117 protein-coding genes, 3 tRNA genes and 1 pseudogene (1 of these 121 running past the window's edge) are annotated in these 109,868 nt (G+C 70.0%); 66 read left to right on the top strand and 55 right to left on the bottom strand.

What is annotated here, in order from left to right; all coding sequences use genetic code 11:
• The first annotated feature begins 254 nt into the window (after positions 1-254).
• Positions 255-599, top strand: coding sequence for a hypothetical protein (locus AB0C27_RS20550; protein ID WP_357846164.1), 345 nt, complete (start codon positions 255-257; stop codon positions 597-599).
• On the opposite strand, the gene AB0C27_RS20545 is transcribed toward AB0C27_RS20550, so the two are convergent.
• Complete coding sequence (locus AB0C27_RS20545; RefSeq protein ID WP_357846162.1) at positions 596-796, bottom strand: hypothetical protein; 201 nt, start codon at positions 794-796, stop codon at positions 596-598. The genes AB0C27_RS20550 and AB0C27_RS20545 overlap by 4 nt on opposite strands.
• A gap of 311 nt (positions 797-1,107) precedes the next feature.
• On the opposite strand from AB0C27_RS20545, the gene AB0C27_RS20540 reads away from it, so the two are divergent.
• A complete protein-coding gene (locus AB0C27_RS20540; protein ID WP_357846160.1) occupies positions 1,108-1,962 on the top strand; it encodes an NAD(P)H-binding protein in 855 nt (284 codons plus the stop codon).
• A 514-nt stretch (positions 1,963-2,476) separates the two neighbouring features.
• Here the strand turns inward: AB0C27_RS20540 and AB0C27_RS20535 are convergent.
• Positions 2,477-3,742 (bottom strand): serine/threonine-protein kinase, encoded by a 1,266-nt coding sequence (locus AB0C27_RS20535; protein ID WP_357846158.1) that lies wholly within the window; start codon positions 3,740-3,742, stop codon positions 2,477-2,479.
• A 152-nt stretch (positions 3,743-3,894) separates the two neighbouring features.
• On the opposite strand from AB0C27_RS20535, the gene AB0C27_RS20530 reads away from it, so the two are divergent.
• The 7 genes and pseudogenes from AB0C27_RS20530 (at position 3,895) to htpX (ending at position 12,728) form a co-directional block, all read left to right on the top strand.
• On the top strand, positions 3,895-5,148 hold the full coding sequence (locus tag AB0C27_RS20530) for a 4Fe-4S binding protein (RefSeq protein WP_357846156.1): 1,254 nt from the start codon (positions 3,895-3,897) through the stop codon (positions 5,146-5,148).
• On the top strand, positions 5,145-5,867 hold the full coding sequence (locus AB0C27_RS20525) for an NADH-quinone oxidoreductase subunit J (RefSeq protein WP_357846154.1): 723 nt from the start codon (positions 5,145-5,147) through the stop codon (positions 5,865-5,867). Before AB0C27_RS20530 ends, AB0C27_RS20525 begins: the two co-directional genes overlap by 4 nt.
• Positions 5,867-6,169 (top strand): annotated as a pseudogene (gene nuoK, locus AB0C27_RS20520) (NADH-quinone oxidoreductase subunit NuoK); the annotation flags it as partial. The gene AB0C27_RS20525 and the pseudogene nuoK, both read left to right, overlap by 1 nt.
• A 308-nt stretch (positions 6,170-6,477) precedes the next feature.
• Positions 6,478-8,454 (top strand): NADH-quinone oxidoreductase subunit L, encoded by a 1,977-nt coding sequence (locus tag AB0C27_RS20515; protein ID WP_357846152.1) that lies wholly within the window; start codon positions 6,478-6,480, stop codon positions 8,452-8,454.
• Between the two features lie 43 nt (positions 8,455-8,497).
• Complete coding sequence (locus tag AB0C27_RS20510; protein ID WP_357846150.1) at positions 8,498-10,207, top strand: NADH-quinone oxidoreductase subunit M; 1,710 nt, start codon at positions 8,498-8,500, stop codon at positions 10,205-10,207.
• Positions 10,204-11,745, top strand: a complete 1,542-nt coding sequence (locus AB0C27_RS20505; RefSeq protein WP_357846148.1) for an NADH-quinone oxidoreductase subunit N — start codon at positions 10,204-10,206, stop codon at positions 11,743-11,745. The genes AB0C27_RS20510 and AB0C27_RS20505 overlap by 4 nt, the downstream gene beginning before the upstream one ends.
• Positions 11,746-11,876: 131 nt before the next feature.
• On the top strand, positions 11,877-12,728 hold the full coding sequence (gene htpX / locus AB0C27_RS20500) for a zinc metalloprotease HtpX (protein ID WP_346101073.1): 852 nt from the start codon (positions 11,877-11,879) through the stop codon (positions 12,726-12,728).
• Positions 12,729-12,740: 12 nt separating this feature from the next.
• Here htpX and AB0C27_RS20495 read toward each other — a convergent pair whose 3' ends face one another.
• Both AB0C27_RS20495 and AB0C27_RS20490 read right to left on the bottom strand, forming a co-directional pair.
• Positions 12,741-13,211, bottom strand: coding sequence for an NUDIX domain-containing protein (locus AB0C27_RS20495; RefSeq protein WP_357846145.1), 471 nt, complete (start codon positions 13,209-13,211; stop codon positions 12,741-12,743).
• Positions 13,212-13,477: 266 nt separating this feature from the next.
• Entirely contained in the window at positions 13,478-13,978 is a 501-nt protein-coding gene (locus AB0C27_RS20490; protein ID WP_357846143.1) for a YajQ family cyclic di-GMP-binding protein, read from the bottom strand.
• A 555-nt stretch (positions 13,979-14,533) separates the two neighbouring features.
• On the opposite strand from AB0C27_RS20490, the gene AB0C27_RS20485 reads away from it, so the two are divergent.
• A tRNA-Tyr gene (locus AB0C27_RS20485) sits at positions 14,534-14,618 on the top strand.
• 236 nt (positions 14,619-14,854) lie between these two features.
• Here the strand turns inward: AB0C27_RS20485 and AB0C27_RS20480 are convergent.
• From AB0C27_RS20480 to AB0C27_RS20465, 4 genes are all read right to left on the bottom strand, one after another.
• Positions 14,855-15,814, bottom strand: a complete 960-nt coding sequence (locus AB0C27_RS20480) for a hypothetical protein (protein WP_357846141.1) — start codon at positions 15,812-15,814, stop codon at positions 14,855-14,857.
• A 254-nt stretch (positions 15,815-16,068) separates the two neighbouring features.
• Entirely contained in the window at positions 16,069-16,350 is a 282-nt protein-coding gene (locus AB0C27_RS20475) for a hypothetical protein (RefSeq protein ID WP_106247294.1), read from the bottom strand.
• Between the two features lie 436 nt (positions 16,351-16,786).
• Complete coding sequence (locus tag AB0C27_RS20470) at positions 16,787-16,939, bottom strand: hypothetical protein (RefSeq protein WP_357846139.1); 153 nt, start codon at positions 16,937-16,939, stop codon at positions 16,787-16,789.
• A gap of 65 nt (positions 16,940-17,004) precedes the next feature.
• Positions 17,005-17,301 carry a hypothetical protein gene (locus AB0C27_RS20465; RefSeq protein WP_357846137.1) on the bottom strand — a complete coding sequence of 99 codons (297 nt, stop codon included), beginning with the start codon at positions 17,299-17,301 and terminating at the stop codon, positions 17,005-17,007.
• Between AB0C27_RS20465 and AB0C27_RS20460 the strand changes: the two genes are divergently transcribed.
• Entirely contained in the window at positions 17,300-17,779 is a 480-nt protein-coding gene (locus tag AB0C27_RS20460; protein ID WP_357846135.1) for a hypothetical protein, read from the top strand. The genes AB0C27_RS20465 and AB0C27_RS20460 overlap by 2 nt on opposite strands.
• A 12-nt stretch (positions 17,780-17,791) precedes the next feature.
• Here AB0C27_RS20460 and AB0C27_RS20455 read toward each other — a convergent pair whose 3' ends face one another.
• Positions 17,792-17,887, bottom strand: coding sequence for a DUF2000 family protein (locus tag AB0C27_RS20455; protein WP_357846650.1), 96 nt, complete (start codon positions 17,885-17,887; stop codon positions 17,792-17,794).
• Positions 17,888-19,637: 1,750 nt separating this feature from the next.
• Here AB0C27_RS20455 and AB0C27_RS20450 point away from each other — a divergent pair.
• Together AB0C27_RS20450 and AB0C27_RS20445 are read left to right on the top strand one after the other, a co-directional pair.
• Positions 19,638-20,463, top strand: a protein-coding gene (locus AB0C27_RS20450) for an IS5 family transposase (RefSeq protein WP_357846133.1) whose coding sequence is annotated in 2 segments (ribosomal slippage) — positions 19,638-20,401 and positions 20,400-20,463 — 828 coding nt in all. Because the reading frame shifts where the segments join, the coding sequence is not laid out codon by codon here.
• 151 nt (positions 20,464-20,614) lie between these two features.
• Positions 20,615-21,160, top strand: coding sequence for a hypothetical protein (locus AB0C27_RS20445; protein ID WP_357846131.1), 546 nt, complete (start codon positions 20,615-20,617; stop codon positions 21,158-21,160).
• Between the two features lie 367 nt (positions 21,161-21,527).
• Here the strand turns inward: AB0C27_RS20445 and AB0C27_RS20440 are convergent, their stop codons facing one another.
• The 9 genes from AB0C27_RS20440 to AB0C27_RS20400 all read right to left on the bottom strand — a co-directional run bounded on the left by AB0C27_RS20440 (position 21,528) and on the right by AB0C27_RS20400 (position 30,169).
• Positions 21,528-21,896, bottom strand: coding sequence for a hypothetical protein (locus tag AB0C27_RS20440; protein ID WP_357846129.1), 369 nt, complete (start codon positions 21,894-21,896; stop codon positions 21,528-21,530).
• 12 nt (positions 21,897-21,908) lie between these two features.
• Complete coding sequence (locus AB0C27_RS20435; protein WP_357846127.1) at positions 21,909-22,184, bottom strand: hypothetical protein; 276 nt, start codon at positions 22,182-22,184, stop codon at positions 21,909-21,911.
• 245 nt (positions 22,185-22,429) lie between these two features.
• A complete protein-coding gene (locus AB0C27_RS20430; protein ID WP_357846125.1) occupies positions 22,430-24,316 on the bottom strand; it encodes an alginate lyase family protein in 1,887 nt (628 codons plus the stop codon).
• A gap of 253 nt (positions 24,317-24,569) precedes the next feature.
• Positions 24,570-24,986, bottom strand: coding sequence for a hypothetical protein (locus AB0C27_RS20425; protein ID WP_357846123.1), 417 nt, complete (start codon positions 24,984-24,986; stop codon positions 24,570-24,572).
• Between the two features lie 1,390 nt (positions 24,987-26,376).
• A complete protein-coding gene (locus AB0C27_RS20420; RefSeq protein ID WP_357846121.1) occupies positions 26,377-27,543 on the bottom strand; it encodes a long-chain fatty acid--CoA ligase in 1,167 nt (388 codons plus the stop codon).
• Positions 27,486-27,848 carry an AMP-binding protein gene (locus AB0C27_RS20415; RefSeq protein ID WP_357846648.1) on the bottom strand — a complete coding sequence of 121 codons (363 nt, stop codon included), beginning with the start codon at positions 27,846-27,848 and terminating at the stop codon, positions 27,486-27,488. The genes AB0C27_RS20420 and AB0C27_RS20415 overlap by 58 nt, the downstream gene beginning before the upstream one ends.
• A 50-nt stretch (positions 27,849-27,898) precedes the next feature.
• A complete protein-coding gene (locus AB0C27_RS20410) occupies positions 27,899-28,357 on the bottom strand; it encodes a MaoC family dehydratase (protein WP_346111146.1) in 459 nt (152 codons plus the stop codon).
• On the bottom strand, positions 28,354-29,232 hold the full coding sequence (locus AB0C27_RS20405; protein WP_357846646.1) for an amidohydrolase family protein: 879 nt from the start codon (positions 29,230-29,232) through the stop codon (positions 28,354-28,356). The genes AB0C27_RS20410 and AB0C27_RS20405 overlap by 4 nt, the downstream gene beginning before the upstream one ends.
• A gap of 10 nt (positions 29,233-29,242) precedes the next feature.
• Positions 29,243-30,169: an SDR family oxidoreductase gene (locus AB0C27_RS20400; protein WP_357846119.1), complete on the bottom strand. Its 927-nt coding sequence runs from the start codon at positions 30,167-30,169 to the stop codon at positions 29,243-29,245.
• A 105-nt stretch (positions 30,170-30,274) separates the two neighbouring features.
• On the opposite strand from AB0C27_RS20400, the gene AB0C27_RS20395 reads away from it, so the two are divergent.
• The gene (locus AB0C27_RS20395) at positions 30,275-31,150 is read left to right on the top strand and encodes a PaaX family transcriptional regulator C-terminal domain-containing protein (protein WP_357846117.1); all 876 of its coding nucleotides are present in this window, start codon (positions 30,275-30,277) and stop codon (positions 31,148-31,150) included.
• A gap of 249 nt (positions 31,151-31,399) precedes the next feature.
• Here AB0C27_RS20395 and AB0C27_RS20390 read toward each other — a convergent pair whose 3' ends face one another.
• Complete coding sequence (locus tag AB0C27_RS20390; protein WP_357846115.1) at positions 31,400-31,807, bottom strand: hypothetical protein; 408 nt, start codon at positions 31,805-31,807, stop codon at positions 31,400-31,402.
• 205 nt (positions 31,808-32,012) lie between these two features.
• On the opposite strand from AB0C27_RS20390, the gene AB0C27_RS20385 reads away from it, so the two are divergent.
• Positions 32,013-32,576, top strand: a complete 564-nt coding sequence (locus AB0C27_RS20385; protein ID WP_357846113.1) for a dihydrofolate reductase family protein — start codon at positions 32,013-32,015, stop codon at positions 32,574-32,576.
• 174 nt (positions 32,577-32,750) lie between these two features.
• Here AB0C27_RS20385 and AB0C27_RS20380 read toward each other — a convergent pair whose 3' ends face one another.
• Positions 32,751-33,203 (bottom strand): hypothetical protein, encoded by a 453-nt coding sequence (locus AB0C27_RS20380; RefSeq protein WP_357846111.1) that lies wholly within the window; start codon positions 33,201-33,203, stop codon positions 32,751-32,753.
• 519 nt (positions 33,204-33,722) lie between these two features.
• The gene (locus tag AB0C27_RS20375; RefSeq protein ID WP_357846109.1) at positions 33,723-34,115 is read right to left on the bottom strand and encodes a hypothetical protein; all 393 of its coding nucleotides are present in this window, start codon (positions 34,113-34,115) and stop codon (positions 33,723-33,725) included.
• A 322-nt stretch (positions 34,116-34,437) separates the two neighbouring features.
• On the opposite strand from AB0C27_RS20375, the gene AB0C27_RS20370 reads away from it, so the two are divergent.
• The gene (locus AB0C27_RS20370) at positions 34,438-34,824 is read left to right on the top strand and encodes an Imm8 family immunity protein (protein WP_357846107.1); all 387 of its coding nucleotides are present in this window, start codon (positions 34,438-34,440) and stop codon (positions 34,822-34,824) included.
• A gap of 39 nt (positions 34,825-34,863) precedes the next feature.
• Here the strand turns inward: AB0C27_RS20370 and AB0C27_RS20365 are convergent, their stop codons facing one another.
• Positions 34,864-35,256, bottom strand: a complete 393-nt coding sequence (locus AB0C27_RS20365) for a hypothetical protein (protein ID WP_357846105.1) — start codon at positions 35,254-35,256, stop codon at positions 34,864-34,866.
• A gap of 234 nt (positions 35,257-35,490) precedes the next feature.
• On the opposite strand from AB0C27_RS20365, the gene AB0C27_RS20360 reads away from it, so the two are divergent.
• The gene (locus AB0C27_RS20360; protein ID WP_357846103.1) at positions 35,491-36,006 is read left to right on the top strand and encodes a GNAT family protein; all 516 of its coding nucleotides are present in this window, start codon (positions 35,491-35,493) and stop codon (positions 36,004-36,006) included.
• Positions 36,007-36,091: 85 nt separating this feature from the next.
• Here AB0C27_RS20360 and AB0C27_RS20355 read toward each other — a convergent pair whose 3' ends face one another.
• Positions 36,092-37,288 carry an MFS transporter gene (locus tag AB0C27_RS20355; RefSeq protein WP_357846101.1) on the bottom strand — a complete coding sequence of 399 codons (1,197 nt, stop codon included), beginning with the start codon at positions 37,286-37,288 and terminating at the stop codon, positions 36,092-36,094.
• Positions 37,289-37,354: 66 nt separating this feature from the next.
• Between AB0C27_RS20355 and AB0C27_RS20350 the strand changes: the two genes are divergently transcribed.
• Positions 37,355-38,344 (top strand): helix-turn-helix domain-containing protein, encoded by a 990-nt coding sequence (locus AB0C27_RS20350; protein WP_357846099.1) that lies wholly within the window; start codon positions 37,355-37,357, stop codon positions 38,342-38,344.
• Between the two features lie 26 nt (positions 38,345-38,370).
• Positions 38,371-39,003 (top strand): DUF6461 domain-containing protein, encoded by a 633-nt coding sequence (locus AB0C27_RS20345; RefSeq protein WP_357846097.1) that lies wholly within the window; start codon positions 38,371-38,373, stop codon positions 39,001-39,003.
• Positions 39,004-39,092: 89 nt separating this feature from the next.
• Here the strand turns inward: AB0C27_RS20345 and AB0C27_RS20340 are convergent, their stop codons facing one another.
• Together AB0C27_RS20340 and AB0C27_RS20335 are read right to left on the bottom strand one after the other, a co-directional pair.
• Positions 39,093-39,467 (bottom strand): hypothetical protein, encoded by a 375-nt coding sequence (locus AB0C27_RS20340; RefSeq protein ID WP_357846095.1) that lies wholly within the window; start codon positions 39,465-39,467, stop codon positions 39,093-39,095.
• A 270-nt stretch (positions 39,468-39,737) separates the two neighbouring features.
• Positions 39,738-40,118: a hypothetical protein gene (locus tag AB0C27_RS20335; protein WP_357846093.1), complete on the bottom strand. Its 381-nt coding sequence runs from the start codon at positions 40,116-40,118 to the stop codon at positions 39,738-39,740.
• 560 nt (positions 40,119-40,678) lie between these two features.
• Here AB0C27_RS20335 and AB0C27_RS20330 point away from each other — a divergent pair.
• The 3 genes from AB0C27_RS20330 (at position 40,679) to AB0C27_RS20320 (ending at position 42,186) form a co-directional block, all read left to right on the top strand.
• Positions 40,679-41,173, top strand: a complete 495-nt coding sequence (locus tag AB0C27_RS20330) for a hypothetical protein (protein WP_357846091.1) — start codon at positions 40,679-40,681, stop codon at positions 41,171-41,173.
• Positions 41,139-41,465: a hypothetical protein gene (locus tag AB0C27_RS20325; protein ID WP_357846089.1), complete on the top strand. Its 327-nt coding sequence runs from the start codon at positions 41,139-41,141 to the stop codon at positions 41,463-41,465. The genes AB0C27_RS20330 and AB0C27_RS20325 overlap by 35 nt, the downstream gene beginning before the upstream one ends.
• 223 nt (positions 41,466-41,688) lie before the next feature.
• Positions 41,689-42,186, top strand: a complete 498-nt coding sequence (locus AB0C27_RS20320; RefSeq protein ID WP_357846087.1) for a hypothetical protein — start codon at positions 41,689-41,691, stop codon at positions 42,184-42,186.
• 43 nt (positions 42,187-42,229) lie between these two features.
• Here the strand turns inward: AB0C27_RS20320 and AB0C27_RS20315 are convergent, their stop codons facing one another.
• Positions 42,230-42,721 carry a MarR family winged helix-turn-helix transcriptional regulator gene (locus AB0C27_RS20315; protein WP_357846085.1) on the bottom strand — a complete coding sequence of 164 codons (492 nt, stop codon included), beginning with the start codon at positions 42,719-42,721 and terminating at the stop codon, positions 42,230-42,232.
• Between the two features lie 57 nt (positions 42,722-42,778).
• Between AB0C27_RS20315 and AB0C27_RS20310 the strand changes: the two genes are divergently transcribed.
• Positions 42,779-43,558, top strand: a complete 780-nt coding sequence (locus AB0C27_RS20310; protein ID WP_357846083.1) for an alpha/beta hydrolase — start codon at positions 42,779-42,781, stop codon at positions 43,556-43,558.
• A 41-nt stretch (positions 43,559-43,599) separates the two neighbouring features.
• On the opposite strand, the gene AB0C27_RS20305 is transcribed toward AB0C27_RS20310, so the two are convergent.
• The 8 genes from AB0C27_RS20305 to AB0C27_RS20270 form a co-directional block, all read right to left on the bottom strand.
• Positions 43,600-44,148, bottom strand: coding sequence for a VOC family protein (locus tag AB0C27_RS20305; protein ID WP_357846081.1), 549 nt, complete (start codon positions 44,146-44,148; stop codon positions 43,600-43,602).
• A 102-nt stretch (positions 44,149-44,250) separates the two neighbouring features.
• Complete coding sequence (locus AB0C27_RS20300) at positions 44,251-45,276, bottom strand: WYL domain-containing protein (protein ID WP_357846079.1); 1,026 nt, start codon at positions 45,274-45,276, stop codon at positions 44,251-44,253.
• Between the two features lie 82 nt (positions 45,277-45,358).
• Positions 45,359-45,667, bottom strand: a complete 309-nt coding sequence (locus AB0C27_RS20295; protein WP_357846077.1) for an oligopeptide/dipeptide ABC transporter ATP-binding protein — start codon at positions 45,665-45,667, stop codon at positions 45,359-45,361.
• Between the two features lie 9 nt (positions 45,668-45,676).
• Positions 45,677-46,345, bottom strand: a complete 669-nt coding sequence (locus AB0C27_RS20290) for a dipeptide/oligopeptide/nickel ABC transporter ATP-binding protein (RefSeq protein WP_357846644.1) — start codon at positions 46,343-46,345, stop codon at positions 45,677-45,679.
• Positions 46,345-46,527: a hypothetical protein gene (locus AB0C27_RS20285; RefSeq protein ID WP_357846642.1), complete on the bottom strand. Its 183-nt coding sequence runs from the start codon at positions 46,525-46,527 to the stop codon at positions 46,345-46,347. The genes AB0C27_RS20290 and AB0C27_RS20285 overlap by 1 nt, the downstream gene beginning before the upstream one ends.
• 609 nt (positions 46,528-47,136) lie before the next feature.
• Positions 47,137-48,393 (bottom strand): mannitol dehydrogenase family protein, encoded by a 1,257-nt coding sequence (locus AB0C27_RS20280; protein WP_357846075.1) that lies wholly within the window; start codon positions 48,391-48,393, stop codon positions 47,137-47,139.
• The gene (locus AB0C27_RS20275) at positions 48,390-48,626 is read right to left on the bottom strand and encodes a hypothetical protein (protein WP_357846073.1); all 237 of its coding nucleotides are present in this window, start codon (positions 48,624-48,626) and stop codon (positions 48,390-48,392) included. Before AB0C27_RS20275 ends, AB0C27_RS20280 begins: the two co-directional genes overlap by 4 nt.
• Positions 48,627-48,704: 78 nt before the next feature.
• On the bottom strand, positions 48,705-49,571 hold the full coding sequence (locus tag AB0C27_RS20270) for a Gfo/Idh/MocA family oxidoreductase (protein WP_357846071.1): 867 nt from the start codon (positions 49,569-49,571) through the stop codon (positions 48,705-48,707).
• 104 nt (positions 49,572-49,675) lie between these two features.
• Here AB0C27_RS20270 and AB0C27_RS20265 point away from each other — a divergent pair, with 104 nt between their 5' ends.
• Together AB0C27_RS20265 and AB0C27_RS20260 are read left to right on the top strand one after the other, a co-directional pair.
• Positions 49,676-50,281 (top strand): GDSL-type esterase/lipase family protein, encoded by a 606-nt coding sequence (locus tag AB0C27_RS20265; RefSeq protein WP_357846068.1) that lies wholly within the window; start codon positions 49,676-49,678, stop codon positions 50,279-50,281.
• A 93-nt stretch (positions 50,282-50,374) separates the two neighbouring features.
• Complete coding sequence (locus AB0C27_RS20260) at positions 50,375-51,364, top strand: LacI family DNA-binding transcriptional regulator (protein ID WP_357846066.1); 990 nt, start codon at positions 50,375-50,377, stop codon at positions 51,362-51,364.
• Positions 51,365-51,405: 41 nt separating this feature from the next.
• Here the strand turns inward: AB0C27_RS20260 and AB0C27_RS20255 are convergent, their stop codons facing one another.
• From AB0C27_RS20255 to AB0C27_RS20245, 3 genes are read right to left on the bottom strand one after another with little or no spacing between them, the layout of a single operon-like run.
• Positions 51,406-52,896 carry an altronate dehydratase family protein gene (locus AB0C27_RS20255; RefSeq protein WP_357846064.1) on the bottom strand — a complete coding sequence of 497 codons (1,491 nt, stop codon included), beginning with the start codon at positions 52,894-52,896 and terminating at the stop codon, positions 51,406-51,408.
• A gap of 25 nt (positions 52,897-52,921) precedes the next feature.
• On the bottom strand, positions 52,922-54,088 hold the full coding sequence (locus AB0C27_RS20250; protein ID WP_357846062.1) for an amidohydrolase family protein: 1,167 nt from the start codon (positions 54,086-54,088) through the stop codon (positions 52,922-52,924).
• Entirely contained in the window at positions 54,085-54,864 is a 780-nt protein-coding gene (locus tag AB0C27_RS20245; protein WP_357846060.1) for a glucosamine-6-phosphate deaminase, read from the bottom strand. Before AB0C27_RS20245 ends, AB0C27_RS20250 begins: the two co-directional genes overlap by 4 nt.
• 160 nt (positions 54,865-55,024) lie before the next feature.
• Here AB0C27_RS20245 and AB0C27_RS20240 point away from each other — a divergent pair, with 160 nt between their 5' ends.
• Positions 55,025-56,236 carry a GPP34 family phosphoprotein gene (locus AB0C27_RS20240; RefSeq protein WP_357846058.1) on the top strand — a complete coding sequence of 404 codons (1,212 nt, stop codon included), beginning with the start codon at positions 55,025-55,027 and terminating at the stop codon, positions 56,234-56,236.
• A 37-nt stretch (positions 56,237-56,273) separates the two neighbouring features.
• Here AB0C27_RS20240 and AB0C27_RS20235 read toward each other — a convergent pair whose 3' ends face one another.
• Positions 56,274-56,864 (bottom strand): RICIN domain-containing protein, encoded by a 591-nt coding sequence (locus AB0C27_RS20235; RefSeq protein ID WP_357846056.1) that lies wholly within the window; start codon positions 56,862-56,864, stop codon positions 56,274-56,276.
• A 177-nt stretch (positions 56,865-57,041) separates the two neighbouring features.
• Here AB0C27_RS20235 and AB0C27_RS20230 point away from each other — a divergent pair, with 177 nt between their 5' ends.
• Positions 57,042-57,620 (top strand): NUDIX domain-containing protein, encoded by a 579-nt coding sequence (locus tag AB0C27_RS20230; protein WP_357846054.1) that lies wholly within the window; start codon positions 57,042-57,044, stop codon positions 57,618-57,620.
• Positions 57,621-57,623: 3 nt separating this feature from the next.
• Here the strand turns inward: AB0C27_RS20230 and AB0C27_RS20225 are convergent, their stop codons facing one another.
• Positions 57,624-58,322, bottom strand: coding sequence for a helix-turn-helix domain-containing protein (locus tag AB0C27_RS20225; protein WP_357846052.1), 699 nt, complete (start codon positions 58,320-58,322; stop codon positions 57,624-57,626).
• Positions 58,323-58,483: 161 nt separating this feature from the next.
• Here AB0C27_RS20225 and AB0C27_RS20220 point away from each other — a divergent pair, with 161 nt between their 5' ends.
• Positions 58,484-58,855 (top strand): DoxX family protein, encoded by a 372-nt coding sequence (locus tag AB0C27_RS20220; protein WP_357846050.1) that lies wholly within the window; start codon positions 58,484-58,486, stop codon positions 58,853-58,855.
• Positions 58,856-58,868: 13 nt separating this feature from the next.
• Here AB0C27_RS20220 and AB0C27_RS20215 read toward each other — a convergent pair whose 3' ends face one another.
• Both AB0C27_RS20215 and AB0C27_RS20210 read right to left on the bottom strand, forming a co-directional pair.
• On the bottom strand, positions 58,869-60,269 hold the full coding sequence (locus AB0C27_RS20215) for an SLC13 family permease (RefSeq protein ID WP_357846048.1): 1,401 nt from the start codon (positions 60,267-60,269) through the stop codon (positions 58,869-58,871).
• Between the two features lie 18 nt (positions 60,270-60,287).
• Positions 60,288-61,475, bottom strand: a complete 1,188-nt coding sequence (locus tag AB0C27_RS20210; protein ID WP_357846045.1) for a CoA transferase — start codon at positions 61,473-61,475, stop codon at positions 60,288-60,290.
• Positions 61,476-61,586: 111 nt separating this feature from the next.
• Here AB0C27_RS20210 and AB0C27_RS20205 point away from each other — a divergent pair, with 111 nt between their 5' ends.
• Positions 61,587-62,471, top strand: a complete 885-nt coding sequence (locus tag AB0C27_RS20205) for a LysR family transcriptional regulator (RefSeq protein WP_357846043.1) — start codon at positions 61,587-61,589, stop codon at positions 62,469-62,471.
• 4 nt (positions 62,472-62,475) lie between these two features.
• Here the strand turns inward: AB0C27_RS20205 and AB0C27_RS20200 are convergent, their stop codons facing one another.
• Positions 62,476-63,855 (bottom strand): tannase/feruloyl esterase family alpha/beta hydrolase, encoded by a 1,380-nt coding sequence (locus tag AB0C27_RS20200; RefSeq protein WP_357846041.1) that lies wholly within the window; start codon positions 63,853-63,855, stop codon positions 62,476-62,478.
• Positions 63,856-64,156: 301 nt separating this feature from the next.
• Between AB0C27_RS20200 and AB0C27_RS20195 the strand changes: the two genes are divergently transcribed.
• From AB0C27_RS20195 to AB0C27_RS20175, 5 genes are read left to right on the top strand one after another with little or no spacing between them, the layout of a single operon-like run.
• A complete protein-coding gene (locus tag AB0C27_RS20195) occupies positions 64,157-64,954 on the top strand; it encodes an ABC transporter ATP-binding protein (protein ID WP_357846039.1) in 798 nt (265 codons plus the stop codon).
• Entirely contained in the window at positions 64,941-65,651 is a 711-nt protein-coding gene (locus AB0C27_RS20190) for an ABC transporter ATP-binding protein (protein WP_357846037.1), read from the top strand. The genes AB0C27_RS20195 and AB0C27_RS20190 overlap by 14 nt, the downstream gene beginning before the upstream one ends.
• A 49-nt stretch (positions 65,652-65,700) precedes the next feature.
• A complete protein-coding gene (locus AB0C27_RS20185) occupies positions 65,701-66,942 on the top strand; it encodes an ABC transporter substrate-binding protein (RefSeq protein ID WP_346111109.1) in 1,242 nt (413 codons plus the stop codon).
• A 10-nt stretch (positions 66,943-66,952) separates the two neighbouring features.
• Positions 66,953-67,816, top strand: a complete 864-nt coding sequence (locus AB0C27_RS20180) for a branched-chain amino acid ABC transporter permease (RefSeq protein WP_357846034.1) — start codon at positions 66,953-66,955, stop codon at positions 67,814-67,816.
• Positions 67,813-68,874, top strand: coding sequence for a branched-chain amino acid ABC transporter permease (locus tag AB0C27_RS20175; RefSeq protein ID WP_357846032.1), 1,062 nt, complete (start codon positions 67,813-67,815; stop codon positions 68,872-68,874). Before AB0C27_RS20180 ends, AB0C27_RS20175 begins: the two co-directional genes overlap by 4 nt.
• Here AB0C27_RS20175 and AB0C27_RS20170 read toward each other — a convergent pair.
• From AB0C27_RS20170 to AB0C27_RS20155, 4 genes are all read right to left on the bottom strand, one after another.
• Positions 68,786-70,789, bottom strand: coding sequence for a helix-turn-helix domain-containing protein (locus AB0C27_RS20170; protein WP_357846030.1), 2,004 nt, complete (start codon positions 70,787-70,789; stop codon positions 68,786-68,788). The genes AB0C27_RS20175 and AB0C27_RS20170 overlap by 89 nt on opposite strands.
• A 260-nt stretch (positions 70,790-71,049) precedes the next feature.
• The gene (locus AB0C27_RS20165) at positions 71,050-71,712 is read right to left on the bottom strand and encodes a TetR/AcrR family transcriptional regulator (protein WP_357846028.1); all 663 of its coding nucleotides are present in this window, start codon (positions 71,710-71,712) and stop codon (positions 71,050-71,052) included.
• Positions 71,713-72,034: 322 nt separating this feature from the next.
• A complete protein-coding gene (locus tag AB0C27_RS20160) occupies positions 72,035-72,445 on the bottom strand; it encodes a hypothetical protein (protein ID WP_357846027.1) in 411 nt (136 codons plus the stop codon).
• A gap of 56 nt (positions 72,446-72,501) precedes the next feature.
• Positions 72,502-73,731: a serine hydrolase domain-containing protein gene (locus tag AB0C27_RS20155; protein ID WP_357846025.1), complete on the bottom strand. Its 1,230-nt coding sequence runs from the start codon at positions 73,729-73,731 to the stop codon at positions 72,502-72,504.
• Positions 73,732-73,979: 248 nt separating this feature from the next.
• On the opposite strand from AB0C27_RS20155, the gene AB0C27_RS20150 reads away from it, so the two are divergent.
• The 6 genes from AB0C27_RS20150 to AB0C27_RS20125 all read left to right on the top strand — a co-directional run bounded on the left by AB0C27_RS20150 (position 73,980) and on the right by AB0C27_RS20125 (position 81,944).
• Positions 73,980-74,696, top strand: a complete 717-nt coding sequence (locus AB0C27_RS20150; protein WP_357846023.1) for a helix-turn-helix domain-containing protein — start codon at positions 73,980-73,982, stop codon at positions 74,694-74,696.
• A gap of 107 nt (positions 74,697-74,803) precedes the next feature.
• The gene (locus AB0C27_RS20145; RefSeq protein WP_357846021.1) at positions 74,804-75,790 is read left to right on the top strand and encodes a pyridoxal-phosphate dependent enzyme; all 987 of its coding nucleotides are present in this window, start codon (positions 74,804-74,806) and stop codon (positions 75,788-75,790) included.
• A gap of 152 nt (positions 75,791-75,942) precedes the next feature.
• A complete protein-coding gene (helR, locus tag AB0C27_RS20140) occupies positions 75,943-78,114 on the top strand; it encodes an RNA polymerase recycling motor ATPase HelR (RefSeq protein WP_357846019.1) in 2,172 nt (723 codons plus the stop codon).
• Between the two features lie 212 nt (positions 78,115-78,326).
• On the top strand, positions 78,327-79,994 hold the full coding sequence (locus tag AB0C27_RS20135) for an FAD-binding protein (protein ID WP_357846016.1): 1,668 nt from the start codon (positions 78,327-78,329) through the stop codon (positions 79,992-79,994).
• A gap of 73 nt (positions 79,995-80,067) precedes the next feature.
• The gene (locus tag AB0C27_RS20130; RefSeq protein WP_357846014.1) at positions 80,068-81,315 is read left to right on the top strand and encodes a sensor histidine kinase; all 1,248 of its coding nucleotides are present in this window, start codon (positions 80,068-80,070) and stop codon (positions 81,313-81,315) included.
• Positions 81,312-81,944, top strand: a complete 633-nt coding sequence (locus tag AB0C27_RS20125) for a response regulator transcription factor (protein ID WP_357846012.1) — start codon at positions 81,312-81,314, stop codon at positions 81,942-81,944. The genes AB0C27_RS20130 and AB0C27_RS20125 overlap by 4 nt, the downstream gene beginning before the upstream one ends.
• A gap of 48 nt (positions 81,945-81,992) precedes the next feature.
• Here AB0C27_RS20125 and AB0C27_RS20120 read toward each other — a convergent pair whose 3' ends face one another.
• Positions 81,993-82,649: a glycosyltransferase family 2 protein gene (locus tag AB0C27_RS20120; protein WP_357846010.1), complete on the bottom strand. Its 657-nt coding sequence runs from the start codon at positions 82,647-82,649 to the stop codon at positions 81,993-81,995.
• A 40-nt stretch (positions 82,650-82,689) separates the two neighbouring features.
• Entirely contained in the window at positions 82,690-83,754 is a 1,065-nt protein-coding gene (locus AB0C27_RS20115; protein WP_357846008.1) for an NAD-dependent epimerase/dehydratase family protein, read from the bottom strand.
• Between the two features lie 129 nt (positions 83,755-83,883).
• Here AB0C27_RS20115 and AB0C27_RS20110 point away from each other — a divergent pair, with 129 nt between their 5' ends.
• From AB0C27_RS20110 to AB0C27_RS20100, 3 genes are read left to right on the top strand one after another with little or no spacing between them, the layout of a single operon-like run.
• Positions 83,884-85,383: a glycosyltransferase 87 family protein gene (locus AB0C27_RS20110; RefSeq protein ID WP_357846006.1), complete on the top strand. Its 1,500-nt coding sequence runs from the start codon at positions 83,884-83,886 to the stop codon at positions 85,381-85,383.
• A complete protein-coding gene (locus tag AB0C27_RS20105; protein WP_357846640.1) occupies positions 85,268-85,894 on the top strand; it encodes a TIGR04282 family arsenosugar biosynthesis glycosyltransferase in 627 nt (208 codons plus the stop codon). Before AB0C27_RS20110 ends, AB0C27_RS20105 begins: the two co-directional genes overlap by 116 nt.
• Entirely contained in the window at positions 85,891-86,502 is a 612-nt protein-coding gene (locus AB0C27_RS20100) for a methyltransferase domain-containing protein (RefSeq protein ID WP_346105470.1), read from the top strand. The genes AB0C27_RS20105 and AB0C27_RS20100 overlap by 4 nt, the downstream gene beginning before the upstream one ends.
• Before the next feature lie 157 nt (positions 86,503-86,659).
• Here the strand turns inward: AB0C27_RS20100 and AB0C27_RS20095 are convergent, their stop codons facing one another.
• Complete coding sequence (locus AB0C27_RS20095) at positions 86,660-87,646, bottom strand: glycoside hydrolase family 11 protein (RefSeq protein WP_357846004.1); 987 nt, start codon at positions 87,644-87,646, stop codon at positions 86,660-86,662.
• Between the two features lie 280 nt (positions 87,647-87,926).
• Between AB0C27_RS20095 and AB0C27_RS20090 the strand changes: the two genes are divergently transcribed.
• The 9 genes from AB0C27_RS20090 to AB0C27_RS20050 all read left to right on the top strand — a co-directional run bounded on the left by AB0C27_RS20090 (position 87,927) and on the right by AB0C27_RS20050 (position 95,226).
• Positions 87,927-88,832, top strand: coding sequence for an ABC transporter ATP-binding protein (locus tag AB0C27_RS20090; protein ID WP_357846002.1), 906 nt, complete (start codon positions 87,927-87,929; stop codon positions 88,830-88,832).
• 1 nt (position 88,833) lies between these two features.
• A complete protein-coding gene (locus AB0C27_RS20085; protein WP_357846000.1) occupies positions 88,834-89,538 on the top strand; it encodes an ABC transporter permease in 705 nt (234 codons plus the stop codon).
• A 2-nt stretch (positions 89,539-89,540) separates the two neighbouring features.
• A complete protein-coding gene (locus AB0C27_RS20080; RefSeq protein WP_357845998.1) occupies positions 89,541-90,749 on the top strand; it encodes a sensor histidine kinase in 1,209 nt (402 codons plus the stop codon).
• A 60-nt stretch (positions 90,750-90,809) separates the two neighbouring features.
• Positions 90,810-91,451 (top strand): response regulator transcription factor, encoded by a 642-nt coding sequence (locus AB0C27_RS20075; protein ID WP_357845996.1) that lies wholly within the window; start codon positions 90,810-90,812, stop codon positions 91,449-91,451.
• 22 nt (positions 91,452-91,473) lie between these two features.
• A complete protein-coding gene (locus tag AB0C27_RS20070; RefSeq protein ID WP_357845994.1) occupies positions 91,474-91,671 on the top strand; it encodes a hypothetical protein in 198 nt (65 codons plus the stop codon).
• An 85-nt stretch (positions 91,672-91,756) separates the two neighbouring features.
• Complete coding sequence (locus AB0C27_RS20065; protein ID WP_346105460.1) at positions 91,757-92,302, top strand: dihydrofolate reductase family protein; 546 nt, start codon at positions 91,757-91,759, stop codon at positions 92,300-92,302.
• A gap of 115 nt (positions 92,303-92,417) precedes the next feature.
• Positions 92,418-92,918: a hypothetical protein gene (locus tag AB0C27_RS20060; RefSeq protein ID WP_357845992.1), complete on the top strand. Its 501-nt coding sequence runs from the start codon at positions 92,418-92,420 to the stop codon at positions 92,916-92,918.
• On the top strand, positions 92,911-94,404 hold the full coding sequence (locus tag AB0C27_RS20055; RefSeq protein WP_357845990.1) for an SRPBCC family protein: 1,494 nt from the start codon (positions 92,911-92,913) through the stop codon (positions 94,402-94,404). The genes AB0C27_RS20060 and AB0C27_RS20055 overlap by 8 nt, the downstream gene beginning before the upstream one ends.
• A 150-nt stretch (positions 94,405-94,554) precedes the next feature.
• Positions 94,555-95,226: a flavin reductase family protein gene (locus AB0C27_RS20050; protein ID WP_357845988.1), complete on the top strand. Its 672-nt coding sequence runs from the start codon at positions 94,555-94,557 to the stop codon at positions 95,224-95,226.
• 9 nt (positions 95,227-95,235) lie between these two features.
• On the opposite strand, the gene AB0C27_RS20045 is transcribed toward AB0C27_RS20050, so the two are convergent.
• From AB0C27_RS20045 to AB0C27_RS20035, 3 genes are all read right to left on the bottom strand, one after another.
• A complete protein-coding gene (locus tag AB0C27_RS20045) occupies positions 95,236-95,739 on the bottom strand; it encodes an NUDIX domain-containing protein (RefSeq protein ID WP_357845986.1) in 504 nt (167 codons plus the stop codon).
• Positions 95,740-95,877: 138 nt separating this feature from the next.
• On the bottom strand, positions 95,878-96,621 hold the full coding sequence (locus AB0C27_RS20040) for an ABC transporter permease (protein WP_357845984.1): 744 nt from the start codon (positions 96,619-96,621) through the stop codon (positions 95,878-95,880).
• Complete coding sequence (locus AB0C27_RS20035; RefSeq protein ID WP_357845982.1) at positions 96,602-97,543, bottom strand: ATP-binding cassette domain-containing protein; 942 nt, start codon at positions 97,541-97,543, stop codon at positions 96,602-96,604. The genes AB0C27_RS20040 and AB0C27_RS20035 overlap by 20 nt, the downstream gene beginning before the upstream one ends.
• Before the next feature lie 242 nt (positions 97,544-97,785).
• Here AB0C27_RS20035 and AB0C27_RS20030 point away from each other — a divergent pair, with 242 nt between their 5' ends.
• The 12 genes from AB0C27_RS20030 to AB0C27_RS19975 all read left to right on the top strand — a co-directional run bounded on the left by AB0C27_RS20030 (position 97,786) and on the right by AB0C27_RS19975 (position 105,027).
• Positions 97,786-98,133: an AAA family ATPase gene (locus AB0C27_RS20030; protein WP_357845980.1), complete on the top strand. Its 348-nt coding sequence runs from the start codon at positions 97,786-97,788 to the stop codon at positions 98,131-98,133.
• Positions 98,134-98,183: 50 nt separating this feature from the next.
• Positions 98,184-99,143, top strand: a complete 960-nt coding sequence (locus AB0C27_RS20025) for a lysozyme (RefSeq protein WP_357845979.1) — start codon at positions 98,184-98,186, stop codon at positions 99,141-99,143.
• A gap of 43 nt (positions 99,144-99,186) precedes the next feature.
• Positions 99,187-99,714, top strand: a complete 528-nt coding sequence (locus AB0C27_RS20020) for an NlpC/P60 family protein (RefSeq protein WP_357845977.1) — start codon at positions 99,187-99,189, stop codon at positions 99,712-99,714.
• Positions 99,715-99,790: 76 nt separating this feature from the next.
• On the top strand, positions 99,791-100,021 hold the full coding sequence (locus AB0C27_RS20015; protein ID WP_106243794.1) for a transposase: 231 nt from the start codon (positions 99,791-99,793) through the stop codon (positions 100,019-100,021).
• 39 nt (positions 100,022-100,060) lie between these two features.
• Positions 100,061-100,133, top strand: a tRNA-Thr gene (locus AB0C27_RS20010).
• Positions 100,134-100,525: 392 nt separating this feature from the next.
• Positions 100,526-100,599: transfer RNA gene (locus AB0C27_RS20005), tRNA-Met, on the top strand.
• Positions 100,600-100,669: 70 nt separating this feature from the next.
• On the top strand, positions 100,670-100,834 hold the full coding sequence (gene rpmG / locus AB0C27_RS20000; protein WP_019632658.1) for a 50S ribosomal protein L33: 165 nt from the start codon (positions 100,670-100,672) through the stop codon (positions 100,832-100,834).
• 198 nt (positions 100,835-101,032) lie between these two features.
• Positions 101,033-101,482 carry a MaoC family dehydratase N-terminal domain-containing protein gene (locus tag AB0C27_RS19995; RefSeq protein ID WP_346105445.1) on the top strand — a complete coding sequence of 150 codons (450 nt, stop codon included), beginning with the start codon at positions 101,033-101,035 and terminating at the stop codon, positions 101,480-101,482.
• Position 101,483: 1 nt separating this feature from the next.
• Positions 101,484-101,912: a MaoC family dehydratase gene (locus AB0C27_RS19990; protein WP_346105444.1), complete on the top strand. Its 429-nt coding sequence runs from the start codon at positions 101,484-101,486 to the stop codon at positions 101,910-101,912.
• A 157-nt stretch (positions 101,913-102,069) separates the two neighbouring features.
• On the top strand, positions 102,070-103,170 hold the full coding sequence (locus AB0C27_RS19985) for a hypothetical protein (RefSeq protein WP_357845974.1): 1,101 nt from the start codon (positions 102,070-102,072) through the stop codon (positions 103,168-103,170).
• Between the two features lie 11 nt (positions 103,171-103,181).
• Positions 103,182-104,219 carry a UDP-N-acetylmuramate dehydrogenase gene (locus tag AB0C27_RS19980; protein WP_357845972.1) on the top strand — a complete coding sequence of 346 codons (1,038 nt, stop codon included), beginning with the start codon at positions 103,182-103,184 and terminating at the stop codon, positions 104,217-104,219.
• 241 nt (positions 104,220-104,460) lie between these two features.
• Positions 104,461-105,027 carry a TMEM165/GDT1 family protein gene (locus AB0C27_RS19975; RefSeq protein ID WP_357845970.1) on the top strand — a complete coding sequence of 189 codons (567 nt, stop codon included), beginning with the start codon at positions 104,461-104,463 and terminating at the stop codon, positions 105,025-105,027.
• 9 nt (positions 105,028-105,036) lie between these two features.
• Here the strand turns inward: AB0C27_RS19975 and AB0C27_RS19970 are convergent, their stop codons facing one another.
• Both AB0C27_RS19970 and AB0C27_RS19965 read right to left on the bottom strand, forming a co-directional pair.
• Positions 105,037-105,831, bottom strand: coding sequence for an ABC transporter permease (locus AB0C27_RS19970; protein ID WP_357845968.1), 795 nt, complete (start codon positions 105,829-105,831; stop codon positions 105,037-105,039).
• The gene (locus AB0C27_RS19965) at positions 105,828-106,721 is read right to left on the bottom strand and encodes an ATP-binding cassette domain-containing protein (protein WP_357845966.1); all 894 of its coding nucleotides are present in this window, start codon (positions 106,719-106,721) and stop codon (positions 105,828-105,830) included. The genes AB0C27_RS19970 and AB0C27_RS19965 overlap by 4 nt, the downstream gene beginning before the upstream one ends.
• A gap of 55 nt (positions 106,722-106,776) precedes the next feature.
• On the opposite strand from AB0C27_RS19965, the gene AB0C27_RS19960 reads away from it, so the two are divergent.
• Positions 106,777-107,166 (top strand): GntR family transcriptional regulator, encoded by a 390-nt coding sequence (locus tag AB0C27_RS19960; protein ID WP_357845964.1) that lies wholly within the window; start codon positions 106,777-106,779, stop codon positions 107,164-107,166.
• Entirely contained in the window at positions 107,163-108,308 is a 1,146-nt protein-coding gene (locus AB0C27_RS19955; protein WP_357845962.1) for a hypothetical protein, read from the top strand. The genes AB0C27_RS19960 and AB0C27_RS19955 overlap by 4 nt, the downstream gene beginning before the upstream one ends.
• A 40-nt stretch (positions 108,309-108,348) precedes the next feature.
• On the opposite strand, the gene AB0C27_RS19950 is transcribed toward AB0C27_RS19955, so the two are convergent.
• On the bottom strand, positions 108,349-109,868 hold the 3' portion of the coding sequence (locus tag AB0C27_RS19950; protein ID WP_357845960.1) for an AAA family ATPase. Its footprint extends 1,333 nt past the window's final position; 1,520 of the gene's 2,853 nt are visible here — the last part of the coding sequence; its start codon lies off the right edge, out of view; it ends in the stop codon at positions 108,349-108,351.

The raw sequence follows: 109,868 nt of genomic DNA, 5'->3' as shown, positions 1-109,868 counted from the left end.
TGGACGGGACTCGCTCGACCCCCTCGCCACACCTTCACTCGTGATCGATCGAGCACGTAACCCTGCGCCATCTTCCCGACCACGCGAAGATTCGCCGCCTTGCCCACATGCACGTCACCCGACCACGTCATGCGCCATGCACCCCCACACACATGCATGGCGCATGACCAAGCCCGACCGCTCACCCCTACACGCGTGCAGGGCGAATGACCAGGTCACGTCGAACCATTCACGCTTACGCATACACACGGCGGATGGCCACGTCCAACCATTCCCCAGCCGTACATCCACCACCCCAGCCACCGGTGGCGATCTGCGCCGGAATCGCGGGCGCGGCACTGATGGTCTATCTGGCCACGTCGGGGCTGTGGCTGGCCTGGCGCGGTCTGGCCACCTTCGGCCGGATCGTCCTCGACCTCGTGGACGGCAAGTGGCTCCTGGTGGCCTTCAGCCCCGTACTGCTCCTCCTGCGCCCCCTCCGAGCGAAGCTCCACCGCTACCGCGTCAAGCGCGGCATCGCCCTGGGCCGTACGCCGGCCTCCACCTCATTCTCGGCGACGCCAACAAGCTCCAGGTTCGCATCGGCAACGCCGTCCTAGCCGAGATCCGCCTCGGCGCGCTCCACGGCCAAGCGTTCAGCCTCCTCCTCTACCGCCACGAGAACCTGACCGGCCTCCTCATCAGCGACCGATACGGCCGCCCCCTCCACCACCTCCCCGGCAGGTGGTCCCCCCAACAAGCGGAACACTTCGCCAATCGACACGACCTCGCCCTGGCCGTTCACCAGATAGACCACGAGGAATACACAACCCTCACCAAACAAACCCGAGAAGCCACCCCATAACCCCGCCCACCCCACTCGCGCACACGGGACGTCGGCGCCGACTCCTTCCAGGGAGCGAGCACGAAGAGAGCCCAGGGGGCGAGCACGAAGAGAACCCCGGCCCCCTCACAAATCCCAGTGCTTCGAGAGCTCTCGGGGTTCTTCACGCGAGTGGTTCCCGATGGGCCGCGGTGACGGGTTCGGTAATATCAGCGGGAGCAGGGTGAAGCGTCGGAACGCCCTGCCGGCCGCCCGGGTCCCCATGGCGCCGATGGGAGACAGCCGTGGTGGATCGCCGACCGACCTTGATCATGGGAGCCCGCGGACACATCGGCCGGCTCGTGCTCGAACAGCTGCTGGCCGACGGCGTCCCGGTTCGGGCCTCCGCACGACGGCCGGAACCCGGTTGGTTCGCCGCGGACCTGACCGATCCGGCGAGCCTACGCCCGGCGTTCGACGGGATGACGCAGGTGTTCCTGTACGCCACCCACGAGGGCGCCCCCGCTGTCGCCGAGGTGGCGCGTGCCGCTGGGGTGGAACGCGTCGTGCTGATGTCCTCGGGCAGCGTGATCCACCCGACGTCGGCAGGCAACCCGATCACCGAGAGGCACCGCGAGACCGAGGCCGCGTTCGCCGCGGAGCCGGGGGTCGAGTTGGTGCCGATCCGGCCGCTGGTGCTCGCTACCAATGCTCTGGGCTGGGCTTATCCGATTCGCGGCGGTGGCGGCCTGCCGCTTTTCCAGCCGGACGCGCTCACCGCGCCGATCCATGAGCGCGACGTCGCCGCAGTGGTTTGCGCGGCGCTGACCGGTACGCCCACGCCGCCGATGAGCGGCATGCTCACCGGCCCGGCCCGGCTCACCCAGCGCGAGCAGGTCGCGGCGATCGGCCGCGCGGCGGGGAGGAAGATCCCGGTGATCGAGCTGTCCAAGGACGCCGCATTGGAACGCTTCTCGCGGTTCATGCCGGGCGAGGAGGCCGAGGCGGTGCTGCGGTTCCTCGATGACGCCGCCGCCGGGAACTCGCCGGCCACCTCCACCGTCGAGGAGGTGCTGGGTCGTGCCGCGATCGGGTTCGACCGGTGGGCGGCCGACCACGCGGCCGAGTTCCAGGCTGAGGAGGCCGTGCCGACGACATAGGCGTCCATCGGGGGTCCCCGCGCCCGCATAACGGGCTCGCCTCCCAACGTGCGGTCTCCAGCGTGCGGGTCTCCCAACGTGCGGGTCCCTGGTGAGCGGGCCCTTCGGCGTGCGGGCTTACCCCAACGCCCCCGCTCACCTCATCACTCACGAACCGCCCTACTTCGACAACATGCCCTGCACACTTCAGCCCAGGCAGGCCGAACCAGAACGTCCCTCCGTACATACACTCGACCGAGGAGCGCCGGGACGTGACCCCTTACCTGCACACCTGTACCCGTGCGGGCCGGACTGGAGCAGCCTTCTCTGCATACCCCGCCGCTGGTGGGTTGGACGGAACAGCTCTTCGTACACATCCCGGACCAGACCGAGCGGGAGGGGACCCGCTCTCCTGCATACCTCGACCCGACGAGCGAACAGCAGCACCTCTGTCCCGCGCACCCGAGGGCCCGCCGGTCGAACCAGAGCGTCTCCTTCTGCACACCTGAGCCCCCGGAACGCCCGAACACCCAACTCAGCGCACGATCGCCAGCATCACATCCGAAGCCGACGGCCGCTCATCAGGCCGCTTGTTCAGGCACGCCCCCACAATCCCCCGCAACCCAGGCGGCAACGGCGACAAATCAGGATGAACGGTAAGCACCCGGTTGAACACCGCCGGCACCGTGTCCTCCCCGAACGCCGGCCGCCCCGTCGCCGCGAACATGATCGTCACAGCCCAGCTGAACACATCAGAAGCCGGCCCCACGGTCTCCCCGGACAACTGCTCAGGCGACATGTAAGGCGGCGTCCCGACCATTTTCCCTGAGGTCATCGTCACCTGATCAAGCGCACGCGCGATCCCGAAGTCGATCACCCTCGGCCCGTCGTTCCCGATCAGCACGTTGCTCGGCTTGAAGTCACGATGCACGACTCCGGCCTTGTGGATGGCCGCCAACGCCCCGGCTGTGGATAACGCCAGCCGCGTCAAGCTGTCCTCGTCGCGCGGACCGTGCTTCCTGACGAGCTGCTCCAGCGACGGCCCCTCCACGTACTCGCTGACGATGTACGCCTGCTGCCCGGTGATGCTCACGTCGAGCACCCGCGCTGTGGAAAACGTCGCGACCCGCCGCGCCGCCTCGACCTCCCGCGCGAACCGGGTCCTGGCCGTCTCGTCCACCAGATCATGCAGCACCTTCACGGCGACCCGCGCCCCGTTGGGCGCCACGGCGAGGTAGACCGCGCCCTGCCCGCCCCGCCCGAGCGGCTGCAGCACGCGATAGTGCCCCACCCACTGCGGCTCGGTGCTCGAACGGTGGTGCGTGGGCGCGGTCGTTCGCTGTCGCAGGTCGACCGGCGGACGCGACGTCCCACCGAGCCGCGCGTGCGCCATCCCGCCCTGCCGTCCGCGTGCCGTCCCTTCCATCCCCGCGTGCGGAGGCCCTTCCAGCCGCCCGTGCGCCGCGCCTTCCAGTCGCGCGCGAACCATGAACGGCACCAGGACCGCCGAGTGCACGAGCCCACCGATCCAGCTGACCAGCAGCCCCATCGTCGCCAGCACGGACACCCCCGGCGGCCATTCCTCGTACTCGGTGTACGCCAAGGTCGCGATCACGAAGGTGCCGATGCCGACCAGGTAGACGGACGCGGCGGCGGCGTGCCAGAAGTTGCGCAGCCAGAACGCGGCGGCCCCGATGGTGAACGGAGTCGCCAGACCGCACGTGAACAGGGGCAGGCAGGCCCAAGCAACGGCGGCCGTCCACCTCAGGCCACTGGGGCGGACCGGATGGCTGTGTTGCATGGCCGAGAGACTATCGCCATGCAGTAGTTCATATCGGGCATGCGCACAGGTTGTGGATAACCACCCGTGAACCTGTGGACAGCTGTGGAAAAACTGGGGACAACGGCCTCACTCATTCACCTGCGCGGCCAAGTACGTCATGATGTTGAACCATGGCGCGGATTCCGGGAGTCGGACTGGCGAAAGGGCTGTCCATCACCCTTCGCCACATGCTGCGCAAATCCGTCACCCAGCAATATCCCGAGGTCAAGCCCACCCTCCCGCCCCGCAGCCGAGGCGTCATCGCCCTGGTTGAGGAAAACTGCACCTCTTGCATGCTCTGTGCCCGGGAGTGTCCCGACTGGTGCATCTACATCGATTCCCACAAGGAGACGATCCCGGCCCCCGAGGGCGGCCGCGCCCGCCAGCGCAACGTGCTCGACCGCTTCGCCATCGACTTCTCCCTGTGCATGTACTGCGGCATCTGCATCGAGGTCTGCCCCTTCGACGCGCTCTTCTGGTCTCCGGAGTTCGAGTACGCGGAAGGCGACATCCGCAACCTCCTCCACGAGAAGGACAAACTGGCCTCCTGGACGCAGACCGTTCCTCCACCCCCGGCCCACGACCCCGGCGCCGAACCTCCCAAGGAGCTGACGGCCGCCCCCCGCCGCCCGGCCCGCACCGCCGCAGCGGCCGACCGTCCGTCCCGCACCCCGGCCGCCGACCGCCCTGCACGTACCTCGGCCACGGACCGGCCGGCTCAGGCACCCGCCGAACGCCCAACCCGGCCTTCGTCCAGCGACGACTCAGCACGTACGCCGACAGAAGGCCAGGCGACCGACACCCCGAAAGCCGACACAGCAGGACCAGGCGCTCCGGCCACCGACACAACGGACATCTCACCCGCCGAACGCCCCCGTGCCTCAGACGAACCGGCCACCCCACAGCCAGGTTCGGGCGAGCCGTCCGCTCCAAGCGGTCGCCCCCGCCGTTCTATGGCGAACGTACGGGGAATCCGTCCTCCAGGTGCCCTGCCCACCCCGCAGGACACGACTCAAGCCGCCGGGGAAGAAGCCGCCCGTCCGTCGGCCCAGGCAGGCGAGGACGAGGACCGGTCCCAGAACGGCGAGAACACGCCATCCACCCAGACCCAGACGAGCCCCGAGCCGCCGTCCGGTTCTGAGCCTTCGTCGGAAGGGGCCGAGCCTCAAGCAGGGGGCCAGGCTGAGGCCGAGTCTTCATCCACAGGCCGGCCGCCTCCAGAAAAGTTGTCCACAGCTTCGGGCGAGCCGCAACCGAGCCCCGATCCCGAAGAGCAGACTTCTGCCGCGAGCCCTCGCCGGCGCAAGATGGCCGATCCACGGTCCATCCGCCCGCCGGGTCGGCTCGGTCCTGGCGAGACAAGGGAGTCCGAGGAGGAGTCGTGACCGAGGCGGTGCCCTCCTATCTGTCACCCACCGGGCAAGAGATCGTCTTCTTGCTCCTGGGCGCGGTAGCGGTTGGATCGGCGCTGCTCGTCGTCACGACCAGACAACTCGTCCACGCGGCCCTCTGGCTGGTGCTCTGCTTCGGCGCGCTGGCGGGCGGCTATCTCGTCCTGACCGCCGAGTTCGTGGCGTGGGTGCAGGTGTTGATCTACGTGGGCGCGGTGGTCGTGCTCATGCTGTTCGGCATCATGCTCACCCGCGCCCCCATCGGCCGCTCCGCCGACCTCGACAGCAACAACAGAGTGGTCGCCGCCGTGGTGGCGCTCGCGACGGCCGCGCTCCTCGTCACGGTGGTGATCGACGGCTTCCGTACGGCCTACGCCCCGCTCACTCCCGGCCCCGGCGCCGCCAAGGAACTGGGCGCCAGCGTGTTCGCCACATGGGTGCTGCCGTTCGAGGCACTGTCGGTGCTTTTGCTGGCCGCTCTGATCGGTGCCATCGTCCTGTCCCGCACCGACATCCCGGGCGGCTCGCCCGACCCGGGCACCGCCCAACTCGACGCACGCCCTGACACCTCCGGCAGCTCACCCGACCGACCCGAAAGCACGAGATCTCCCGCTCCAGGGGAGAGCACGGGGTCACCCCGTCGGCAGGAGAGTACCGGAGCACCCGACCGGACAGTGGACGGCTCGCCACCCGATCAGACCGGGGGTCATTAGTGCACATCGTCTACCCGGCGGTCGTCTCCGCGCTCCTGTTCTCCATCGGCGTCTACGGCGTGCTCGCCCGCCGCAACACGATCCTCGTGCTGATGTCGGTGGAGCTGATGCTCAACGCGGTCAACCTCAACCTGGTCGCGTTCGACGTGTGGCTCGGTGACCGCCTCCACAGCGGCCAGGTGCTCACCCTCTTCGTCATCGTCATAGCGGCGGCCGAGGTGGGCCTGGGCCTGGCCATCGTGCTGGCCCTTTACCGCAACCGCCGTACCGTCGACATCGACCACCTCCGCGACCTGGCCGAACCCACCGACGAACGTCTCACCCCGGCACAGACAGCCGTCCTCCACCCAACAGACGGCCACACGACCGCACCACCCACGCCGCCCTCACCTCAAACCCCGGCCTCGACCGCGAAGCCCGAGCCGATCACCGCGAGGGACGGCGCGTCGGCCACGGAGACGGACGACGCACGGGCTATCGGGACGGACAAGACGCCGGCCACCGACGGACCCCCGTCCAATGACGACCCCTCTCACCGGACCGCCTCCGGCGACACCCCCGAGGCAGCCGACGAGAACGAAGCGCCCGTCAAGCGAGGCGGTGGCCCACGATGACGACGACCTTCCCTCTGCTGGCCATCCTCCTGCCCTTCGTCGCAGCCTTCGCCGGCCTCCTGCTCTCCCGCTGGCCCCACCACAGCCGCCGAACACCCGCCATCACGCCAGCCGCCACCACGACGACCGCCACCGAAGCCGGCCAGGCGGACAGCACGGCAGGTGACCGAGCCAACACCCGAGCCGCCTGGATCGCGATCCTCCCCACCACAGCCGCGACCATCCTCGCCACCTGGCTGGCCTGGACCCCAGGCCTGTCCTATTTCACCGGCTCCGCCACCCCACCCACCGGCCAGACCTACGGCACGATCGTCACCGGCGCCGTCCCGATCTCCCTGACCCTCCAGGCCGACGCCCTGTCCAGCGTCCTCGGCGTCCTGGTGACCGTGGTGGCCCTGGCCGTACAGGTCTACTCGGTCGGCTACCTCAAAACCGACCCCCGCTACCCCTCCTACAGCGCGTTCATCAGCCTGTTCACCAGCGCCATGCTGCTGGTCGTCTACGCGGGCGACCTCCTGGTCCTCTACGTGGGCTGGGAGATCATGGGCCTGTGCTCCTACCTCCTCATCGGCCACTGGTGGGAAGACCGGGGGAATTCGCGCGCCGCGGTGAAGGCGTTCCTCGTGACCCGCCTGGGCGACGTCGGCTTCCTGTTCGGCATCTTCGTCCTGGGCCTGGGCGCGGGCAGTTTCCGCATCGCCGACGTACTGGCGAAGGTGCCGGAGATGTCCACGGCCACGCTGGTGACGGCCACGATGCTGCTGCTGGCGGGGGTGGCGGGCAAGAGCGCGCAGGTGCCGCTGCACACCTGGCTCCCCGACGCGATGGCCGGCCCGACGCCGATCAGCGCGCTGATCCACGCCGCCACCATGGTCGCCGCCGGCATCTTCATCGTGGCCAGGCTCTTCCCCGCGTTCCTCGCCGCCCGCCCCACGCTCGACGTGCTGGCCGTCGTCGCCGCGCTCGGCATGCTCGGCGCCGCCCTGGCCGCGCTCGCGCAGGACGACCTGAAACGCGTTCTCGCCTACTCCACGGTCAGCCAGCTCGCGTACATGGCGGGCGGCCTGGCCGCCGGCTCCGACACCGCGGCGATCTTCCACCTGCTGACCCACGGCGCGTTCAAGGCGCTGCTGTTCCTGTGCGCGGGCGCGGTGATCCACCACGTCGGCTCCAACCTGATGAGCCAGATGGGCGGCCTGCGCCGGGAGCTGCCGGTCACGTTCGTGACGATGACGATCGGCTTCGCCGCCCTGGTGGGCCTCCCGCCGGCCAGCGGCTTCTTCAGCAAGGACGGCCTCCTGCTGGCCATGGACGACGCGCTGACCGGCGGCGGCGCGGCGAGCGGGGGAGGCCTGACCGACGCGGCCGCCCTCCTCCTGTACGGGTGCGCGCTCGCCACCGTGGCCGTGACCGGCGCCTACGCCGCCAGAGCCTGGCTGCGCACCTTCTTCGGCGAGGCGAAGGCCGTGGCGCTGCCCGAGCCCGAGCCCGGCACCGCTCACGTCGTGGACGTCAGGGAGGCCCCCAGGACGATGCTCGTGCCGCTCGTCGTCCTCGCCGTCCCCGCCCTGCTGCTGGGCTTCGCCGGCGAACCGCACCTGGACCTCGGCGTGGCCGCCATCAGCGTGGTGCTCGCGCTGCTGGGCGCGGGGGCGACGTACGCGTTCTGGCGCAGCGACCCCGTCGCCGACCCGGCCCGCCTGCTGGGCCCGCTGCGGGCGCCGTGCGAGCGGGCGTTCTACGTCGACACCCTGTACGCCGCGCTGTTCGTCCGCCCGGTGCTGGCCCTGGCCAGGCTCGTCGTCAGAACGGACGACGTGGTCGTCGACGGGGCGGTACGCGGCTCGGGCAGATCGGCGCGCGGGCTGTCGGGCGTGCTGCGCCTGGCCCAGAACGGCAACGTCCAGCTCTACGTCAGCGGCGTCCTGGCCGGCGTCCTGTTGATCGCGGTGGGGGCGGTGGTGTTCACGTGACGACCGGGACGCGACGCGGCACCACGGAGGAAGGGGTGCCCGCATGATGGCCTGGATCCCCGTGGCGCTCCTCGCCGTGCCGCTGCTGGGCGCGCTCCTGCTCCTCCTCGCCCCGCAGCTGCTCCGCCCAGTGCTCCGTACGTACGGGCTGATCCTCTCCGGCCTCACATTGGCGCTGAGCCTGCTGCTGGTCGCCACGTTCGACTACGACCGGCCCGCAGACGTGCAGTTCGAGCTCGACCAGTCGTGGATCCCCGGCCTCGGGCTGCGGTTCCACCTCGGCGTCGACGGCATCTCACTGCCGCTGATCACCCTCACGGCCCTGCTGACGTTCCTCTGCTTCGTCTACCTGTGCTGGGGCAACGCACGAGCGTCCGGCCAACTCCTGACCACCAAACCGGCCACGAAAGCCGTGCCGACCACGGGAGCCGGACCGGCTGCGAAAACCGAACCGGCCACGGGGACCAGACCAAGAGCCCTGATCTTCACCCTGCTCGTCCTCGAAGTAGGCATGATCGGCACGTTCCTGGCCCTCGACCTCCTCCTCTTCTTCGTCTTCTTCGAGATCGTCCTCATCCCGATGTACTTCCTGATCGGCATCTGGGGCGGCGACGGACGCAGGGCGGCCTCGATCAAGTTCATCCTCTACACGCTGCTCGGCTCGGTCGTCATGCTGCTCGGCCTGCTCCTGATCTGGGCCCAGACCGGCACCCTCGACATCGTGGCGCTGAGCGCGTCCCACGGCGCGGGAATGTCCAGGTCCATCCAGATCCTGGCGTTCGTGGCGATCGGCATCGGCCTGGCGGTGAAAACCCCCATGTGGCCGCTGCACACCTGGCTCCCCGACGCGCACACCGAGGCCCCCACCGTCGGCTCTGTGCTGCTCGCGGGCGTGTTGCTGAAGATGGGCACGTACGGCTTCGCCAGGATCGCCATCCCCGTCCTGCCGGAGGGCGCGACGGCGATGGCCCCGTGGCTGGGCGCGCTGGCCGTGGTCGGCATCGTGTACGGCGCCCTGGCCTGCCTCGCCCAGCGCGACCTGAAACGCATGATCGCCTACTCCTCCGTCGGGCACATGGGCTTCGTCCTGCTCGGCTTCGCCACGCTCACCCCCGTGGGCGTCAACGGCGCCCTCTTCGCCAACGTCGCCCACGGCCTGATCACCGGCTTGCTGTTCTTCCTGGCCGGAGCGATCAAAGAACGCCACCACACCGCCGACATGCCCACCCTGGGCGGCGGCCTGCTGGCGACGCTGCCACGGCTGGGCGCTCTGCTCACGTTCGCGGCTATCGCGTCGCTCGGGCTCCCGGGGTTGGCCGGGTTCTGGGGGGAGATGCTGGCGCTGTACGGGGCGTTCCAGCCGGCCGCCGGGCTCCCGCGCGGGCTGTTCCTCACGTACATGGTGATCGGCGGGCTGGGCGCGGTCCTGACGGCGGCGTACTTCCTCGTCATGCTCTCCCGCCTCACCCACGGCCGCCCCCAGCCGCCAACCCCCACGAGCCCGTCCGGGACGAACGTCGTGGCCCCGCCCCCGGACACCTCCGACGAACAGCCCGCCGCCACGCCCGCGCACACCACCACGACCACCCTCGAACGACCCCCCACCGACAGCGCCATCGAGGACATCGACAGACACGAGCTCCTGGCCTGGACGCCGCTGGTGGTCCTGACCCTCCTGTTCGGCCTCTGGCCGGGCCTGCTGCTGTCGCTGACCACGCCGCCCGTCCAAGCCCTGCTGGGAGCCATCTCATGATCCAGCAGATCGACTACTTCGTGATCGCGCCACCGCTCGTGCTCGCCCTGGCGGCCGGCCTGGTGCTGCTGCTGGACGCGTTCCTGCCGGCCCGCCCGCGGACACGAACCGGCCTGGGCCTGGTCACGCTCGCGGGCGTCCTGCTCTCCTTGGGCTTCGTGGTCGCTCAGGCGGCCAGCGGCGGCTCGCCCCGGTCGACGTTCTGCGTCCCGCCGAACCTCGCCGAGGGCCTGCAACTGTGCTCGTACGTCACCGACGGATTCACCCTGATCTTCGCCGGCCTGATGCTCGTGGCCGCCGTGGTGATCGTCCTGCTGTCGATGACGGAGCTGGCAGGCGGCGCGATCCCCGTCGGCGAGTGGTACTTCCTGCTCCTGTGCACCCTCGTGGGCGCGGTCACCCTGCCCGCCTCCCGCGACTTGATCATGCTCGTGGTGGCGCTCGAACTGGTCTCGCTCCCGGTCTTCGCGCTCACCGCGCTGAAGCGCTACGACGGCCGCGCGTCCGAGGCCGCCGTGAAGCTCTTCGTCGTGTCGGTGGTCTCGACGGCGGTCATGCTGTTCGGCGTCTCCCTCCTGTACGGCATCTCGGGCACGGTCTACCTGTCACGCCTGGCGGCGGTCTTCAGCGGCCAGGCACCGGCTCCAGGCGTGCTGCCCGCGGCAGGTCAGGAGTTGCCCGCCGTCGTCACGGTCGGCGTGGTCCTCGTCGTCGCCGGCTTCGCCTTCAAGATCGCCGCGGTGCCGTTCCATTCGTGGGCGGCCGACGTCTACCAGGGCGCCCCCGTACCGGTGGCGGCGTTGCTCTCGGTCATCTCGAAGGCGGCCGGTTTCGCTGGACTGATCCTCATCCTGGTCACCGGCCTGGCCGGGCAGGCTGCCACGTGGGCCCCCATCGTCGCGATCGTAGCCGCGCTGACCATGACCGCGGGCAACCTGCTCGCCATGCGCCAGCGCTCGGCCGTACGCCTGCTGGCCTGGTCCTCGGTGGCGCAGTCCGGTTACATCCTGGCCCCGTTGGCGCTGGCGACGACGTCCGGCCCCGAACCCGGTCAAACCGGGGGAGCGATCAGCGCGTCCATCGCCTACCTGGTCATCTACGCCGCCATGAACCTCGGCGCATTCACCGTCGTCATGCTCGTCTCCCGATGGTCCGCCCGCAACGAGCTCGACGACTACCGCGGCCTGGTGTTCGGCCGCCCCGCCACGGGCATCGCGCTCGCGTTCTGCCTGATCTGCCTGGCCGGCCTGCCGCCGGGGCTGGCGGGCCTGTTCGCCAAGGTCTTCGTCTTCCGCGAGATCGTCGGCGGCGGGTACGGCTGGCTGGCCGTGGTCATGGCCGTCAACACGGTGATCGGCCTCTACTACTACGCCATCTGGACGGCCCGCCTCTTCGCCCCCGCCACGTCCACCGTCCCGCGGCGCGCCACGAGCACGTGGCTGGTCATGGCCATGGGCCTGGCCGTGGCCGCCGCCGTCCTCTTCTCGATCGCCCCCCAGCTCGTCCTGGACCTGACCACCTTGTCCCCCTCCGGGTAGGTAGGTCCCGCCCCGATCAAGCACCGGGGCTGTGGACAAGTCGCGCTCCGCCCTCGGCTGAGCACAACGGGGAACGAAGAACCGGGTCATCGTCGTTGGACGTATGGACCCGAACCACGAAGGGGGGAACCTTGCACCACAACGGCCTGCGCACCGCCGTTCTGCTCGGCGGGCTGTCGGCGTTGATTGTCGCGGTGGGCGCGTGGTTGGGCGGCGGCACCGGCGCGCAGTTCGCGTTCGTTCTCGCCCTGGTGAGCAACGGTGTCGCCTACTTCTTCTCCGACCGCATCGCCCTGTCGGCCATGCGTGCCAGGCCGGTCAGCGAGGTCGAACAGCCCACCCTCTACCGCATCGTCCGCGAGCTCTCCACCGAGGCCCGCCAGCCGATGCCGCGCCTCTACATCTCGCCCACAGTGCAGCCGAACGCGTTCGCGACCGGCAGAAGTCCCCGCCGAGCTGCGGTGTGCGTCACGTACGGACTGACGAAACTGCTCGACGAGGCCGAGCTGCGCGGCGTGATCGGCCACGAGCTGTCCCACGTCTACAACCGCGACATCCTCATCTCCTCCGTCGCCGGCGCGCTGGCCACGATGATCACCTGGCTCAGCTACGTGGCCGTCTTCTTCGGCGGCTCCGACGACGACGAGGGCCCCGGCTTCGTGGGCGCCCTGCTGATGATGCTCCTCGGCCCCGTGGCGGCCACCATGGTGCAGATGGCCATCACCCGCACGAGAGAGTTCCAGGCCGACGAATCGGGCGCCAGACTCACGGGTGACCCGCTCGCGCTGGCCTCCGCCCTCCGCAAGATCGAGATGGGCGCCCGCCGCCTCCCGCTCCCGGAAAACAGCCGCCTGACCTCGGCCGCCCACATGATGATCGCCAACCCGTTCAGCGGCTCCGGCCTCGCCCGCCTCTTCTCCACCCACCCGCCCACCTCGGAGCGAGTCGCCCGCCTGGAGCGAATGGCCGGCTACCGCCGCTGACCACCACGGGGCCTATGCGCCGGCCGCCGCGATCGCCTTCAAAATCACCGGCAGATCCTCGGGATACACAACCTCCTCAGTGGTTTCCAGCTCAGCGACACTCCACCACCGATACCCGATTGTCGTATCCTTCTCGATCTGCTCCATATGATCGAACGACACGGCCTCCGCCCCACCATTCACCCGAATCGCGAAGAAGACCTGATCCTGGGTGAAGGCGTACTCACTCCACTCGAACTCGACCAGCGCCTCGGCATGCGGCCCGCTGAACTCCTCCACGGAGGCCCGAATTCCGACCTCCTCATACAGTTCCCGCGCCGCGGCCTCCTGAGGCGTCTCATCGCCTTCCACGGCGCCCCCGATTGTGAACCAGAACCGCCGTTCAGGCTGGGCCGGATCGAGGCCGTGCAGCAGCAGTACGCGGTCGTGTCCGTCAACGGGCAGCACACGTGCCGTGAACCGGCGCAAAGGGATCTTCGTCACGTTTCCCGAGCATACGATCGAAACCAACCCAAAAACAGCATTACGGCCCTTCGAACATCACCCGGAAGCCCGCGGCATGGGAGAGGACGACAGCCCCGGGACACAGGGGAGGTAGAGAGAAGAAGCCCGCCACACATCTACACCGATATACACCGGCATATACCGGCATATAACGACGAAGCCCTCTTCGCTCCCCGTGCCCCGGATGCGCTCCGCTCTCCGCGACGCTCGTGCTACTTCGGAGCCGTACAGCATGCCCTGGCTGGCTAGCGGTAGTTCACGAACTGGAGGGCGATGTCCAGGTCCTTGCCCTTCAACAGCGTGATGACGTCCTGCAGATCGTCCTTCTTCTTGGAGCTCACCCGAAGCTCCTCGCCCTGAATCTGAGCCTTGACCCCCTTCGGCCCCTCATCGCGGATCATCTTGGAGATCTTCTTCGCATGCTCCTGATCGATCCCCTCCTTGAGGGCGACCGCCATGCGGTATTCCTTCCCCGAAAGCTTGGGCTCGCCCGCATCGAGCGTCTTAAGCGAAAGACCCCGCTTGACCACCTTGTCCTTGAACACGTCGAGCGCGGCGTTAGCCCGCTCCTCACTGTTCGCCTTGATCTCGATGTTGTTCTGCCCGGACCACTCGATACTCGCCCCGGTGCCCTTGAAGTCGAACCGGTGCCCGAGCTCCTTGACCGTCTGGTTGAGAGCGTTGTCGACCTCCTGGCGGTCGATCTTGCTGACGATGTCGAACGATGAATCGGCCAAAGTACACATCCTCTCAGCTGCGATGAATTCAGGCCCAGCCCCGAAACGCTCCGGACCCAGCGAACGAGCCTAGCCAGCATCGCCCTCCAGTGCAGGCCCCCAACCCACCCCACACCCTCCCCGCCCCCGTTTCACCCCGTTTTGCCCCACCCTCAACCCCCATTCACGCCCCTCACACCCACAACACCCCCGCCCTCACACCCCTCCCGGCCACCCCGTCAAGCAACGCGACGCCACCCACACCCGCACAGCACCTCTGGACGCATACCCACCTCCGCCGACACACCCAACCCCTTGCCCACCAACACGCCCGCAGACCTCTCACCAACCACATCGAATCCCTGCTCCAGACCCTCACGACCAGCTCCCGGCCCATCGGAACCTGGGGATCAGCCTCGGCCCCCCAAGCGGATCACCTCATGGGACAAAGGCCGCGAGAGGCCGCTCCACCCCCTCCCTCCTCAAGACACGAAGCGATCAGGATCCGGCTCGGGACAAACCGGTGTCACGTGCACCCCCGAAGTCCGCTATTCTTCTGTCTGTCGCCGCGAGAGCGGATGGCACGGCAGGTTGCCCGAGTGGCCAAAGGGAGCGGTCTGTAAAACCGTCGGCTCAGCCTACGCAAGTTCGAACCTTGCACCTGCCACCAGCAGTAAGCGCAGCTCAGAGGCCCTTCGGGGCCTCTTCTGCGTTTCAGGGGTGTGCAGCCGTGAGCCGCCCTGAGCGGCCGTTTGTCGCTGGTCGCGGGATATATGCGGGATGGATCTGGGGACGTTTCCCCAGGTCGAGGCCCATGATCCGGAGTATGTGCGGGATGACGTGGCCCCAGCAACGCCGAAAGGCCCCGGGGAAACCGGAGCCCTTCGAGTGGTGCCGTCCGTGATCTCATACAGTGAGTACGTCCGCGATCCGCTGGTTGACGATCTCCTCCTGGCCGTCGATGCACTTGGCATAGACCCTCAGCAGGACGTCCACCCCGTGGCCGGCCCGGGCGGCCACCTCTGGAGCCGGTACGCCGCCGTTGAGCCAGAGCGAGACGGCCGCGTGTCGCAGATCGTACGGCCGCCGCGCGAGCGGTGAGGCGACCTGAACTGGTGTGAGAGCGAGGGTGCGGGCTTCCTGCCAGACCTCGGCGTAGGCCGTCGAGGCGACCACGCCGCCGCGCTCACTGCGGAACAGCCGCCCGTCAGGCGCGACACCGAACTCTTCGATGTGTTGCCGAAGGATCTTGACCAAGTCCGGCGGGATCGGGATGCGGCGGACGTCGTCCTCGCCCCGATGCTTGAGGCCGCGCCGCTCGTGTGCGTCTCCGGTGTCGGTCCAGCGGCGGTTCACCTCGGGTCGCGAGCCGTCGAGCGTGAGCCGTCCCCAGCCGTCCGCTGGGAGGTAGCAGTCCTGCTCGCGGAGGCTGACCGCCTCACCAGGCCGGAGAGCGGCGTAGTACATGCAGGCGAACATGCCCATCAACCGACGCCCCCGCCCCTTCCCGTCACGCTGGCGCTTTCCCACGTAGGTGAGCGCCACGAGGAGTTCCCTGGCCTGGCGAGGGTTGACCACGACCCGCGGATCCACGGTCTCGGTCGTCTTCGGGAGCTTCCACTTGATCCGGTGCAGCGGGTTGGACGGCAGCTCTTCCAGCTCTACCGCGTACTCCAAGACGTGGTGAAGGACAGCGCGCTTGCGCCTGATCGTGTTGGCGCCGGCCTGCTTGCCGTCGAGGCGGAGGGCGAGGGAGTCAAGCGGCGGCGCGGCGCGCCGCCGTACCCCCGGCCCTCCGCCCGCCCGCCGTCCGGGCGTGCGGCCTGGGGGCCGGTCCCGGACGGCGGCGGGACCCGGGCCGGCCACCGCACGCCGCCCCCGCCGTACTTGCCGAAGGCGCCGACCGCGGTTGCCACGCCGCCGCACAGATACAGCCCTACGATCGCCACTGCATGGCTGGGCATCGAGCATGGTCGGGGGCGATCGAAGGTCCAGGGCTTCGTTCCTCAGCCCTGGCCCACCGAGCAGGATGGCTACCGCCGTTTCCAAGCTGAGGCATGTAGCCAGCGCCTTGGAGCTGGATCGAGTCGTCTCCCGCCATCTGTTTGCCCTGGTCGGTCTCACTCAGGTAGCAGGTTGAAGCCGTTGTCGACGAGTGCGCTGATGGCGGCTTCAATATGGTCGCGCGTGACCCGATCGACCACGACAAGGTTGGGCTCTCTGAAGAAGCCTGCGCCGTTTGACATCTCCTCAGCGATCTCCTGCCCAAGTCGGACAGGATCGTAGAACACTGGGCGGTAGTACTGTCCCTCCCGCTCGACCAGGACATCCGAGAACCAGCCCTTGGCCTCGATGAGGGGCGCCTGCTCGTCGAAGTAGTGCGGCCAACGCACGCTGAACACGGCGCGAGTCTACCGATCCGGCATAACCGAGCGATCATGATTGACCCTGCTCGCGGGATATGCGCGGGATGATCTTTCCTGATAGGGGAGAGGCGAGAGCCGTACCTGGAGGTCAGGGGCCTGATGCGGTCTGGAGCGTCGGCCCGCTGTAAAACCGTCGGCTCAGCCTACGCAAGTTCGAACCTTGCACCTGCCACACGCGGTTAGCGCAGCTCAGAGGCCCTACGGGGCCTCTTCTGCATTTCAGGGGTCATGCAGCCGGATGTCGCCGTGAGGCGGCCTGCTTGTCGCAGGTCCCGGAATATGTCCGGAATGGATCTTGGAGCGTTTCCCCTGGTCGGAGGCCGTGATCCGGAGGATTCGCGGAATGCTCGGGCGTGGGAACGGCGAAGGGCCCCGGTGGCGTTCCGGGACCCTTCAGGGTGATGCTGGTTGATCATTCGGGGAGAGCGTCCTCAATCCGCTTGTTGGCGATCTCCTGCTGGCCGTCGAGGCACTTGGCATAGACCCTGAGGAGCACGTCCACGCCGTGCTCGGCGCGCTCGGCTACATCAGGGGCGGACACACCCACGTTCAACCAGAGGGACACTGCCGCGTGTCTCAGGTCGTACGGGCGGCGAGCGAGGGGTGAGGCGAACTGGGCGGGCGTCAGGGTCAGCTTCCGGGCCTCTTGCAGACCTCCGTGTAGGCCGTCGAGGTCATGACTCCACCACGCTCGCTGCGGAACAGCCGGCCATCCTCGGCGCCGCCGAACTCCTCGATATGTTGCCGAAGAATTCGGACCAACTTGGGCGGGATGGGCACCGGGCGGACATCGTCGTGGCCCTGGTGCTTGAGCCCGCGTTCCTCGTGGGCGTCGCCGGTGTCGGTCCACCGTACGTTGACCTCTGGGCGGGAGACATCCACGAGGATGCGGCCCCGCAACTCCCGGCCGAGCAAGGTAGGAACCATGGATTCAGAACAGATCAAGGTGGATCCGGCCTCCCGCATGGAGTGCGACCTGCGCACGCTGATGGCCCGCTGGGACACGATCCCCCAGGGCGTCTGGATGGGCCCGCACGCGCCCGGCTGGACCCACCTGTTCGTCTTCGGCATGTACTCGTTCCACCCCGCCCTCCGGGATCTGGGCAAGCGGCGGGTCTTCGAGATGTACAACGCGGGAGAGGTGGGGGAAGGGCTTGAGCCGCTGTATCTGAACTACGACGGAGAGCGGCTCGGTGATGTCACCCCACCTTACGAGGAAGGCGGGGACATGGAGCTTCCCGACTACCGGCCCTACACGGCGGGGCTGGAACTCGGCAGGAGGAGCGGCACCGCCCGTGAGGCGCACCTGATGTTCTGCGTGGCGGGGCGGATCACGGGGCGCTTCGCCGACCGGGAATGGTGGACGTCGCCCCGTACCTATTACCAGATCCCCATCCGGTCATAAGCGGGGGCGTGCTCAGGGGTGGAGCGTCAGGCCCTTCAGTGCCTTATCCACGCCGTTCCGTCCCCCGTGCACGGCGATCCCGACCAGTTCCATCTCCCCTGCCGCCATGGCCCGCACCGCCGCCCGGTCGGCCACGTCGTGCCCCGTCTGCTGCAGCATCAACCAGGGCCCAAACTAGCGCCACCAGCGCCACGCAGCATGCCTCGGCCGTGCCGATGAACGCGATGTACTCGTGCCACCCGTTCAACTTCGATTTGGTGAGCGCGGAGATCGCGAGCACCTCGCCCAAGCATAGAATAGTCATAGTCACGAGAACCACCGCACGCTCCACCACTCCGCGCAGCATGCGCTTAACAAGTCCGGCTTCCAATCCTACGGCGATCAGCAATAGTGGGACGATTTGGCTCAACTGGGCGAAGTACTCCTGATCGACACCTCCTGTGTAGACGCCGTTACGTTCGAATTCTTGAGTCCAAAGCGACGACGTTACATACGCCACGAAGGTTCCCACCAGTAGCGGAAGCGCCACCCGGAAGCGCTCCCACTCGTCCTTCCCTCCAGGCTCTTTATCTTTTACCGAGCGTCTCGAGCGCGGAATGACCACAAGAGGACTAACGCCGATCGCGGCCGCTGTCAGGACCAGCAAGATCGCGCTATAGATAACCGACGTGCCCAGATCGATCAGTAGGTTTCCTTCCGGGAGCGCTAGCGAGCCAAGGTCGACGGCCAGGCTGCACCCGACGCTCACCCACGCCCACCCCCACAAGACCGGCCAGCCCGCATGCGCTTCACGTCGGGTAGCTGCAAACACGGCCAGCATGAGAAGCACGTCGATTCCTGGCAGAAGATATTCAACGCCGATCCGATCGGTCTGACCAGGATTAACGGCGTCACCGATCGCCTCGAGGATCTCTTCGCTGAAAGCCCACAAGACGAACGCGATTAAAATCGCAACGAATACCAGCCCTTTCGCCGATTCGGCTCCCGCCGCTGGTGACTCCTGTCCGGGTCTTCGTACCCGGCCGCACCTCCCCTTGCGGCGCAATGAGTCGAAAGCGGATAGGCCGGCCAAGAGCGCGCATGCCAACACGGCGATCCCCATCCCCCACAGCGTCCAGGGTAAATGCGCCACATCCTCCTGCCCTATCAGGGCAGCAGTGCCGGCTACTACGATCGTGGCCACCAGTAATGATATTGCCGCCGCCAAACGCAGCCAGCACCATCTGTGCCTGGTCGGAGGTGGTGGCTCCGACTGTTCGCCAGCTACGGTTAACTTCTTTTGGGGAGGAGCCTCGGTATGTTGGATCACCTTTTTGTTTTCCGGCAGCGTGGCCGCAGACTCAGGGGAGCAAGGTTTTCTCCGGATCATCATGACTGTGGCCATCGCTGAGACTGCTGCCGCTGTAGCAGCAGTGAGCAGTATTGGAATGGAATCATGTAGCCGTTTGCCTTGCATGACCTCAATTCCACAGGCCGCACGGTGAAGGTGGAGAGTATTCCGAGGACTTGAGACCGAATTGATTCTGATCGCTTCATGGACGAGTCGTCCTGGCCGCCTCCGAGTAACCGATCGCGATGCCGCGGCGACATCCTCGACGGTGGGAGGATAGTTGACCGGATCCTCGCATCGTGTCGCTGGGACCTCGCCGTCGAGTAGGTACATCAAGCGCCCTGGCATCGCGCGATTGGTGGGCTTGTGAGCTGCATCCTGGATCAGATGGCAGGGAGATCGCGGCCAATATGCGGCCACGTTTCTGCAGTGCATGGAGGACCCGCAGCTCAGAGGGTATTTGAGAAGATCATTCATGCCCGGCGTGGCGACGTGACGGCTGGTGCGGATGCCCATCAGGGTGGCCGGATGCCCCCAAATCGCTACCCCTCGGACCTGACCGATGCGCAGTGGGAGTTAATCGAGCCGTTACTTCCCGAGCCGAGCACCGGCGGGCGCCCGGAGAAGCATCCGCGCCGGGAGATCGTCAATGCGATCCTGTACGTGGTGCGCTCGGGCTGCCCGTGGCGGTACCTGCCTACCGACCTGCCGCCCTGGCAGACCGTGTACTGGTACTTCCAGCAGTGGGAAGCCGCCGGCGTCACCGAGGCGCTGCCGGCCGAACTGCGCGTCAAGGCCCGCCGCCAAGCCGGTCGCGACGACGAGCCGTCGGCCGGCATCATCGACTCTCAGAGCGTCAAAGGCGCCGATACCGTGGGGCGTGATGGTCGGGGCTACGATGCGGGCAAGAAGATCAACGGCCGCAAGCGATTCATCATCACCGATACCACTGGCCCGCTCGTCACGGTCGCGGTGATGGCGGCTGGCTGGCAGGACCGCGATGGCGCCAAGACCGCCCTGCTGTCGGCGTACCTGACCATCCCGATCCGGCACGTCTTCGCCGACCAGGGCTTCGCGGGACGGCTGGTGGACTGGGCCCGTGACACCCCATACACCACCCTGGAGATCGTGCGCAAGCCTGCTGATCAGCGCGGCTTCAGTGTCATCTCCCGCCGGTGGGTGGTAGAGAGGACGCTGGCGTGGCTGACCGCCTGCCGCCGCTTGACCCGCGACTACGAACGCATCCCCGCCGTCTCCGAGGCGATCATCCGCTGGGCTGCCATGCGCTGGCATGGCCCGCCGCCTCACCCGAGGAGGCCCCGCTCGACGCCAACCTCGCTACATCTGCGGCTGACGGACCACACAAACGATATTCGCATAACACGCAGTCATCCCCGCACATGTCCCGTCCTCATTGCCCACCGTGCAAACCGCAAGAGGTATCCATGTTCCAGCCTGGCGCCCGCCTTGAGTTCGTCTCCGCTGACGGGCCCATAAGTGAGCCGGTGACCAAGATTGGCGGGCAGCCGGTGTGGCTGGAGGAGCCGCAGTGGCCATTCTCGCGTATCAGCGGCGAACCCATGCAGTTCTTGGGCCAGTTCACGCTCGGCGGCGGCCGCCTGGCTTATGTGTTCATGGGCGATGAAGATCTCTCCGGGCTACCCGAGGGCGGTGACAACGCGGTGGTGATCCAACCGGGCGGCCGTATCCCAGACTTCGTGACCGTACGGGCGCAGGCCGAGGGGCCTGCGGCGTGCGTGGACCATCTGCCCCGTTTGGCGGAGCACGATACGTCAGTGTTCCTCGGTGGCCCTGGGGTGGAACCGGATTGGATACACGATGAGCGGTATCCGGAAAAGGGCTGGACGCTGGTGGTTCAGCTCACGTCAGAGCTGGAGGATTGGCTGCCCGTCGACGGACTGACCGAGCATGGGGTCTCGGAAGAGGTCGTGCCTTGCTATTACACCTGGAGCCGAAGTGGGTGGGGGGCAGGTTGGGCCTTCGTCTCGCCGAATGGAAAGGAGGGCCGCTTCCTATGGGATTGCGTGTGAAAGGCTGCGGCTAGGCATCCGTGCCGTTCGTTACGCCGCGACGCCGACATGAACGATCTTCTCAAACACGCACTCAGTGCATGATTGCGACGGGACTGTAAAACCGTCGGCTCAGCCTGCGCAAGTTCGAACCTTGCACCTGCCACTGGCAGTAAGTGCAGCTCAGAGGCCCTACGGGGCCTCGTCTGCATTTCAGGGGTATGCAGCCGGATGCCACGCTGAGTGGCTCGTTTGTCGCTGGTTCACCAATATGCGTGCAATGATCTTGGCGACGTTTCCGCTGGTCAGCGTCTGGTTTGCGGCCAATGCGTGGCCAAGAACGAGAGCCCGGTGGTGGGCGGGGCTCTGGATGGGGTCAGGGTGTAGGTCATGCGGCGAGGGCGTTGCCGATCCGCTTGTTGGCGATCTCCTGTTGGCCGTCGATGCACTTGGCGTAGACCCGCAGGAGGACATCGACGCTGTGGCCGGCTCGTTCGGCCACGTCGGGGGCTGACACGCCCGCATAGAGCCACAGCGACACCGCTGCGTGCCGGAGATCGTAGGGACGCCTCACGAGCGGAGAGGCGACCTGGGCGGGGGTGAAGGCCAGGAGCCGAGCGGCCTGCCACACCTCTGTGTACGCGGTTGAGGCGATGACACCCCTTCGTTCACTGCGGAAGATCCGGCCGTCTTCAACCGTTCCGTCCTCGGCGAGGTGCTCGCGAAGGATCCTGGCCAGTTCGGGAGGGATGGGCACCGGGCGGACGTCCTACCTGCCCCGGTGTTTGAGGCCGCGTTCTACGTGAGCGTTCCCGGTGTCGGTCCACTGCGTGTTGACCTCGGGGCGGGACCCGTCGATCGTCAGCCGTCCCCAACCCTCGGTGGGTAGGTGGCAGTCCTGGACGCGGAGGCCCACCGCTTCGGCCGGGCGGAGGGCGGCGTAGTACGTGCAGGCGAAGAGGGCCATGAGCCGCCGGCCTCTGCCACGTCGGCCGACATAGGTCACCGCGGTCAGCAGCTCTTGCGCCTGGCGGGGATTCACCACGACGCGAGGGCCCACCGTCTCCGTGGTCTTGGGCGGCTTCCACTTGATCTTGTGCAGCGGATTTGCCGAAAAGATCTTCCAGCTCTGCCGCGTACGGCTCCCGGGCCGTGACCTCAGACCGATCCGACGTGCCCCGATCGGGTTGTCGTCAATGCCGCCACCGTGGAGTCAGGCATCGAGGGCCGGGCCATGCCGGAGGGCCTCGGACGATACCCGGGGTTCTCCGGCGGCTGTCGGTTGTTCGGTCAGCTGACGGTGGCGGGTTGGGCGGACAGGAGGGTTTGCGTCCAGCCTGTGGTGTCGATCGCACCCTGGCCGCGGAGGTCGGCGCCCCGGCCGTCGTACGGGTTCTCGTCGTCGTAGCGGAAGAGGGAGCCCTCGCTCCGGTGGCCGTAGTACACGCCCCCGCCGGGCGACAGGAGATGGTCGAAGACCTGCCAGGTGGTGTCGCGAAGCTGGTACCTCTGCCAGGAGCCGGCGCCGTTGATCCGGTAAGAGATCAGCCTGCCGTCAGTCGTTGTGCCGAGAATCCAGCCGGGGCCGGTGGCGGTCAGGGCCTTGAGGGTGAAACCGTCGCCGATCTTGGTGTTGTCGCTGATATCGCTGACCGTGGGCTTGGCCGCGTTGATGGTGTAGCGGCGCAGAGTTCCGCCGGTGATGCCGAACAGGTGGCCGTTGCCGTCGTAGGCGAGGAGGTCGTGGGTGTAACCGCCGCCGAGATAGACCGGCCGATCGAAGGTGAGGCTGTCACTGTTGCTCTGGATGTCGACCCGGTAGAGCCGGCCTTCCGACCCGTTCTCGATGACCAGGATGGTCTTGGAGTCCAGCGTCGCCATCGCCTTGGGGGTGAAACCCAGAGTGGCCGTGGACACCACAGCGTCACGCGTGCGCTGTCCGGTGGCGGCGTCGATGGTGGTGTAGGTCAACTTCCCGTCTGGTAACGCCCCGTAAATCGAAGCGGTCTCCTTGGAGGAGGAGGCGGGGTTCTGCGCATGGGTGAGGGTTTCCCAGCCCAGGAAGTGTGACGTCCCCATGGGGCGCTTCCGCTCGACCCACTTGGCGGCGTAGGGGAAGTCGTTGTAGCCGAGTCGGTTGTGCAGCGCGTTGTAGCCGACCTCGTAGTGGTTGCCGAGGTCGGCCTTGACCTTGCCGCCGCACAGCCAACTGGGGACTGAGCCGCTGAGCTGTATCTTGGCGTGCAGGTCCATCGCGCGACGCAGCCGGTGTTTGGCCTTTGCATACAGGTCTATGCCCTGGTGATGGGCCGTCTCCGCCACATGGGAGATGGCTGCGAGGCCCCAGCCGGTGTGCCAGAAGTCGCGGCAGGTCTCCTGAGTCAGGCCGTCCACGAACTTGGTCTGGTCGTGCCAGTATTCGATGATCTCGGCCTTGGTGTTGTACTTGCTGCCCGGCGGAGCTTTGGGAATCGACCCGTCGGTGGTGAGGTAGATGTAGGCGGGCAGCCTGCCGTACCAGGTCGCGACCGCCTTGTTGAAGGAGGTCCGGTCATCGAGATGTACGGCGATGCCGATGGCGGCATCGGTCATGATCAATTCCCAGTTGCCGTTGTTGTCGGGCCGTCCGGCGAGCAGGGTCGGGAGGTACACCGTGCGAAGCTTGCTCGCGAACCGGCCGGCCTGGCTCCAGCCGCCGCCGTAGGTGTGCTTGATGAGCTCGGCCGCCCGGGAGAAGTTGGCGCCCGCCCAGCCGGTCTGCAGCGGCGCGTTGCTTCCGGTGTGCTTGGTGATCACGGCCGACCAGGCGTCCATGATCTGGATCGCCTTCTTGGCGTAGCGGGCGTCCTTGCTGAGGTACCACCGCAGGGCATGCGTGTAGGCCGCCATCGCGTCCTTACGCTCGTCCGAGCAGCCGTTGTCGGGAATGGAATTCCCGCCGCAGTTCACGTCGGAGCGGGGCTTGGCCGTGTAGGACAGCGAGGCGAAGGAGCTTTTCTGCAGGGCGTCCCAGGCTGACTTCCAAGGCGCTTTGTCGAGGTTGGCCCTGACGAAGTCGAGCTGGGCACGGCTGACCAGGACACCGGGGTGCTTGAACCCGGCCGCCTGTGCGGGCTGCGGAACCGCCAGAGCGGCGGCCATGAGCACGGCGGCGGCAACAGGACGAGCGAGACGCACGGGATTCCTTTCCGGAGGGGTTGGATGGACGGAGCGCGGCGTAGCCGGGGCTTCGGGTGGTCGGAGTCAGAGGGGCCTTAGAGGTGACGATGGCGCGCGGGGCGGGGCCTTTCCAGCGGGTGGCAGACGTTCGCGGGCCCTGACTCCTGGGCCAAGCTCATGAGCGCCTCGGCCATGGCATCCCGGCACGAAGATCACAACGTACGCCGAACAACGATCCCGGAATCCGGCCGTCCAGCTCAGGAGCTGTCTACTAGTTCGTCCACTTGGCGTTGCAGCGGTACTTGCCGTCGAAGAAAGACGCCTCGTAGGTGTAGCCCTTCTGCAACGTCATGCCCCGGCTGTAGTGCGTCTCCCCTGAACCCAGGTTGACGTCCAGCTGGCTCATGCCGACACCGTTCTTCAGCGACTTGAACGTGCCGGTGCGCCCCTTGGTCATACGGCCCCAGACATAGGTCGTGCCCTTGTACGTGCCCGTGCGCACCTGGCACTTCAAGCCCACCGGCCCCGACCAGACGGTGTCGGTGTCGCGGGTCTTGACGTTGCTCGCCTTGCTCGGGTCGTCCAGGCCGCTGCCGGCCTGGGCGCCGGGCGCGTAGACGGTGAGTCCGACGGCCGCGGCGGCCAGGCCGCTCACGACGGCGGTGATCCAGCGGGTACGCTTGCTCATCATTGGTCCCCCCAAGAGCCGATTCTTACGGACACGTGGACCCTAGGGATCGCCGGTATGTCTGCGGTATATCAAGCCTCAGAGCTCGATCGCGTTCTTGACACGGTCGACCGCGCTCTCGGCGCAAGGACCCACAGCACTGCCATATGCACTCAGCCCGCCGCATGAGGACCGCACCGCAGTCAGGTCAGCCGGCGTTGTCTCCGAAGTATCGACGGTGGCGCTGTCGCCACCATGGCCAGTCAGGTGATGCGCGAGGGTCAGGAGTCGTTCGAGCGATGAATCTCCTGTCGATCGGAAGCACCAAGCCGTAAAGGGACGGCTTGGCCCAATCGGGGAGTGCGGCGAGTATCCGCTCAAGGTCTCCGCGTGGATCGATTTCCCATGAGCATCCAGGGCACGAGCACGTGGGCGGGAGCTGAGTCGTAGTGCCGGGAATGACGTCCTGGATCCAGGCCAAGAGGGTCGCTGCCACCTCGCCCGGTTGCAGGATTGTGTGTTCAAGGGTGATGACCGCGGCCATGGGTCGGGCTGTGAGGCCGGGGACTTGATGGAGAGAGGGTCTGTGGGTTCCGCACGGCAACCGTCGTGCGCGAACCGCGGAAGGGCGCCTACGCGGCATGGCCCTTTCTGATCATCGTCATGATGCCGAAGATTCCATGCCGGGCGGGCGCCGATGGAACGGTCTGGCTGCTCGCGATGTGCCTCCGGTGGGAGTTCTCCGGCTCCGGGATGATCAGGTGGGAGGCGTGTGCGTCCGCACGGGGATGTGGCCGGGTACGTTGTCGCAGCAGGTATGCCGAATTGGCCCCTTTAGTAGCAAGTGGCGGCGTGCCGCGCCGGCGTCCGCGCGCCGCGCTGTGGCCTGGGGGCCGGTCTCGGCGCAGGTGCCGCGTGGGGCATCGCCGTACGCACGCCGCACCGTACCAAGCCAACGCGCCGACCACCGGTACCCCGCCGCCTCACTATCGGCCACCGGTGCCGACCACTCGACTCCCACTAACCGAAGCGACCAAGCGCACGCTACGATCGCCCGTCATGGCGACTCTTCCTGACTTACTTCTGGTCCTGACGCCTCTCATGATGCTTGCCCTCGTTGCAGGTGGAGTCCAAGCCGCCACTAATAGGCAATGGCGCTACGCGGGGAGCCCCGCCAGCATGGCAGTCGTAGGGATCAGCTTCATGTTGTCGGCAGGAATCGTCTCCGTTGCAGAGCTGCCGGACTCAGAGATATTGCCTCCGGCGGGGGCGCTTCGGCTCCGGGATGATCTCCGCGCATGGCCTGAGGCCGTAGATGGATGATGCAGGTGGGAGGCGTGTGCGTCCGCACGGGGATGTGGCTGGGTCCGCAGTGGCGGTCACGCCCGCGCGATCGAAAGGCTCGGCCTGATCACGTGAAGCGGCGTGCCAGTGCGAGTTTGTGGATCTTGCCGGAGCCGGTCTTCGGTAGCTCGTCCACGACCTCGACATGGGCGGGGATCTTGTACGTGGCCAGGCTGGGGCGCAGGAAGTCGCGCAGTTCGCCGGCCGTGATGTTCGCCCCGGGACGCAGGACCAGGAACGCGTGGCCGGTTTCGCCCCACTTCGCGTCGGGCACCCCGAGTACGGCTGCCTCGGCGACCGCGGGATGCTCGAAGATCGCGGCCTCCACCTCGGCCGGGTAGACGTTCTCCCCGCCCGAGATGTACATGTCCTTCACCCGATCGACCACGTACAGGTGACCGTCCTCGTCCAGCATGGCGAGGTCGCCCGAGTGGAACCAGCCGTCGGAGAACGCGGCCCTGGTCGCCTCGGGGTCGCGCCAGTAGCCGGGGGTGACGTTCGGGCCCTGGATGAGCACCTCGCCCGGCTCGCCGGCCGGCGCGTCGGTGCCGTCGGCCCGCACGACTCGTACGTTCGAGAAGAACACCGGCACGCCCGCCGACCCCACCTTGCGCTCGCTCTGGTCGGCCTCCAGGAAGGTGGCCCCAGGAGCGGTCTCGGTGAGGCCGTAGCCCTGGCAGAACACCAGCCCGCGTTCCTGGTAGGTGCGGATCAGCGCGGCCGGCACCGACGCCCCGCCCGCCATGAGGCGCCGCAGCGACGACAGGTCGGCCTCGGCCCACCGGGGCGAGCGGGCGAACGCGGCGAACATCGTGGTCACCCCGAACATCCAGGTGACGCCGTGCTTCTCGATGAGGTCGTAGCACTCGTCCACCTCCCACGACGGCATGATCACCGAGCGGCCGCCCTTGAGGAAGGTCGGCAGCAGGGTCTGGTTCAGGGCCGCGACGTGGAACAGCGGCGCGCTGATCAGCGTCGTCTCGGCGCTGGTGACGTCGACGCCGAGCAGCAGGTTGAAGCAGTTCCACACCAGGTTGCCGTGGGTGAGCGTGGCGCCCTTGGGCCGGCCCGTCGTGCCCGAGGTGTAGAGGATGAGCGCCGGGTCGTCGAGGTCTGCGGGCGTGTCGATCGGGGTGGGGTCGCCCTGGGCGAGCCAGGGCTCGTAGTGCCCCTCGCCTAGCGCGACGCGGTGTCGGGGGCGTCCTCCGGCAGGGCGTGGACGACGTCGGCGCACTCGGGCGCGTAGATCAACGTCTCTGCGCCCGAATGGTCCAGCATGTACGCCACCTCCGGCGCCGCCAGCCGGAAGTTCAGCGGTACGAAGATCGCGCCCAGCAGGTGCGCGGCGAACATCGTCTCGACGAAGGCCGGATGGTTGCGTCCGAGGTAGGCGACCCGGTCACCCGCCCCCACTCCCGACGCGCGCAGCTGAGACGCCAGCCGTGTCGTCCTGCCGTGGACCTCGGCGTAGGTGACGGACCGGCCCGCGAAGACGAACGCGTCCGCTGGGGCGTCATCCTGGCCCGGCGGGCGGGCCAGCCTCCCAGTCCGGTGTTGCGCATGGGGTGTACGGCCTCCTGCCGGCGAGGTCAGGCGTAGTGGCGGTAGATGGCGCGGGCGACGCAGGCCGGCCGGTCCGAGCCCTCGATCTCGACCTTGAAGTCGAGGTGCATCTGCACGCCGTCGCCGGGGACCTCCTCGACGGAGGCGACGACCGCGCCCAGCCGCACCCGCGCGCCGACCTTGACCGGGCTGGGGAAGCGCACCTTGTCCAGGCCGTAGTTGATGCTCATCGTGACGCCCTGGATGTCGAGCAGCTCGGTGAAGAACGGGATGAGCAGCGACAGCGTCAGGTAACCGTGCGCGATCGTCCCGCCGAACGGCCCGTCCGCGGCCCTGACCGGATCGACGTGGATCCACTGGTGGTCGTTCGTGGCGTCGGCGAAGGTGTTGACGCGGTCCTGGGAGATCTCCAGCCAGGCGCTGTGGCCGAGGTCCTTGCCGGCCAGGGCTTTGAGCTCCGTCAGTCCGTGCGCGGTGGTGGTCATCGGGCGTTCTCCTTCAAGCCGAGCAGGCGGGCGGCGTTGTCCTTGAGGATCTTCGGGCGGACCTCGGGCTTGATGTCGAGCTTGTCGAAGTCGCTCAGCCAGCGGTCCGGGGTGATCACGGGGTAGTCGGAGCCGAAGAGCACCTTGTCCTTCAGCAGCGAGTTGGCGTACCGGACGAGCTGCGGCGGGAAGTACTTCGGCGACCAGCCGGACAGGTCGATGTAGACGTACGGCTTGTGCGTGGCCACCGCGAGCGCCTCGTCCTGCCAGGGGAACGAGGGATGGGCGAGGATGATCCGCAGCTCGGGGAAGTCGACGGCCACGTCGTCCACCAGCATCGGGTCGCCGTACTTGAGCCGGATGCCGCCTCCGCCGGGAACGCCGGCGCCGATGCCGGTCTGCCCGGTGTGGAACAGCGCCGGGACGCCCAGCTCCTCGATGGCCTCGTACAGCGGGTAGGCCATGGGGTCGTTGGGCGCGAAGCGCTGGATGCTGGGGTGGAACTTGAAGCCGCGCACGCCGTGCTCCTCGACCAGCCGCCGCGCCTCGCGCACGCCCGCCCGGCCCTTCCACGGATCGACGCTGGCGAACGGGATCAGCACGTCGGCGTGCTCGGCGCAGCCCTCGGCGACCTCCTCGTTGGAGATGCGCGGGTGCCCGGTGGCGTGTTCGGCGTCCACGGTGAACACCACCGCGGCCATCTTCCGCTCCCGGTAGTACGCGGCCGTCTCCGCGATCGTCGGCTGGCGGTGGCCGTGGGCCTTGAAGTACTCCTCGGAGGCGCCGAACAGCTCGGGGCTCAGCGAGCGGTGGCCGTCCTTGGAGATCTCCGCGTGGGTGTGCACGTCGATCGCGACCAGGCCGGCGACGTCCATGGCGGCCATCTCAGGCGCCCTGCCCGGTCGCGGCGGGGGCCTTCGGTGCGGGGATCCCGTACGGCTCGGGCTCGGCGCCGACCCCCGCCTGCCACGACTCGGCGATGGCGTCGGCCGTCCAGCCTCCGTCGGCGAAGGCGACGGCCTTCTCGGCGGGATGCGACCACAGGGCGAGGCGGTCGCCGCCGATCCCGATCGCCTGCCCGGTGACACCGGCGGAGGTGTCGGAGGCGAGGAAGACGATCAGCCCCGCGACGTCCTCGACGGTGCCCATGCCCTCGTCCCTGCGCAGCCAGGCGGGGAACGGCCGGCCGGTCCGCTCGGCCTCCTCGATGACGGGCGCGAACGCGGGGATCGTCTTGGTCATCTCGGTCGCCGCGACCGGGACAACCGCGTTGACCGTGACGTTCGCCCTGGCAAGCTCCATCGCCCAGGTCCTGGCCATGGCCACGATGCCGGCCTTGGCGGCGGCGTAGTTGGTCTGGCCGAAGTTGCCGCGCTGGCCGGCGGGGGAGGAGATGAGGATCAGCCGGCCGCCGGTGCCCTGCTCGCGAAAGCGGACCGCCGCGGCCCGCGCGCAGCTGAACGTGCCGCGCAGGTGCACGTCGATGACGGCGTCGAAGTCGTCGTCCGACATCTTCCACAGCACCTTGTCGCGCAGGATGCCGGCGTTGGTCACCATCACGTCCAGCCGGCCGAACTCGCTGACGGCGGTCTCGACCAGCTGCTCGGCCGCCTCGGCCGAGCCGACGGCGGCGACGACCCCGCGCGCCCGGCCGCCTCCGGCGGTGATGCCCGCGACGACCTCGGCCGCCGCCGAGGCGTCCACGTCGTTGACGATCACCGCCGCTCCGGCCGCGGCCAGCGCCTCGGCGTACGCGCGGCCGAGCCCGCGGCCCGCACCAGTGACAACGGCGACCTTGCCGGAAAGATCCATGGGATTCCCCCTGAGGTGATAAGGCGGACAAGCGCGAATATATGTCACTGTTGTGACGGTCGTCAAAGATTTGCCCAACGTTGTCGGGCTGCCTACGCTCGTGGTGTGACGCGTACCGAGGGGAACGACACCCGCCAGGCGGCCGCGCGGCCGCAGCCCCTGCTGCTCAGCTTCCTGGGCATCTACGTCCTGGGCCGGGGCGTCGCCGTCTACTCCGGCAGCCTCATCGAGGTGTTCGCCCGCCTCGGCGTCTCCGAGGAGGCGGTCAGGTCCACGCTGGCCCGCATGGCCAAGCGCGGCCTGCTGGCCCGCCACCGGCGGGGGCGCAAGACGTACTTCGGACTCACGGAACGCGCGGAGGAGGTGCTGGAGGACGGGCGCAGTCGCGTCTGGGAGACCGGCGCGGTCAACCGCGCATGGGACGGCACCTGGACCCTCGTCGGCTTCTCGCTGCCCGACAACGCCACCCGGCACGACCTGCGCTCCCAGCTCATCTGGGCCGGCTTCGGCCTGCTGCAGAGCGGCCTGTGGATCGCGCCGGGCACCAAGGACGTCGGCGGCGTCCTCACCGCGCTCGAAGCGAGCGACCTGCGGGTGGCCGACCACGTCACCGTGCTGCAGGCCAAGGCGCTGGGCCCCACCGAGTCGGCCGACATCGTCCGCAAGGCGTTCGACATCGACGAGATCGCCGGTCGCTACCGCGCCTTCCTCGACCGCTGGGACACCGCCCACCCGCTGCCGGGCGCGGCCGACGACCTCGCCCGCCAGCTCCTCCTGCACACCGACTGGCTGCAGCTCATCCGGCAGGACCCGCACCTGCCCGCCGAGCACCTGCCGCCCGACTGGCCGGCGATCCGCGCCGAGCAGGTCTTCCACCGGCTGGCCCGCGTCTACGAGCCGCCCGCGGGCACGCTGGCGTCAGAGATAGTCGAGACGTCCGACGATCCCGAGCGCGGCAGGACCATGGTCTCCAGCCGCTGACCGACCTGGTCGGACACGTCGCCGCCGAACGTGCGGGTGTCGACGTCCCGCGCACTCAACGCCGGCCGCCGCTGCACTTCGACCCGCCCGAGCACGGCATCTACCGCGCTCCCATGGACCGCGTGCTGCGCCGGGCCATGGTCAGGCGCCTCGAACCGGCCTTCGCCCAGGCCGCACGCGAACTGCTGGAGCCTCTGCTGGCACGCGGCGGCGGCGACTACGCCCAGGAGTTCGCGCTGCCGTACGCCGCTACCGCACCGATCGGCGGATCGCGCGTACCACCCCAACTCCCCAGACGACGAGCACGACCAGGCTGACCGTGCCGAGCAGGGTGATCAGGAACCAGTCCGTGGAGTCGTCCCGCGGATAGACGTTGCGCCGGTGATCCACCGCCGTCGCCGCGACGCGATCTCCGACACCGGTCGGCTCCGCCCCCGGCGCCAGACCGATCCCACGTCTGACGACCAGGCGGTCATCGGAGACGAAATCCCCCCGCCAACTGCAAGTGCGCCCACCGCAATCGCGTTCCGTAGCGGTGAAAGTGCCGGGGATCCCGGTGCCGAACCGAGCGGTGTACGCGGGGACCACTTCGCGCCAGGCAGCGAGCAGAAGGAGCCCGGCAAGCACCGGCACCAGCACCCACCAGAAAAAGCGCATCGCCCTTTGGTTCCTTCGCTCGGACACCTGGATCCTGGCTCGAAGATCTCATCACACGCTATACGCCCGAGGCCGGGCAAACTCGTCCGCGCGCCCTGTCCCAGCAGCTCCGGTACGTCGGCATAGATCGGTGTGGCCTGAGCGATGATTTTCGCGCGCGGTGCTGGTCTGTACGCCGAGTACCGTCTCACGGGAGGCTGACGCCATGCGGAAATTGACCTTCGCCATGAATGTGAGTGTGGACGGTTACGTCGCCGCGCCTGGCGACGACCTCGGCTGGGGTGTACCGAGTGACGAGTTGTTCCAGTGGTGGTCCGACCGGGTGGGTTCGACCGGTCTGGCGCTGTACGGGCGCAGGTTGTGGGAGGGGATGAGCTCTCACTGGCCGACGGCCGACCAGCAGCCTGACGCCACGCCGGCGGCGATCGAGTACGCCGGCCGCTGGCGGGACATGCCGAAGGTGGTGTTCTCCTCGACCGCCCGTACGGTCGACTGGAACGCCCGCCTGGTCACCGGTGACGCGGTCACCGAGATCGCCCGGTTGAAGGCCGAGGACGGTGGGTCCATGGACATCGGTGGTGCCACGCTCGCCGCGGCGGCCATGCGGGCGGGGCTGATCGACGAGTACATGCTGGTCACCGCACCGGTCTTGGTGGGTAGCGGTACGCCGTTCTTCACGGCCTTGGACAACTGGGTGAACCTGACCCTGATGGAGACTCGGACGTTCCCCGGCGGGGTGCTTATGACCAGGTACGAGACCAAACGCTGAATACTCGGCCTCGGATCGGCCCGTCCTTGATCGTGGGGCCGGGCACGGGGGAGCAGGTGCCGCGCATGATCTCGGTCTATCACCTCGTGTGATGAGAAAGCCCGGCCCCGGATTCGTCGGCAACGCCATCAAGTCCTGGTACGTCGACCGGCTGAAAGCCTGAGTGTCAGCGGCTCAGGTGTACTGGTTGTATCGGTCCGCGCTGAACGCGAAACCCCTGATCCCGCCTGATCGGGCGTAGACCTGCAGGTGCAGGTAGACCTTCTTTATGGGCTTGGTGTCGGTGCGGATGATGGTTCCGAAGTTGGTGCCGTGGTCGCCGCAGCCGTTGGTGTCCTTCCTCCAGGCGCTGTGCCCGGTGGTTCCGTCGGTGTGAATCCAGACAACCCGGGCCCTCACCGGAGCGTTGTCGCCGGGACAGAGGTCGCGCACCGTGAAGTTCCGAAAAATGACCTTCTTCCGGTTGACGAAGTCGACGTTCGCCCGGACGGACCCTCCACCGTGCTTGCCCCAGCCATTCAGGCGGGCGGAGGACACTCCGTCGGCCGCCGCCTGCGCCGAGCTTGGCACCAGCAGCCCGCTCAATGCTGCGATTCCCAGTACGGCGCCCAGAATGCGTGTCTTCAACAGTCCTCCAGCAAGGGATGTTTCGGTTGGCCTTGGGGCATGAAATTCAGCCCTCTGCGTGGCCGGCGGGGGAGAGAATGTGCGAGGTGGCGGATCGCGATGAGAACGGCGATCGATGCTGCGGCGGGGCTCTGTCTGAGCGTCAGGTCCCGAAGGTGAACGTCCCGCGCAGGTCGGTGTCTCGCCCGCTCCAGTAGTTCTCGTGAACGGCTCGGCGGCCGGTCGGGCGAGAATGGCGCTCGCCACCGCGGCTGCGACGCCGACGGTGACCGTTTCTGTGCGGGGGTCGATCGTTCTTCCTTTTTCTCACGCGGACATCAGTCCTCGGGGCTTCGTCATGCTCGGACTCCTCTGACACGAGAGAATCCGGCAGGCCCGAGGTTCGCTGGAGTGATCGTGGCACGCGTCGGTAGCAGCGTGGAATACGACGGGAATACGTCTGGTCAGTCGGCGTCCAGAGATGACTACAGGCGCCCCCTTTGCCGGGGGCGCCTGTCATCGAGCGGATCGGGCGCGGGCTCAGTCGATGCGGCGGCAGACGGTCATCGGCAGGCGGGCCGACCACCTCTTGGTGGCGGCGTCGTACGCCTCGGCGTAGCCGTTGTTGCTGCCCGAGCAGGGGGAGGCGAGCGTGGTGTCCACGTAGACGGCCCCGCCCGGCGTGACGGGGTGCGTGCGGGCCGTCGTCCACTTGTGGAACGCGGTGACGCCGTTGCTGTGCTTGACGCTCACGTACACTCGGCCGCCGACCGTGAAATGACCGCCGGCCACCTTGAGGTGACCGTCGAAGGTGTACGTGAACAGGAAGGGACGCTCGGCCTGGGACGTGGCGGCGTTCGCCGGGGCGGCGACGGTCGTGGCGATCACGGCGGCGGATGTGAGGCCGAGCAGGGCACTCAGAGGGCGGTTCATCGGCTCTCCCGGTGACGGTTCGTGTGCTCGTCACCATTGAGCGTCACCACGCTTGCGGCCCGCCTGCGGGTCGCTGACTGGGGGTGGCGGTGTGCAGGCCGTACCAGAGCGACGACGGGCTCACCAGGCGATGCGCATGTTCACGCCGATCGCAGTCGTTCCTCTATCCACTGGTGGCCGGCGTCCCAGCTCGTGAACTCCTCCAGATGTTCTCCGCTCTGGGCGTCGAAGACGTGATAGCGACGCCTGCCCTCCTTGCGTACTCGCTAACCGTTCGATCCGCCATGGGCTGGATCGTAACTCCGCGTTTCTCCCGACGGGAGTGCATCGACTCGGCTCGACACGCGATCATGCGATGGTGAGAGCACGAGTCGGAGAGTTCCGTTGGGTCGATCTGGAGGCGGGGCCGGGGATCGACGATCCGGCCCATGCCTGCGAACTCCTGGAAATGTATGTCGGTCCTCAAGGTGAGCTGGGCGAGGAATGTTTCCAACTCACCGTCTGCACTCCGTCGGCCCTCGCGGAGCAACTCGGACAGCTTCCTTTTCTCATCGGTCGGCACTGGCTCTTCGTCGCCGAACTTCGTCCCGACAAGGTGACCGAGTGGCTGAGCGATCGGATCGCCGTACTGGAGGCTCCCACCTGGGGTGAGCTGGCCGAGAAGATCGGCCGGATCGGGCAGTGGGAGTTCGAGGATTACCCGGGCTGAGTCTTGGCGGCCGTGAGCCGGCAGGGGCCTCACCGGTCTTCAGTAGATGCGGTACTTCTTGCCGCAGTTGTCGAACTTCCCGGCCCAGCAGGTGAAGGTGTAGACCTTCTTGATGCCCTTGCCGCTCCACGCGCCGACGACTTCGCCGTCCCAGGACTTGTTGAACTTCTTCCAGTGACCGCCCTGGTAGACCTCGAACCAGACCCAGCCCTTCTTACCGCCGACCTTGTCCACCCCGTACCACTTCGTGAACACCTTGCCGTGCGACTTCCACGTCTTGCCGAACGTGTACGCCTTGTGGTCACTGGAGAAGAACTTCCCCCAGCTCACCGTGGTCGTCGTGGTGCTCGCCTGAGCCGCGGCCGGGCTGAGAGCCAGACCGGTGATGGCCATCGAACCAGCCAGTGCCGCGATCGCGAAGGTCTTACGCATTTCGGGTTCCTCCCCTTGTCTCTTCCACCGGGGTGCTCCGGCAAGAGAGACATTACGGAGACGGCAACGGATCATCTGTGGACGAATCCACACACCGAATGTGATCGCCGCCACACAGCCGACAGAAGCCGTCAGCGGGCCCCGGACGTGGCGTTTCGCCTGTGAGAGACCCGCCGGCGTCGCGGCCGGGTCGGGCGGCAGCGGCAGAATCGGCTTGTGATGCCATCGGTCACTTTGCGGAAGATCGAGCTTGCGGACTGGCGGGCTGTCCACTCCTGGGCTTCTCTCGCCGAGGTCTGCAGGTTCCAGGCCTGGGGTCCGAATACCGAGGAGCAGACTCGTACGTTCGTGACGACTTCGGTTGAGGCGTGGTCGCAAGCGTCCCAGCTGCGATTTCCGTACGCGGCGCAGATCGACGGCGACGTGGTCGGCATGGGCGAGCTGCATGTCCGGAGTCGAGGACAGCGCCAAGGCGAGATCACCTATGTCGTCCACCCGCGATGGTGGGGGCAAGGGGTGGGAACGGCGATCGGGAATGAGCTGCTCAGGCGAGGATTCGAGGAGATCGGCCTGCACCGGATCTATGCCACCTGCGACCCGCGAAATGCCGGATCGGCTCGGGTGCTCAGGAAGCTCGGCATGACCTGGGAGGGACGGCATCGCCACACCGCGCTGATTCGCGACGGTTGGCGGGACTCCGAGCTGTTCAGCATCCTCGAAGATGAGTGGCGGGCGGCCGCGCAGCGGTGATCGATGCTCGTTTCAGGTGCCTCGCGGATTTCTGGCACGCCGGCTCGTTCTTCTCCGTGCTCAAGAACGCGCGGCTGATGGGCAATCACCCGCGTACTGCGCGAATCAGTACCGGCATGGCCACCAGCAGGGCGACCCCGCGCAGCACCCCCGCCACGGGGTACGGCGCGCGCAGTCCGAAGGTGTGCGCCACGAGCCCGCCGGCCAGCGCTCCGAGTGGGATGAGGCCCCAGCCGAGCATCCGGTAGACGCTGTTCACCCGGCCGAGCAGCTCGGACGGCACGATTCGCTGGCGCAGGCTGACGGTGACGATACTCCACAGGGTGATGACGAAGCCGTTGGCGGCCAGCAGGGCGCCGAGCACGATCGCGTTCGGGCTCAGTCCGATGCCGACGAAGATGATGACGTTCGTGATGAGCGCGGTGAGGAGTGCGGGCAGCTCGCCCATCGTTCTGGCCAGGTGCGCGCTGACCAGCCCGCCGAGCAGGCTGCCGATCGCGGCGCCGGCGAGCAGCAGTCCGTAGCCGGGGTGGTCGAGGCGCAGCGTCTGGGTCGCCAACAGCACCAGGGAGACGTTGCCGAGCTGGAAACAGAACGTGTTGACGCCGAGCAGGACGGCGAGGGTGCGCAGCAGCTTGTGCCGGATCAGCCAGCGCAGGCCGTCCGCGATGGCCGTTCGCATCGGTGGAGGCTCGGTACGCTCGCGCCCGCGCCTGGGCAACGTCGCCAGCAGTGCGGCCGACAGGGCGAACGAGGCGGCGTCCACGCCGAAGGGCAACGCCACGGCGACCGCGAACAGCAGGCTGCCGAGCGGTGGTCCCGCGAACTGCGCGCCGACCGTGGTGATGGTCTGCTGGTAGCCGTTCGCCTGGTGCAGCAGCGGTTCGGGAACGATGTCCGGCAGCGTCGCCTGCGCCGCGTTGCCGAAGACGACCGCACCCGCTCCCAACCCGAATGCGCAGGTTGCGAGCACCGGGATGTCGATCCGGCCGTACGCGGCGAGGATCGCGATGCCTGCGACGATCACCGCTTGGAGCGCCTGCGCGCGCCACATGAGAGCGACGCGGTCGTGCCGGTCGACGAGTGCGCCGGCCGGCAGGGAGAGCAGCAGCCAGGGCAGGTACGTGGCCGCGGAGACGATCGACACGAGCCGGGGATCGCGGGTGACCGTGACGGCCAGCAGCGGAACGGCCGCGGCGAACGCCCCGTCGCCGACGCCGTTGACGCCGGTCGCCCACCACAACCGCCAGTAGCTTCCGGACAAGCGCGACTCAGCTGTCATGTGGTGATCTTCACGGCGTAAGGCCTCGTCACGACAGCATTTAGGCCAGTGCTACATAATCGGTCCGTGGCGCTGACGATCGATCTCGGGGTGACCGAGTTGGCGGCGACCCGGTTCGCGATCTCGCCGCTGTCGGAGACCGTGTCCGGCCTGCAGCAACTGGGCGGCCTTGATCGGAACCCGCTCAACCTGCGGTGGCTGCGGTGGGTGGCGGACGAGCTCGCCAGGCGTCCGCTGGATCTCTCGCGTACGTGGCCGCTGATCGTCAACGACAGGCTGGGCTGGCCGGAGTTCCTGGTCCCTGCTCCGCTCGGCTCGGGGGCCTCCATCGACGACGACCTCGCCGCGTTGCGAAAGACGCCCGCCTCTCAAGTGCGGACCAGCCTCCGGCGTGTCTTCGGCGACGATCTCCCGGACTCCGCCGCCGTACTCGCTGAACGACCTGCGGCAGGGCTACGTGCGATCGCCGCGGAACTGCGTGCGGCACACGACCGGCTCATCGCGCCGCACTGGCCACGGATCCGGGCCGTACTCGATGCGGACGTCAGCCATCGGGCCAGGCAGATGGCCGCGGGCGGGGCCGAGCGGCTGTTCGCCGACCTGCATCCGGATCTGCGCTGGCGCGATGGCCGGCTGGAGCTGGGGGAGACACGGTGGCGGGCCGAGCGGGTCGTGGAGCGCGGTCCGGGCGGGCTGGTGCTCATGCCGGTCGCCCTTGGATCGCCGTACGTGCTGATCAAGAAGAGGACGTCCACCCAGACCACCGTGCGCTATCCGGCACGAGGCGTCGGGACGCTGTGGACGGCCGGAACGCGGGCGCCCGCCGGCAGCACGATCCGGCTGCTCGGCCGGGCGCGAGCCGAACTGCTGGAGGCACTGCGGTCTCCCGCGACGACGACGGACCTGGCGCGGGCACTCGGCATCACGCCCAGCGCGGTCTCGCAGCACCTGCGGGTGCTGAGGGAGAGCGGGCTGGTCGCTCGTGAACGGTCGGGGCGCAGCGTGTTGTACATGACGACTGATCTCGGGGTGTCTTTGAGCGAAGTGACAACCTGAATTCTGATCAGGAGTATGCAAGGGTGATGACCGATCCCCTCGCCCCGTTCCGTTGGCTGGCAGCCTCACCTGGACAACTCGGCGAAGTGCTCGACGACGTTTTCTGCGTTTCCTTTTTCCGCGGGCTCGAACCTGCCGAGGTGCTGCGCCGCTTCGGGGCCAGGGAACCGGGGCGGGAGCTGGCCTTCTATGAATTGCAGGTCAAGGTCTGGGAGTCCACTGAAATGACCGACGACAACTATGTCGGGGTCGTTCAGGTCGGCGAGTGGAGCGTGGCCGTCGAACCGCGGGGTTTTCAGGCGGTGCTGTCCGAGTCGTTGACCGGGCTGTCTCGGGGATGCGAGGTGGTGGCCGTGGGACGGCACGATTATGCGGAGAACTGCTTTGTGTACGCGGTGGACGGCGAGGTCGTCACCAGCTTCACGCCGCGCCTGCCAGGCACTCGGTGGGGCAGCGACCCGGACCGGCTCAACGGGCTCATGCGTGAAACCGGCCTGCCTCCGGAGAAGCTGGATGAAGAGGCATGGGAGGCGACATGGGATGACATGTTCGTCAACGGGATCCCGCGGGCGTTCTTGCTGGCAGCCAAGATCACTGGCGTGGTGTTCACCCAGAGCGTCCTGGCCAGGTACTTGCTCGTCGGCGCCCTCCCTCAGTGAGGACGAGGGGTGCCCCGGTGGGTGGGGCCGGCCGCGTTCGCCCTGGTCGGGCGAACGCGGCCGGCTTCGGGGTCGCTCTGGTCGAGCGTTCAGCAGGTCTTGGTCTTCTGGTACGGCTCGCGGTCGTGGGTCGTCGTGATGGACTCGGATGCCGTGCGGCCCTTGGAGATGTGGCGGCAGTTCGAGTCAGGGGCCCACGACCAGGCCACCTTGACCTTCACGGCGTTCTTGCAGTTGTTGGTGAGCTTGACGGTGGTCTTCACCAGCACCTCGCCGAGGCTGTTCCGCTTGCCCGTGTACGAGCGGGACACGTAGCGGTCGACGCAGGACGGGGCGTTGCCGAGGATCTGGACCGCGCCGGCAGCCTGGGTCGTGGTGGCGGCCTGGGCGGTGCCGGCGTAGGCGGGGGCAGCGAACGCGGTCATTACGGCGGCGCACGCGAAGGCGGTGCTCAGAAAGCGCATCGACATTTCTCCGGTTTCTTCCATGCGAGAGATGAGTGGTGCTGCGCGTCGGACGACCGTGGATTTGGCCCCGTCGCAGGAAACGGCGTCGGGTCAGCTGTTTCCCGAGCCAGGTCCATAGTTTTAGTGGGCAGCGGTATAGGGCTGGTATGTTCTGCCGCCTGAAGTGAGCTGCCGGTCCCGGCCGGATGGAGCGGATGGGTCAACCGCTCGCGTACTCACTGGGGGAGGTGGCTGATCTCCGCCGATCTGGCGAGGCGGTGCTCTGGTTTATCGCTGCAGTTGCGGATCGTGCTCGTGCCGAACCGGCTCGGGCTGGGCGCGGCACCAGTCCACGACGCGGTACGTGATGCGGTCGAAGGGCGCGTCATCGGTGAGGGGGTGTTCGAAGTCGGCCAGGCGATCCAGGTCCATGGCCAATTCCGCCAAGGTCTCCTCGGTGAAGAGGCCCGACCCGGTGAGCGTCTCGCGCAGGTAGGCCAGGAGCCGTTCGTGGTGCTCGTCCCAATTGCTGTTGCCGTTGCGCTGCGCCTCGTCTCGGAGCTTCTCGACCGCACGCAACAGTTCGCCCTGGACGGTGTTCGCCTGGCCGCGACGTGGCACATGGGTCTGCCAGATCATGCGAGCATCAGCGGCATAGGACGCATCCATGGAGGCACCGTACAGCCAGGCCATTGGCGCCACGCAGGATCCCTGTAATGGTCACGTACAGTGAAGGCGTCGGCTTGGGGTCGTTGTCGGGCGTGGTCGGTCGTGCTCATGCCGTACAAGCTGAGGCCGTGACGGCCCGACCAACCTGGGCAGAGGTCGAAGCGCACTTCGACGGTCTTCTCAGGGGAGCCATGAGCCGGGAAGCGCGCCCTGAACGGCTATCTGGGGAGCAGATTCAGGGCGGGGGCGTGAGCTGGGCGGACCACGGAGAAATGGCGACGCACGCCCACGACGATGGCGAGGAGGCCGGCCCGTGCGATGGTTTCCGAACTGCGCCAGTCGAGCTGGGGTCCATCTCTCGGTTCGGTCATGGGCGGGAGCATTCCATGTGGAGATCAAGATCCGGTAGCGGGCCGGGGTCGCCGCTTTCGGCGCAGGTAGAGGCACGTCGTCGTTCGTGCCCTGCCACCTCGGATCACCGGTCTCAAGCGTTCAAGAGCAAGTCGGGTGCGGTGCGGGTGGGATTGTCGGTGGGGTGGGTCATACTCCGCCAAGCCAGGATGATCACCGACAAGGGCGAGGGCACGGGCATGGCGCAGTTGTTACGAAGGCTCGACGACGAGGTCTACGTCGAGTACAACACATTCGGGCTGGACGGCACCGATCTGCCGACGTGGGGCTCGCCCACCGATGAGATGTACCACTTCATCGCGGCCGTACGGATGGAGTCCTGGGACGCCGAGCCGGGGGCCGCGGACGACTCGTGGACGCCGGTCAGTTCGGCGACGTTCGTCGCGAAGAGTGGCGTGATCGCGATTCTGTCGATGATGGATGGCAAGGGGCATGACTTCCTGATCGGGCCGGCGCATTTCGAGTACGGCGTGTCCATGTACCTGCGTGAGCCCCAGCCGGGCGACGGGCATGCCACGGATGATTGCGAGCCGCCGCGACACCCGTACGTTCTCGGTGCCCATCGACGGCCGTGGCGCCATGTACGCACCGCCGGGTGTCAGTCGCCGCGTGTGGCGGTGGGAGGACGACCTGCTCGGCGGTGAGCTCATGGACGGAGGGCTGACCGTGGACCGGCAGGTCCTGGCCAGAAACCCGTGGACCAGGCAGATCCTGGTCTCCGGCATCGTGACGATCCTGCGCCGCGATCACGAGCGGCGCGGCGATGGCGACACCGTCTGGTACAGGGCGCGCGACGCCGAGCCGCACGAGGCGGCCAGGGTGTTGTGCGCGGAGGCCACCTGGGAGGAGGACCCTGACCAGCGCCGGGCCCTGGACGAGGTGGCCAAGGAGAAGCTGATCGAGCTGCGGGCCACCCACAGGATCCGGGAGAAGTGAGGTCCGGGCCTTGGCGTTCGGAAGCGGTCGGCGCGAAGGTGATGGTGCCCTCGCGCGCACCGTCGTAGATCCCGCGGGACGCTGACGCGCGGTGATGGCCGGCACTGCTCTCAGCGCGGCCGGGTCGCTGAGGCGGAGTCGGGTGCCGGACTTCAGCGCGAGCTGACATGGCCTGGATTCGGCGACCCTGAGAGATGAGTGATTTAGCAGGCGGAGGATTCCGGTGGGCATTTTTTATGAGTATTTCCGGGCGGCGAACAGGCAGGTCGCCGTGGAGAAACCGGATCACTCCCGCGTGGTGGAGAAACCCCTCCCTGGTTTTCCGGCCTTCGATGCCGTGGAGAGCAAGTGGTTCAATCCGTGCGACTCGCTGTCGAAACTGATCGCGCTGATCAGGAACGTGCCCTACAGCATGGATCTCGTGCCGACGGTTGAGCTTTATCCGCCTCCGGAGAATGCGCCCAAGACCGACCAGGAGTTGGCCGCCCTTCCGGAGGATTCGCCGTACTTGGTGGGTCCGGGGATCGAGGAACTGCCGGTGGATGTTCGTGACTCGCTCGCGGACGTTACCGACGCGGAACTCGTCGAGCTCGGCGAGCGATGGGCGGCGGAGGAAGGCGGTGATCCTGAGTCCTATTCCGCGCTCGTCGCAGAGCTGCGCGACTTGGCCCGACGTGCCCGGGACGAGGGTCAGTTGCTCTATTGCTGGAATTTCGGTTAGCGGGAGCCGGTACGCGGTCGCGCGCGGGATGCTCCTATGGATGTCAGTCCACGTCGACGTTGTCGAGGAAGTGCAGGTTGTCGAGGAAGTGCAGGAGGTGGGTGAGGACGCGGATGCAGGCGGTGATGTCGGCGTCGGTCAGGCCTTCGCCCGCCTGGGCGAGTACGGCGCGTTCGCGGGCGAGTACGGCCGTGATGGCGGCTGTGCCTTCTTCCGTGAGCCGGATGAGTGAGGAGCGTTTGTGCGCCGGGTTGGGGACGGACTCGACCAGGTGGCGCGCCGCCGCGTCGTTGATCATGCGCTGGACGAACTGGCGGCTCAGCGCCTGCGTCCTGCCCATCTGGGGGACGGTCATGGGGCCGTGTTCGCGCAGCAGGACGAGGACGGCCCGCACTCCGACCGGCAGGCCCTCGATGGGCGCGTCCTGCTCCACCTTGCGGTGGGCGCGCCGGTACAGCGGTCCCACCAGGTCGAACACCTCGGCAAGGCGGTCGGGTAGGTCTGCGGGGTGCTGGGGCCGGGCTGTTCCGCTCACCGTTCCATGATGACACCTTAGTTGTCATTCTTGGTCCAAGATGACACCTTGGTTGTCATGAATGATGTGTTCTGGCTCGACGTCGGCGCCGGTCGGCCTCTCGTCCTGTTGCACGGCGGCTTCGTGGACCACGGCATGTGGCACGCGCAGATCGCGGAGTTCGCCGGGAGCCACCGGGTCATCGCGCCCGACGCCCGCGGCCACGGCCGCTCCGCCAACGCCACCGAGCCGTACCGGCTCACCGACGACCTCGCCGCCTTGCTGCGCCGGCTGCGTACGGGCCCGGCCGTGCTCGTGGGTGTGTCCATGGGCGCGAGCGTCGCGGTCGAGACCGCGCTGGAGCATCCCGAGCTGGTCAGCGCCGTGGTCATCACCGGCGCAGGCACCGGCGAGCCGTACTTCACCGACCCCTGGACCGTCCAGCGCCTGACCACCTGGCACGCGGTCATGGCGGCCGGCGATCTGGAGGGGTCGGTCGAGGGGTTCATGGCGTTCGTGGCCGGCCCGTACCGGACCCTCGACGAGTGCGATCCCGACGTCGTGCGCCGGCTGCGGCGGATGGCCAGGCAGACCATGGCCAAGCACACCGCCGGCGAACCCGATTTGCTCGTCCCGGTGACCGGCACCTGGGAGCGCGTCGCCAAGATCGAGGTCCCCGTGCTGGCCGTCAACGGGGCTCTCGACTCGCCCGACCACATCGGCATGGCGGAACGGGTCGCCTCCGCCGTCGCCGACGGCCGCACGATCACCGTCGACGGTGCGGCCCACTACCCGAACATGGAATGTCCGGACGTCTACAACGAGATCCTCCTGGATTTTCTGCGGTCTGCTCGGTGATCACCGCGCCGGTGGCCAACGGTCTTATGGAGCCTGCGGGCTCAGGGGGTTCTCGGGTCGTGGAGTGTGTGCATCGCGTCCATGAGGGTTTGGTGGATGTAGTCGAGTTCGGGGGTGGAGAAGGCGGTCCAGTCGTCGGTGTCCTGGGACCACTCCGCCGGCTCGTCGGAGGCGGTGGTCCAGTCCTGGTCGGTCGCCGCGGGGTCGTGCTGGTACACCCACCAGAGGTTTCCTGAACGGTCCTGGAAGCGGGCGAGCTTGTCGCCGAAGAAGTCGGTCGGTCGGGTCACGACGCGTGCTCCGCGAGCCTCCGCGCGGGCCAGCGTGGCCTCGATGTCGTTCACGTAGACGCGGGTGAGCGCGGGGGTGAACGGCCAGTCGGGCTTGCGGTCGGCGAGCATCAGCAGCGAGTCGCCCAGGTGGAGCTCGGCGTGCAGGACGAGGCCGTCCTTGTCGATCGTACGGGCCGCCGGCACGTCGGTCGCGCCGAACACGTCGATGAGGAAGTCGATCAGTTCGATGGCCTGGTCGGTGATGATGAACGGATTGACCGTGTTCGAGCCGGCGGGCGCGTGAGGGAATGTGGTCATGATGATCCTTCCTGCGTGAGCGGTGCAGGCATGCTCGCAGGAGACGAGGTCATATTCCGTCCGCATCTGCGGGGGATGATTGACGGGTGACGTCAGGCGGCGTCAGGCGGCGTCAGGCGGCGTCTCCAGGGCGCGGAGCATTCGTGCGAGCGTCTCGCGCAGTTGCGTGCGCGCGGGGCCGGGCAGGTCGACGGTGTACTCGACGCCGGCCGGGATCCACGACAGGGCGTACATCGTCTCGCGGACGTCGCCGCCGCCCACCGGCCAGCGCGTGGTGTCGGCGCCCGCCGGCTCGACGCCCTGGGCCCACTCGCCGAACTCCTGCCGGAGCCGCTCGATCGGCATCCGGATCGTCGCGGTCGCGTCGGTCGCCTGCCTGCCCCATGACGTCGCGACGGCCACGAACTCCTCGATCTGGCGCTGGGAGAGCGGCCGTGGCTCGAAGAACACGGCGGTGCGGTGTACGGCGGAGATCCGGTCGATGCGGAACGTGCGCCAGTCGTCGCGGTCGAGGTCCCAGCACAGGAGGTACCAGTGCCGTTCGGACGGGGCCAGGTGGTGGGGTTCGACGTGGCGTGGTGACGGGCCGCTCGCTGAGGGGGATATATGGGTGAAGCGGGTGCGCTCGTGGTCGCGGCAGGCCAGCGCCAGGTCGGTCAGCACGGTCGGCGACACTCCAGGCCGGGCACTTGATGCGGCTTCGGTCCCAGGCCCGGCTCCGGTACGGGGTCCCGTCCGGGACGGGCGTACCGCGGTGGCGAGGGCGTTGACCCGTTCGCGCAGCGCGGCGGGCAGGACGCGTTCGAGCTTGGTGAGCGCCCGCAGCGTCGTGTCGGCCCCGTCGGTGAGCTGCCGCGTCGCCGCGAGACGCAGGCCTGCCGCCATCGCCACGGCCTCGTCGTCGGTGAGCAGGAGCGGCGGCACCACCCCGCCGGGTTCGAGCCGGTAACCGCCCGCGAGCCCCGGCGCCGACTCGATGCGGTAGCCGAGGTCACGCAGGCGTTCGACGTCCCTGCGCACCGTGCGCCGCGTGACGCCGAGCCGCCGGGCCAGGTCGGGGCCCGTCCAGTGCCGATGCGTCTGCAGCAGGTTGAGGAGGGCGAGCGCGCGTGCGGTGGTGTCCGGCATACCCCTCAGCCTGCTGCAGAACGAGGACCGTTCGTGTCCGCATCCGCCGGCAGGGCCGCCGCAGGACCGGAGCTGAAAACTGTCAGGAGTAGAGCCAGCAGCGGGTCCGGTGGTCCGGGGTGAACGTGTGCGTCGGCGGGGTCTCGGTGTGGCAGGCCGGGGTCGCGTGCGGGCAGCGGTGGGCGAAGGGGCAGCCGACAGGTTCGGCGAGCAGATTCGGGGGTTCCGCCAGGTCCTCCTCGTCGAGGTCGTCCGGTTCGTCCGTCCCCGGTGAGGCGGCCGGCCGGTCGGGGTCGGGGGAGGCGGCGAGCAGGAGTTTCGTGTACGGGTGCTTCGGGTCCTGGGTGACCTGCTCCACGGGCCCCGTCTCCACGATGTGACCGGCGTACATGACGCTGATCTAGTCGGCGAAGTAGCGGGCGCTGGCGATGTCGTGGGTGATGTAGAGCATGGCCAGCCCGTCGCGCCGGCGCAGCTCGGCGAGCGGGTTGAGGATGTCCAGCCGGATCGAGACGTCCAGCATCGACAGGGGCTCGTCGCCGAGCAGGACGGCCGGTTCGGCGGCCAGCGCCCGCGCGATGGCGATGCGCTGGCGCTGGCCGCCGGACAGCTCGTGCGGGTACTTGTCGATGAAGTCGTCGGCCGGGGTGAGGTTCATCCGTTCCAGCAGGTCCAGGATGCGCTGCTCCAGCTCGGCCGCCGGCGTGCGGCCGAAGTTGCGCAGCGGTCTGGACAGGATGTAGCGCACCCGGTGCAGGTTGTTCAGCGACGAGAACGGGTCCTGCAGCACCATCTGGACCCGGCCGAAGTGGGTACGGCGGTCCGCGCGCCGGACCGGTTTCCCGGCGAAGCGGATCTCGCCGCCGGTGGGGAGGTCGCCGAGTGCCAGCAGCCGGGCCAGGATGCTCTTGCCGGAGCCGCTCTCGCCCACCAGCGCCAGGATCCGCCCGCGCCGCAGGGTCAGGTCGACCCCGTTCAGCGCGTGCACCACGCGGCCGCGGTCGCGGCCGTGCAGCGGGATGCGCTTGGTCACGGCGACCGCCTCAAGGATCGCCTCTGTCGATGACATCAACGCACCGCCTTGCTTCCGGGGAGGTCGGCCGGCTGCGCCAGGAGGCAGGCGGCGCCGTGCTCGGCCGCCAGAGGCAGTTCCGGCCGGGTGGTCGAGCACTCGGGCTGCCGTTTCTGGCAGCGGGGCTGGAAGGCGCAGCCGGCAGGCAGCGCGCGCAGGTCGCGGGGCGAGCCGGGGATGCCGCGCAGCTCGCGCAGCGGCCCGTGCAGCGGCGGGGTCGATCGGGACGTAGAGCGTGTTGCCGAACTCCCACGCCGGCGTGACCCGGTCGGCCTGATAGACCACCCAGTCGGGATGGTTGGCCTGGTACCAGGCCAGGGTGTGGGTGCGGTCGAAGTCGCGGAAGGCGGGCAGGTAACCGGAGGGCACCGCGCCGGCGGGCTGCGCCAGGGTTGAGGCTCCCCAGACGAAGTCCACCAGCCCGGCGTAGACCGATTTGTCGGGGATCTGGTTGTCGAAGATCTGGCCGCGGGCGATGCCGTTCGCGGGCGGGTCGGGCAGGACCAGCGATGCCGCCTTCGCCGTACGTGCTCCTGGCCAGGCCAGGGCGCCTGCTGTCAGTGCCGCCGCGCCCGCCAGGATCTGCCGGCGGCTCAGGTGAGATTCGATCCGCGAGCTGCTTTCCATGATCAACTCCTTCGTCGAAGGCGCCCCCCACGCCACGGCCGATGACATCGAACCTAGTGACCACAAACGATTGCCGCAATACTGCAAAGACCATCATCTGATTTGCAGTCATTCCGAGCTTCAGGGCAGCGTAGATCGATTGCTGCAAGGATGGTTATCGTTCAGGCGTTCCTGAGGCAGTCCCGCACGCCGTACGCCGCGAAATCGGCCAGGTCGGCGCGGATGCGGGCGGCGACCTCCGCGTGGTCGGCCAGGTCGGGCGCCACCGCGGCGAGCAGCCGCATCGGATCGTGCGCCAGCCGCCGCAGGTCGCCGGCGCGCGGATCGCTGACCTCGACCGGCCGCCCGGCGTCGTCGGTGGCGACGGTGACGTGCCTGAGCCAGGCGGCCACCGCCAGGCAGGCCCAGCGCGGCATCGCCGCGGCGGCCAGCCGGTCGCGCACCGTGCCGAGCAGGCGGATCGGCACCTTGAGCGACCCGTCCATGGCGATCTGCGCGCATCGGTGACGCAGCGCCCGGTTCCGCATCCGGTCCAGCACCTGCGCGCCGTACTCGCGCAGGTCCACACCGGGGGGCGGGGTCAGTGCGGGCAGCACGTCCTCGTGCAGCAGCCGTTCGGCCAGCCGGGCGAGCACCGGGTCGGCGAGCGCGTCCGCGACGTGCTCGTGGCCGGTCAGCGCGCCGGTGTAGGCGAGCGTGCTGTGCGCGCCGTTGAGAATGCGCAGTTTGGCCTGCTCGTACGGCTCCACGTCCGCCACGAACCGCGCCCCCGCCCGCTCCCAGGCCGGCCGGCCGGCGGGGAAGTCGTCCTGGAGCACCCACTGGCTGAACGGCTCGGCCACCACGGCCGCCAGGTCCTCCCGCCCGGTCAGCTTCGCCGCGGTCGCCAGGTCCTCCGGCGTGGTGGCGGGCACCATCCGGTCCACCACCGTGGCCGGGAACGACACCCCCTCCGGCACGCTCCCGCAGACGTTCAGCACGGCCTCACGTAGCCGGGGGCCATTGGCGAGCAGGTTGTCGCAGCTGACCACGGCCACCGGGCCGGCCCCGTCCGAGGTCCTGCGCGTCAGGCCGGCCGCCAGCAGGTCGATCGGGCTGCCCGGCCGGGTGTCGGCGTAGGCCTTCTCGGTGATCGTCAGCGTGATCACCCGGACCTCGGGGTCGGCCACCTGCCGGATGACCTGCTCGGTCTCGGTCGGGGCGTGCAGGGTCCGCCGTACGGAGGAGATCTCGGTCGCGGAGACGTCGTCGCCGTCGCGTACCAGCAGCGTGTAGCGATGGTCCTGGGCGCGCAGCGCGCGGACGACCTCGGGAGAGCGCGGCGCCACCGCGCAGATCGCCCAGCCGTCGCCCGCCTCCTGTGTGTGGACGGCCTGGTGAGCACGGTGGAAGGCGCCGAGCCCGAAGTGCACGATCATGATTCGGCGAGGAGTTCGGCGATGTCGATCGGGCGCGACTCCACGGCCGAGCGCCAGATCGCCTCGCCCGTCGCCACCGCCAGCGCCCCCTGCCGGGCGTCGGCGAGCAGGCCGTCGCGCAGCGACTCCGGCGCGGGCGAGAACGTGAACGTGCCGGAGCCCGGCAGCGTGGTCCCGTCCGGGGTCCTGCCGTGGCGGGACTCGATCTGGCCGTGCGTGCCGCTGATCAGCACGCGGTAGCCCTCCCATGGGGAGGAGAAGTCGAGGGTGTAGGCCAGGCTCGCGCCGTTGTCGTAGCGGACCAGCGCGGGTTAGGTGTCCTCGATGTCGATCTCGTCGTCGTAGAGGTAGGTGTCGGTGGGGTACTGGTGCTCGTAGGCCAGGCCGTACAGGCCGGTGCGGACGCCGCCGGGCTCGGCGAAGGCGAACGCGCCGCTGCCCGCCTGCGCCCGGTAGTAGGGGTCGCGTTCGTACAGGTCGGCCCCCGTGTACGGCGTTCCGGAGGCGTCGCGGGGGCGGTGCGGGCTGTCGGGGCCGTAGAAGTTGAGCGCGCCGTAGGCGAAGACCTGCTCGGGAGCGGCGCCGATCCACCAGGAGACCAGGTCGAGGTGGTGGCAGCCCTTGTGCACCGACAGGCCGCCGGACAGTGCGCGCACCCGGTTCCAGCGCTGGAAGTAGCTGCCGCCGTGCCGTACGTCCACGTGGTAGTCGAGGGCGACGTGGGTGATGCGGCCGAGCCGGCCGTCCTGGATCAGCCGCTTGATCTTGCGGTGCCGCGGGATGTAGCGCATGTTGTGCGTGACCAGCACCGACCCCTTGCTGTCACGCTCGGCGCGCAGCACGCGGACGGCGTCGGCGGCGGTGGTGACCATGGGCTTCTCGGAGATGACGTCCAGGTCGCGGGCGAGTGCGGCCAGGATGTAGCCGGCGTGGGTGTGGTCGGGGGAGGCGACGATCACCGTGTCGGGCGCCAGCTCGTCGACCATCCGGTCGAAGTCGGACGGCGCGTACCAGGGCAGGCGCTCGTGCCCCTCGGGCAGCACCGAGTCGTTGAACGCCTTCACCCTCGCCCGGTCGGGGCCCACCACGCCCGCGACGGTGTCGCCGTGGTCGAGCAGGGGCAGCACGAAGCTCGCCAGCCCCCTGTTGGACAGCCCGCATACGACGTACCGCTTCATACCTGTCAGCCTCCTGCAAACGCAGTCATGTGATCCTCGTCGGGTTCCGTGCCATAATGCCGAGACTGCGCCTGAAATTGCAACAAACGCTTGCAGGAGGCTTCATGGACGACCTGACGGCGATCGGCGACCTGCTGACGGGGGAGGCGCCCGCCACCTGGGTGTTCGCGGGCGACAGCATCGTGCAGGCCGCCCGGTGGACGGCCGGGGCGCGCGGCTACGTCGAGCTGTTCTCGGAGCGGGTCAGGTACGAGTGCGGGCGGTTCCTGGACGCGGTGATCAACACGGGGGTCAGCGGCTGGCGGGGTGCCAACCTGGCAGCGCACCTCGACCGGGCGGTCCTGCGGCACGCGCCCGACGTGACGGTGATCGGGGTCGGTACGAACGACGCCAAGGACCTCTCCGTCGCGGAGTTCCGCGCCGTGCTGACGCCGGTCATCGAGCGCGTACGGGAGGCGGGGTCCCTGGTCGCCCTGCAGACCCCCGTGCCCGGGCCGATCGCGGCCATCCCCGCCTATGCCGAGGCGATCAGGGAACTGGCCGGCGAGCTGGGTGCGGCGCTCGTCGATCACCACGCTCGCTGGCAGGACGCCGATTCCCGCTGGTACGGAGATCCGGTGCATCCCAACGCCGAGGGGCACCGGGTGATGGCGCGCACGCTCGTCGACGCGCTCGGCGTACCCGAACGTACGATTGCAAGCGATAGCTGAAATAGCAGCACCGACCTGCAACAAGAGAACGCTTCCTCAGCTCCGCCCGTGCGATATCGTCGCCTCGTTGCAGCAAACCAGGAGGTCAGGCTCATGCCAGTCACGCTTGCGGACGTCGCCCAGGCCACCGGGCTGTCCGCGTCGACCGTGTCGCGGGCGTTGTCCGACCCCGACAAGGTCAACGTGCACACGCGCGAGCGCGTCCGCCGCGCGGCCCGCGAGCTCGGTTACGTGCCCAACCAGACGGCCCGCTCGCTGATCTCCGGCCATCACGACATCTTCGGGCTGATCGTGCCCGACATCGCCAACCCGTTCTTCCCGCCGATCATCAAGGCGATCCAGGCGCGGGCGGGGCTCAAGGGCAAGACCGTGATCATCACGGACGTCGACGAGCACCCGAGTGACGAGGTCGAGCGGGCGCAGATCCTGCGTAAGCGGGTGGATGGGCTGATCATGGTCTCTCCGCGTACCGGTGACGACCGGCTGCACGAGCTGGCCCGGCTCAAGCCGATCGTGTTCGTCAACCGGCGGGTCCCCGGCGCGGCCAACGTGCTGGTCGACAACGACGACGGGATGATCGAGGCGGTCGAGCACCTGACCGCGCTCGGCCACAGGAAGCTCGCCTACCTCAGCGGCCCGCGGCGCTCGTGGTCCAACGCGCAGCGGCGCGAGGCGGTCGTCGCGGCCTGCCAGGCGCAGGGCGTCGAACTGGTCGAGTACGGGCCGTTCGAGCCGCAGGTCCAGGCCGGCGTACGCGCCGCCGACCTGGTGCACGCCGGTGACGTCACCGCGGTCATCGCCTACGACGACCTGATCGCGCTCGGCCTGATGACCCGCCTGGCCGAGCGCGGGGTGCGGGTCGGCCAGGACCTGAGCGTGATCGGCATCGACGACAGCCCGATGTCCGGCATGGCCTATCCGACGCTGACCTCGATCCACGTGCCGGGGACGGAGGCCGGGGTGGTGGCGGTCGATCTGCTGCTCGACATGATCAACAATCCGGGAGAGGAGGAGCCGCCGGTCGTGCAACTGGAGACACGACTGGTCGTCCGCGGCTCCACCACCCTGGCACCGTCCAGGTGACGGCCTGCGTCACGTGACGGCCGGCCTCGGACCGGCCTGGCTTACATGACGGCGCCGAGCTGCCACGGCGCGAACTCCTCGTCGCCGAATCCGAGCAGCTCGCTGGCCGTCTGCTGCCCGGACGCGGTGGCCAGGATCAGGTCGTAGACGGCGCGGCCGGTCTCCTCGATCGTGCGTTCGCCCGTCGCGATGGGCCCGCAGTCCAGGTCCATGTCGTCCCGCATCCGCCGGTAGACGTCGCTGTTGGTGGCCAGCTTCAGGCTCGGCACCGGTTTGCACCCGTAGACGGAACCGCGCCCGGTGGTGAAGCAGACGATGTTCGCGCCGCCCGCCACCATGCCGGTGACCGAGACGGGGTCGTAGCCGGGGGTGTCCATGAAGGCCAGGCCCGGCTGCCGTACCGGCTCGGCGAAACCGTGCACGCCGGTCAGCGGCGAGCTGCCGGCCTTGGCCACCGCGCCGAGCGACTTCTCCAGGATTGTGGTGATTCCGCCGTCCTTGTTGCCCGGTGAGGGGTTGTTGTCGAGCGAGCCGCCGTGCCGCGCGGTGTAGTCGCGCCACCAGTCGATGCGGTCCAGCAGCGCCCGCGCCACCTTCTCGTCCACCGCCCTGGCCGCCAGCAGCCGTTCGGCGCCGTAGATCTCCGGGGTCTCGGCCAGGATCGCGGTGCCGCCCTGCGCGACCAGCAGGTCGGCGGCCACGCCCAGCGCGGGGTTGGCGGTGATGCCCGAGTAGCCGTCGGAGCCGCCGCACTTGAGCCCGAGCACCAGGTGCGAGGCGGGAACCTCCGTCCGGGACACGCCGAGCGAGGGCAGCAGCTCGCGGATGGCCTCGACGCCCTTCCGCACGGCCGCCGCCGTGCCGCCGGCCTCCTGGATGGTCATCGTCGCGATCGGGGTGCCGGTGGGCAGGTCGAGCTCGGCGATCTGGTTCACCTCGCACCCCAGCCCCAGCACCAGCAGCGCGCCGAAGTTGGGGTGGGCGGCGTAGCCGGACAGCGTACGGCGCAGCAGCTCCAGCCCCTCGCCGTCGGAGGCCAGGCCGCACCCGCTGCCGTGCGTGATGGCGACCACGCCGTCCACTCCCGGCGCCGAGTCCAGCATTCCCGAACGGCGGGCCTGGTCGGCGATGAGCTTGGCGACGGTCGCCGAGCAGTTGACGGAGGTGATGATGCCGACGTAGTTGCGGGTGGCGACCCGGCCGTCGGGACGCACGATGCCCTGGAACGTCTCGGGCTCCCGCCGGACGACCGTCCCCGGCGTGGGGACGACCTCGGTCCGGTCGGTGTCGTGGAAGCCCAGGTTGTGCGTGTGCACGTGCTCGCCCGGGGCGATGGGGGCGGTGGCGTGGCCGATGACCTGGCCGTACTTGGTGACCTCCGCGCCGGGTCCGACCGCCGCGAGGCTGACCTTGTGGCCGGGCGGGACGTCCTGGGTCGCGGTGAGTCCGTACCCGAAGGAGTCGCCGGCGGCGAGCCCGTCGAGCGCGACGGCCACTGTGTCGCCCTCCCTCAACCGGATGACTCTGCTCATGCGCTGCTCCCTTCTGGGCCGATGCTCATGCGCTGATCTCTTCTGGGCCGAGCCACCTGCCGCGCAGGACGGTCGCCCACGGATGGAAGCCTTCGTCGAAGACGGCGAGGTCGGCGTCGGCGCCGACCTCGATCGTGCCCTTGCGGCCGGTCAGACCGAGCACCCGCGCCGGGGTGCTGGTGGCCGCGGCCACGGCCTCGGGGACGGGCCAGCCGAGGTCGCCGGTCAGGTGGCGGAGCATGTCCGGCAGCGCCGAGGTGGAGCCGCCGAACGCGTCCGCGCCCACCACCAGTCCGACACCGTCGCCGACCTCGCAGGTCACGGTGCCGAGCCGGTAGCGGGAGCCGCGCGGCAGTCCGGTGCCCGGCGTGCCGTCGGACACCACGCACAGCCGTTCGCCCACGCAGCGGCGGGCGATCTCCAGCAACGCGGGCGGCAGGTGGCGGCCGTCGGCGATCACCTCGGCGGTGAGGTGATCGGCGGCCAGCGACTCCTCCAGCAGGCCGGGGACCCGCCACGGGCCCCGCCGGACCGTGCCGGACTGGCCGCTCCACAGGTGCGTGATGTGCGTGAGCCCCGCCTCGACGGCGGCACTCAGGTCGTCGCCGCGGGCGTCGCTGTGCCCTGCGGCGACGACGACCCCGGCGCCGGCGAGGAGACCGGTGGCCTCGACGGCGCCGGGGAGTTCGGGGGCGAGCGTGATCATGCTGAGCACGTCGCGGTGCCGCAGGAGCAGGTCGATGTCGGCGAGCGTCGGGGGACGGAGCACGGCCGGGTCGTGCGCGCCGCACTGCGCGGGCGCCAGGAAGGGGCCCTCCAGGTGCAGGCCGAGCAGCTCCGCGCCACCCTCGGCGGTACGGTCCACGGCGGCGAACGCGGCCAGCAGCTCGGCCAGCCGTTCCACGGACGCCGACACCAGCGACGCCTGCACACTGGTGACCCCCTGCCGCGCCAGCCCGCGCAGCACCTCGGCGGCCTGCCCGGAGCCCGCGTCGAAACAGGCGCCCGCGAACCCGTGCACATGCAGATCGACCAGCCCGGCCGTGACCAACCGCCCACCCAAGTCGATCACCCCGTCGGCGTGGTCGCTCGTATGCGGCGGCAGTGACGCGATCCGGCCGTCGGTGATCACCACGTCCACGTCGTCGCGGATGCCGTCCGGGAGCAGCACCCGTCCGCCGGTGAGGATCACCGCAGAGAGTCGATCTTGCTGGCGGAGTCGGCGTCGAGGAACAGCGTGGCGTGCGGCGAGCGGCGCAGGATCGTGGCGGGGCAGGCGGTCGTGATCGGATCGTTCAGCGTGGCGGCGATGGCCGCCGCCTTGCGCTGCTCGGGGACGCACACCTGGACCGACTCGGCCGCCAGCAGCGCCGGCACGGTGAGCGAGATCGCGGTGGCGGGCACGTCCTCGACCGTGGCGAAGTGCCCCTCGCCGACCTGCTGTTCGCGCGAGCGCGCGAGCAGCGTGATCACCCGCGCCCACCGGTCGTCGTCGAAGCGCGCCTGGTGCGGCTCGTTGAAGGCCAGGTGACCGTTCTCACCGACGCCCATGCACACCAGGTCCAGCGGCAGCGTACGCAGCTCGGCCTCGTATCGTGCGCACTCGGCCTCCGGGTCGGCGGCGTTGCCGTCGATGTAGTGGACGTCGGCGGGCGCGAAGGGGATCTCGATCCGCTCCCTGATCCAGCGCCGGAACGAGGCCGGGTGGTCGGCCGCGATGCCCACGTACTCGTCCATGTGGAAGACCGTCACCCGACCCCACGGGATCTCCTGCTCGCGCAGCGCGTCGGTGAACGCGTACTGGGAGTTTCCGGTGGCGATGACGACCCGGGCGGCGCCGCGCCGTCGCACCGCGTCCCGGATGGTCGCGGCGGCGCGCTCGGCCGCGGCGCGGCCCAGGTCCGCCTCGCTCGCGTACACCTCGACGGGCAGGCTGTCCGCCGTGAATCGGGAAAGTGGGGTGGACAAGTGATCCTCCTCGGACTAGGCGAACACCACCATACTGCAAACGTATGCAGCACTTGCAAGAAGGCTTGACACTCTTCCACGGCAAAGCTGCCCAGACGTCGGTGACAGCGCTTGCTACGGCCAGCCGGGCGAGGCGTCGCCGCGCCCCGCCGGAGTCATCGTGCTGGGTGCCTGGCAGCCGGGCGATGACGGCCTGATCGCCTGGATCGCCCTGTGGGCCGCCGCGGCGTACCTCGGCTGGAAGGGTTTGCGGGCTTTCGCGGGCAGGAGCGTGCGGCCCGCGCGGGCGGGGCTGGTCGAGCCGGACGCGGCGCCGCCCTCGGTGCTGGTGGAGGTGGGGGAGACCGTCAAGGGGGCCGGGCTGTTCATGGCGCGCGTCGTGGTGGTGCTCGTCCTGCTCCTGCTGATCCCGACGACGCTGGGCGCGTTCGTCAAAGGGGTGATGTCGCTCTTCGACGGCGACCTGCTGACCGCCGGCTTCGCCTTCCTGGCGGCGGGATGGCTCGGATGGTACGCCTGGGGCCCGCTGCGCGAACTCTGGAAGGGCGACGAGAGCTCCACGACCGGCGAGGACCAGGCAGCGGTGGACGGCGGCCCCGTGGGCGGGGCTCGGCCGGCGCCGGAGGGCACGGTCCTGGCTCCGCCGCGCCTGTCCCTGCCCGAGGCGTTCCTTCTCCTCTCCTACCGGTACGGGGACGTCCACGACCGGCATCAGAGCGCGGTCGCGTGCGCGGCGGCGGAACTCGGCGAGCTCGCGTTGCGCCGCAGGCTGAGGGTCGTGCCCCGGAAGAAGATCAGGGTGTTCGGCTTCGAGTGTTACCTCTCGCCGAGCAAGATCCACCTGCTGGACGCGACCCCCACCGGCCTGGCCTGGGCCGATGAGCTGCTGGCGGAGCTGGAGACGGCTGCCCGGCAGCGCGGCGGGGCCGCGACGGACTCCCCGCGTGAGCCGATCGGCCTACGCCAGTGGCTCAAGCGGCGCGGCGACAGGGCGCTCCTCCTGCACCGGGACGCGCTGACCGGCGGCGGCGTGCTGTTCCACAGCCCCCGCTCCGGCCCCGATCAGGAGGAACGCCACCACCCGGATCCCGGCGTACGCGACGCGCTGGCCAGCCGGCTCAGGGCCGCCACCGAGGAACGGGTCCCCATGGACGGGCACCTGCTGCTCCTGTCGGACCTCGTGGAGGAGGCCGGACTGAACGGCGAACTGGGACTGACCATGACGATGCGCCAGAGACTCGACCGCGCCCGGGGGATCGGGGCGGTGGCGGCCCTGCCGGAGGAGGTGCGGGACACCAGCGCGGTGCTCTCCATGAGCGTCCCCTCCAGAAGCCACGACAGCGCCTCTTCCGAGGGAGGTGGTGGGGAGTAGGCGCCGTCCTCCTGCCTGGCGCAGGCGGGGTCGATCGTCAGTTCTGGACGATGAACTGATCCCGGCCGAAGTTGACGTCCTCCAGGCTCGGCTTGATCAGGCGGACGGGCAGGTCGTCGTAGTACGGGATGGCCGGGACGCGCACCATGCGCACGTCGCACAGGTAGGCCACCCACACGCATCCGTTACCGGGTGCGCCCAGGCCGCCCTTGAACTGCCATGCCTGGTTGGGGCTGGTGTTACAGGCGTAGACGTGGATGACGCCGGTGAGGCGGCCGCCCCGGTTGTCGGCGTCCAGGCACCGTCCGAAGAACGCCACGCTCTGGACGCGGCGCGCGTCGGCGGGGGAGCCGGGGTTGGCGGACGGCTGGAAGCTCCACGCCTGCCTGGTGTCGCCCGGCTGGCACGGGTCGAAGTAGACGTAGATGCGCTGAGGGTCGATCAATTTGGCGCCCGCGGTCAGGCACTGCGTGGTGTCGGCCGGGAGGGTGATCCTGTAGGTGCCGGGTGGTACGTCGTCGAGGAGCGTGGCGCCGGTGCTCGCGGAGGCGTTGCCAGTGAGGGCAGACCAGCCGGTCACGGCGATGAGCATGGCGATGAGCGTTCGGGTCAGTGATCGTCGTCCCACGTTCGTTCCCCCTGTCGTGAGTTGGATGGGGACCAACGTAGGAAGCGAGCCGTGCCGCGGTCTTCGTGATTTCTCGCAAAGTCGGCCCATCCCGCTCGCCGGTTCTTGTCGGTCGTGGGCGGTACGGTCGGTTGTCATGAAGGAGCCGGGAGGTCGGGGGCTGCCTCTGGTGCGGTCGTGATCGGGCGAGGCGACTCCGGAGACGCGCGGGAGCGGCTGGCGTGGCAGTTCGCCGGCATCACCCCGTGGGACGAGTTGGAGGCCGTCCACATAGCCGAAGGGCTGGACTGGATCGCCGGTGGGGCGCCGCTCTACCGGACCGACGCGCCCGATGTGCCGGATCCGCACCTCGTGGCCTACACCGTGGTCCTCAGCCCGAGCGAGGAGATCCTGCTCGTCGATCACCGCAAGGCGCGGCTCTGGCTGCCGAGCGGCGGGCACGTCGAGCCCGGCGAGGACACCTGGGAGACCGTCGAACGCGAGTGCCGGGAGGAGCTGGGCGTGGCGGCCCGCCCCACCGAGTCGGCCGGGAAGCGGCCGTTCTTCGTCACCGCGACGCGGACGCGCGGTGCGCGCTCCCACACCGACGTGTCGCTCTGGTTCGTCATCGAAACCGACCCCATCACCTCCTACGACGAGGGCGAGTTCGCCGGCATCAGGTGGCTGTCGCCGCGGGAGGTCCTCGCCGAGCCCATCGAACGGCTCGATCCGCACATGCACCGGTTCACCAGGAAGCTCGTCAAGGCACTCGGCTGATTGCTAAGTACCCGAGCCCGGGGCGGGGCGGGAGATGCGGAGCATGGCGCGGTAGACCGCGGTCCCGCTGGGGGGTGGTGTCAGGGGCGGGAGCGGGGTGCCGGGGGTGGCATAGGCGCGGAGCATCTGGCCGACCAGGCGGCGCCACGCGTCAGGGGCGGCTTCGGTGGTGGCGGCGACGACGCCCGCGTTGGCCATCAGCAGGATGACGAGGTCCTCGGCGGTGAAGTCGTCGCGCAGGTGGCCGCCGGCCTGGGCGCGGGCGATGATCTCCAGGAACCCTTCGTACGCCTCCGCGCGCCGGGCTTCCAGGGCCTTGGCGGACGGGAAAGACCTGGCCAGCACGTCGGCGAAGCCCCGGTCGGCGGCCTGCATGGCGCACACGGTCTCGATGAAGCCGGTGAAGCCGCGCCACGGGTCGGGATCGGCGAGGGCCCGGGCGGTGGCGGCGGCGTAGGCGTCCATGCGGTCGGCGAAGACGGCGTTGATGAGCTCTTCGCGGCTGGCGAAGCGGCGCGACAGGGTGGCCTTGCCGACGCCCGCCTCGCGGGCCACGCAGGCCATCGAGACGCCGAGTCCTTGGCCGGCGAACAGGCGGCGGGCCGCGGCCAGGATGCGTACACGGTTGCGTTCTGCGTCGGCGCGCAGCCCTGCTTCGGACTGCTGGTCGTCGGGCGGGTCGGGGTCCGCGCTGCGGCTCATGATTCCAGTCTAGCCAAGTGGAACGGTCTACCCATTTCCTCGCCGAACGTGGCATGATGAAAACGGGTAGGCCGTTCCACTTTTCCCCGGGACGACGCCGAGCGCCGTCTTTCGCCTGGCCGAGCTGCCCACCGCACCCCCGACCGTCAAGGAGATCCCCCATGAACATCGCCCTGTGGATCGTGCAGGTCGCTCTCGGTGCCATGTTCTTCATGGCAGGCGTGATGAAGGCCACGCAGCCCAAGGAGAAGCTGGCCCCGAGGCTGCCGTGGGTGGACGACTTCTCCGCCGGCACCATCCGCTTCATCGGCGTCGCCGAGGTGGCGGGCGGGCTCGGGCTGATCCTGCCCGCCGTCACCGGCATCGCCCCCGTGTTGACCCCGCTGGCCGCGGCCGGCCTGGCGCTGACGATGGTGCTGGCCGCGGTGGTCCACGTCCGCCGCAAGGAGCCGTCCGGGATCGCCGTCAACGCGGTCCTGTTCCTGCTCGCGGCGTTCGTCGCCTGGGGGCGGTTCGGCCCTTACGCCTTCTGACGTCCTCGGCGAATCACCACCAGCCGAAGGCGGCCCAGGCCAGGACGGGGGCGACGACGATCGAGATCAGCCCGTACACCAGGAGCTGGCGGAACAGGCGGGCTCGGGCCGAGGGCTCGGCGGCGCCCAGGATGAGGCCGCCGGTGATGCCGAGCGGGTTGAGGTCGACCAGCACCGAGGCCAGGGCCACCGCGAGCACCCCGCCGACCGGGGAGACTCCGGCGGCCACCAGCGGCGGCAGCAGGGGCATGACGGTCGCGAACACCGCGATGGAGCTGGCGGCGAAGGATGTGATCCCGGCGACGTAGCACAGCACCAGCAGGCTGAGCAGCGGCGAGCCGGCCACCCCGAGCAGCTCGCTGATCTGCTTGAACGCGCCCAGGTGCTGCATCAGGCCCACGTACGTGAGCAGGCCGCCGATCAGCAGGACCACGTTCCACGGGATCCTGGAGACGATCGCGCCGAGCGGCAGCCGGAAGGCGAGCTGCAGCACCAGGGCGGCGGTGAGGCCGAGATAGCCGACGTTCATGTCGAAGCCGACGGACAGGGCGACGACGGCGGCCATGCACGCCAGCGTGAAGGCCCGCGTCCCGGAACCCGAACTGTGCGTCGCCGCCGCCGTGGGTGCGACTGTCACGGTCGCGGTGCTGGAAGCCCCGCCACTGGAAGCCCCGCCACTGGAAGCCGCGTCGCCGGAAGTGGCGCTGGGCGCGGGGTCAAGGTCGGCGGTGCCGGACGCGGGGCCGGCCGGGTCGGTGGTGCTGGACCCGAGCGGCGTGGCCGGGACGGAGGCGCGGCCCCGGGGAATGCCGCCGGTGAACCGGCCGACCACCAGGCAGCCCGCACACACGACCAGCCCCGCCACCAGCCCCCCGGCCAGGAACGTCACCGGCGCCGACCCGGGCAGGTCGATGCCCAGCTTGCCGCTCAGCGAGCGCGCGGTGACCCCGTACACGGCCAGCGGCGACAGCAGCCCGCTGATGATGCCGGTGACGCCCAGGACGGCGGCGAGCATCGGCGAGATCCGGTAGCGGGCGGCGAAGCCGAGGGCGATGGGGGAGACGATGGCGGTCGCGGCGGCGGGCAGGGTGCCGGCCGCGGTGAGCACGGCGCCGATGGCGAACGGGGCCAGCGCGATCAGCACGAGCCGGCCGCCGGCCGCCCGCAGCAGGACGTCCAGTAACCAGTCGAGGGTCCCGTTGAGCTGCGCGACGGCGAACAGGGCGGTCACCCCGACGATGAGCACGAAGAAGTCGGCAGGGAAGAAGCCGGTCACGTCGTTCGTCGGGACGCCGGCGGCCAGCCCGAGCAGGAACGCCGCCGCCAGGGCGCCAAGGCCGAGATCGAAGCCGGGGATCAGGGTCGCCGCGAGCAGGGCGGCCAGCACGATGATGGACAGGGTGGCCATGGTCATGGGCACGCCTCTTTCGGGTCAGACCACTCCTCGGTGGCGCAGGTCATGGATCTCCGGCTCGGCCAGCCCGGCGAGGTCGCGGAGAACGTCGTCGGTGTGCTCGCCCAGGGCGGGCGCGGGGCCGCCGATCGTGGTGTCGAACCCGGAGAAACGCCCGGCCGGGGCCTGCATGAGCCGTGGGCGGCCCGTTCTGGCGTCCGGCACCTCGACGATCGAGCCGCGGGCGCGGATGTGCGGGTCGGCGCAGATGTCGGCGGCGGAGTTGACCGGCCCGGCGGCCACTCCGGCCTCGGTGAGCAGGGACATCAGGGGTTCGAGGTCGTGGGCGGCGACGAAGGCGGCGACCCTGGCCTCGATCTCCTCGCGGTGTTCCAGCCGGGCGGTCATGGAGTCGTGCACGGCGAGGTCGTCGGCGTCCATGACGGTGACCAGCCGGCGCCACATCTGCTCGGTCGAGGCGGGCAGGGCCAGCCAGCGGCCGTCGAGGGTGCGGTAGAGGTCGTTGGGGCTGATGTGCGGGTTGCGGTTGCCCTGGCGTTCGCGGGGCTCGCCGGTGGCGCCGTACTCGACGACGAAGTCCTCCATCATCCGTAGCAGCGGCTCGTACAGGGGGATGTCGGCGAGCTGGGCCTGCCCGGTGAGGTCGCGCTGGCGCAGCGCGAGCATGGCGGCGAACGCGGCGTAGATGCCGGTGACGCCGTCGGCCACGGGATAGCCGGCGAAGACGGGCGGCCCGTCGGGGGTTCCTGTGCGGTGGGTCAGGCCGGCGAACGCCTCCGCGACGCGGGCGAAGCCGGGCCGGTCGGCGTACGGGCCGGTCCTGCCGAACGCGCTGACCTGGATCATCACCAGGTCGGGCCGGTACGCGCGCAGGTCGTCGAAGTCGATCCGGAACCGGCGCAGCGTCGCCGGGCGGAAGTTGGTCACCACGATGTCCACGGCCGCGGCCAGCCGGCCGACCAGCGCGGCCGCCTCGGCGTGGTGCAGGTCGATCGTGACGCTGCGCTTGCCCCGGCCGATCATCGACCAGGCGGCCGACTCGCCGTCCTCCAGCGGCGGGTAGTGGCGGGCCGGATCGCCCGTGCCGGGATGCTCGACCTTGATCACTTCGGCGCCGAACTCGCCGAGCAGCGCGGACGCGAGCGGCCCGGCCAGGATCGTCGACACGTCCAGGACACGCACTCCGCTGAGGGGGCGGTCAGCCACTTGGTATTCCTTTCACCTCGGCTTTCGCAGCCACGATCGCGCCCCGTCGCGGCGACGGGAAGACGTGGAAGCAGTTCACAGGTGAAAGGTTCTGCCTTTATGGTGGGCCGCGTGCGGGTGGAACGGGCCCGGTACTTCCTGGCCGCGGTCGAGACAGGGTCGCTGCGCGCGGCGGCGGCCCGGTGCGGCGTGAGCCAGCCCGCGCTCGGCCAGCAGATCGCGCTGCTGGAGGAGGAGCTGGACGTCGTGCTGCTCACTCGCAGCCGCCACGGCGTGCGCCCGACGCCGGCCGGGCAGGCGCTGATCGAGCCGCTGCGCCGGCTGGTGGCAGCCGAGGAGGCGGTGCGCGAGTCGGCGATGGAGACGAGCGGCACCTACCGGGGCCGGGTGCAGATCGGCGGCGTCACCGTGACCGTGGAGACCATCATCGCGCCGGTCGTGGGCCGGTTGCGGCAGTTCCATCCCGGTTTGCGGTTCGCGGTCCGCGAGGGGGCGTCGGCCGCCATCGAGGCCGCGGTGCTGGACGGCGCGCTCGACTTCGGGGTGGTCACCATGCCGGCGAGCCCGCCCGCGCCCGGGCTGCGCCGCATCCCGCTCATCTCGGCGCCCGTCGGCGCGTACGCGCGCACGGACCATCCGCTGGCGGGCCGCGACCAGATCCAGTGGCGCGACCTGGAGACCTGGCCGATCGTCACCATGCGGGCGGGCACCGTGATGTGGGAGACGCTGCACCGCCACGTGGCCGCACCCGACGTCGTCGTGCAGGCGATGTCGGCGCGGACCGTGAAGGTGATGGTCGGCCAGGGCGCCGGGGTCGGCATCCTGGCCAGGTTCGACACCTCGGCCGACATCGCCGACGTGGTCTGGCTGCCGTTGTCGGACGCCGACCCCGTCCACCTGTGCCTGACGCAGCGTCAGGACAGCCGGCCCTCGCCCTCCGCCCTCATCGTCAGGCGGCTCATCAGGGCCAGGGCCGGCGAGCTGACGGTCAGCTGATCGGTCAGCTGATCGAGCAGGTGTTGGCCACGTCGCCCGAGGTCTGGCGCGGGATGGTGGCGCTGGGCGGCGGCTGCTGTCCGGCCGTCCAGCGTTCCAGCGCCTCGAACGCGGTCCGCATGCACGGGAGCAGCGGCCGCATCCGGTCGGGGAACATGTCGTACTCGATGTCGAGGTGGGAGGCACCCTCGATCCGGTAGTAGCGGTGCCGGGCGGCCATGCCCTGCGCGCGCACCGACTTGGCGTACGCGTCGCCGTGCACCTTGATCGGCAGCAGCGTGTCCAGCGTCCCCTGCACGGTGATCAGCGGCTTGCCGATGCGGCCGGTGTGCGAAACCTTCCGCACCGCCTGGTGCACGCTCCGCGGACGGGCGTAGAAGTCGTAGTCGGCGTCGCAGTTCGGCGTGCCGCTCTGGCAGAACGGGATGCCCGCGTCGAGGTCGCCGTCGAAGTCCGGGTCGAGCTCCTCGCGGACTTTGCGCTGGGTGCCGTCCCACAGGATGCGGTAGTTGAAGTCCCACAGGAACTCCGAGCCGGGCTCGAAGCCGGCCCGCAGCATCGCGGCGTGCGCCTCAGGGTCTCCGGTCGCCGCGTACTTGGGGTATTCGCGCAGCGCCACCGGCAGGTAGGTGAGCGCGTTCGGCCGGCCGTCCGCCGTCCAGAAGGTGCCTTCCGAGTCGACGCCGCCGTCGTACAGCTCGGGGTGGTTCTCCAGGGCCCAGCGCACCAGCTGGCCGCCGTTGGAGATGCCCATCGCGTACGTTTTGCGAATCTTCTTCCCGTAATGCCGGGCCACGGTCGTCCGGGCCGCGACGGTCACCTCGGTCATCCGGCGGTACCACTCGGCGATGGCGTCGCCAGGTCGTTTCCCGTCGTGGTAGAAGCCCAGGTCGACGTTGCCCTTGTCGGTCGAGGCGTAGGCGTAGCCCTTGGCCAGCACCCAGTCGGAGATGGTGAAGTCGTTGGCGTACTGGCGGCGGTTGCCTGGCGCCCCGGCGACGACCAGCCCGCCGTTCCACCGCTCGGGCAGCCGGATGACGAACTGCGCGTCGTGGTTCCAGCCGTGGGTGGGGTTGCCGGTGGAGGTGTCGTCGAAGTAGCCGTCGATCTGGATCCCCGGCACGCCGCTCGGGTTGCGGGTGCCCGTCGAGTGCAGCCCTGTCCAGTCGGCCGGATCGGTGTGTCCCGAGGCGGTCGTGCCGGCGGTGGTCAGGTCGTCCAGGCAGGCGGCGACCTGGTGCCGCGCGCCCGGCACGTGGAGCTTGCCCATACGGGCGCAGCGGGCGTCGGTTGGCGCGGCGGCGGCCACCGGCGCCAGGGGGAGAGCCAGGAACGTGGCCACCAGAGCCGGGAGGAGAGTGGATCTGCGGAGCGGAAAGGACATGTGCGACTCCCATCGGTCAGGCCGTGGTGGACGCCATGGTGATCGACGGCGACGGGCGCGGCGACGTATGCGGTCGCCACTGTTCCCCGGCTACCTGTGGACACGACCTCCACCGCCGCGCCGCCGGCGGGCCGGCCGGATCGGCGGCGGGCGGCACGGGGAAGCCTGAGCGTCAAACGGGTGTGTACCACCGCACATCGGGCCGTACGAATGTGGAGGCACCTCACCTGGTCCGCCGTCCGGGCCGCCACCTAGCGTTCACGGTGTTCCAGCTCACCTTGTGAGTCGTGAGGAGGGGTGCATGGGCGAAGGTCCCGCGGCAGGCCCGCACGATGCCGGATCCGTCCCCGTCCTGCGGGCGCGAGGACTGGTCAGGGAGTTCCGCGGCTTCCGCGCCGTGGACGGCGTCGACCTGGACGTGGCCGAGGGCAGCGTGCACGCCCTGGTGGGACCCAACGGCGCCGGCAAGACCACCCTGTTCAACCTGCTCACCGGCTTCCTCAAGCCGACCGCGGGCAGCGTGGTGATCGACGGACACAGGGAGCTGGTCGGGCGCAGCCCCGAGGCGATCAGCCGGCTGGGCCTGGCGCGCTCGTTCCAGATCACCAGCCTGTTCGCCGAGCTGACCCCGCTCCAGCACCTGGAGCTGGCACTGGCCGGGCCGACCGGGCTCGGCTGGCGGTTCTGGCGCTCCGACCGCGTGCTGGGCCGCTTCACCGCCCCGGCCGCCGAGTTGCTCGCCCGGGTCGGGCTGGCCGGACACGGCGACGTCCCCGCGGGCTCGCTGTCGTACGGCCGCAAAAGAGCCCTGGAACTGGCGCTCGCCCTGGCGCTCGACCCGAAGGTGCTGCTGCTCGACGAGCCGACGGCCGGGATGGGCGCGGAGGACGTGGACCGCACCATCGAGCTCGTCCAGGAGATCCGCACGGGCCGCACCGTCGTCATGGTCGAGCACAACATGAACGTGGTCGCCAGCCTCGCCGACCGGGTGACCGTGCTGCAGCACGGCAAGGTGCTGCTCGAGGGCCCGTACGCCGAGATCCGCCACGACCCTCGCGTCATCACCGCCTACCTGGGGGACTCCGATGTTGCGCGTTGACGGGCTGTCCGCCTGGTACGGCGAGGCGCAGGCGCTGCGCGAGGTGTCGATGCGGGTCGACGAGGGCGAGATCGTCACCCTCGTCGGCCGCAACGGCGCCGGCAAGACCACCCTGCTGCGCTGCCTGATGGGCCTGCACGGCGCCTACGGCAGGACCACGGGCACGATCTCCGTGTCCGGCGACGACGTCACCGGGCTGCCCCCGCACGCCAGGGCCCGCCGCGGCCTCGGCTACGTCCCCGACGACCGCGGCATCTACGCCACTTTGTCGGTGGAGGAGAACCTCACGCTCGCGCCGGTGGTGAAGGGCGGCGGCCCCGAGCCGTGGTCGCTGGAGCGCGTGTACGAGACGTTCCCGCACCTGAGGGAGCGGCGCCGCTCGCCCGGGACGACGCTGTCGGGCGGCGAGCAGCAGATGCTCGTGCTCGCCCGGGTGCTGCGCACGGGCGCCCGGCTGCTGCTGTGCGACGAGCCGACCGAGGGCCTGTCGCCGCTGTTCGTCCAGCGCATCGGCGAGATCCTGCGCGAGGTCAGGGCGGCGGGCACGACGGTGCTGCTGGTCGAGCAGAACGTGCACTTCGCCGCCGCCGTCGCCGACCGGCACTACCTGCTCGCGGAAGGACGGATCGTCGAGTCGCTGGATCGCGACCAGGTCCGCGAACGCGAGCACCAGTTACTCGAATACCTCGGAATCTGACGACCGCCGACAGAACGGCCGAGCGCCCGGGAACAGAGGAGATGCCGTTATGAGAATCACGGGCTGGAGCGGCGGACTGGCCGCCGCCGCGCTGCTGCTGGCCGGATGCGGAGGCGGGCCGGGCGGCGGCGGGGGAGCGATCAGCGACGGCGGGGTGACGCTGGCCGTGCTCAACGACCAGTCGGGCATCTACGCCGACACCTCGGGCCGCAGCTCGATCGAGGCGGTCAAGATGGCGGTGGAGGACTACAAGGCCAAATACGGCGACAAGGCGGTGGCCAAGAAGGTCGAGGTGACCGGCGCGGACCACCAGAACAAGCCCGAGATCGCCAACTCCAAGGCACAGGAGCTGTACGACCGCCAGAAGGCGGACGTGATCCTCGACGTGCCCACCTCCTCCGCCGCGCTCGCCGTCGCCACCGTGGCCAAGAACAAGAAGAAGGTGTTCATCGACGTCGGCGCCGCCAGCACCGAGCTGGAGGGCAAGGCGTGCAACAAGTACACCTTCCACTACGGCTACAACAGCTACATGCTGGCCCACGGCACCGGCACCGAGGTGACCAAGGCCGGCGCCAAGAGCTGGTACATCGTCTATCCGGACTACGCGTTCGGCCAGGACATGACCAAGACGTTCAGCACGGCGATCCAGGGGGCCGGCGGCTCGGTGGTCGAGTCGGACCCGACCCCGTTCCCCAACGACAACTTCTCCACGTTCCTGCTCAAGGCGCCGGGGCTCGACCCCAAGCCGCAGGTGCTCGGCACCATGCACGCCGGCGGTGACCTGGTCAACCTGGTCAAGCAGTACAACGAGTACAAGCTGCGCGACAAGGGCGTCACACTGGCGATCGGGCTGCTGCTGCTCAGCGACATCCACTCGCTCGGGCCCGACTCCCTGGCCGGCACCCGCTACACCACCATGTGGACCTGGAACTTCGACGACAAGACCCGGGCCTGGGCCGACAGGTTCAACACCAAGCTGGGCAAGCGGCCGACCGCCAACATGGCCGCCAACTACTCGGCCGCCCTGCAGTACCTGGAGGCCGTGCAGCGCGCCGGCACCGACAACGCCGACAAGGTGGTGGCGGCGCTGGAAGGCCAGAAGGTCGAGGACATGTTCGTCCGCAACGGCACCATCCGCGCCCAGGACCACCTGCTGCTGCACGACGCCTACCTGGCGGAGGTCAAGGGGTCCGCAGACGTCAAGGAGCCGTACGACTACGAGAAGGTGCTCAACACCATCCCGGCCGCTGAGGCGTTCCAGCCGCAGCCCGACCCGGCGTGCAAGCTGTAGGGCGGCAGGAGTGCTCCAGCAAGCGTTCAACGGGCTGGTGGGCGGGTCGTTCTACGCCCTGCTCGCCCTCGGCCTGGCCGTCATCTTCGGCATGCTCGGCGTGGTCAACCTCGCGCACGGCGCGTTCTACATGCTCGGCGCGTTCGGGGCGTTCATCGCGCTGGACGCGTTCGACCTGAACTTCTGGGTGTCACTGGTGCTGGTGCCGCTGCTGCTGGGCGTGGGCGGCGCCGTGCTGGAGCGGCTGTTCGTCCGGCGGCTGACGCCGCTCGACCCGCTCTACAACTTCCTGTTCACCTTCGGGCTCGCGCTCATCCTCCAGGACCTCGTCCGGCGCGAGTACGGGGTGAACTCCCAGCCCTATCCCCGGCCGGCCGAGCTGGCCGGCACGGTCGACCTGGGGCTGTTCTCCTACCCGGCCTACCAGGTGTTCGTGCTGGGAGTGTCGATCCTGATGTGCGTCGCCGTGTGGGTGGTGCTCACCAGGACCCGGGTGGGGATGATCGTGCGGGCCGCGACCGAGCGGCCGGAGCTGACCAGGGCGCTCGGCATCGACGTCGGCCGCTGGGTGACGCCGGTGTTCGGCTTCGGGGTCGCGCTGGCCGCGTTCGCCGGGGTGCTGGCCGCGCCGATGCGCGCGGTCAACCCGCTGATGGGCGCCGACCTGATTATCACCGTCTTCGCCGTGGTCGTGATCGGCGGGCTGGGCTCGGTGTTCGGCTCGGTCGCCGCCGGGTTCGCCGTGGGGCTGGTGTCGGCGCTGGGCAACCTGTACGTGCCCGCTCTGTCGCAGATCACGGTGTTCATCCTGATGGCCGCCGTGCTGCTGTGGCGACCTGCCGGGCTGTTCGGACGTGAGGAGGCGTACCGGTGATCTTGTCCAGGCTGGCCCGCTCGGGCCGGGGCGGGATCGTGCTCCTGGTGCTCGGGCTGCTGGCCGCCCTCGTCCTGCCGTGGTTGATCTATCCGCCGGTCGCGCTGGACATCGCCTGCTGGGCGCTGTTCGCCGCCGCCGTGGACCTGCTGCTGGGCTTCACCGGACTGCTGTCGTTCGGGCACGCCGCGTTCTGGGGCGGGTCGGCGTACTGCACGGGGCTGATCGTGCTGCACGGCGGGATGCCGTTCCCGGTGGCGATCCTCGGCGGCGCGCTGTTCGCGGCGCTGCTGGCGCTGCCGATCGGCCTGCTGTCGGTACGGCTGACGGGCATCTACTTCGCCATGGTCACCCTGGCCTTCGCCCAGATGATCTACTTCGTGGCCAACCAGTGGCGTGACGTCACCGGCGGCGAGAACGGGCTGCAGGGCATCCCCCGCGAGTTCCTCGGGCTCGACCTGTCCGACCCGTTCTTCTTCTACTACGCGGGGCTGCCGTTCGTGCTGGCCGGGCTGTTCGCCGCCTGGCGGATCGTGCGCTCGCCGTTCGGGCGGGTGCTGGTGTCGATCCGTGACAACCCGGCCCGCGCACGTGCCCTCGGCTATCCCGTCGAGCGCTACCGGCTGCTGGCGTTCGTCCTGTCCGCCGCGCTGTCGGGGACGGCCGGCGGCGTCTTCGCCATCGGCCACGGCTTCGCCTCGCTCGACGGGCTCTACTGGACCACCTCGGGACAGGTGGTGATGATGGTCATCCTCGGCGGCATCGGCACGCTGTGGGGCGGGGCCATCGGCGCCGCCATCGTCGTCCAGCTCCAGGACTTCCTGGCCACCGCCGGGTTCGAGGGCATCGGCATCGTCACGGGCTCGATCTTCATCGTGATCGTGCTGCTGTTCCGCCGGGGCATCTGGGGAACGGCCCGGCACCTACTGGTTTCCCGGCGAGCTGATCGACGGGAGGCCGGTCCGCCGGTCAGCCCCGCAGCCGATGCAGCCGGAGAGCCAGCTGAATCTCCAGAGCACGCTCCGGCTCCTGCCAGTCCTCGCCCAGCAGGCGACTGACCCGGTGCAGGCGCTGGTGCACGGTGTTGATGTGCACGTGCAGCCGCTCGGCGGTCCTGGACAGGCCGCACCTGCTGCTGAAGTACGTCTCCAGCGTCCGCACCAGGGACGTGCCGCGGCGGGCGTCGTAGTCGAGCACCGGGCCCAGCGTCGAGTCCAGGAAGCCGCGCGCGTCGCGCTGGGTGCCGATCAGCAGGCCGACGAAGCCGAGCTCGCGGGCATCGGCGCCGTCGTCCAGCCGGTCGAGGGCGAGCAGCGTGTCGGCGCAGCGCCGGGCCTCCCGGTGCGCGGCGGGGACCCCGGTGAGGTCGCGGATCGGCCCGGCCGCGCCGACCGTCACGGGCGCGGCCAGCGCAGCGCCCAGCTCCTTGGCGACACGGCGCGCGGTCTCACCCGGCGCGTCGCCCGGCAGCAGCAGGACGACCTCCTCGCCGCGGGCCGCCGCCAGGCCGTGCGCCGCCGCCGCGTGCGCGGCCGCCCAGAACGCGGCCCGGCCGCGATGCCTGGGCGAGGCGTAGCGGGCCGAGAGCATCACGTACGAGGCGTCCGCGTCCAGACCGGCCCGGCGCATCCGCGCCTCCAGCGCCGCGGATCCGTCCACCCGGCTGTCCGCGCGGCCGTCCAGGCGGCCGTCCGGCCGGCCGGTAGACCTGTTGTCCGTCTGGCCGTCCACGCGGCCGTCCAGCAGGTCGTCCAGGAGCTCGCCCTGCACCCGTGCCTCCGCCTCGGCCGCGCTGCACCGCAGCAGCAACAGCAGCGCGGTGACCAGCGCGGCCCGTTCCAGGATGCGCCGGTCGGCGTCGCCGAGCTCCGCCGCGGTGCGTAACACCAGCGTGCCCAGCACCTCGCCGGGGGTCGCGATCGGGGTGACCCACAGGTCGCCGTGCCTGGTCGTGCCACCCCGTGTGTGGACGGAGCCGGCCACGGCCATCGCGGCGGAGATCTCGTCCTCGGCGAGCGGCACCTGCTCACCCGACGCGGCCAGGCAGCGGCCGTCGGCGTCCAGGACGTGCAGTGCCCCGCCCAGCACCTCGGTGACCACCGCGGCCACGTCGCCGGCGTCGCCGCCCCTGACGACCAGGGCGGTCATCCGGTCGTGCGCCTGCGCGGCCCGCTCGATCGCCGCGCAGCGCGCCCGGATCCTCGCGTTGACCGCGTCCGATTCCTCCAGTGCCGTACGGGTGTGCTCCAGCAGCCGCGCGTTGTCCACCGCCAGCGCCGCGTGCGCCGCCAGCGAGCCCAGCAGCACCGCCTTCTCCGGGGCGAACGGCCGCTGGCTGCGGTTGGCCGCGTACAGCACGCCGACCACCCGGCTGCCCAGCCGCATCGGCACGCCCAGGATCGCCACCAGCGCCTCCTCGGCCACCGCCGCGTCGATGAAGGCGCGGTGCCGGAACTGCGGGTCCGCCGCGTAGTGATCGGTGCTGTACGGCATCGCCGTCTGCGCCACCAGCCCGCCCAGCCCGTCGCCGAACGGGACCCGCAGCCGCCGGAAGGCCGCCGAGATCGACCCGTCGGTCATCCGCATGCGGGTCTCGCCGGACTCGTCGTCGTTCAGCGTCACGTACGCGACGTCCGCGTTGAGCAGCCGCCTGGACCGGCGTACGACCGTCTCCAGGATCGCGTCCAGGTCGCGCAGCGCGGCCAGGTCGCCCGCCAGGTCGAACAGCGCGGTCAGCTCGGCCTCGCGGCCGGCCTGGCGCCGCATGTCCGTGCTCACCCGCAGCGCCGCCAGCTTGGCGGCCTCCAGTTGCGCCAGCGTCTCGGGCGGCGCGCCCGCCGCCCGGGCCGCGACCACCGGCTCCTCGAACTCGACTGGCGCCGCCTCGCGGGCCAGCAGGTCGAGGAAGACGGTGCACGAGGCGAGGGGCGCGGGGGGAGCGAAGGGGGACTGCACGGTCAATGGCACGGTCATCGGTGCATCCGTCCATGTGCGGTGGGTCGGCGCTGGTCGGGGCGCGGGTACGGCATGGTCACGCATGCGGGCGGGGAACGGCGGGCCGTCCGCGTGAGAAGGTGGTCAGGTCCTGCGTCAAGGCATGCAAGGGGGCCTCCAGAGCACCACGGGCCGGGGTCTGATCGGGAGTCCGCCGAGGTTACTAAGCGCATAGTCAGGCTGTGAACGGTCGCTTGTCAACCGGTGAAGGCCAAGCCCGGCCGAACGCCGCCCGCGCGTCAGCCCGGGGCGAGCAGCTTCAGCGAGAGGTCGGCGTAGAACTCGCCGAGCTGCTCGGGCGAGTCGGGGCCGTCGAGCCGGTACCACCGGACGAGGTCTATGGCCAGCGACAACATCGCCCGCGTGACCCGCGTGACGTCGACCTTCGCGAACGCCCCGTCGGCCACCCCGCGCGCGACCGCGCCCCTGAAGTAGCCGTTGGTCTGGTGGCGCAGCTCCACGATCTCGCCGTAGTGCTCGGGCGTCAGGCCGTGCAGCTCGATCTGGCAGACGCGGGCGGTCACGTGGTGGCGGGCGTGCCACACGGTGTACGCCGAGACGATGGCGCGCAGCCGCTCGGCCGAACCGTCGAGGCTCGTGATGGCCGGATCCCTGACGTGCGCCAGGACGCGTTCGTGGCCGGCCTTGACGATCTCGTACAGGACCAGTTCCTTGGACGGGAAGTGCACGTAGAGGGCGGCCGGGCTGAGCCCGACGCACTCGGCGATGTCGCGCGTGGTCGTGGCGTGGAAGCCGTTCGCGGCGAAGCAGCGCACGGCCGACGACAGCAGCCGGCGCTGGACCTCCCCCAGGTCGTCTCTCCACAGCTCGGGAGAGTGGTCCCGCAGCCGTGAGTCGTCCGCCAGATCCTGCGCGGTGAACCGGGCCTGCCGTCGGGCCATCTTCGATCCTCGCCCCCTTCGACCCCGAGTGCGTGGTCTCGATGCCGCCCGCGCCGCCCATCGGACATGCCGGCCACGATGAGGGTGTGGCCCGCCGCGAGTCTTGGTAACTCGCATTCTAGGGCTGACTATGCGCTTAGTCACCGGCGATATGTGACATGCCTGGCACACGATACGGCGGAGCACTGCCGAGTGCTCCGCCGTGGGGAAAGAGAGGGGGATGTGACGGGTGGTGCGCCGGTGCCGCGCCGGTGCCGAGGGCGACGCGACCGGCCGGGTGGCGCCCTCGGTTTGATGGCGCCCCGGCCCGGTGGTGCGCCGGTCAGGCGGCGTCGAGGGCTTCGGTGATCTTGCGGGTCATGTCGGTGACCGTCGGGCTCGGCCGGCGGCCCTGGTCGGTGCGGGTGGCCGCCTCGACGGCGACGAGGACGGTCTGGCGGAAGTTGCCCGCCTCCGCCGGGTCCTGCCGCTTGAGCAGGGTCATCGCCGCGGTCAGGGCGGGCAGCACGTGGTCGGCGATGGCGGCCACGGACTTGCCGTTCAGGTCCACGCCCGTCGACTTGTCGGCCAGCACGTGGCCGATCGGGCCGGTGGCGGAGTACAGGGCGATGGAGCCCTTGGTGGCGACCTTGTGCGGGCTGCCCCCGGTGTCGGCGGCGGCCAGCAGCGTGACGGCGCCGTACGCGGCGGTGCGCAGGGTCAGCTTGTCCTGGTCGGTGAGGGTGATGGTCATGAGGGTGTGCTCCTTCTTCGAGTTCTTCGAGGTGGTCGGGCGGAGGTGCGCGCTGGTCAGTCGTCGATGGCCTGGTAGAGGGTGGTCCAGAAGTCGTGGACCAACTGGGCCGGGTCCGGGATGGTCATGCCGACCTGGGTGAGCAGGATGCCGGTGAGCCCCTTGGCCGGGTCGGAGTAGGCCGTGGTGCCGGTGCCGCCGTCCCAGCCGAACTGGCCGACCGAGGCGTAGTCGCCGCGGTAGGTGCGGACCGCCATGCCGAAGCCCCAGCCGCCGTGCTGCCCCTGGCCGAAGGACACGTGCACGTTGTCGGTCGCCATGGCGTTCCTGACCGCCTGCTGGGCGGGGGTGAGGCGGTTGGTGGTCATCAGCTCGACGGCCGGCCGCGACAGGATCCGCTCGCCCTCGTGCGTGCCGCCGTTCAGCAGCATGCGGAAGTAGGCGTGGTAGTCGTCGACGGTGGAGACCAGGCCCCCGCCGCCGCCCTGGAACGCCGGCGGCTTGCTGTGGCGCCCGCCCTCGGCCTCGTCCCACACGTGGAACTCACCCGTCTGCGGGTCGGGGGCGTAGAGGACCGGCAGCCGGTCGATCTTGTCGCCGTCCAGGTGGAACCCGGTGTCCTTCATCCCCAGCGGCTCGAAGACCCGCTCACGCAAGAACGTCTCGAACGTCTGCCCGGTGACCCTGGCCACCAGCACGCCGAGCAGGTCGTTGCTGATGTGGTACTGCCACTGCTCGCCCGGCTGGTACATCAGCGGCAGCGAGCCGAGGCGGCGCATCCACTCGTCGGGCTCGGGCATCGGCTCCGGCAGGTTGGGCGTCAGCCCCTGCTCGAAGACCGCGTTCATGATCGGGGTGCCCAGCGACGTCATGTCCATGCCGAGCCCGAATGTGGAGGTCAGCAGGTCGCGTACGGTGATCGGCCGCCGGGCCGGGACGGTGTCGTCGAGCGGGCCGTCGACCCGCTTCAGTACCTTCCGGTCGGCCAGCTCGGGCAGCCACTGCTGCACGGGGTCGTCCAGCCGCACCCGGCACTCGTCGAGCAGGATCATCGCCGCGGCCATCGCGACCGGCTTGGACGTGGACGCCATCCGGAAGATCGTGTCGCGGCGCATCGGCGGGCCGCCGTCGTGGCGCATGGTGCCCAGTGCCTCGACGTGCGTCTCGCCGCCGCGGCTGACCAGGGCGACCAGGCCGGGGATGCGGCCGGACTCGACCCGCCGGGCCAGCACGTCGTGCAGCCTGCGCAGCCCGCTGACGGAGAAGCCGCCGTTGTCGTGTCGCATCGTGAATCTCCTCACGGACGTTCGGGAATCTCTGAACAACCCTGACGGTACATTGCGTTCAATAAATCGTCAACAAGCAAAGTGGGCTGTATAACCGGTTGAAAAGCATGAAATGGCTTGCTTTTGCAATGACGATGAAAGTGAACGCAATGACGGATCCGAGCGAGGATTGCAATGAGGTGCGCTTGAATGCATACTGTGCGACGGAACGGCGCACGCCGACCAGAGCAGACAGGAGCCGAGCACCGATGCCCGGAGGCAGACTGACCGGCCAGGACCGCCGGCACATCGCGACATGGCTGGCGGAGGGGCTCGGCTACGCGGAGATCGGCCGCCGCCTCGGCCGGCCCGCCTCGACGATCATGCGCGAGGTCACCAGGAACGGCGGCCCCGGCGACTACGGCGCGGACCGCGCGCAGGAGGCCACCCGGCACCGCGCCCGTAGGCGCAAGCAGGCCCAGCCGCAGCAGCCGGCGATCCCCGACGGCGGCCACGGCCGCGACCCCCAGGCGGTCCAGGAGTTCACCGAGTCCTTCACCGACCTCCTCGTCGGGCAGGGGCTGCCCAAGATGGCGGCCAGGGTCCTCGCCTGCCTCTACGTCACCGACGCCGGCAGCCTCACCGCCGCCGACCTGGTCCAGCGGCTGCGCATCAGCCCGGCCTCGGTCTCCCACGCCGTCACCTTCCTCGAACAGCAGGGCATGCTCAGGCGCGAACGGACCCCCGGCGGGCGCCGCGAACGCTATGTCACCGACGACGACATCTGGCTGCGCTCCATCCAGGCGTCCGTGGACATGAACGAGGCGCTGACGGCCGCGTCGCGGCGGGGCGGCGAGATCCTCGGGCCCGCCACCCCGGCGGGCGCCCGCTTCGAGACCGCCGCCGAGCTGCTGTTCCTCGTCAGCGAGGCGCTCCGGCAGGCCATGGAGCAGTGGCAGCGCAACCTGGAGGAGCGGCGGCGCTGAGCGCGTGGCACCCGTTGCCGAGGGGTGTGGCGGGCGGCGATGAGGGCCTGGCGAGCGGCGATGGGGGCGTGGCGGGCGGCGCGGAGGGCGTGGCATACTCCGTCACCATGAGGGACCTTGATCGCGTTCGCATGCGGCTCGATCGGGTCCGCGCGGCGGCCGAGGAAATCGATCCGGTGTTCCTCGACACGCCGTCGCCGCCGTGCCCGCCGCTCGGCCGGGCCCTCGGGTGCGCACTGACGCTGAAGGTCGAGACGCTCAATCCGGTACGGAGCTTCAAGGGACGCGGTACGGAGACCGTGGCGGCCCAGGCCCGGCGGGAGGGCGCGTCCCGCATGGTGTGCGCGAGCGCGGGCAACCTCGGCCAGGCGCTGGCCCACAGCGGCGCGCGCCGGGAGCTCGACGTCACCGTCGTGGCCGCGACCACCGCCAACCCGCTCAAACTTCGCCGGATCGCCGAACTCGGCGCGGAGATCCGGCTCGAAGGCGCCGACATCGAGGACGCCCGGCTGCTGGCCCGCGAGCTGGCCCGGGCCGACGGCGCCTACCTGGTCGAGGACAGCCTGGACCTGGCGACCTGCGAAGGCGCCGCCACGATCGGCCTCGAACTCGTCCGCGACGATCCAGAGCTCGACGTCGTGCTCGTCGCCCTCGGCGGCGGGGCGCTGGCCGGCGGCGTGGGCTACGTCGTCCGCTCGCTCGCCCCGCAGGCCGAGGTGATCGGCATCCAGCCGTCCGGCGCGCCCGCCATGGCGCTGTCGTGGCGGCGGGGCACGGTCGTCGAGACCGATCACATCGACACGATCGCCGACGGCGTCGCCGGGCGCTGCCCGATCCCCGAGGTGCTCGACGACCTGCTCGTGGTACTGGACGACGTGGTGCTCGTGGCGGAGGACTCGATCAAGGCCGGCCTGCGCGCCCTCTACGAGCACGCGGGCCTCGTCGTCGAGCCGTCGGCAGCGCTCGGGATCGCCGCCGTGCTGGAGCAGCCGGAGCGCTTCGCCGGCCGGCGCGTCACCACGATCCTGTGCGGCAGCAACGTGCTGCCCGCCGACTTCGCACGCTGGGTCTTGGAACCGGCCGCACACGCCTGACGCGCGGCGGCGCTGAGGGACCGGGAACGGGAAAAGAGGAGAAACCACTCCCTTCCACTTTCAACGTATAGCGCACAGGGGGGCTTGCCACAAGGCCCCGGTCATGCCGCAGAATCGGCGGCCGAGGCCGACAGCTGCGCAAACGGGAGTCAATGACTGTGAACCACCTGACCATCAGCGCGTTCGACCTTCCCGCCCGCCTCGCCCCCAAGGCGGACCCGGCGCTGATCGCCCGGGACGAGGAGCGGTTCGCGGCCATCGCGGAGAGTCTGGAAGCGTCGATCGCCGAGTTGTCCGCCCGCCTCGACGCCGAGCGGAAGTCGCCCGGCGGGCTCGGCAGGCAGGCGATGGACCGGGACCTGGAGGTGCACCGGCTGACCGCCCGCCTGCGCGCCCTGCGCCGCTTCGGCCTGGACCTGTGCCTCGGGCACATGGTCGGTGCGGACGACTCCGAGCCCGTCTACATCGGCCGGCTCGGCCTGACCGACGGCGCGGGCCGCCGGCTGCTGCTCGACTGGCGCTCACCCGCCGCCGAACCGTTCTTCGGCGCCACCCACGCCAACCCGATGGGCCTGACCAGCCGCCGCAGGTACCGCTGGACCCGCGGCCGGATCAGCGACTACTGGGACGAGGTGTTCACCCCCGACGGGATCGAAGGGCACGCCGCGCTCGACGACCAGTCGGCCTTCATCGCCAGCCTGGGCGGCAGCCGTTCGGCCCGGATGCGGGACGTGCTCGGCACCATCCAGGCGGACCAGGACGCCATCATCCGCGCCGGATCGCGCGGCGCCCTCGTCGTGGACGGCGGCCCCGGCACCGGGAAGACCGTCGTCGCCCTGCACCGCTCCGCCTACCTCCTCTACTCCGATCCGCGCCTCGGCCACCGCAGGGGCGGCGTGCTGTTCGTCGGCCCGCACCAGCCGTACCTGGCCTACGTGGCCGACGTCCTGCCCAGCCTCGGGGAGGAGGGCGTACAGACCTGCACCCTGCGCGACCTCGTCGCCGAGGGTGCCACGGCGACGGTCGAGACCGACCCGGAGGTGGCGCGACTGAAGTCGTCCGCCGGCATGGTGAAGGCGATCGAACCGGCCGTCAGGTTTTACGAGAACCCCCCGGCCGAGGGGATGACGGTCACCACCCCCTGGTCCGACCTCTGGCTGAGCCCCGAGGACTGGGCCGAGGCGTTCGAGGCGGCGGAGCCGGGAACGCCGCACAACGAGGCGCGCGAGCAGATCTGGGCCGAACTGCTCACGATCCTGATCGACAAGCACGAGGAGGAGGCCCCGGACGGCCTGCTGCGCACGTCGCTGCTGCGCAACAGGGAACTGCGCACGGCCTTCAACCGCGCCTGGCCGCTGATCGAAGCCGCGGACCTCGTCGGAGATCTGTGGTCGGTGCCCGCCTACCTGCGGATGTGCGCCCCCTGGCTCAGCCCCGACGAGGTCAGGCGGCTGCGCCGCCAGGACGCCCAGGCCTGGACGGTGTCCGACCTGCCACTCCTGGACGCGGCCCGGCAACGGCTCGGCGACCCGGAGGCGTCCCGGCGCAGGCGCCGGCACCAGGCTTCCGTCGCCGCCGAACGCGAGCGCATGAACAAGGTCGTCGACGCCCTGATCGAGGCCGACCCCGACGGCGAGGGCCTGGTGACCATGCTGCGCGGGGAGGATCTGCAGAACAGCCTGATCGAGGAGGGCACACCGCCCGGCACCGAGCCCGACCTGCTCGCCGGGCCGTTCGCGCACGTCGTCGTGGACGAGGCCCAGGAGCTGACCGACGCGGAGTGGCAGATGTTGCTGCTGCGCTGCCCGTCCAGGAGCTTCACCATCGTCGGGGACCGGGCCCAGGCCAGGCACGGCTTCACGGAGTCGTGGCGGGAACGGCTGGAGCGGATCGGGCTCGACCGGATCGACCTGGCTGGCCTCAGCATCAACTACCGCACGCCCGAGGAGATCATGACCGAGGCCGAGCCGGTCATCAGGGCCGTGCTGCCCGACGCCAACGTGCCCACCTCCATCCGCGCCGCCGGCGTCCCCGTCGGGTACGGATCCGTCGCGGAGCTGGGCCCGATCCTCGACGCCTGGCTCGCCGAGCACGCCGACGGGACCGCCTGCGTCATCGGCGATCCCACGTTCCAGGAGACGCCCCGCGTCCGGTCACTGACCCCTGAGCTGTCGAAGGGACTGGAGTTCGACCTGGTCGTCCTCGTCGATCCCGAGCGGTTCGGCGAGGGCGTCGGGGGCGTCCGGGGCGTCGAGGGCGCTGTGGACCGGTATGTCGCGATGACCAGGGCGACCCGGCAACTCGTCGTCCTCACCGGCTCCTGACGCCTGGTCACGGGTGGTGCGAGGGGCCGGCCGGCCGCGCGACCGCACCTCAGGGCGCCTGGCGACCGGCCGATCGGCGGAGCCGGGTCAGCCGTCCGGTGGAGCGGCGGTTCAGCCGCCGTACCGGGAGATCGGCCGATGCGGGGGCGGTCGGAGCGCTGGGACGGTGAGGAGACCCCGGTCTTCAGGGGACCGGCGCCGGAAGGATGGACATGAGTCAGTCGGAACGAGAGCAGGTGAGCCGGCGGAGGCTGCTCGCCGGCGCGGGGGCCGTGGCGGGCGGCGCGCTGGGCGCGGGGATGACGGGTCCGGCGATGGCGGATGTGGCGGCGGGCGTGGCGGGGGATGCGGGTGCGGGCGATGGAGGCCCGGCCGGTGCGGAGGAGTTCGGGCCGGTGCGGATCCGGCCTGACGACCCCCGGTACGACGGCCTGCTGCGCGGTAACAACTTCCGCTTCGCGGGCCGTCCGGACGAGATCCGCGTGGCCGGCTCGACCGAGCAGGTGGTGCGCGCGGTGACGGAGGCGGTCCGCGCCGGACGGCGGATCGCGGTGCGCAGCGGCGGCCACTGCTTCGAGAACTTCACCGCCGACTCGGCGGTGCGCACGCTGATCGACCTCTCCCCGATGGACGCGGTCGGCTACGACCCGCGCAGGAAGGCGTTCGTGGTGGAGCCGGGGGCCACGCTCGGGCAGGTCTACCGGACGCTGTTCAAGGGCTGGGGCGTGACGATCCCCGGCGGCAGCTGCCCGGCGGTGGGCGCGGGCGGTCACTTCGCCGGCGGTGGGTACGGGGCACTGTCGCGCCGGTACGGCTCGGTGGTCGACCACCTGTACGGCGTGGAGGTCGTGGTGGCCGGCGCGGACGGCGCAGCCCGCGCGGTGGTCGCCACCCGCGAGCCCGGCGACCCGAACCGCGACCTGTGGTGGGCGCACACCGGCGGTGGCGGCGGCAACTTCGGCGTGGTCACGAAGTACTGGCTGCGCTCGCCCGGCGCCACCGGCTCCGACCCGGCCGGGCTGCTCCCCGCCTCCCCGGCGGAGATGCTGGAACGCGTGATCGCCTGGCCGTGGGAGGGCATGACCGAGGCGGCGTTCACCCGGCTGGTGCGCAACTTCGGCACCTGGCACGAGCACAACAGCGCGCCGGGCGCACCGTCGGCCGGCGTCTACGCGATCCTGTTGCTGTCGCACCGCGCCGCCGGATACGTCTCGATGGCCGTGCAGATCGACGCGGGCCTGCCCGGCGCGGACGGCCTGGTGAACGAGTTCGTCTCCGCGGTGAGCGCCGGCACGGGCGTCGAGCCCATCGTCGACACCCGGGGGACGATGCCGTGGTTGCACCGGATGACCTGGCCGGGCACGGGCGAGGCCGGCGACGCGACCGCCCGCCGGTACAAGAACAAGGCTGCCTACCTCCGCAAGTCGTTCACCGACCAGCAACTCGCCGCGATCCACCGCAACCTGACCGGCTCCACCGGGAACGAGCGCTCAGGAATGTTGCTCATCGGGTACGGCGGCCAGGTGCGCGCGGTCGCGCCGGAGGCCACCGCGGTCGCCCAGCGCGACGTGGTCATGAAGGCGGTCTACTACACGACCTGGGCCGACGCGGCCGACGACGCGAGCAGCCTGGCCTGGGTGCGCGGCTTCTACCGTGACGTGTACGCCCGCACCGGCGGCGTGCCGGTGCCCGGCGAGGTGGACGACGGCTCGTACATCAACTATCCCGACGTCGACCTGATCGACCCGGAGTGGAACACCTCCGGCGTTCCCGGGCGCATCCTCTACTACAAGGACAACTACCCACGACTCCAGCGGATCAAGGCCCGATGGGATCCGCGCGGCGTCTTCCGGCACGCTCTGAGCATCGAACTGCCCTGAGCGAGCGGCCCCCAGAGCAGGCCCGGGTCGCGGTTAGGTTGTGGGCAGGGACACGAGTGATGAAGGAGCGCGCATGGACGGTGCGGTCCCTCGCAGGCGGCCGGTGGTGACGGGCGTCGTGCCGTACACCCTGCTGGCGGTCCTGGCCGTCGTCACGGTGCCGATCAGGTGGGCGCACGGCACGTCCCCGGCCGCCGACCTGGCCCTGTGCGCGCTGACGGCGGTGTGGATGCTGGGGGGCTTCACGCTGCGGCCCGGCTGGCGGGAGCGTCCGCCGGTGATGGCGGTGTTCTTCGCCGGACTGGTCGTGATCATGCTGGTGCTGGTGGTCAGGGCGCCGTGGTTCGGGTTCTTCACGCCCGCGGGCTACATCTTCGCGTTCGAGGTGCTGCCCTGGCCGTGGCGGCAGGCCGGCGTCGCGTCGGTGGCGGTGGTGGCGGGCACGGCGCAGTCGTACGCGGTGGACACGAGCACCACCATGGGCCTGACCCTGTACGCCGCCGTGGTGGCCGCGAACGCGATCCCCATGTGCGCGTTCGCCTGGCACTCCCGGCGCGACGACCAGCGCAACGAGGAGCGCCTGCGCGCGCTGGAGGAGGCGCGCGAGGCGAACCGCAGGCTGGAGGAGACGCTGGCGGAGAACGCCGCCCTGCACGAGCGGCTGGTGGCGCGGGCCAGAGAGGCGGGCGTGCACGACGAGCGGCGGCGGATGGCCAGGGAGATCCACGACACGCTCGCGCAGGGCTTCACGGGCATCATCAGCCAGCTCCGCGCGGCCGAGCAGGCGGGCGACGACCCGGCGGGCTGGCGCCGCCACCTCGCCGCGGCGGCCGGGCTGGCAAGGGAGAGCCTGTCGGAGGCGCGGCGGTCGGTGGACGCGCTGCGCCCCGAGCCGCTGCGGGCGGCCCGGCTGGAGGAGGCGCTGGCCGGCGTGGCCGGCCGCTGGGCGGACCTGCACGGCATCCCGGTACGGGTCACGACGACCGGCACGGCGCGGCCGATGCCGCCGGAGGCCGAGGTCGCGCTGCTGCGGGCCGCGCAGGAGGCGCTGACCAACGTGGCCAAGCACGCGGGGGCGACCCGGGTGGGGGTGACCCTGTCCTATCTGGAGGACGAGGTGGCGCTGGACGTGCGTGACGACGGCGGCGGCTTCGACCCGGCCGGGCTCGGCGGCGGCGCCGCCCGCGCCGGGTTCGGGCTGGAGGCGATGCGGCAGCGGATCGAGGGGCTGTCCGGCAGCCTGGCGGTCGAGTCGGAGCCGGGCGCGGGCACGGGCATCTCGGCCCGCGTGCCCGCTGCGCGAGAGGGGGCAGGGGCGTGATCAGGCTGCTGGTCGTGGACGACCATCCGGTGGTCAGGGACGGGCTGAGCGGCATGTTCGCCCGCGAACCCGACTTCGAGGTGGTCGGGGAGGCCGGTGACGGGGCCGAGGCGGTCCGGCTGGCCAGGGCGCTGCGGCCCGACGTGATCCTCATGGACCTGCGCATGCCGGGCACGGACGGCGTCAGCGCCATGCGGGAGCTGGCTCGGGACGGGGGCGGGGCGCGGGTGCTGGTGCTGACCACGTACGACACCGACGGCCACGTGCTGCCAGCAATCGAGGCCGGCGCCACCGGCTACCTACTGAAGGACGCGCCGCGCGACGAACTGCTGCGCGCGGTCCGAGCCACCGCGCGGGGCGAGGCGGTGCTCGCGCCGTCGGCGGCGGCGCTGCTGATGAGCCGGGTACGCTCGTCCGCCACCGGTCCGCTCAGCCCGCGGGAGCTCGAAGTGCTGCACCTGGTGGCCGCCGGGGCGACGAACCGGGAGGCGGCGGCGAAGCTGTTCGTCACCGAGGCCACGGTGAAGTCGCACCTGCTGAACATCTACGGCAAGCTCGGCGTGGGCGATCGGGCCGCCGCGGTCACCGAGGCGTTCAACCGGGGCCTGCTCGTCCCACGATCACCCTGAGCGCTGCTTTGAGAGGTCCCACGCTCTCCTGAACGGCGACGTCGGCGTTCAGCGGATTTCGGCCATGACGCGCCGCATGTCGGAGACGGCGCGCAGGGTGCCGCCGATGGTGCCGGTCACCTTCGAACGCCCGGTCCTGGGCAGGTAGTCCACCCGTACCTCGTCGATCCGCCAGCCGGCCGAGGCGGCGCGCAGCACCATCTCCAGCGGGTAGCCGAAGCGGCGGTCGGTCAGCGCGAGGTCCAGCAGCGCCAGGCGTCTGGCCGCCCGCATGGGGCCGAGGTCGTGCAGCGGCGCACCTGTACGGCGGCGCAGGTTCGCGGCCAGCACGGCGTTGCCCAGCCGCGCGTGCCGGGGCCAGGCGCCCGCGCCCCGGGGCGTACGCCGGCCCATGACCAGGTCGGCCCGCCCGTCGAGCACCGGATCGGCCACCCGGGGCAGCTGACCGGGGTCGAGCGAGGCGTCGGCGTCCATGAAGCAGACCAGGTCGGCGGTGGCGGCGAGCAGCCCGGCATGGCAGGCGGCGCCGAAACCGCGCGCGGGCTCGTGCACCACCCGCGCGCCGAGGCCGGCGGCGACCTCCGCCGACCGGTCCGTGCAGCCGTTGTCGACCACGATCGGGCGATAGCCGGCGGGCATGCGCCCGAGCACCCAGCCGAGCGCGTCCTCCTCGTTCAGGCAGGGCAGAATCACGTCCACCGTCATGATCGGCGGGCCTCCTCGTAGCGGCAGCGGGGGGTTACGTTCATGACCAGGCGAACTCCTTCACGCCCGCCTCGAAGCCGATCTCGGCGTGGAAGCCGAGCTCGGTCCTGGCCCGGATGGCCGAGGCGACGATGTGGCGGACGTCGCCGAGCCGGTAGGCGCCGGTCACCACCGGCTCGGGCCCGCCGCGTTCGGCCGCCAGCGCGGCGGCCATGTCGCCCACGGTGTGCGGGGTGCCCGAGGCGACGTTCCAGGCGCGCAGCTCACCGGCCGGCACCGTGGTCGGCACTCTGGCAGGCGCTGTGGCAGGTGCTGTGGCAGGTGCTGTGGCAGGTGCTGTGGCAGGCGCTGTGACCGACGCTGTCGCCGACATGGCCGCGAGGTTGGCCCTGGCCACGTCCCTGACGTGCACGAAGTCACGCCGCTGGCGGCCGTCCTCGAACACCTTCGGCGCCCGGCCCGCCTCCAGCTCGGAGCGGAAGATCGCGGCCACCCCGGCGTAGGGCGTGTCGCGCGGCATGCGCGGCCCGTAGACGTTGTGGTACCGCAGCGCCGCAGCGCTCCCGCCGGTCTGCCTGGCCCAGTTGGCGGCCAGGTGCTCCTGCGCGAGCTTGCTGGTGGCGTAGGCGTTGCGCGGATCGGGCCGGGCGTCCTCGTCGATCTCCGCGCAGGCCAGCGGCGCGCCGCAGCGCGGGCACGGCGGCTCGAACCGGCCGCGCTCCAGGTCGTCCACGGTCCGCGGCCCCGGCCGTACGTCACCGTGTTCCGCGCACTCGTAGCGGCCCTCGCCGTAGATCACCATCGAGGACGCCAGCACGAGCCGGCCGATCCCGTGCCTGGCCATGGCGGCGAGCAGGACCGCCGTGCCGTACACGTTGACGCCGGCGTAGTCGGGCAGGTCGGAGACGTCCACGCCGAGCCCGACCTTGGCGGCCTGGTGCACCACGACGTCCGCGCCGGGCAGCAGCCCGTCGAGGACGGCCGGGTCCTGGACGTCCTGGCCGGTCCGCAGGTCGAGGCCGACGACGTCGTGACCCGCCGCCTCCAGCGCTTCGGCCACGTGCCCGCCGATGAAACCGGCCGAGCCGGTGACCAACACTCTCATGCCGCCGACGCTAGGCCGCCGGCCCGCTCGCGATAAGGGACGTTCGCAGTTCGTAAGGCTTCTTACGGAGATCGAACGGAGAGCGACGGAGCGACCGCGAACCGGCGCGTGGATGCGAGGCTGCCGCCTGTGAGCCGGAACACGTTAGCGACGGGGGCAGTGCTCGTCCTCCTGGCGGCCACCGTGGCCGGGATGGTGACGGGGCCGCCCCGCCTGGGCTGGTACCTGCTGGCCTGGGCCCTGTTCTGCGTGGCTCTGTGGCTGGCAGGGCGGGTGGCGGAGCGGCGGCTGACCGCGCTCGTCGTCGGCGGCGGGATCCTGCTGGCCGCGACCGGGCTGGTGGCGCCGCCGAGCAGCAGCACCGACTCCTTCCGTTACGCGTGGGACGGCAAGGTGCAGGCCGCGGGCGTCTCGCCCTACGACCACCCGCCGTCCGACCCGGCGCTCGCCGGGCTGCGCGACGGATGGCTGTTCCCCGCCGACTGCGCCGGGCCCGGTCTCTACCCGCTGCCGGACGGCGGCTGCACCCGGATCAACCGCCCCACCGTGCCGACGATCTATCCGCCGTTCGCCCAGGGTTACTTCCTGCTGGTGCACTGGCTGTCGCCGGAGGGGTCGCGGCACAAGGTTCTCCAGCTCGGCGGCTGGCTGATGGCCGTGCTCACGCTGCTGACGCTGTGCCGGCTGGCGGGCGCGCGGCGGGCGGCGATCTGGGCGTGGTGTCCCGCCGTACCGGTCGAGGCGGTGAACAACGCGCACGTCGACATGGCAGCCGTGCTGCTGGTGGCGCTGGCCTTCTGGACGGTACGGGGGCGCGGCGAGCGTCTGCAAGTGCGGGGGCTCTGGGCGCGCGGGGCGCTGCTGGGCGGCGCCGTGGCGGCCAAGCTGCTGCCCGCGACGGCGCTCGTGGGCTCGCTGTCCGGCGTGCTGGCAAGCGGGGCGCCGGGCGGGGCGGGCGGCGTGATCGGCGGGGTGGCGTGGCGGCGGCTGCTCGGTGTCGTGGTGCCCGCGACGGCCGTGGTCGTGCTGTCGTACGTGCCGTACGTGCTGGCCTCGGGTCCCGCGGTGGCGGGTTACCTGCCGGGCTACCTCCAGGAGGAGCACTACGAGGGCGGCGGCAACCGCTACCTGGTCCTGCGGCTGGTCCTGCCGGACGCGTGGGCCCCGTACGCGGCGATCGGGCTGCTGGCGCTGGTCATCCTGGCCGTCCTGCGGTACGGCCGCCAGGAGCGGCCCTGGCAGGGCGCGCTGGTGGTCAGCGGCGCGCTGCTGCTGCTGTTCACCCCCGGCTACTCCTGGTACGCGCTGCTGGTCGTCGCGCTGGCCGCCAAGACCGGCCGGTGGGAGTGGCTGGGCGCGGCCCTGGCGGGCGCCATCGCCTACGTCGACGGCCCGATGGGCGCCGGCATCCTCGCAACCGTTTTCTACGCCGCGGCCGTGGTGGCCGTGCTGATCGGCTGGGCCGTACGCCGCCCCAGTGAAAGGACTGAGCACGCTGAGCAAACCCGATCATCTGCCCCAGATCCTGATCATCGCCAAGGAACCGGTCCCCGGCCGGGTCAAGACCCGGCTGACTCCGCCGTTCAGCCAGGAGGAGGCCGCGGCTCTGGCGCTGGCCTCGCTCCGTGACAGCCTGCGGGCCGTGGCGGCGACGCCGGCCCCGCAGCGGGTGCTGGCCCTGGACGGCCTGCCGGGTGGCTGGCTGCCGGAGGAGTTCGTGGTGATCCCGCAGCGCGGCGACGGCCTGGACGAGCGCCTGGCCGCGGCCTTCTCCGACACGCACCGGCTGCGGCCGGGGCCGGTCGTCCTGATCGGCATGGACACCCCGCAGGTCACGCCGGAGCTGCTGAGCGAGGCGGGGGAGGCGCTGACGGAGCACGACGCGGTCTACGGCCCGGCCGCCGACGGCGGGTGGTGGCTGCTCGGCCTGCGCAGGCCCGACCCGGAGCTGCTGCTGGGGGTGCCCATGTCGCATCCGGAGACCGGCAAGTTCCAGCTCGACCGGCTGGACCGCGCGGAGCTGACCGTGCACCAATTGCCCGAGTTGATCGACGTCGACACGGCGGCGGACGCCGCCGCCGTGGCCGCGCAGGCGCCCGCGTCCTGCTTCGCCGCCGAGCTGAGGAGGCTGGGCCGATGATCGGCGAGCTGTACGCCGACGCGCTCGCAGGAGAGAGCGCCGAGATCGAGTACGTGGACGGCACCCGCGTCACGCTGGAGGCCGCGCGCTGGTTCGAGCCGATCGACGGGGACGAGGAGTTGCTGAGCCGGTGTGCCAGCCCGACACTCGACATCGGCTCAGGACCCGGACGGCTGACGGCGGCGCTGACCCGGCGCGGCGTCACCTCGCTCGGCATCGACATCACGCCCCGCGCCGTCGCCCTGACCCGCCGCGCCGGCGGGTTCGCCCTGCTCCGTGACGTCTTCGACGACATTCCTGGCAGCGGCCGCTGGGCCACCGCGCTGCTCGCCGACGGCAACATCGGCATCGGCGGCAACCCCGAGACGCTGCTGCGCCGGGTCAGGCAGCTCATCCGGCCGGGCGGCACAGTTCTGGCCGAGGTGGCGCCGCCGGGGACGCGCAGCCGGGTGGACCGGGTCCGGCTGCGCAGGGGTCAGCTGGCCGGCGAGTGGTTCGGCTGGGCGACGGTCTCGGCGAGCGACCTCGGGCGGGTCGCGCGGGCGGGCGGCTTCGACGGCGCCGACCACTGGAACGCGAACGGCCGCTGGCTGGCCCGGCTCTACTGACCCAGCTCAAGGGGACCCGGTCGATGGGGACGGCGCTTGATGGGCACCGGCGCTGATGGGGACTGGAGCTCATAGGGATCGGGGCTGATGGGGAGCGGGGCATGCGGATGGCGCGGCGGTGGTGGGCCGCCGCGCCGCCGGACGTCCGCCCAGAGGGTCAGCTCGCGCTACAGGAGACCGTGGGCCAGGTGTAGTTGCCGTTGTGCTGGATCGTCACCCCCCAGTTGTTCCCGCTGCCGTTGGGCCGGGCGCTCAGCACCTGGGCACTCGGATAACTGGCACTGATGTTCCAGGTGGTCAGCACCTTCGCCGGGGACGGCACGTTCATCGTCACGGTCCAGTTGCTCGAACCGCTGACGGCGACGTTGAGGTTGTACCGGTCGCTCCACTGCTGACCGGCGGAGAGCGTCGCGGTGCAGCCACCGCCGCCGCCCCCTCCACCACCGCCGCCGCCTCCGCCACCGGAGCCGCCGATCGTGATGTTGGAGCTGCCGCTGCTCTGGTAGCCCTCGGTCGCCATGATCATGTAGTCGTGGTTGCCCAGGCTCATCCCGTTACGGGCCCAGGCGTCGAAGTGGTTGCCCGCGGTGATGGTGCCGCCGGTCCGCTTCGACTGCCGTACGCTCCAGTACTGGTTGAAGGTCCTGGTGCCCTCGATGGAGGGGGCGTTGTAGCGGGTGGTCTGGTAGATGTCGTACGTGCCGCCGTCGCTGGTGACCGTGCCCTTGTAGGTCCCCGTGGGCCGGTAGGTGCCCCAGTTGTCGACGATGTAGTACTCCACCAGCGGATTCCTGGTCCACCCGTAGAGGGTCAGGTAGGCGTTCCCCGACGGGTTGAAGCTGCCCGAATAGCTGACGGTCCTCCGCCCGCCGGGGTTCCAGCCCTTGCCGGCGACGAAGTTGCCGGTGTTGCGCCAGGACGTGCTGTAGTTGCCGCCGGATCCCAGCTCCATGGAGACCGTTCCGGCGCTGTCGGTCCAGAACGAGTAGAAGTAGCCGTTGTTGGTGCCGGTCTGGTTGGAGGTGATGGGGGCCGCGTGGGCGATGCCGGGCGTCATCGCCGTGGCCGCGACCAGAGCGACGACGCAGGCCCGGCTGACGAACCGTCTGAGGCGGCTCTTCGGGTGAGCGGGGGAGTCGTTCAAGTGACGGTGCTACCTCCCGTCGATGTCGAAACTATCGGCTTTCCGGCGAAAGTATCGGCCCGGTTTCTGGAGGCTGTCAACGGACTCTGTCAGGGCGTGCGATCCTGCTCTGGTCAGAGCCGGGTCAACCTCGTGAAACTTTCAGGAATACCCCGAAACTTGCCGCGCCGTACGCACGTGTCAATCAACCGAACGGTGGGTTCCGGAATCCGCCGCGACCACCCCTGACGGTGGCCGCCGGGACGATTCGCGCGGAACGCCGCCGGAAGATCCTTGAGTCATGGCAGTCATCGAGGTCAAGGGCCTCACCAAGAGGTACGCGGCTCAGACGATCCTGGACGGGGTGTCGTTCTCCGTGGACGAGGGCGAGATCTTCGGCATCCTCGGCCCCAACGGCGCGGGCAAGACCACCACCGTCGAATGCGTCGAAGGGCTCAGGCGGCCCGACGGCGGAACCGTCCGCGTGCTCGGGCTCGATCCCGCGGACAGGGCGCTGCGCGAGCAGATCGGCGTGCAGCTGCAGCACACCCAGTTGCCGGAGAACATCAAGGTCTGGGAGGCGCTCGACCTGTACGCCTCCTTCTACGCCGCCCCGCGCGACTGGCGCGAGCTGATCGAGCAGTGGGGCCTGGCCGACAAGCGCGACGCCCGCTTCGGCAAGCTGTCGGGCGGTCAGAAGCAGCGGCTGTTCATCGCCCTCGCGCTGATCGGCAACCCGCGGGTGGCCTTCCTCGACGAGCTGACCACGGGCCTCGACCCGCAGGCGCGCCGGGCCACCTGGGAGCTGATCAAGCGGGTCCGCGCGAGCGGCGTGACCGTGGTGCTGGTCAGCCACTTCATGGACGAGGTCGAGGAGCTCTGCGACCGGGTGGCGGTGTTCGACCAGGGCCGCATCGTGGCCGTCGACACCCCGGGCGGGCTCATCGAGGGCACCGGCGCCGAGCACCACATGAGGTTCACCCTGATGACGCAGGCCGACCCGCAGGAACTGCTCGGCGACGTGCCGGGGGTGTCGGGCGTGACCAGGGACGGCGACCGGGTGGTCGTCACCGGCAGGGGCGACTTCGCCACCGCCGTCACGGCCCGCCTCGCCCGCCACCACGTCCTGGTCAGCGACCTGCGCATCGACAAGCGCACGCTCGACGACGCCTTTCTCGCCCTCACCGGCCGTACCTGGGAGAACTGACATGACCGCGATCGCCAAACTCACCACCGTCGAGCTGAAGCTCCTGGTCAGGGAGCCGGGCTCGCTGTTCACGGTGCTCATCCCGCTGTTCATCCTGGTCATCTTCGGCAGCTCGATCGAGCCGGGCGACACCGTGCTGCTCCCCATGGCGCTGGCCATCGCGGTCGGGCTGGTCGCGCTCTACATGCTGCCGACGACGCTGGCGACGTACCGGGAGAGAGGGATCCTGCGACGGCTCTCGACGACGCCGCTGCGGCCGGGGAACATGCTGGCGGTGCAGTTGCTGCTGCAAGTGATCCTCACCGCCGTCACCTGCGGGCTGCTGCTGGCCGTCGGCGTGAGCGCGCTGGGCGCGCGCCCGCCCGGCGCGGTGTGGGCGTTCGTGCTGACGTTCGTGCTGGGCACGGCGGCGATGTTCTCGATCGGGCTGCTCATCGCCGCCCTCGCCGCGAACGGGCGCAGCGCGAACGGGGTCGGCGTGCTGCTGTACTTCCCCATGGCCTACCTGGCCGGGCTGATGCAGCCGGTGAACCAGATGCCGGAAGTGCTGGCACGAATCGGTGCATACACTCCATTGGGCGCCTTCCGGCAGTCGTTGCAGGACGTCTGGGCGGGAGGCGCGCCGAGCCTGCCGCTGCTGGCCGCGATGACCTGCTACGCGGTGGTCCTGAGCGTGGCCGCGGCCAGATTCTTCCGTTGGGAGTGAGCGTGACGAGGCTGGACCGGTGGGAGCGGCAACTGCAGCGGTACGTGAGCCTCGTCCCCTACCTCCTGCTCGTCGTCGCCACCGTGCTCTACCTGCTCACCGAGCAGCGCGAAACCTGGGCCGAGCGGCTGGTCACGCTCGGCCTGGCGGCGCTCGCCGCCGCGTGGATGGGCCTCATGTCACGCGGCCCGATGAAGGCCCTGTACGTCACCGGCCTGATCGTGGTGATCGCGGTGCTGAGCATGCGGGGCGTCTGGTTCGCCAGCTTCTTCGGCTTCGTCGGTCACCTCCACTCCTGGCAGTACCTCCGGGGCGGGTGGCGCTTCGCGGGGGTGAGCGCCACGGCCGCCGCCACCGTCGCCGCCTACCGCGGCGGCCTGCCCGAGCCCACCGCCGCGAGCATCCTCAGCTACCTGTTCTTCACCGCCGCCATCGTGGCCCTGGTCGGCCTGTTCAGCTTCGTCGGGGAGATCACCGCCGAGCGCAGCGCCGAACGGAAGAGGATGGTGACCCGGCTGGAGGAGGCGATGCGGGAGAACGCGGGCCTGCACGCCCAGCTCCTGGTCCAGGCCAGGGAGGCGGGGGTCATGGACGAGCGGCAGCGGATGGCCGGCGAGATCCACGACACGCTCGCGCAGGGGCTGACCGGCATCATCACCCAGCTCCAGGCCGCGACGCAGGCCAAGGACGACTCGGCCGCGCGTGAGCGGCACATCGGCAACGCCACGCGGCTGGCCAAGGAGGGGCTGTCCGAGGCCCGCAGGTCGATCCACGCCGTCGGTCCCGGCCAGTTGGAGTCCGCGCCGCTGCCCGACGCCCTCGCCGAGGTCGCCGCCGAGTGGTCGGCCCTGAACGCTGTTCCGGCAGAAGTGCACACGACTGGTACGGTCCGTCCCATGCATCCCGAGGTCGAGGAGACCCTGCTGCGCACGGCCCAGGAGGCGCTGGCCAACGTGGCCAAGCACGCGGGGGCTGGGCGGGTCGGGCTGACGCTGTCGTACATGGAGGACGTGGTCGCGCTCGACGTGCGCGACGACGGCGCCGGCTTCGACCTCGAACGGGTACGCGAGGGCGGCGGCTACGGCCTGACCTCGATGCGCCGGCGGGTGACGCGGCTGGCGGGCGAGCTGGAGATCGAGTCGGAGCTCGGCGCGGGCACCGCGATCTCCGCCAGCGTGCCCGCCGTACCCAGGGACGCGCCGCGTGACTGAGACCCCGTGGTCTGAGAGGCGATGCGTGATCGAGAACCCCCGTGCTCCTGGAGGCCGTGCGTGACCGAGACCCCCGTCCGGCTGCTGATCGTCGACGACCATCCCGTCGTGCGCGACGGCATCCGTGGCATGTTCACCGGTGACCCGGGCTTCGAGGTGCTCGGCGAGGCGGGTGACGGGGCCCAGGCCGTGGACCTGGCCCGCGTGCTCGACCCCGACGTCATCCTGATGGACCTGCGGATGCCGCGGATGGACGGCGTCACGGCCATCAAGGAGCTGGCCCGGCTGGGGGTGCGGGCTCGCGTGCTCGTGCTGACGACGTACGACACCGACAAGGACGTGCTGCCGGCCGTCGAGGCCGGCGCGACCGGCTACCTGCTCAAGGACACGGGCCGCGACGAGCTGGTCCGCGCCGTGCGCGCGGCGGCCAGGGGCGAGGCCGTGCTGTCGCCTTCGGTGGCCACCCGGCTGCTCGGCCAGGTCCGCGCCCCCGCCGACCCGCTGAGCGGGCGGGAACTGGAGGTGCTGCGCCTGATCGCTGACGGCGCGACCAACCGCGAAGCCGCCGCCCGCCTGTTCATCAGCGAGGCCACGGTCAAGAGCCACGTTCTGCACATCTACGCCAAGCTCGGCGTCAACGACCGCGCGGCGGCCGTCGCGGTCGCCTTCCGTCGCGGCCTGCTCAGTACCGACAAAGACTGATACAGGTGGCTAGCATCGCCGTATGAGCGAGCCGCAGCCCGTCACCCTGCCCCACGGCGCCAACCTGCGCTGCGACACGTGCCAGAACGAGCTGTTCGAAGCGCACCGGTGGAAGCTCCAGACCACCGGCATGACGTTCATGAACCTCGACTGGGCCAATCGCGACGCCTCCTGTTTCGTGTGCACGGTCTGCCGCCGCATCCACTGGTTCCATCTCTGAGGCGATCCGGCGGGTGTCGTTTCTGTACAAGACCCCGGCCGCCCTCACGGTCTAGCCTCCCTGCGACGACAGAGGAGCAGGAGCGATGGCTAAGATCATTTCGAGTTTCTTCATCTCCGTGGACGGCGTGGTCGAGTCCCCGGACCAGTGGCACTTCCCCTACTGGGACGACGAGATGGGCGCCGTGGTGGAGGCCGGCATGGCGAGCGCGGGCGCGATGCTGATGGGCCGCAAGCTGTACGACGAGTGGTCCGCGTACTGGACGTCGACGGAGCAGGACCAGGAGGTCGCCGCGATGTTGAACCAGGCACGCAAGTTCGTCGTGTCGAGCACCCTGACCAGCGCCGATTGGAGCAACACCACCGTCGTCTCCGGCGACGTCGCCGCCCGGCTACGCGAGCTCAAGGGCGAGATCGACGGCGACATCCAGATGTCCGGCTCCGCGACGACCGTGCGCTGGCTGCTGGCCAACGGGCTGCTCGACGAGCTGAACCTGCTCGTCCACCCGATCGTGGTCGGCCACGGGCAGCGCCTGTTCGAGGGCACCCCGACCCACCCGCTGAAGCTGACCCACTCCGCGACCTTCAAGACCGGGGTGATCCACGCGATCTACGCGCCGGCCGAGGGCTGAGGTCTCACCGCGCAAAATATGTCCAAGTTTCCACCTGATAGTGATTCTTCGTCCCTTTCCCGGGCAGGCCACGGTCGAGTGACCCGGTCGTGGCCATGGGGAAGGAACGCCGATCATGTCGAACACGCTGCGGATCGCTTGTGCCGTGCTCGCCGGGTACTACCTCGGACGGCGCAGGAAGTTGCGCATGGCCGCGGCCCTGGCCGTCGCCGGGCTGGCCGGGAAGGCCAAGGGCGGTAAGGGCGGGGGCCTGCTGGCGCAGGGGATCAAGGTGCTGGGTTCGTCCCCGGAGGTCGGACAGCTCACCGACCGGCTGCGCGGCGACCTCATGGAGGTGGGCAAGGCCGCGGCCGTGGCCGCCACCAGCAGGAAGATGGACTCCCTGAGCGACAAGCTGCACGAACGCGCCGAAGCCCTGCGCACCCCTGACGAAGACGCGGCGAAGCAGAACGGCGCGGCGGACCAGAGCGGCGCGCCGGACCAGAGCGGGGAGGCTGAGCAGAACGGCGAGGCCGAGCAGAACGGGCAGGCCAAGCCGGGTGCCGCCGGGAAGCGGAGCGGTAACGCGAAGCCGGGCGGCGAGGCGAAGCCCACGGGGGTGAACGGCCGTGGCTGAGAACAAGACGAGCCGGGTCGGCGACACGGTCGGCACGGCCGGCCGAGGCCTGGGCGGCGCGGCCAAGAAGGCCACCGGCGCGACCAGAGGCGTGACCGGCGCGGCCAAGGACACCGGCCAGCAGGCGGCCGGCGCGGCGAAGGACACCGGTGGGAAGGCGGCCGGAGCAGCGCAGGGCACTGCCCAGAAGACGGCCGGAGCGGCGCAGAAGGCAGCGGGAGCGGCGAAGGGCATCGGCCAGGGCGTGGCGGGAACGGCCAAGGCAGCCGGAAAGGGGCTTCTCGCCGCACTGCCCACCGAACGGCTCACCCAGGAGGCGCAGAACCTGCTGCACGCCGCCGGCGCCCGGCTGCTCGCCAAGGCGGGCGACAAGATCGAAGGTCTCACCGGCCGGCTGTCGGAGTACGCGGAGAGCGGCGGCGAAGGCGGGAAGGGCCTGATCGGCGCGCTTACCGGGTCGGGCAAGTCAGGCGGCGGCGGGGTCATGGGTGAAGTCGTCAAGGGCGGCCTGAAGGGCGGCCTCAAAGGCATCATGCAGAAGATCACCGGCAAGGGCTCGAAGGGTGGCTTCGAGAAGGTCACCAACATCGTCGAGACGATCGACGTCGGAGCGCCCCGCCGCCTCGTGTACGACCAGTGGACCCAGTTCCAGGACTTCCCGACCTTCATGAAGAAGGTGGAGACCGTCAAGCAGGAGTCCGACGAGGACCTGATGTGGAAGGCGCAGGTCTTCTGGTCGCACCGCAACTGGAAGGCGCACATCATCGAGCAGCTTCCGGACCAGCGGATCATCTGGCGGTCCGAGGGCCAGAAGGGGTACGTCGACGGGGTGGTGACGTTCCACGAGCTGAGCGAGGATCTCACCCGGATCCTGGTGGTGCTGGAGTACCACCCGCAGGGGCTGTTCGAGCGTACCGGCAACCTGTGGCGCGCCCAGGGACGGCGGGTCCGGCTGGAGCTCAAGCACTTCAGACGGCACGTGATGGCGCACCTCCTGCTGAATCCCGACGACCTTGAGGGCTGGCGCGGCGAGATCCGCGACAGCGAGGTCGTCAAGGACCACGAGACGGCCATGGAGGAGGAACGCGCCGCCCAGGAGGAGGAAGAGGACGCAGAAGAGGGCGAGGACGAGGGCGCCGAGGCGACCGGCGAACGCGCGGAAGCCGAAGAAGGCGAAGAGGAAGAAGGCGAAGAAGAAGAGGGCGAAGGCGAGGAGGCCCGCCAGACGACAGCCGAAGGCGAGGAGAGCGCCGAGGACGAAGAGCCGGAGGGCGGCGAGGGCGAAGAGCCGGAGGGCGGCGGCCAAGAAGTCAGCGAAGACCAAGAGAGCAGCGAGGGCGAAGGGGGCGAAGGGGGCGAAGAGAGCGAGGCCGCTGAAAAGCCGCCGACCGGAAAGCAGCGGACCTGGGACAAGCCCACATCCCGCTCAGGCCGCAGCCCGAGAATTCCCCGCCGCATGCCCATCCGCCGCCGCCGATCCGAGTAGAACGAGGTCCGAGTCCGGCGTTCAGTGCCCGAGGCCCGACGTCCGAGGCCCGACGTCCGAGGCCCGAGAGCCGACGCAGAGGCCCGAGAGCGGAAACAGAGGTCCGAAGGCCGCCAGCGCAGCCTGGCGGCCTGGCTCGACAGTGGATTCATGAGCACTGGCACCCACTCGCACGTCCCCCTTGAGCCGAACATCCTCTACTTCGGCACCCCCGTCGTCCTGGTCTCCTCCATGAACGAGGACGGCACGCCCAACCTGGCCCCCATGTCGTCCGCGTTCTGGCTCGGCTGGCGGGCGATGCTGGGCTGGGGCGCGCGGTCGAAGACGGCGCAGAACCTGCGCAGGACCGGCGAGTGCGTGCTGAACCTCCCGTCCGACGCCCTCGCCCCCGCCGTGGACCGGCTGGCGCTGACGACCGGGTCGGATCCCGTCCCCGAGGGCAAGGCGCGGCGCGGCTACCGGCACGTGGGGGACAAGTTCCGGCGGGCCGGGCTCACCGAGGTGCCGTCGGAGACGGTGAAGGCGCCGCGGGTGGCCGAGTGCCCGGTCGCCATGGAGGCCGTGGTCGAACGCTGCCATCCGGTGGGCGACGAGGGCGGGGTGCTGGCGTTCGAGGTGCGGGTGCAGCGCGTCTGGGTGCACGAGGAGATCCGCATGGCGGGGACCGACGACCACATCGACCCCGACGCGTGGCGGCCGCTGATCATGAGCTTCCAGAAGTTGTACGGACTGGGCCCCCAGGTGCACCCCTCGACGCTCGCGCAGATCCCCGAGCGCCTCTACCGCCCCGACGAGGACCTCGAACGCGCCCGCACCGCCTGACAAAGAGGGCTAACCAGCCAGCAGGGCCAGCCAGGTCCGCCCGGCGCAGACGCGTTCGATCTCGGAGCGGGTCAGCCACTCCGCATGGGTGCTCTCCGACCCGGCGGGCGGCCGCGTCGGGCCGCCCGGCCCTGGCAGCGTGGCCCGGAACATCGCCATGTACGCCAGCGCCGGATACCGGTAGGAGGCGGGCGGCGGCTCCAGGAGCTCGATGCGCTGCCAGGCGAAGATCGACAGGGCCGAGGGCGGCAGGCGCAGGCCGGTCTCCTCGTACAGCTCCCGGGAGGCCGCGTCCACCGCGCTCTCGCCCGGCTCCAGGTGGCCGCCAGGGATGTCCCAGCCGCGTCCCTCCCGGCCGACACACGTCATGAGCGTCCGCCCGGCCTCGTCCGACACGAACGCGAACGCCGACGTCGTCCGGTCGCCGGGAGGGAGGGACTCGGAGAGGATCACGTCGAGGCGGTGCGCCACCGGGATCCAGGGCACCGTCTCGGTCGCCAGCACGAAGGTCATGACCCACTGTCATTCGCGCGGGAAACCGCTGTCAAAGCGGGGCCCCGGATGCCGGACACCGAGCGGGGCCGGATGCCGGGCGCGGGCGCGCCTCGAACGTCGGGCGCGGGCGCGTGCGGGATGCCGGGCGCGAGCGTGTCAGACGGCCTGGCGCAGGGCGCGGTTGCCCAGGTAGAGGCCAACTGCGGCGACGGCGCAGGCGGCGGCGGTGCCGTACAGGACCGAGGGTGAGGCCAGGTCGCCGGCGAACAGGGCCCGCTGCGCGTCGACGATGTACGTGATCGGGTTGAACCGGCCGGCGGTCTGCAACCAGCCGGGCGCGGTCTCCAGCGGGAGCAGGACGCCCGAGAGCAGCAGCAGCGGAAAGACGATCGACTGGCTGACGATGTAGAACAGGGTGCCGCCGGGCGCCGACTTGATGGCCAGCACGAGCGAGAACGCGCCCAGCCCCACCCCGAAGAGCACCAGTTGCGCCAGCCCGGCCAGAACCCCGGCCGCGTGCAGCTCGAAGCCCAGCGGGATCGCCAGGGCGATGATCAGCACCGCCTGCACGAGCAGGGTCAGCATGGCCTTGGCGCTCTTGCCGACCAGCATCGCGGTGCGGTTGAGCGGCGTGACCAGCAGCCGCTCCATCGCGCCGCCGATCAGCTCGACCAGCAGCGTGTAGCCGGCGCTCATGGGCCCGGTCAGGCACATCATGACCAGGATCCCCGGCACGAACCACTGCCAGGACGAGCCCACGGCCCCGTCCAGCAGCGACCCGAACAGGAACAGGAACAGCAGCGGCTGCCCCATCTCGAACAGCAGCCCGGCGGGGTTGCGCAGGCTCGGCCGGAACTCGCGGGTGAAGACGGTGGCGGTGTCACGCAGGAATGTCGTCATCGGTGAGGCTTCTCCCGGTCAGGGTGAGGAACACGTCGTCGAGGGTGGGGCGGATGGTCTCGGCGGTCTTGACCTTCACGCCGGCGGCGTCGAGGCCGCGCAGGTAGTCGGGCAGTGCGGCGGTCGCGCCGGCGACCCGGAGGCGCACGGTGACGCCGTCCGCGCTGCCGCCGCCGAGCTCGGCGGCCCGCGCGGCCTCCCGCTCGGTCGCCGTGGTGATGACGATGTGGTCGCCGGCCAGGTCGTTCTTGAGCTGCTCCGCGGTGCCGTCGGCGATGATCCGGCCGCCGTCGATGATCACCACCCGTTCGGCCATGCTGTCGGCCTCCTCCAGGTAGTGGGTGGTCAGGAACAACGTCGTCCCGTACGTGTCGCGCAGGCGCAGGATGTGCTCCCAGATCTCCGCGCGGCTCTTCGGATCGAGGCCGGTCGAAGGTTCGTCGAGGAAGAGCAGGTCGGGCCGGTGGATGAGGCCCAGGGCGATGTCCAGGCGGCGGCGCTGGCCGCCGGACAGCGTGCCGGGCACCCGCTTGGCCAGCGGCGTCAGGTCGAGCAGGTCGAGCAGTTCGTCGGCGCGGGCGGCCGCCTCCTTGCCGCGCAGCCCGTAGCAGCGGCCCTGGGTGACCAGCTCGTCGCGGACGTGGAACTCCTCGCCCGCGCTGTTGCGCTGGCCGACGTAGCCGATGCGGGACCGTACGGCGGCGGGGTCGGCGGCCACGTCGTGACCGGCCACCGTGGCGGTGCCGGAGGTGGGCGGCAGCAGGGTGGTGAGCATGCGCAGGGTGGTGGACTTTCCCGCGCCGTTCGGCCCCAGGAAGGCCACGAGCTGGCCGGCCTCCACGTCGAGGTCGATGCCGCGCACGGCTTCCACGGTCTGCTTCTTCATCGTGAACACTCGGGTCAGGGCCCGGGCATGGATCATGGTCGGCCTCCTCCAGGCATGGCGAAGAAACCCCTGGTCGGGGGCGTTTCGAAGGATCGGACCAAGTTTGTGCAGCTTCGACCTGCTTTGGCAAACGTGAACGTGACTTACACATACGGCTCTGACCTGCGAAAACGTTGTCGCGAACGATCTTGGCCGGGAACGAATTTCCACCCGCTGATCTGCGGTTTCCGCACCACGTCCGCACGAATTCTGCACACGCCTCTGTCACCATGCTGATCATGTGCGAACGCGTCGTCCTCGTGAACGGCCTGCCGGGGTCGGGCAAGTCCACGCTGGCCCGCGCGCTGGGCCGCGAGCTCGGCTGGCCCGTCCTGAGCAAGGACGCGATCAAGGAGACCCTGGCCGACACCCTCGACCGCCCCGACGGGGTCGGCGAGGCCGAGTGGAGCCAGTACGAGCGGCGGGTACGGCACCCCGTGCACCGGGACCCGTTCGTCGGGGACGAACGATGGCGGGAATGGGCGGCGGGTGCGCGACCGCTGGCTCTCGGGCCCGTGTATTGGCTCGATACCGCAAAAGAGGTGGAAATTTCCGGGCTTGCGGAATTGTGCAGGGCTCCGCAATGATCTCCGGCGTGAAACGTCTGTGGTTATACACGGTAATTGCCACGATTGGCATGACCGGCGTCGCCCACGCGGCCGAGGTGCCCGGGGTGGACGTCAGTAACTGGACCGGCGAGATCGACTGGGCCGCGGTGGCCTCCGGCGGCGGGAAGTTCGCGTTCGTGCACGCCACCGAGGGGACGGATTACCGCAGCCCCAGTTTCGAGGCCCAGTTCAGTGGCGCGGCGTCGGCGGGTCTCGTCCGCGGCGCCTATCACTTTGCGCAACCGCATGAATCCGATGGGACCGCCCAAGCCGAGCATTTTCTGCAGAACGGCGGTAACTGGATCAGCGACGGCCAAACGCTTCCCGGTGTTCTCGATTTGGAGGACAACCCGTACAAGGACACCAACGGCAAGAACAACTGTTACGACCTGTCCGCCGCGGACATGGTCACCTGGATCAAGGACTTCACCAAGAAGTACCGGGCGGCCACCGGCCGGCACGCGATCATCTACACCACCACGAGCTGGTGGCAGACCTGCACCGGCAACACCACGAAGTTCAGGTCGAACCCCCTGTGGCTGGCCCGCTGGGGCTCCGAGGTGGGCGAGCTGCCGAAGGGCTGGAAGAAGCACACGTTCTGGCAGTCGGCGGAGAAGGGCACGCCGGCCGGCGGCCAGAACGTCTTCAACGGCTCGGAGTCGCAGCTGAAGTCGCTGGCCAACCCGCCGGCCGAGGTCAAGGTCGGGGGCCGGGCCGTGAGCAGGAAGTCGTACACGGTGACGATCTCCAACACGGGCCCGCACCCGGTCAAGGACGTCAAGCTGACGGGGCGGACGTTCGGCGGGCAGCGCGTGGTGAAGGCACCGGGGTGCACGTTCAGCGGCACCGCCGTGAACTGCCGGATCGGGGAGCTGCCGCGCGGGCAGAAGAAGACGTTCACGATCACGACCAGGCCCAGCAGGTCCAAGGGCACCGTCGGCCTGAACGTGACGGTGGGTTCGGTGAAGCTCGTCCTCAAAGCCCGATAAGGCAGGATAAATACCGAAGGCTGGGACTTCGGGGGGTGTCGGAATGAAACGGCGGTTAGCGGTGGCGGCGGCGCTGCTCCTGCTGACCGCCACGGCCTCGGTGCCGCTGGGGCTGTCCGTGCCGCCGCTGGTCGTCAGGATCGCGTACGAGATCGAGCGGTACGGCATCGTGTACTCCTGGGGCGGCGGCCACGGCGTGGACCCCGGCCCCTCCAAGGGGACGTGCAGGGGCTACCGGGGCGGCATCAGGCCCTGCCCGGCCGCCAGGACGCGCGGGCTCGACTGCTCGGGCTTCACCCGGTGGGTCTACGCCCTGGCGCACGGAGAGGACGTGCTCGGGCCGGGCAACACCGACGACCACTTACGGAAGATGCGTCGCGTCCGCGATCCCAGGCCCGGCGACCTGGTCTTCTTCGGCAAGGTCACGAAGCGCTCGGTAAGGACCCACCACGTGGGCGTCTACCTGGGCGGCGGGAAGATGATGAACGCGCCGGAGACCGGGGCCATGGTCAGGATCGACACGATCAAGAAGAAGAAGGACTTCGCCGGCTTCTACCGATACCGACGGTGATGCGTACCGGTTCGGTATGCCGGTAACGCGAGTGACGCGGCGAAATTGACGGACCCTGCGGCTAATGTGTGCGGCTATGGAGAGGCGATGGGTCGGCCTGGACGGCATTGAAGTCGTGGGCGCCCTGCGAGCCGGGCGGCAGGTGCTGCGGGTGCGCAGAAACGGGTGGGTGGTCGCCGACTGCACCTCTGTGGCGGAGGTGGCCAGGCACGTCGATCTGGCCGACCTGTGCGAGGTGATCGAGCTCGCGCCCCGGCGCGGCGCGACGCCGCGGGCGACCGCCGGAACGAGTTCGCATCATGGCTGAGCGCCGTGTATGGTTATGCCTGTCCGCAGCGCCGGACAGGCCCCTATAGCTCAGTCGGCAGAGCGTCTCCATGGTAAGGAGAAGGTCAACGGTTCGATTCCGTTTGGGGGCTCGCACACTGAACAGGCAAAACGCCCGGTCCGATTAACTCGGAGCCGGGCGTTTCTGGTTCTCCGGGACGTGTTTCCGGTTCTCCTTTCCGGCTCTCCGGGACGTTGCGCGCGAGTGCGGCTGACGGAGGGTCACGGCGCTTCGCCGGGGGCCTCATCCCTTGGAAGCTGCGAGAGGCGCCGCGGCGCCACCAGGCCGGCTGCCGGTAGTCCGGCGAGAGCTGCTACGCTGACCGTGCTCGTATGGGGGGCGGCAGGCGGGGCTGCCGCTTATTGATTTCGGTTGCGGGGCCTTCCTGAGGCATACTGGGAAGCACCCCGCCCGACCGGGTGAGTTACGAAGGTGCTCACCGTGTCGGGTATCCTCTACGGGCCGGGTCGATTACGGCCCAAAGGCGGAGTAGCTCAGTCAGGCAGAGCAAACGGCTCATAATCGTTGTGTCGCCGGTTCAAGTCCGGCCTCCGCTACTGCCCCATCCCAGGTCACCGGCCTGGGTACGGGCGTGTCCATGTCCCGAACGTAGAAAGGCACTCCCAAGTGGCTGCCACCGACGTTAGGCCGAAGATCACGCTGGCCTGCCAGGAGTGCAAGCACCGCAACTACATCACGCGGAAGAACCGGCGCAACGACCCGGATCGGCTTGAGCTGAAGAAGTACTGCCCCAACTGCCGCTGCCACCGCGCGCACCGCGAGACCCGCTAGGGTCCAGGGCAGGGCTGCTGGCCCCACTGTTTTCATAACGCACAACCGGCGTCCCCTAGCAGGCGCCGGTTTGTCGTGTCTGCGTGTCCCTCCGCCCGCGTCCTGGGCAAAAAGCAGACCATCACCAGGGACAGCCGAACCTTGTTCTGTTAGCGTCGGCCTCATCAGCCGCCGGGACGGACAAGCGAGGGAGCAGCGATGGCCCTGAATCGTGACTTCGTGGGCAGAACCTATCCGCCCAGTGCCCCGTACGAGGTCAGCCGCGTGAAGATCAGGGAGTTCGCCGCCGCGATCGGCGACCACAACCCGCTCTACCGCGACCAGGAGGCCGCCCAGGCCGCCGGATACCCCGACGTGATCGCGCCACCCACCTTCCCCATCGTGTTCAGCCTGACGAGCGGCGGCGGGGCGCTGGTGGACCCCGACCTCGGGCTCAACCTGGCCATGGTCGTCCACGGCGAGCAGCGCTTCGAGTACACCCGGCCGGTCCACGCCGGCGACCGGCTCGTCATGACCTCCACGATCACCGACATCCGCACCGCCGGGCACAACGAGCTGCTCACGGTCAAGAGCGACGTGCGGACGGTCGAGGGTGAGCCGGTCTGCGTGACGTACAACACGATCGTCGAGCGCGGAGGGGCGGGCTGAGATGAGTGCCGCGGTGAGGTACGACGAGGTCGAGGCGGGGCAGGAGATCCCGGCCGTGGACTACAACGTGCGCCGGCTCAACCTGGTGATGTACGCGGGCGCCTCCGGCGACTTCAACCAGATCCACTGGAACGAGCGCTTCGCCAAGATGGTGGGCCTGCCCGACGTGATCGCGCACGGCATGTTCACGATGGCGCAGGCCGGGCGGTTCGTCACCGACTGGGTGGGAGATCCCGGCGCGGTGGTGGACTTCGGGGTGCGGTTCTCCTCGATGGTGGTCGTGCCCGACGACGACCAGGGGGCCACGGTCACGGTCAGCGGGGTCGTGGAGGAGAAGCTGGAGGACAAGAAGGTGGTCATCGGGCTGACCGCCAGGTCGGGCGACGCACGGGTGCTGTCCAAGGCCCGCGCGGTGGTCCAGCTCACCTGACACCCGGCTCCCGCTCACCCGATGCCCCGGTGATGTCCCAGTGATGCGCCAGTGATGCGCCGGTGATATCGCGGACGGCTCTCGGGTAGCGCGTGTCCGTATGAGTGATGTTGTGCGAAAGGTCTGGCCCACCGTTCGATCGATCCCCGTCTCCGCCGTGACCGACACCAAGCCGCCGGGGCACCTCAAACCCGCGCGGATCGACCAGGTGGCCGGCGCGGCCGGCACCGGCCGCGACACGGCGGGCGGCGCCGGTGAGCCCGGCACGGAGGACACTCCCGTGCCGGTGGGGGCGACGGGGGTCGGCACGGCCGGAACCAAGCGGACCAGAAGGAGCACGAGGAGCGCGGGGGCCGGCGCCGCGAGGACGGGCGCGAGCCCCGACCCCGCGGCCGATCTGGGCTTCTCGGGCGACCCCGGCCGGCACGGTGACCTGGACGACGGGATGTTGCACGCCCAGCGCACTTGGGACGCCTCGCTGGCCACCAACCGCCTGGACGACCAGGGCGTGACCCTGGAACGGCAGCGCGTGGAGACCAGGGGCGTCACCGCCGGCGTCGGGCTGCTGGTAGACGGCTGGCCCGAGGACGTCAGGCGCTGCGTGGAGTCGGTGATCGAGCACACCGGCGCCCACGTGCTCGCCCTCGACCTCGGCAACGTGGACGGCGCCGGCGACGTGCTGGCCGAGCTGGCCGAGCGCCACCCCGAGCGGATCACCGATTGGCACGTGAGCGAGACACCCCATTGGCGGGGCGGCACCGCGACCTGGGGCGAGAGCAGGGCCAAGCTGCTACAGCTGGACGAGTCCGAGGTGCACGTGCTGATGGAGACGAACGTCGTGCTCCGCGGCGACGCGCTGACCCCGCTGATCGCCGCGGTCGTCGAGGGCGCGGTGGCCGCCGGATGGAGAGGGCTGAACCCGGTGGCGGCGGAGGAGCCCGAGCCGGGCCGGGAGAGCACGGGAGAGGTCGGCCCCAGGACGGTGTGGCGGGAGGCCGCTCCCGGCACGGTGCGGGCGCTGAGCGGTGAGCTCATCGCCGTACGCAGGGCCCAGGCGTTCGGCGCGCTGCCCGAGGACGCCCGCTACGGCAGGTACGCCGATCTGGAGCTCTCGCTGGCCCTGCCAGGCCGCCTGGTCGTCCCGCATCAACGGCTGCCGGTGACGCTGCTGGGCCGGCACGACGTGGCCGGCGACTACGCGGAGCGGGAGTCCCGGCGCAACTACGACGGGGTGCTGCGCAGGCTGCGCGCCTCATAAGCTGTCTGGTCATGGAGAACCTCGCGTCGTACACCACGCTGAGCCTGGGCGGGCCCGCCCGCGAGTTCGCCGAGGCCACCTCGGCCGAGCAGCTCGTGTCCCTGATCGCCGATGCCGACAGGAACGCGGTGCCCACGCTGGTGCTGGGCGGAGGCAGCAACGTCGTGGTGGCCGACGAGGGGTTCGACGGGCTGGTCATCAAGGTCGCCACCGAGGGCGTGACCGTCTCGCGCGACGGCGAGCAGGCCGTCGTGACGGTCGAGGCGGGCGAGGACTGGGACCGGCTCGTGGCCCGCGCGGTGGCCGAGGGCTGGTCGGGCATCGAGTGCATGTCCGGCGTGCCGGGCCAGGTCGGCTCGACGCCCATCCAGAACGTCGGTGCGTACGGCCAGGAGGTCTCCCAGACCGTCAGATGCGTACGCGCCTACGACCGGCTCACCCGCCAGGTGATCGACCTGGAGGCGCGGCAGTGCGGCTTCTCCTACCGCGACAGCGTCTTCAAGCGCGACCTGAGCCGCTACGTCGTGCTGGCGGTGACCTACGCGCTCGACCTGTCCGAGCTGTCCGGGCCTGTGGCGTACGCGGAGCTGGCCGCACGGCTGGACACCGTGGCGGGGGGCCGGGTGCCGCTCGCGCGGGCCCGTGAGACCGTGCTGGCGCTGCGGCGGGGCAAGGGCATGGTGCTCGACCCCGACGACCCCGACACGAGGAGCGCGGGCTCGTTCTTCACCAACCCGATCCTCACGGCGGAGGAGGCGGAGGAGCTGGCGGTGCGGGCTCCAGGGCATCCGCGCTGGGACGTGCCGGGCGGCCTGATCAAGGTGCCCGCCGCCTGGCTGATCGAGCAGGCAGGCTACCCGAAGGGCTACGAGCGCGGCCCGGCCCGCATCTCGACCAAGCACACGCTCGCCCTCACCAACCCCACGGGCCGCGCCACCACCGCCGACCTGCTGGCCCTGGCCAGGGAGGTGCGCGACGGCGTACGCGAGAAGTTCGGGGTCACGCTGGTCAACGAGCCGGTCCTGGTGGGCTGCGCGCTGGACGACTAAGGACCCGGGAACAGGCACGGCGCGACGCCTGTTAGGGTGGTGCGGAATTACCGAAGGGGAGTAGTCCCAATCGCGTGGTCGACACACTGGCGCTTCACCGCGCCCGGTCACGCGGGCCTCAGACGGGCGGACGAGACCTTCGGCCTGGCAGTCATGTGGACAAAGACGCTGCCGGGCCGAAGTCGTGCCCGAAAAACTCCCCGGGCTCCTGCTTCCGGCCCGGTCGCGCGGAAGAGGACCGTTGGAAGCGTTCTGGATCAGTCTCGCCGTCATCTTCGTGGCCGAACTGGGCGACAAGAGCCAGTTGATGGCGATGACCTTCGCGACCCGTTTCAAGGCTTGGCCCGTGCTGGCCGGCATCACGATCGCGACGACCGTCGTCCACCTGCTCAGCGTGGCCGTGGGCGGCCTGATCGGCGGCGCGCTGCCGACGACGGCCATCACCGTGGTGGCCGGCGTGGCCTTCCTCGCGTTCGCCGTGTGGACGTGGCGGGGCGACGAGCTGACCGAGGAGGAGTCGAAGAAGGCTCAGCGCACCACCAGGAACGCCCTGATCGCGGTGACCGTGGCGTTCTTCCTGAGCGAGCTGGGCGACAAGACCATGCTGGCCACCATCACGCTGGCCACCCAGCACGACTGGGTGGGCACCTGGATCGGCTCGACCGTCGGCATGGTGGCCGCGGACGCGCTGGCCATCGTGGTGGGGCGGCTGCTGGGCAAGCACCTGCCCGAGAAGGTCATCCGCTACGGCGCCGCCGCCGCGTTCGCCGTCTTCGGCGTCGTGCTGCTGGCGGAGGCGATCCTCTGAGACCCACGCTCATGTGATGTCTCGCCGCAGCGGGGCCGCGACGGCGATGGCGACTGCGATCAGGGCGTAACACACCAGTACGGCGGCACCGGCCGGCGCGGACAGCAGTTGGGGCGCGGCGGTGCCGGTCTGGCCGGCGATGGCGTCCGCCAGAAAGGTGGAGCCGGTCAGCGCGGTGGTGGCGCCACCCGGGAGATAGGGATAGAGCACTTTGATCCCCGGGATGATCATCAGCACGGTCTCGATCACGTAGAAGTAGGCGCCGACGGCGATGAGGGCGGTCACCTGGTTGCGGAGGAGAGCCCCCACGGCGAGGCCCAGCAGGATGTAGACCGCCATGGTCAGGCCGATGCGGGCCAGCAGGGCCGCGACCGTGGCGGCCGGCAGGCCGAGCGTGATGCCCTTGAGCAGGGCCACGCCCCACAGGGCACCGCCGGCCACCGCCGCGGCGATCGCGCCGTAGGCGAGCCCGGCCCCGGTGTAGATCGCCAGCTTGGCCGCCAGCCAGGTCCAGCGTCTGGGCGCGAACAACGTCGTGGTGGTGACGGTCCTGTGCCGGTACTCCGAGGACACGGCGATGGTGCCGAGCAGCGCGGGGGCGAAGACGGTGAAGCCGAGCAGGCCCAGCAGCATGTGGGCACCCTGGACGGTGTCCAGCCCGGGCATCGGAGGGGTGAAGTTCTCCGGCCCGACCAGGGCGAGCAGGCCGATGAGCGCTCCGCTGCCCAGCGCGGCCAGCAGGCCCCACAGCCAGAGCCTGGTGCTGGCCAGGCGAGTCCATTCGGCGGCGAGGAGCGCGGTCATCGGGAACCTCCGGTGAGGTGCAGGAACACGTGTTCAAGGGTGGGATGTTCTGGGGTGATCTCGTGCAGCGGGACCCCGTGGGAGGCGGCCGCGGCGGCGACCTCCTCGGTGCTCAGGTCGTGGATGCGGAGGAGGTCCGGTCCCGGACGTTCCACCCGGACCCCGCTCGCCGCCAGCTCGGCCGCGAACAGGTCGGCTCGCGGGGAGCGGACCAGCACGGCGGCTGTGCCGTACAGGCCGGTGATGGGTCCGGCGGTGACCAACCGGCCGTCGCGGACCACCACCACGTTGTCGGCCATGTGCTCGATCTCGCCGAGCACGTGGCTGGAGACGAGGATGGTGCGGCCTTCGGCGGCCAGCTCGCGGACGAATCGCCGCAGCCAGGCGATGCCCTCGGGGTCCAGGCCGTTGCTCGGTTCGTCCAGCAGCAGCACCTGGGGGTCGCCGAGCAACGCGGTGGCCAGGCTGAGGCGTTGCCGCATGCCGGTGGACAGGGTGGATGTGAGGCGGCCGGCGAAGGCCGACACCCCGGTCAGGTCGGCGACCTGGTCGGCTCGGGCCGTGCCGTGCCGGCCCATGCGGGCGTAGACCCGCAGGTGGTCGCGGGCGGTGTGGGCCGGGTGGAAGCCCGCGCTGTCCAGCACGGCTCCGACGGCGGCCGACGGACGGGGCAGGTCGGTGTAGCGGCGACCGCCGAAGGTGGCGGTGCCGGCGCTCGGCGTGACCAGGCCCAGCATCATCTGCATGGTGGTGGTCTTGCCGGCGCCGTTCGGCCCCAGGAATCCCGTCACGATGCCCGCCTCCGCCTCGAAGCTGAGGTCGGTGACGGCGTTGACCGGCCCGAACGCCTTGGTCAGGCCGCGCACCTCGATGTTCATCTCACTACCCATGTGTCCTCCGAACAACTAGCTGTTCTATTAGTTGTATATCAGATAGAGTGGGAGTGTGCAGCTGACACTTGACCTCGACAGCGAGGTCCCGATCTACCAGCAGATCCGGGACCGGATCGTGGAGGCGATCGCCAGACGGCAGGCGCGGGAAGGTGACCCGCTACCGTCCACGCGGCAACTCGCCGCGGATTTCGGCATCAACTTCCACACCGTGAACAAGGCCTACGACCTGCTGAGACAGCAGGGCGTGATCCGGATCAACCGCAAGAGCGGCGCGGTCGTACGGCGTGACGCCACAACCGGCCCGCCCGAGGAGCCCTTCACCGACGACTGGGAGGAACGCATGCTTGTGCTGCTGGCGGAAGCCACCGTTCACGGCATGGACCGGCAGGACGTGCTGCGCCGGTGCGAGGCGCTGCTGAACGGCTTCGAGGAGGGCGCGTGATCCTGCTCCTCTGCGCCGGCGCGATCGCCATCGCGCTGGTCACGTCCCTGATGCTGAGCCTGCCGGCGCTGGCCAGGCCCACCCTGCCGTTCGGCGTGCGCGTGGGGCTCCAGCGGGCAGGCGATCCCGCCATCGTGGCGGCGCGCCGGCTCTACACCCGTCTGACCGTCCTGGTGGCGGTGATCGCCGCGGTGGCCCTGATCCTGGTGCTGGCGGCCACCGGATCCGCCGTCGCGATCGGCCTCGCCGTGACGGCGGTGACGGTCGTGGACCTGCTCGTGTTCTACCGCGCTCATCGCATGGTCCGCGCCGCCAAGCTCGCCGGCGGGTGGGCGGCCGAGCGTCGTCAGGGCGTCACCGTGGACACGTCCTTCCGCACCGACCCGGTTCGCGTGCCGTGGTCGTACGGCCTGCCCGCCCTGGCCCTACTCCTGCTCACCGCGGGCGTCGGCTGGGCGCGTTACGGCGGGCTGCCCGCCACGCTGCCGCTGTCCTTCGGGTACGGCACCGCCGCCGCACCGCGTACGCCGACGACGGTGCTGAGCGCCTTCCAGCCGGTGATCTACCAGATCGCCGTCACCCTGGTCGTTCTCGTCGCGACCTTGGCCGTGCTGCGTGCCCGCCCCGACCTCGATGCCGCCAGACCGCAGGGCTCGGCCCGCCGTTACCGCGTCTACCTGCGCGGCGTCGCGGTGATGCTGCTGCTGTCGGCGGCCTGCGTGAACCTCAGCCTGTTCTTCGCGGGTCTGCGGCTGTGGGAGGTCGTCACTCCTTCGATCGTCTGGGAGGTGGCCGTCTTCGTTCCGCTCATCGTGCTGCTGGGCGGCTGGCCGACGTGGGCGATCAAAGTGGGCCAGGCCGGGCACCGGCTGCCAGCCCTGCCGGGCGAGGAACTGGAGGACACCGGGGTCGGCCAGCGCGAGGACGACCGCCACTGGTTCCTGGCTGGCGCCCTCTACGCCAACCGCCGCGACCCGGCCCTGCTCGTGCACGCCCGCCTCGGTCCCTCCTCATGGACCCTCAACCTCGGCCATCCGATCGCCTGGCTCCTGCTCGGCGTTCTCGCCGTCGCCCTCATCGTGCTCGCGGGGCTGGCGCTGGCCGGCGTCGTCGATCTTCCCCAGAGGCACAGCCTCCTCTGACGGTCGGCCGGTGCGCCCTCAGGGCAGCGCCGATGTCCCCTCAGGACAGCAGCGACAGGCGGTGGGCCGCCGCGGCGGCCTCGCCGCGCGTGGTGACGCCGAGCTTGCTCAGGATGTTGGACACGTGCACGCTCACCGTCTTCGCCGAGATGAACAGCTCGCTCGCGATGTCGCGGTTGGTGCGGCCCTGGGTGACCAGGCGCAGCACCTCCAGCTCGCGCGGCGTCAGCAGCTCCGACGGCTCCTGCGCCTCCTGGAGGCCGCCGACCCGGCGGGCCAGCACCTCGATCTCCTCCACCAGCGGGGTCGCCCGCAGCGCCTTGGCCAGCGGCAGCGCCGCCTTGAGCCGTACCGCCGCGCCCTCCCTGTCGCCGGACGCGGCGGCGACGGAGGCGGCCCGCAGCAGGGTCTTGGACTGGTTGTGCGGGCGCTGGAGCCGATCCCAGGCCGCCGCCGCGGCGTCGAAGTCGCCTGTATAGGACAGCCGGTACGCCTCCACGACCGGCCCGATGACCGACAGCATGCCGGCCACCTCGGCGGCCTGGGCGCGCAGCGCGGCGGTCCGTTCCGGCTCGGTGTCCTGGGCGGCGTCGCAGACCGTGCGCAGCAGCGCGAGCAGCCGCCAGCCCAGCATGGCCTTGCTCGACTGCTTCGGTTGCGAGAGCACCTGCTCGGCCACGCCGAGCGCGGCGGCGGGCTCGCCCCTGGTCAGGTGCCAGCCGATGAGCAGGCGGGCGTTGCTGATGATGTCCTGGACGAACTCCTCAGGACGGTTCTTGGACACGCCGACCTCGGCCAGGATGCCCTCGACGAGCTGCAGCTCGCCCCTGGCCAGGGCGATGTCGGCGCGCACGCGCAGCAGGCTGTAGCGGGTGCGCAGCACGGGGCCGTGGCTGAGCGCGGTCTCGACGATCTCGATGGCCTCGTCCCAGCGGCCGAGCGTCTCCAGCACCTCGGCCCAGTTGTTGGCGATGAACAGGCCGCTGCCGCGCAGGCGTCCGTACTTCTTGGCGACCGTCCAGCCGTGCTCGGCCATGCGCAGGGCGTCGTCCTGGCGCCCCATGTCGAGCAGCCCGTCGATGTTGTTGCCCATCGCCCGGGTGATCAGTTTGCCCGCGCCCTCCTCGTGGCCGATGGCCAGCGCCTGCTCGTTGATGGCGATGGTGGTCTCGATCTCGCCGTTGAGCGAGTGGCCGAGCGCCAGGTTCATCAGCAGGTCGCCTTCGAGGCAGCGGTCGCCGTGCTCCCTGACCCAGCGCAGGCCCTCGATGATGAGCTCGTTGGCCTCCTCGATCTCGCCTCTCAGCATCAGGTGGCGGCTGAGCGGCGTGACGACCTCGGCCCGGTCGAGGCTGTTCTCGGGGACGAGCCGCAGCGCGTGCCGCAGGTCGTCGATGACGCCCGCCTGCCCTTTGGAGTTCTTCAGCCCGGCCCTGCGCACGATGAGCTGGGCCACGCGGCCGGGCTCGCGGGTCTCGTCCAGCTGCGACAGCGCGGCCTTGACGAACTTGCTGGCCTTGTCGACGTCGCCGCCGGCGTTCGCGGCCTCGGAGGCCCGCT

Source organism: Nonomuraea sp. NPDC048882 (assembly GCF_040649755.1).
Lineage (GTDB): Bacteria > Actinomycetota > Actinomycetes > Streptosporangiales > Streptosporangiaceae > Nonomuraea > Nonomuraea maheshkhaliensis.
The sequence above is the reverse complement of the archived record's forward strand: the minus strand, read 5'-3'. Positions and strand labels throughout refer to the sequence as shown.

Bases quoted from the DNA above. Each gene is read 5' to 3' on its own strand.
- AB0C27_RS20050 (WP_357845988.1), top strand. From the start codon at position 94,555: ATGAGCACTGGCACCCACTCGCACGTCCCCCTTGAGCCGAACATCCTC.
- AB0C27_RS20085 (WP_357846000.1), top strand. From the start codon at position 88,834: ATGACCGCGATCGCCAAACTCACCACCGTCGAGCTGAAGCTCCTGGTC.
- AB0C27_RS20515 (WP_357846152.1), top strand. From the start codon at position 6,478: ATGACGACGACCTTCCCTCTGCTGGCCATCCTCCTGCCCTTCGTCGCA.
- AB0C27_RS20060 (WP_357845992.1), top strand. From the start codon at position 92,418: ATGTCGAACACGCTGCGGATCGCTTGTGCCGTGCTCGCCGGGTACTAC.
- AB0C27_RS20220 (WP_357846050.1), top strand. From the start codon at position 58,484: ATGAACATCGCCCTGTGGATCGTGCAGGTCGCTCTCGGTGCCATGTTC.
- AB0C27_RS20400 (WP_357846119.1), bottom strand. From the start codon at position 30,169: ATGGATCTTTCCGGCAAGGTCGCCGTTGTCACTGGTGCGGGCCGCGGG.
- AB0C27_RS19990 (WP_346105444.1), top strand. From the start codon at position 101,484: ATGAGTGCCGCGGTGAGGTACGACGAGGTCGAGGCGGGGCAGGAGATC.
- AB0C27_RS20150 (WP_357846023.1), top strand. From the start codon at position 73,980: ATGCCCGGAGGCAGACTGACCGGCCAGGACCGCCGGCACATCGCGACA.
- AB0C27_RS20365 (WP_357846105.1), bottom strand. From the start codon at position 35,256: ATGCGTAAGACCTTCGCGATCGCGGCACTGGCTGGTTCGATGGCCATC.
- AB0C27_RS20390 (WP_357846115.1), bottom strand. From the start codon at position 31,807: ATGCGCTTTTTCTGGTGGGTGCTGGTGCCGGTGCTTGCCGGGCTCCTT.
- AB0C27_RS20280 (WP_357846075.1), bottom strand. From the start codon at position 48,393: ATGATCGTGCACTTCGGGCTCGGCGCCTTCCACCGTGCTCACCAGGCC.
- AB0C27_RS20130 (WP_357846014.1), top strand. From the start codon at position 80,068: ATGGACGGTGCGGTCCCTCGCAGGCGGCCGGTGGTGACGGGCGTCGTG.
- AB0C27_RS20090 (WP_357846002.1), top strand. From the start codon at position 87,927: ATGGCAGTCATCGAGGTCAAGGGCCTCACCAAGAGGTACGCGGCTCAG.
- AB0C27_RS20385 (WP_357846113.1), top strand. From the start codon at position 32,013: ATGCGGAAATTGACCTTCGCCATGAATGTGAGTGTGGACGGTTACGTC.
- AB0C27_RS20375 (WP_357846109.1), bottom strand. From the start codon at position 34,115: ATGAACCGCCCTCTGAGTGCCCTGCTCGGCCTCACATCCGCCGCCGTG.
- helR (WP_357846019.1), top strand. From the start codon at position 75,943: ATGACTGTGAACCACCTGACCATCAGCGCGTTCGACCTTCCCGCCCGC.
- AB0C27_RS20025 (WP_357845979.1), top strand. From the start codon at position 98,184: ATGACCGGCGTCGCCCACGCGGCCGAGGTGCCCGGGGTGGACGTCAGT.
- AB0C27_RS20020 (WP_357845977.1), top strand. From the start codon at position 99,187: ATGAAACGGCGGTTAGCGGTGGCGGCGGCGCTGCTCCTGCTGACCGCC.
- AB0C27_RS20190 (WP_357846037.1), top strand. From the start codon at position 64,941: ATGTTGCGCGTTGACGGGCTGTCCGCCTGGTACGGCGAGGCGCAGGCG.
- AB0C27_RS20550 (WP_357846164.1), top strand. From the start codon at position 255: ATGGCCACGTCCAACCATTCCCCAGCCGTACATCCACCACCCCAGCCA.
- AB0C27_RS20015 (WP_106243794.1), top strand. From the start codon at position 99,791: ATGGAGAGGCGATGGGTCGGCCTGGACGGCATTGAAGTCGTGGGCGCC.
- AB0C27_RS20155 (WP_357846025.1), bottom strand. From the start codon at position 73,731: ATGCGACACGACAACGGCGGCTTCTCCGTCAGCGGGCTGCGCAGGCTG.
- AB0C27_RS20530 (WP_357846156.1), top strand. From the start codon at position 3,895: ATGGCGCGGATTCCGGGAGTCGGACTGGCGAAAGGGCTGTCCATCACC.
- AB0C27_RS20295 (WP_357846077.1), bottom strand. From the start codon at position 45,667: ATGTACGCCGGTCACATCGTGGAGACGGGGCCCGTGGAGCAGGTCACC.
- AB0C27_RS20160 (WP_357846027.1), bottom strand. From the start codon at position 72,445: ATGACCATCACCCTCACCGACCAGGACAAGCTGACCCTGCGCACCGCC.
- AB0C27_RS20405 (WP_357846646.1), bottom strand. From the start codon at position 29,232: ATGGACGTCGCCGGCCTGGTCGCGATCGACGTGCACACCCACGCGGAG.
- AB0C27_RS20070 (WP_357845994.1), top strand. From the start codon at position 91,474: ATGAGCGAGCCGCAGCCCGTCACCCTGCCCCACGGCGCCAACCTGCGC.
- AB0C27_RS20115 (WP_357846008.1), bottom strand. From the start codon at position 83,754: ATGAGAGTGTTGGTCACCGGCTCGGCCGGTTTCATCGGCGGGCACGTG.
- AB0C27_RS20490 (WP_357846143.1), bottom strand. From the start codon at position 13,978: ATGTGTACTTTGGCCGATTCATCGTTCGACATCGTCAGCAAGATCGAC.
- AB0C27_RS20040 (WP_357845984.1), bottom strand. From the start codon at position 96,621: ATGACGACATTCCTGCGTGACACCGCCACCGTCTTCACCCGCGAGTTC.
- AB0C27_RS20355 (WP_357846101.1), bottom strand. From the start codon at position 37,288: ATGACAGCTGAGTCGCGCTTGTCCGGAAGCTACTGGCGGTTGTGGTGG.
- AB0C27_RS20425 (WP_357846123.1), bottom strand. From the start codon at position 24,986: ATGAGCAAGCGTACCCGCTGGATCACCGCCGTCGTGAGCGGCCTGGCC.
- AB0C27_RS20145 (WP_357846021.1), top strand. From the start codon at position 74,804: ATGAGGGACCTTGATCGCGTTCGCATGCGGCTCGATCGGGTCCGCGCG.
- AB0C27_RS20505 (WP_357846148.1), top strand. From the start codon at position 10,204: ATGATCCAGCAGATCGACTACTTCGTGATCGCGCCACCGCTCGTGCTC.
- AB0C27_RS20510 (WP_357846150.1), top strand. From the start codon at position 8,498: ATGATGGCCTGGATCCCCGTGGCGCTCCTCGCCGTGCCGCTGCTGGGC.
- AB0C27_RS20045 (WP_357845986.1), bottom strand. From the start codon at position 95,739: ATGACCTTCGTGCTGGCGACCGAGACGGTGCCCTGGATCCCGGTGGCG.
- AB0C27_RS20310 (WP_357846083.1), top strand. From the start codon at position 42,779: ATGAATGATGTGTTCTGGCTCGACGTCGGCGCCGGTCGGCCTCTCGTC.
- AB0C27_RS20225 (WP_357846052.1), bottom strand. From the start codon at position 58,322: ATGAGCCGCAGCGCGGACCCCGACCCGCCCGACGACCAGCAGTCCGAA.
- AB0C27_RS20120 (WP_357846010.1), bottom strand. From the start codon at position 82,649: ATGACGGTGGACGTGATTCTGCCCTGCCTGAACGAGGAGGACGCGCTC.
- AB0C27_RS20330 (WP_357846091.1), top strand. From the start codon at position 40,679: ATGATCACCGACAAGGGCGAGGGCACGGGCATGGCGCAGTTGTTACGA.
- AB0C27_RS20135 (WP_357846016.1), top strand. From the start codon at position 78,327: ATGAGTCAGTCGGAACGAGAGCAGGTGAGCCGGCGGAGGCTGCTCGCC.
- AB0C27_RS20265 (WP_357846068.1), top strand. From the start codon at position 49,676: ATGGACGACCTGACGGCGATCGGCGACCTGCTGACGGGGGAGGCGCCC.
- AB0C27_RS20185 (WP_346111109.1), top strand. From the start codon at position 65,701: ATGAGAATCACGGGCTGGAGCGGCGGACTGGCCGCCGCCGCGCTGCTG.
- AB0C27_RS20300 (WP_357846079.1), bottom strand. From the start codon at position 45,276: ATGCCGGACACCACCGCACGCGCGCTCGCCCTCCTCAACCTGCTGCAG.
- AB0C27_RS20195 (WP_357846039.1), top strand. From the start codon at position 64,157: ATGGGCGAAGGTCCCGCGGCAGGCCCGCACGATGCCGGATCCGTCCCC.
- AB0C27_RS20345 (WP_357846097.1), top strand. From the start codon at position 38,371: ATGACCGATCCCCTCGCCCCGTTCCGTTGGCTGGCAGCCTCACCTGGA.
- AB0C27_RS20305 (WP_357846081.1), bottom strand. From the start codon at position 44,148: ATGACCACATTCCCTCACGCGCCCGCCGGCTCGAACACGGTCAATCCG.
- AB0C27_RS20100 (WP_346105470.1), top strand. From the start codon at position 85,891: ATGATCGGCGAGCTGTACGCCGACGCGCTCGCAGGAGAGAGCGCCGAG.
- AB0C27_RS20410 (WP_346111146.1), bottom strand. From the start codon at position 28,357: ATGACCACCACCGCGCACGGACTGACGGAGCTCAAAGCCCTGGCCGGC.
- AB0C27_RS20255 (WP_357846064.1), bottom strand. From the start codon at position 52,896: ATGAGCAGAGTCATCCGGTTGAGGGAGGGCGACACAGTGGCCGTCGCG.
- AB0C27_RS19970 (WP_357845968.1), bottom strand. From the start codon at position 105,831: ATGACCGCGCTCCTCGCCGCCGAATGGACTCGCCTGGCCAGCACCAGG.
- AB0C27_RS19995 (WP_346105445.1), top strand. From the start codon at position 101,033: ATGGCCCTGAATCGTGACTTCGTGGGCAGAACCTATCCGCCCAGTGCC.
- AB0C27_RS20065 (WP_346105460.1), top strand. From the start codon at position 91,757: ATGGCTAAGATCATTTCGAGTTTCTTCATCTCCGTGGACGGCGTGGTC.
- AB0C27_RS20035 (WP_357845982.1), bottom strand. From the start codon at position 97,543: ATGATCCATGCCCGGGCCCTGACCCGAGTGTTCACGATGAAGAAGCAG.
- AB0C27_RS20170 (WP_357846030.1), bottom strand. From the start codon at position 70,789: ATGACCGTGCCATTGACCGTGCAGTCCCCCTTCGCTCCCCCCGCGCCC.
- AB0C27_RS20460 (WP_357846135.1), top strand. From the start codon at position 17,300: ATGGATTCAGAACAGATCAAGGTGGATCCGGCCTCCCGCATGGAGTGC.
- AB0C27_RS20465 (WP_357846137.1), bottom strand. From the start codon at position 17,301: ATGGTTCCTACCTTGCTCGGCCGGGAGTTGCGGGGCCGCATCCTCGTG.
- AB0C27_RS20165 (WP_357846028.1), bottom strand. From the start codon at position 71,712: ATGGCCCGACGGCAGGCCCGGTTCACCGCGCAGGATCTGGCGGACGAC.
- AB0C27_RS19980 (WP_357845972.1), top strand. From the start codon at position 103,182: ATGGAGAACCTCGCGTCGTACACCACGCTGAGCCTGGGCGGGCCCGCC.
- AB0C27_RS19965 (WP_357845966.1), bottom strand. From the start codon at position 106,721: ATGGGTAGTGAGATGAACATCGAGGTGCGCGGCCTGACCAAGGCGTTC.
- AB0C27_RS20270 (WP_357846071.1), bottom strand. From the start codon at position 49,571: ATGAAGCGGTACGTCGTATGCGGGCTGTCCAACAGGGGGCTGGCGAGC.
- AB0C27_RS20200 (WP_357846041.1), bottom strand. From the start codon at position 63,855: ATGTCCTTTCCGCTCCGCAGATCCACTCTCCTCCCGGCTCTGGTGGCC.
- AB0C27_RS20260 (WP_357846066.1), top strand. From the start codon at position 50,375: ATGCCAGTCACGCTTGCGGACGTCGCCCAGGCCACCGGGCTGTCCGCG.
- AB0C27_RS20455 (WP_357846650.1), bottom strand. From the start codon at position 17,887: ATGGCGGCAGGGGAGATGGAACTGGTCGGGATCGCCGTGCACGGGGGA.
- AB0C27_RS20290 (WP_357846644.1), bottom strand. From the start codon at position 46,345: ATGTCATCGACAGAGGCGATCCTTGAGGCGGTCGCCGTGACCAAGCGC.
- AB0C27_RS20215 (WP_357846048.1), bottom strand. From the start codon at position 60,269: ATGACCATGGCCACCCTGTCCATCATCGTGCTGGCCGCCCTGCTCGCG.
- AB0C27_RS20340 (WP_357846095.1), bottom strand. From the start codon at position 39,467: ATGCGCTTTCTGAGCACCGCCTTCGCGTGCGCCGCCGTAATGACCGCG.
- AB0C27_RS20535 (WP_357846158.1), bottom strand. From the start codon at position 3,742: ATGCAACACAGCCATCCGGTCCGCCCCAGTGGCCTGAGGTGGACGGCC.
- AB0C27_RS20335 (WP_357846093.1), bottom strand. From the start codon at position 40,118: ATGGATGCGTCCTATGCCGCTGATGCTCGCATGATCTGGCAGACCCAT.
- AB0C27_RS20030 (WP_357845980.1), top strand. From the start codon at position 97,786: ATGTGCGAACGCGTCGTCCTCGTGAACGGCCTGCCGGGGTCGGGCAAG.